Source organism: Amycolatopsis sp. lyj-109, from assembly GCF_046548995.1.
Lineage (GTDB): Bacteria > Actinomycetota > Actinomycetes > Mycobacteriales > Pseudonocardiaceae > Amycolatopsis.
In genome coordinates, this window is record NZ_JAJPWR010000013.1 from 1 (window position 1) to 114,800 (window position 114,800).

Annotated in this window: 99 protein-coding genes, 2 pseudogenes and 1 riboswitch (1 of these 102 running past the window's edge); of the genes and pseudogenes, 48 read left to right on the forward strand and 53 right to left on the reverse strand. The window is 71.5% G+C overall.

The genetic code is table 11. The features are described from left to right. Positions 1–131 precede the first annotated feature (131 nt). Positions 132–680 (reverse strand): hypothetical protein, encoded by a 549-nt coding sequence (locus tag ACLJQF_RS27345; RefSeq protein WP_410612786.1) that lies wholly within the window; start codon positions 678–680, stop codon positions 132–134. A gap of 109 nt (positions 681–789) precedes the next feature. Between ACLJQF_RS27345 and ACLJQF_RS27350 the strand changes: the two genes are divergently transcribed. The 6 genes from ACLJQF_RS27350 (at position 790) to ACLJQF_RS27375 (ending at position 7,603) form a co-directional block, all read left to right on the forward strand. Next, positions 790–1,398, forward strand: coding sequence for a TetR/AcrR family transcriptional regulator (locus tag ACLJQF_RS27350; RefSeq protein ID WP_410612788.1), 609 nt, complete (start codon positions 790–792; stop codon positions 1,396–1,398). A gap of 84 nt (positions 1,399–1,482) precedes the next feature. Beyond that, positions 1,483–3,747 (forward strand): hypothetical protein, encoded by a 2,265-nt coding sequence (locus tag ACLJQF_RS27355; protein ID WP_410612790.1) that lies wholly within the window; start codon positions 1,483–1,485, stop codon positions 3,745–3,747. Between the two features lie 84 nt (positions 3,748–3,831). Further along, positions 3,832–4,593 carry an AfsR/SARP family transcriptional regulator gene (locus ACLJQF_RS27360; protein ID WP_410612792.1) on the forward strand — a complete coding sequence of 254 codons (762 nt, stop codon included), beginning with the start codon at positions 3,832–3,834 and terminating at the stop codon, positions 4,591–4,593. A gap of 124 nt (positions 4,594–4,717) precedes the next feature. After that, the gene (locus ACLJQF_RS27365) at positions 4,718–5,572 is read left to right on the forward strand and encodes a G1 family glutamic endopeptidase (RefSeq protein ID WP_410612794.1); all 855 of its coding nucleotides are present in this window, start codon (positions 4,718–4,720) and stop codon (positions 5,570–5,572) included. Further along, a complete protein-coding gene (locus ACLJQF_RS27370) occupies positions 5,569–6,225 on the forward strand; it encodes a hypothetical protein (protein ID WP_410612796.1) in 657 nt (218 codons plus the stop codon). The genes ACLJQF_RS27365 and ACLJQF_RS27370 overlap by 4 nt, the downstream gene beginning before the upstream one ends. Before the next feature lie 136 nt (positions 6,226–6,361). Continuing rightward, positions 6,362–7,603 (forward strand): hypothetical protein, encoded by a 1,242-nt coding sequence (locus tag ACLJQF_RS27375; protein ID WP_410612798.1) that lies wholly within the window; start codon positions 6,362–6,364, stop codon positions 7,601–7,603. Positions 7,604–7,642: 39 nt separating this feature from the next. On the opposite strand, the gene ACLJQF_RS27380 is transcribed toward ACLJQF_RS27375, so the two are convergent. After that, complete coding sequence (locus tag ACLJQF_RS27380) at positions 7,643–8,926, reverse strand: FAD-dependent oxidoreductase (protein ID WP_410613255.1); 1,284 nt, start codon at positions 8,924–8,926, stop codon at positions 7,643–7,645. Between the two features lie 457 nt (positions 8,927–9,383). Here ACLJQF_RS27380 and ACLJQF_RS27385 point away from each other — a divergent pair, with 457 nt between their 5' ends. Next, positions 9,384–10,001 (forward strand): hypothetical protein, encoded by a 618-nt coding sequence (locus ACLJQF_RS27385; RefSeq protein WP_410612799.1) that lies wholly within the window; start codon positions 9,384–9,386, stop codon positions 9,999–10,001. A 294-nt stretch (positions 10,002–10,295) separates the two neighbouring features. Next, entirely contained in the window at positions 10,296–11,234 is a 939-nt protein-coding gene (locus ACLJQF_RS27390; RefSeq protein WP_410612801.1) for a hypothetical protein, read from the forward strand. Positions 11,235–11,245: 11 nt separating this feature from the next. On the opposite strand, the gene ACLJQF_RS27395 is transcribed toward ACLJQF_RS27390, so the two are convergent. From ACLJQF_RS27395 to ACLJQF_RS27410, 4 genes are all read right to left on the reverse strand, one after another. Then, a complete protein-coding gene (locus tag ACLJQF_RS27395; protein ID WP_410612803.1) occupies positions 11,246–11,692 on the reverse strand; it encodes a hypothetical protein in 447 nt (148 codons plus the stop codon). A 17-nt stretch (positions 11,693–11,709) separates the two neighbouring features. Next, positions 11,710–12,708 (reverse strand): hypothetical protein, encoded by a 999-nt coding sequence (locus tag ACLJQF_RS27400; RefSeq protein ID WP_410612805.1) that lies wholly within the window; start codon positions 12,706–12,708, stop codon positions 11,710–11,712. 161 nt (positions 12,709–12,869) lie between these two features. Then, positions 12,870–13,508 (reverse strand): alpha/beta hydrolase, encoded by a 639-nt coding sequence (locus ACLJQF_RS27405; RefSeq protein ID WP_410612807.1) that lies wholly within the window; start codon positions 13,506–13,508, stop codon positions 12,870–12,872. Positions 13,509–13,516: 8 nt separating this feature from the next. Then, positions 13,517–14,470 carry a VOC family protein gene (locus tag ACLJQF_RS27410; protein ID WP_410612809.1) on the reverse strand — a complete coding sequence of 318 codons (954 nt, stop codon included), beginning with the start codon at positions 14,468–14,470 and terminating at the stop codon, positions 13,517–13,519. A gap of 161 nt (positions 14,471–14,631) precedes the next feature. On the opposite strand from ACLJQF_RS27410, the gene ACLJQF_RS27415 reads away from it, so the two are divergent. Next, positions 14,632–15,609 carry a helix-turn-helix domain-containing protein gene (locus tag ACLJQF_RS27415; RefSeq protein WP_410612811.1) on the forward strand — a complete coding sequence of 326 codons (978 nt, stop codon included), beginning with the start codon at positions 14,632–14,634 and terminating at the stop codon, positions 15,607–15,609. A 70-nt stretch (positions 15,610–15,679) separates the two neighbouring features. On the opposite strand, the gene ACLJQF_RS27420 is transcribed toward ACLJQF_RS27415, so the two are convergent. Beyond that, a complete protein-coding gene (locus ACLJQF_RS27420; RefSeq protein ID WP_410612813.1) occupies positions 15,680–18,286 on the reverse strand; it encodes a DNRLRE domain-containing protein in 2,607 nt (868 codons plus the stop codon). Positions 18,287–18,401: 115 nt separating this feature from the next. Here ACLJQF_RS27420 and ACLJQF_RS27425 point away from each other — a divergent pair, with 115 nt between their 5' ends. From ACLJQF_RS27425 to ACLJQF_RS27440, 4 genes and pseudogenes are all read left to right on the forward strand, one after another. Continuing rightward, positions 18,402–19,037: a histone deacetylase gene (locus tag ACLJQF_RS27425; RefSeq protein WP_410612815.1), complete on the forward strand. Its 636-nt coding sequence runs from the start codon at positions 18,402–18,404 to the stop codon at positions 19,035–19,037. A 548-nt stretch (positions 19,038–19,585) separates the two neighbouring features. Next, positions 19,586–19,681 (forward strand): annotated as a pseudogene (locus ACLJQF_RS27430) (hypothetical protein); the annotation flags it as partial. 459 nt (positions 19,682–20,140) lie between these two features. Beyond that, complete coding sequence (locus ACLJQF_RS27435) at positions 20,141–21,202, forward strand: matrixin family metalloprotease (RefSeq protein ID WP_410612817.1); 1,062 nt, start codon at positions 20,141–20,143, stop codon at positions 21,200–21,202. Between the two features lie 78 nt (positions 21,203–21,280). Then, complete coding sequence (locus ACLJQF_RS27440; RefSeq protein WP_410612819.1) at positions 21,281–22,132, forward strand: pYEATS domain-containing protein; 852 nt, start codon at positions 21,281–21,283, stop codon at positions 22,130–22,132. 101 nt (positions 22,133–22,233) lie between these two features. On the opposite strand, the gene ACLJQF_RS27445 is transcribed toward ACLJQF_RS27440, so the two are convergent. Next, positions 22,234–23,031 carry a DUF3592 domain-containing protein gene (locus ACLJQF_RS27445; protein ID WP_410612821.1) on the reverse strand — a complete coding sequence of 266 codons (798 nt, stop codon included), beginning with the start codon at positions 23,029–23,031 and terminating at the stop codon, positions 22,234–22,236. Between the two features lie 222 nt (positions 23,032–23,253). Here ACLJQF_RS27445 and ACLJQF_RS27450 point away from each other — a divergent pair, with 222 nt between their 5' ends. Further along, positions 23,254–23,721, forward strand: coding sequence for a hypothetical protein (locus ACLJQF_RS27450; protein ID WP_410612823.1), 468 nt, complete (start codon positions 23,254–23,256; stop codon positions 23,719–23,721). A 178-nt stretch (positions 23,722–23,899) separates the two neighbouring features. Further along, positions 23,900–26,470, forward strand: a complete 2,571-nt coding sequence (locus tag ACLJQF_RS27455) for a tetratricopeptide repeat protein (RefSeq protein WP_410612825.1) — start codon at positions 23,900–23,902, stop codon at positions 26,468–26,470. Positions 26,471–26,802: 332 nt separating this feature from the next. On the opposite strand, the gene ACLJQF_RS27460 is transcribed toward ACLJQF_RS27455, so the two are convergent. Further along, the gene (locus tag ACLJQF_RS27460; RefSeq protein ID WP_410612827.1) at positions 26,803–27,234 is read right to left on the reverse strand and encodes a xanthine dehydrogenase family protein molybdopterin-binding subunit; all 432 of its coding nucleotides are present in this window, start codon (positions 27,232–27,234) and stop codon (positions 26,803–26,805) included. Between ACLJQF_RS27460 and ACLJQF_RS27465 the strand changes: the two genes are divergently transcribed. Further along, positions 27,182–27,685, forward strand: a complete 504-nt coding sequence (locus ACLJQF_RS27465; RefSeq protein ID WP_410612829.1) for a hypothetical protein — start codon at positions 27,182–27,184, stop codon at positions 27,683–27,685. The genes ACLJQF_RS27460 and ACLJQF_RS27465 overlap by 53 nt on opposite strands. A gap of 68 nt (positions 27,686–27,753) precedes the next feature. Here ACLJQF_RS27465 and ACLJQF_RS27470 read toward each other — a convergent pair whose 3' ends face one another. From ACLJQF_RS27470 to leuC, 4 genes are all read right to left on the reverse strand, one after another. Continuing rightward, complete coding sequence (locus tag ACLJQF_RS27470) at positions 27,754–27,978, reverse strand: hypothetical protein (protein WP_410612831.1); 225 nt, start codon at positions 27,976–27,978, stop codon at positions 27,754–27,756. Positions 27,979–28,096: 118 nt separating this feature from the next. After that, positions 28,097–29,272, reverse strand: a complete 1,176-nt coding sequence (locus ACLJQF_RS27475) for a pyridoxal phosphate-dependent aminotransferase (RefSeq protein WP_410612833.1) — start codon at positions 29,270–29,272, stop codon at positions 28,097–28,099. Further along, complete coding sequence (gene leuD, locus ACLJQF_RS27480; protein WP_410613257.1) at positions 29,269–29,877, reverse strand: 3-isopropylmalate dehydratase small subunit; 609 nt, start codon at positions 29,875–29,877, stop codon at positions 29,269–29,271. Before leuD ends, ACLJQF_RS27475 begins: the two co-directional genes overlap by 4 nt. 23 nt (positions 29,878–29,900) lie before the next feature. Further along, a complete protein-coding gene (gene leuC, locus ACLJQF_RS27485) occupies positions 29,901–31,289 on the reverse strand; it encodes a 3-isopropylmalate dehydratase large subunit (RefSeq protein WP_410613259.1) in 1,389 nt (462 codons plus the stop codon). Positions 31,290–31,521: 232 nt separating this feature from the next. Here leuC and ACLJQF_RS27490 point away from each other — a divergent pair, with 232 nt between their 5' ends. The 8 genes from ACLJQF_RS27490 to ACLJQF_RS27525 all read left to right on the forward strand — a co-directional run bounded on the left by ACLJQF_RS27490 (position 31,522) and on the right by ACLJQF_RS27525 (position 44,160). Beyond that, positions 31,522–37,293: an amino acid adenylation domain-containing protein gene (locus ACLJQF_RS27490; RefSeq protein ID WP_410612835.1), complete on the forward strand. Its 5,772-nt coding sequence runs from the start codon at positions 31,522–31,524 to the stop codon at positions 37,291–37,293. Beyond that, positions 37,274–38,554 carry an MFS transporter gene (locus ACLJQF_RS27495; protein ID WP_410612837.1) on the forward strand — a complete coding sequence of 427 codons (1,281 nt, stop codon included), beginning with the start codon at positions 37,274–37,276 and terminating at the stop codon, positions 38,552–38,554. The genes ACLJQF_RS27490 and ACLJQF_RS27495 overlap by 20 nt, the downstream gene beginning before the upstream one ends. After that, the gene (locus ACLJQF_RS27500; protein WP_410612839.1) at positions 38,551–39,312 is read left to right on the forward strand and encodes a thioesterase II family protein; all 762 of its coding nucleotides are present in this window, start codon (positions 38,551–38,553) and stop codon (positions 39,310–39,312) included. The genes ACLJQF_RS27495 and ACLJQF_RS27500 overlap by 4 nt, the downstream gene beginning before the upstream one ends. 7 nt (positions 39,313–39,319) lie before the next feature. Next, complete coding sequence (locus ACLJQF_RS27505; RefSeq protein WP_410612841.1) at positions 39,320–41,062, forward strand: amino acid adenylation domain-containing protein; 1,743 nt, start codon at positions 39,320–39,322, stop codon at positions 41,060–41,062. After that, positions 41,059–42,678 (forward strand): condensation domain-containing protein, encoded by a 1,620-nt coding sequence (locus tag ACLJQF_RS27510; protein ID WP_410612843.1) that lies wholly within the window; start codon positions 41,059–41,061, stop codon positions 42,676–42,678. Before ACLJQF_RS27505 ends, ACLJQF_RS27510 begins: the two co-directional genes overlap by 4 nt. Beyond that, the gene (locus tag ACLJQF_RS27515) at positions 42,675–43,049 is read left to right on the forward strand and encodes a nuclear transport factor 2 family protein (RefSeq protein WP_410612845.1); all 375 of its coding nucleotides are present in this window, start codon (positions 42,675–42,677) and stop codon (positions 43,047–43,049) included. Before ACLJQF_RS27510 ends, ACLJQF_RS27515 begins: the two co-directional genes overlap by 4 nt. A 117-nt stretch (positions 43,050–43,166) precedes the next feature. Next, the gene (locus ACLJQF_RS27520; protein ID WP_410612847.1) at positions 43,167–43,358 is read left to right on the forward strand and encodes an MbtH family protein; all 192 of its coding nucleotides are present in this window, start codon (positions 43,167–43,169) and stop codon (positions 43,356–43,358) included. 106 nt (positions 43,359–43,464) lie between these two features. Continuing rightward, complete coding sequence (locus ACLJQF_RS27525; RefSeq protein WP_410612849.1) at positions 43,465–44,160, forward strand: LuxR C-terminal-related transcriptional regulator; 696 nt, start codon at positions 43,465–43,467, stop codon at positions 44,158–44,160. On the opposite strand, the gene ACLJQF_RS27530 is transcribed toward ACLJQF_RS27525, so the two are convergent. Further along, positions 44,150–45,337, reverse strand: coding sequence for a LeuA family protein (locus ACLJQF_RS27530; RefSeq protein ID WP_410612851.1), 1,188 nt, complete (start codon positions 45,335–45,337; stop codon positions 44,150–44,152). The genes ACLJQF_RS27525 and ACLJQF_RS27530 overlap by 11 nt on opposite strands. A 29-nt stretch (positions 45,338–45,366) precedes the next feature. Continuing rightward, entirely contained in the window at positions 45,367–46,374 is a 1,008-nt protein-coding gene (locus tag ACLJQF_RS27535; RefSeq protein WP_410612853.1) for a TauD/TfdA family dioxygenase, read from the reverse strand. A gap of 242 nt (positions 46,375–46,616) precedes the next feature. Here ACLJQF_RS27535 and ACLJQF_RS27540 point away from each other — a divergent pair, with 242 nt between their 5' ends. Next, positions 46,617–47,849 carry a cytochrome P450 gene (locus ACLJQF_RS27540; RefSeq protein ID WP_410612855.1) on the forward strand — a complete coding sequence of 411 codons (1,233 nt, stop codon included), beginning with the start codon at positions 46,617–46,619 and terminating at the stop codon, positions 47,847–47,849. Beyond that, entirely contained in the window at positions 47,846–49,111 is a 1,266-nt protein-coding gene (locus tag ACLJQF_RS27545) for a hypothetical protein (protein ID WP_410612857.1), read from the forward strand. Before ACLJQF_RS27540 ends, ACLJQF_RS27545 begins: the two co-directional genes overlap by 4 nt. Positions 49,112–49,144: 33 nt before the next feature. Here ACLJQF_RS27545 and ACLJQF_RS27550 read toward each other — a convergent pair whose 3' ends face one another. Beyond that, a complete protein-coding gene (locus ACLJQF_RS27550) occupies positions 49,145–51,634 on the reverse strand; it encodes an ATP-binding protein (RefSeq protein WP_410612859.1) in 2,490 nt (829 codons plus the stop codon). A gap of 232 nt (positions 51,635–51,866) precedes the next feature. After that, positions 51,867–52,199 (reverse strand): DUF6355 family natural product biosynthesis protein, encoded by a 333-nt coding sequence (locus tag ACLJQF_RS27555; protein ID WP_410612861.1) that lies wholly within the window; start codon positions 52,197–52,199, stop codon positions 51,867–51,869. A 342-nt stretch (positions 52,200–52,541) separates the two neighbouring features. On the opposite strand from ACLJQF_RS27555, the gene ACLJQF_RS27560 reads away from it, so the two are divergent. Continuing rightward, positions 52,542–52,973, forward strand: coding sequence for an OsmC family peroxiredoxin (locus ACLJQF_RS27560; protein WP_410612863.1), 432 nt, complete (start codon positions 52,542–52,544; stop codon positions 52,971–52,973). Positions 52,974–53,060: 87 nt separating this feature from the next. Then, positions 53,061–53,726 carry a hypothetical protein gene (locus ACLJQF_RS27565; protein ID WP_410612865.1) on the forward strand — a complete coding sequence of 222 codons (666 nt, stop codon included), beginning with the start codon at positions 53,061–53,063 and terminating at the stop codon, positions 53,724–53,726. Positions 53,727–54,476: 750 nt separating this feature from the next. Here the strand turns inward: ACLJQF_RS27565 and ACLJQF_RS27570 are convergent. Next, entirely contained in the window at positions 54,477–55,127 is a 651-nt protein-coding gene (locus ACLJQF_RS27570) for a DUF3558 family protein (protein WP_410612867.1), read from the reverse strand. A 354-nt stretch (positions 55,128–55,481) separates the two neighbouring features. Between ACLJQF_RS27570 and ACLJQF_RS27575 the strand changes: the two genes are divergently transcribed. From ACLJQF_RS27575 to ACLJQF_RS27585, 3 genes are all read left to right on the forward strand, one after another. Next, positions 55,482–55,874: a hypothetical protein gene (locus ACLJQF_RS27575; protein ID WP_410612869.1), complete on the forward strand. Its 393-nt coding sequence runs from the start codon at positions 55,482–55,484 to the stop codon at positions 55,872–55,874. Between the two features lie 160 nt (positions 55,875–56,034). After that, positions 56,035–57,015, forward strand: a complete 981-nt coding sequence (locus ACLJQF_RS27580; protein ID WP_410612871.1) for a trypsin-like serine peptidase — start codon at positions 56,035–56,037, stop codon at positions 57,013–57,015. Positions 57,016–57,133: 118 nt separating this feature from the next. Further along, entirely contained in the window at positions 57,134–57,598 is a 465-nt protein-coding gene (locus ACLJQF_RS27585; protein WP_410612873.1) for a hypothetical protein, read from the forward strand. Positions 57,599–57,833: 235 nt separating this feature from the next. Here ACLJQF_RS27585 and ACLJQF_RS27590 read toward each other — a convergent pair whose 3' ends face one another. Then, on the reverse strand, positions 57,834–59,234 hold the full coding sequence (locus tag ACLJQF_RS27590; RefSeq protein WP_410612875.1) for a KamA family radical SAM protein: 1,401 nt from the start codon (positions 59,232–59,234) through the stop codon (positions 57,834–57,836). 120 nt (positions 59,235–59,354) lie between these two features. On the opposite strand from ACLJQF_RS27590, the gene ACLJQF_RS27595 reads away from it, so the two are divergent. Genes ACLJQF_RS27595 through ACLJQF_RS27610 form a run of 4 tightly spaced genes read left to right on the forward strand, consistent with a single transcriptional unit; the run spans position 59,355 to position 64,196 of the window. Beyond that, positions 59,355–60,950 carry an amidohydrolase gene (locus tag ACLJQF_RS27595; RefSeq protein ID WP_410612877.1) on the forward strand — a complete coding sequence of 532 codons (1,596 nt, stop codon included), beginning with the start codon at positions 59,355–59,357 and terminating at the stop codon, positions 60,948–60,950. Between the two features lie 11 nt (positions 60,951–60,961). Next, entirely contained in the window at positions 60,962–62,572 is a 1,611-nt protein-coding gene (gene lnt / locus ACLJQF_RS27600; protein WP_410612879.1) for an apolipoprotein N-acyltransferase, read from the forward strand. Positions 62,573–62,598: 26 nt separating this feature from the next. Further along, positions 62,599–63,366 carry a polyprenol monophosphomannose synthase gene (locus tag ACLJQF_RS27605; protein WP_410612881.1) on the forward strand — a complete coding sequence of 256 codons (768 nt, stop codon included), beginning with the start codon at positions 62,599–62,601 and terminating at the stop codon, positions 63,364–63,366. A 26-nt stretch (positions 63,367–63,392) separates the two neighbouring features. After that, entirely contained in the window at positions 63,393–64,196 is an 804-nt protein-coding gene (locus ACLJQF_RS27610; protein WP_410612882.1) for a PIG-L deacetylase family protein, read from the forward strand. Here ACLJQF_RS27610 and ACLJQF_RS27615 read toward each other — a convergent pair. Further along, positions 64,129–64,878 (reverse strand): DeoR/GlpR family DNA-binding transcription regulator, encoded by a 750-nt coding sequence (locus ACLJQF_RS27615; protein WP_410612884.1) that lies wholly within the window; start codon positions 64,876–64,878, stop codon positions 64,129–64,131. The two genes, ACLJQF_RS27610 and ACLJQF_RS27615, sit on opposite strands and share 68 nt — an antisense overlap. Before the next feature lie 48 nt (positions 64,879–64,926). On the opposite strand from ACLJQF_RS27615, the gene ACLJQF_RS27620 reads away from it, so the two are divergent. Beyond that, positions 64,927–65,559 (forward strand): NUDIX domain-containing protein, encoded by a 633-nt coding sequence (locus ACLJQF_RS27620; RefSeq protein ID WP_410612886.1) that lies wholly within the window; start codon positions 64,927–64,929, stop codon positions 65,557–65,559. Positions 65,560–65,705: 146 nt separating this feature from the next. Here ACLJQF_RS27620 and ACLJQF_RS27625 read toward each other — a convergent pair whose 3' ends face one another. From ACLJQF_RS27625 to ACLJQF_RS27635, 3 genes are all read right to left on the reverse strand, one after another. Further along, entirely contained in the window at positions 65,706–66,053 is a 348-nt protein-coding gene (locus tag ACLJQF_RS27625) for an RNA polymerase-binding protein RbpA (RefSeq protein ID WP_003081521.1), read from the reverse strand. 227 nt (positions 66,054–66,280) lie between these two features. Beyond that, positions 66,281–67,036 carry a thymidine kinase gene (locus ACLJQF_RS27630; protein ID WP_410613261.1) on the reverse strand — a complete coding sequence of 252 codons (756 nt, stop codon included), beginning with the start codon at positions 67,034–67,036 and terminating at the stop codon, positions 66,281–66,283. A gap of 27 nt (positions 67,037–67,063) precedes the next feature. Then, complete coding sequence (locus ACLJQF_RS27635) at positions 67,064–68,464, reverse strand: MFS transporter (protein ID WP_410612888.1); 1,401 nt, start codon at positions 68,462–68,464, stop codon at positions 67,064–67,066. Positions 68,465–68,708: 244 nt separating this feature from the next. Between ACLJQF_RS27635 and ACLJQF_RS27640 the strand changes: the two genes are divergently transcribed. Beyond that, on the forward strand, positions 68,709–69,377 hold the full coding sequence (locus tag ACLJQF_RS27640; RefSeq protein WP_410612890.1) for a transglycosylase family protein: 669 nt from the start codon (positions 68,709–68,711) through the stop codon (positions 69,375–69,377). 52 nt (positions 69,378–69,429) lie between these two features. On the opposite strand, the gene ACLJQF_RS27645 is transcribed toward ACLJQF_RS27640, so the two are convergent. After that, on the reverse strand, positions 69,430–70,221 hold the full coding sequence (locus tag ACLJQF_RS27645; RefSeq protein WP_410612892.1) for a glycerophosphodiester phosphodiesterase: 792 nt from the start codon (positions 70,219–70,221) through the stop codon (positions 69,430–69,432). A gap of 66 nt (positions 70,222–70,287) precedes the next feature. On the opposite strand from ACLJQF_RS27645, the gene ACLJQF_RS27650 reads away from it, so the two are divergent. Next, on the forward strand, positions 70,288–70,668 hold the full coding sequence (locus tag ACLJQF_RS27650) for a hypothetical protein (RefSeq protein WP_410612894.1): 381 nt from the start codon (positions 70,288–70,290) through the stop codon (positions 70,666–70,668). 100 nt (positions 70,669–70,768) lie between these two features. Here ACLJQF_RS27650 and ACLJQF_RS27655 read toward each other — a convergent pair whose 3' ends face one another. From ACLJQF_RS27655 to ACLJQF_RS27675, 5 genes are all read right to left on the reverse strand, one after another. Further along, on the reverse strand, positions 70,769–71,749 hold the full coding sequence (locus tag ACLJQF_RS27655; RefSeq protein WP_410612896.1) for a tyrosine-type recombinase/integrase: 981 nt from the start codon (positions 71,747–71,749) through the stop codon (positions 70,769–70,771). Positions 71,750–72,292: 543 nt separating this feature from the next. Continuing rightward, positions 72,293–72,733 carry an SRPBCC family protein gene (locus ACLJQF_RS27660; RefSeq protein ID WP_410612898.1) on the reverse strand — a complete coding sequence of 147 codons (441 nt, stop codon included), beginning with the start codon at positions 72,731–72,733 and terminating at the stop codon, positions 72,293–72,295. 2 nt (positions 72,734–72,735) lie between these two features. Next, entirely contained in the window at positions 72,736–73,092 is a 357-nt protein-coding gene (locus ACLJQF_RS27665) for an ArsR/SmtB family transcription factor (protein ID WP_410612900.1), read from the reverse strand. After that, positions 73,089–73,535: an SRPBCC domain-containing protein gene (locus ACLJQF_RS27670; protein ID WP_410612902.1), complete on the reverse strand. Its 447-nt coding sequence runs from the start codon at positions 73,533–73,535 to the stop codon at positions 73,089–73,091. The genes ACLJQF_RS27665 and ACLJQF_RS27670 overlap by 4 nt, the downstream gene beginning before the upstream one ends. Positions 73,536–73,566: 31 nt before the next feature. Then, complete coding sequence (locus tag ACLJQF_RS27675; protein ID WP_410612904.1) at positions 73,567–74,082, reverse strand: GNAT family N-acetyltransferase; 516 nt, start codon at positions 74,080–74,082, stop codon at positions 73,567–73,569. A gap of 43 nt (positions 74,083–74,125) precedes the next feature. On the opposite strand from ACLJQF_RS27675, the gene ACLJQF_RS27680 reads away from it, so the two are divergent. Beyond that, positions 74,126–74,689 (forward strand): helix-turn-helix domain-containing protein, encoded by a 564-nt coding sequence (locus tag ACLJQF_RS27680; protein WP_410612906.1) that lies wholly within the window; start codon positions 74,126–74,128, stop codon positions 74,687–74,689. Positions 74,690–74,702: 13 nt separating this feature from the next. Here ACLJQF_RS27680 and ACLJQF_RS27685 read toward each other — a convergent pair whose 3' ends face one another. After that, positions 74,703–75,674, reverse strand: a complete 972-nt coding sequence (locus tag ACLJQF_RS27685; RefSeq protein WP_410612908.1) for a GlxA family transcriptional regulator — start codon at positions 75,672–75,674, stop codon at positions 74,703–74,705. A gap of 147 nt (positions 75,675–75,821) precedes the next feature. Between ACLJQF_RS27685 and ACLJQF_RS27690 the strand changes: the two genes are divergently transcribed. The 3 genes from ACLJQF_RS27690 to ACLJQF_RS27700 are packed head-to-tail and all read left to right on the forward strand — an operon-like array spanning position 75,822 to position 79,030. After that, positions 75,822–76,763, forward strand: a complete 942-nt coding sequence (locus ACLJQF_RS27690) for an NADP-dependent oxidoreductase (protein WP_410613263.1) — start codon at positions 75,822–75,824, stop codon at positions 76,761–76,763. A gap of 46 nt (positions 76,764–76,809) precedes the next feature. Then, positions 76,810–77,415 (forward strand): TetR family transcriptional regulator, encoded by a 606-nt coding sequence (locus ACLJQF_RS27695; RefSeq protein WP_410612910.1) that lies wholly within the window; start codon positions 76,810–76,812, stop codon positions 77,413–77,415. Then, positions 77,399–79,030 carry an acyl-CoA dehydrogenase family protein gene (locus ACLJQF_RS27700; RefSeq protein WP_410612912.1) on the forward strand — a complete coding sequence of 544 codons (1,632 nt, stop codon included), beginning with the start codon at positions 77,399–77,401 and terminating at the stop codon, positions 79,028–79,030. Before ACLJQF_RS27695 ends, ACLJQF_RS27700 begins: the two co-directional genes overlap by 17 nt. A 185-nt stretch (positions 79,031–79,215) precedes the next feature. On the opposite strand, the gene ACLJQF_RS27705 is transcribed toward ACLJQF_RS27700, so the two are convergent. Then, positions 79,216–79,716: a PaaI family thioesterase gene (locus tag ACLJQF_RS27705; protein WP_410612914.1), complete on the reverse strand. Its 501-nt coding sequence runs from the start codon at positions 79,714–79,716 to the stop codon at positions 79,216–79,218. Positions 79,717–79,834: 118 nt separating this feature from the next. Here ACLJQF_RS27705 and ACLJQF_RS27710 point away from each other — a divergent pair, with 118 nt between their 5' ends. Genes ACLJQF_RS27710 through ACLJQF_RS27720 form a run of 3 tightly spaced genes read left to right on the forward strand, consistent with a single transcriptional unit; the run spans position 79,835 to position 83,340 of the window. Next, positions 79,835–80,203 carry an ArsR/SmtB family transcription factor gene (locus tag ACLJQF_RS27710; protein ID WP_410612916.1) on the forward strand — a complete coding sequence of 123 codons (369 nt, stop codon included), beginning with the start codon at positions 79,835–79,837 and terminating at the stop codon, positions 80,201–80,203. Positions 80,204–80,212: 9 nt separating this feature from the next. Further along, positions 80,213–80,944, forward strand: coding sequence for an HAD family hydrolase (locus ACLJQF_RS27715; protein ID WP_410612918.1), 732 nt, complete (start codon positions 80,213–80,215; stop codon positions 80,942–80,944). Beyond that, complete coding sequence (locus tag ACLJQF_RS27720; protein ID WP_410612920.1) at positions 80,941–83,340, forward strand: glycoside hydrolase family 65 protein; 2,400 nt, start codon at positions 80,941–80,943, stop codon at positions 83,338–83,340. The genes ACLJQF_RS27715 and ACLJQF_RS27720 overlap by 4 nt, the downstream gene beginning before the upstream one ends. Here the strand turns inward: ACLJQF_RS27720 and ACLJQF_RS27725 are convergent. Together ACLJQF_RS27725 and ACLJQF_RS27730 are read right to left on the reverse strand one after the other, a co-directional pair. Further along, positions 83,321–83,503: a hypothetical protein gene (locus tag ACLJQF_RS27725; RefSeq protein WP_410612922.1), complete on the reverse strand. Its 183-nt coding sequence runs from the start codon at positions 83,501–83,503 to the stop codon at positions 83,321–83,323. The genes ACLJQF_RS27720 and ACLJQF_RS27725 overlap by 20 nt on opposite strands. A gap of 41 nt (positions 83,504–83,544) precedes the next feature. Continuing rightward, on the reverse strand, positions 83,545–84,486 hold the full coding sequence (locus tag ACLJQF_RS27730; RefSeq protein WP_410612924.1) for a Ppx/GppA phosphatase family protein: 942 nt from the start codon (positions 84,484–84,486) through the stop codon (positions 83,545–83,547). Between the two features lie 239 nt (positions 84,487–84,725). Between ACLJQF_RS27730 and ACLJQF_RS27735 the strand changes: the two genes are divergently transcribed. Further along, complete coding sequence (locus ACLJQF_RS27735) at positions 84,726–85,334, forward strand: class F sortase (RefSeq protein ID WP_410612926.1); 609 nt, start codon at positions 84,726–84,728, stop codon at positions 85,332–85,334. A gap of 91 nt (positions 85,335–85,425) precedes the next feature. Here the strand turns inward: ACLJQF_RS27735 and ACLJQF_RS27740 are convergent, their stop codons facing one another. The 3 genes from ACLJQF_RS27740 to ACLJQF_RS27750 all read right to left on the reverse strand — a co-directional run bounded on the left by ACLJQF_RS27740 (position 85,426) and on the right by ACLJQF_RS27750 (position 94,389). Then, entirely contained in the window at positions 85,426–86,466 is a 1,041-nt protein-coding gene (locus ACLJQF_RS27740) for an LLM class F420-dependent oxidoreductase (protein ID WP_410612928.1), read from the reverse strand. A gap of 82 nt (positions 86,467–86,548) precedes the next feature. After that, positions 86,549–87,763 (reverse strand): fumarylacetoacetase, encoded by a 1,215-nt coding sequence (fahA, locus tag ACLJQF_RS27745; protein WP_410612929.1) that lies wholly within the window; start codon positions 87,761–87,763, stop codon positions 86,549–86,551. Beyond that, a complete protein-coding gene (locus ACLJQF_RS27750; protein ID WP_410612931.1) occupies positions 87,760–94,389 on the reverse strand; it encodes a DUF885 domain-containing protein in 6,630 nt (2,209 codons plus the stop codon). The genes fahA and ACLJQF_RS27750 overlap by 4 nt, the downstream gene beginning before the upstream one ends. A 133-nt stretch (positions 94,390–94,522) precedes the next feature. Between ACLJQF_RS27750 and ACLJQF_RS27755 the strand changes: the two genes are divergently transcribed. Then, entirely contained in the window at positions 94,523–95,563 is a 1,041-nt protein-coding gene (locus ACLJQF_RS27755; RefSeq protein WP_410612933.1) for an AsnC family protein, read from the forward strand. Here ACLJQF_RS27755 and ACLJQF_RS27760 read toward each other — a convergent pair. The 11 genes from ACLJQF_RS27760 to ACLJQF_RS27810 form a co-directional block, all read right to left on the reverse strand. Continuing rightward, positions 95,560–96,489: an RluA family pseudouridine synthase gene (locus tag ACLJQF_RS27760; RefSeq protein WP_410612936.1), complete on the reverse strand. Its 930-nt coding sequence runs from the start codon at positions 96,487–96,489 to the stop codon at positions 95,560–95,562. The two genes, ACLJQF_RS27755 and ACLJQF_RS27760, sit on opposite strands and share 4 nt — an antisense overlap. Then, positions 96,486–97,079, reverse strand: a complete 594-nt coding sequence (lspA, locus tag ACLJQF_RS27765) for a signal peptidase II (protein WP_410613265.1) — start codon at positions 97,077–97,079, stop codon at positions 96,486–96,488. The genes ACLJQF_RS27760 and lspA overlap by 4 nt, the downstream gene beginning before the upstream one ends. Before the next feature lie 77 nt (positions 97,080–97,156). Beyond that, positions 97,157–97,735, reverse strand: a complete 579-nt coding sequence (locus tag ACLJQF_RS27770; RefSeq protein WP_410612938.1) for a hypothetical protein — start codon at positions 97,733–97,735, stop codon at positions 97,157–97,159. A gap of 4 nt (positions 97,736–97,739) precedes the next feature. Continuing rightward, a complete protein-coding gene (locus ACLJQF_RS27775; RefSeq protein ID WP_410612940.1) occupies positions 97,740–98,336 on the reverse strand; it encodes a hypothetical protein in 597 nt (198 codons plus the stop codon). A gap of 16 nt (positions 98,337–98,352) precedes the next feature. Beyond that, the gene (locus ACLJQF_RS27780) at positions 98,353–99,696 is read right to left on the reverse strand and encodes an aminotransferase class V-fold PLP-dependent enzyme (protein ID WP_410612942.1); all 1,344 of its coding nucleotides are present in this window, start codon (positions 99,694–99,696) and stop codon (positions 98,353–98,355) included. A gap of 39 nt (positions 99,697–99,735) precedes the next feature. Then, positions 99,736–99,850, reverse strand: a riboswitch (SAM riboswitch). A 202-nt stretch (positions 99,851–100,052) separates the two neighbouring features. Beyond that, positions 100,053–100,697 carry a M23 family metallopeptidase gene (locus ACLJQF_RS27785; protein WP_410612944.1) on the reverse strand — a complete coding sequence of 215 codons (645 nt, stop codon included), beginning with the start codon at positions 100,695–100,697 and terminating at the stop codon, positions 100,053–100,055. A gap of 90 nt (positions 100,698–100,787) precedes the next feature. Next, on the reverse strand, positions 100,788–102,266 hold the full coding sequence (locus ACLJQF_RS27790; protein WP_410612946.1) for a potassium/proton antiporter: 1,479 nt from the start codon (positions 102,264–102,266) through the stop codon (positions 100,788–100,790). A 97-nt stretch (positions 102,267–102,363) separates the two neighbouring features. After that, positions 102,364–103,119 (reverse strand): ArsR/SmtB family transcription factor, encoded by a 756-nt coding sequence (locus ACLJQF_RS27795; RefSeq protein ID WP_410612948.1) that lies wholly within the window; start codon positions 103,117–103,119, stop codon positions 102,364–102,366. Positions 103,120–103,246: 127 nt separating this feature from the next. Further along, positions 103,247–104,872 (reverse strand): penicillin-binding transpeptidase domain-containing protein, encoded by a 1,626-nt coding sequence (locus ACLJQF_RS27800; protein ID WP_410612950.1) that lies wholly within the window; start codon positions 104,870–104,872, stop codon positions 103,247–103,249. A gap of 79 nt (positions 104,873–104,951) precedes the next feature. Then, positions 104,952–108,110, reverse strand: coding sequence for an isoleucine--tRNA ligase (ileS, locus tag ACLJQF_RS27805; RefSeq protein ID WP_410612952.1), 3,159 nt, complete (start codon positions 108,108–108,110; stop codon positions 104,952–104,954). A 238-nt stretch (positions 108,111–108,348) separates the two neighbouring features. Next, positions 108,349–109,653, reverse strand: coding sequence for an MFS transporter (locus ACLJQF_RS27810; protein ID WP_410612954.1), 1,305 nt, complete (start codon positions 109,651–109,653; stop codon positions 108,349–108,351). 66 nt (positions 109,654–109,719) lie between these two features. On the opposite strand from ACLJQF_RS27810, the pseudogene ACLJQF_RS27815 reads away from it, so the two are divergent. Further along, positions 109,720–110,458, forward strand: a pseudogene (locus tag ACLJQF_RS27815) (ArsR/SmtB family transcription factor). Positions 110,459–110,702: 244 nt separating this feature from the next. Here the strand turns inward: ACLJQF_RS27815 and ACLJQF_RS27820 are convergent. The 6 genes from ACLJQF_RS27820 to pgeF all read right to left on the reverse strand — a co-directional run. After that, entirely contained in the window at positions 110,703–111,269 is a 567-nt protein-coding gene (locus tag ACLJQF_RS27820; RefSeq protein ID WP_410612956.1) for a hypothetical protein, read from the reverse strand. Between the two features lie 118 nt (positions 111,270–111,387). After that, on the reverse strand, positions 111,388–112,242 hold the full coding sequence (locus ACLJQF_RS27825) for a DivIVA domain-containing protein (RefSeq protein ID WP_086845971.1): 855 nt from the start codon (positions 112,240–112,242) through the stop codon (positions 111,388–111,390). Between the two features lie 52 nt (positions 112,243–112,294). Continuing rightward, the gene (locus tag ACLJQF_RS27830; protein ID WP_013224824.1) at positions 112,295–112,570 is read right to left on the reverse strand and encodes a YggT family protein; all 276 of its coding nucleotides are present in this window, start codon (positions 112,568–112,570) and stop codon (positions 112,295–112,297) included. A 115-nt stretch (positions 112,571–112,685) separates the two neighbouring features. After that, positions 112,686–113,285 carry a cell division protein SepF gene (locus tag ACLJQF_RS27835; RefSeq protein WP_410612958.1) on the reverse strand — a complete coding sequence of 200 codons (600 nt, stop codon included), beginning with the start codon at positions 113,283–113,285 and terminating at the stop codon, positions 112,686–112,688. Positions 113,286–113,385: 100 nt separating this feature from the next. Continuing rightward, a complete protein-coding gene (locus ACLJQF_RS27840) occupies positions 113,386–114,099 on the reverse strand; it encodes a YggS family pyridoxal phosphate-dependent enzyme (protein WP_410612960.1) in 714 nt (237 codons plus the stop codon). A gap of 31 nt (positions 114,100–114,130) precedes the next feature. Further along, positions 114,131–114,800 carry the 3' portion of a peptidoglycan editing factor PgeF gene (gene pgeF, locus ACLJQF_RS27845; RefSeq protein ID WP_410612962.1) on the reverse strand. Its footprint extends 35 nt past the window's final position, so 670 of the gene's 705 nt are visible here — the last part of the coding sequence; its start codon lies beyond the right edge, outside the window — the gene reads right to left on this strand; its stop codon occupies positions 114,131–114,133.

Here is a 114,800-nt window from a genome sequence, read left to right on the forward strand (position 1 = left end):
TGTGTGGTAATTCGGGTTCTAACCCGAATTACCACTCACGACCAGCTGCGGCAGACTGGGCAGGCCGGCGTCCAGGATTGTCCTGGCAGGCTGTCTTCGGCCGCACCGAACAAGGATCTCGCCCTGCAGTACTAGCGCGGTTTTCGGACGTAGGGGATGTTCCCGCGTTGGACCAGGCGCTCCTTCGCGGTCACGAACGCGGGGTAGTCCTCCCAACGGGCGTGGCGGGTCCGCCACGGGAATTCCTTGACCGCACCGGGATGGATGGACAGCTTCACCATGCCGAACCGCCGCCGGAAGGAGCTGACGATGCCGGCCTCGATCAGGCGGACGACCTCCTCCTTGTGCAGGAGCGTCCTGCGGGTTTGCCAGGCCGCCCACAGCCTGCTGAGCAGAGCCGTGACGAGGACCGCCGGGCCGACGAGCTGGACGACCGTGCCGGCGATGAGGACCACGAGGACCGCGCCCGCGTCGGACAGCAGGATCAGCACGAGACCGCTCAAGCAGCCCACGGACGTCGTCCCCACGGCGAAGATGGCCACGGCGAGCGGGAGCATTTCCAGGTTCTTGTTGCCTCGGCGCTCCTGGAGCCAGCACGCCGCCATGCTCACCAACAGCGCCACGATGTTCAGGACGCCGACGCCCCAAAGCGCCCACAACACTGCCTTAAACACCAGCATGACTGCCTCCCCGGGTTCGTCCGCCCAGCATGCGCCGAGCTCGGACATCGCGTCAAGACACAGTGTCCGGACAGTGTGTCCGGATTTGCTGTCCGGTTATGATCCGGTCGTGCCTTCAGTGACCCGGCCGACCGGCCGCAAACGCCAGGACCGCCGAGAGGAGCTCGAGCGACGTCTGTTCGCCGCCACCGAGGAGCTCGTCGGCGCCGGCGAGGCCTTCACCGAGCTCAGCGTCGAACGGCTGGCCGGCGCGGCCGGCATCTCCCGCTCGACCTTCTACGTCCACTTCGAGGACAAGGGCGACCTCGTCCGGCGGCTGGCCAGGTCGGTGCTGGCCGAGCTGCGGGAGGTGTCGAGCACCTGGTGGGAGACGGCCGACCCGGCCGGCCTCACCGCGGCCGTCACCGCGATCGTCGCGGTCTACCGCCGGCGCGCCGCCTCCTTCACGATCATCACCGAGACCGCGGCCTACGACCCGGCCGTCGCGGCCGAGGTGCGCACGCTGATGCAGGCCATCATCGACGCCACCCGCGAGGCGATCGAACGCGGCCAGGTGGCCGGCGTGATGCGCCCGGTCCGCCCGGCCGAGACCGCCGCCATCCTCACCTGGATGGTCGAACGCGCGGGCTACCAACTCGTCCGCGGCACCGAACCGGCCCAGGACGAGCACGTCGTCGACGCCCTGACCGACATCATCCGGACGACCCTGTACGCCTGACTGCCTTTGCGGGCAGCCCGGGCTGCCCGGAAAGGCGGCTGCCGGCCGGCGCGGAACCGGACGCCGCGGACGTACCGTGGAGCCATGGCGGAGCACGTGGAGGGACTCGCCCCACCGGTCGCCCGTGCGCACCCGGCCGGCAAGCACCGCGACCCGCCCGGATCCGGTGGCGGCGGACTCCTGCGCCTGCAGCGGCTGGCCGGCAACCAGGCGGTCGGCCGGTTCCTGCAACGCCCCGGCGCGCTGCGGGTGTCCCGGCAGGTCGACACCAGCCAGGCCGCGCCGATCAAAAAGGAACTCGACAGCCTGATCCCGTTCAACAGCACCCTGGAGGAGCTCTGGGCGAAGCTCGGGCTGCAGCTGCCCGAGGCCATCGCGGATCCGGCGTACAAGGACCTGTGGGACCGGTCGGTCACCAAGGAGAAGATCGACCCGGTCGCGGCCGCCCGCCCGCTGCTGTCGGGGTTCGCCTCCGACACCGTGGCGCTGTCGCAGTCCACACTGGGCTCGCAGGTCATCCGCCTCGAGAACCTCGCCCAGGACCTGCAGAAAGCCAAGGAGGACAAAGCCAAGGAGAACCAGTCCAGGAGGCCGGCCGAGCACAGCGACCCGGGCGGGGTCGAGGACAAGGGCAAACTGGTGAGCCGCGACACCACCCCCAAACCGCTGGCCGACGCGGGCAACCTGGTCGACGCGGCGACGGTGGTCGACTTCCTCGAGAACTGGCCGGACATCCTGCGCGGGGCGCAGGTGGGCATGCGGCGCACCGACATCAGCCTGCTGGCCCCGCCCGGGCCGCCGGTCGCCCCGTCGCCCGTGCTGCTGCCCGGACCGGATGGCCGGGACGCCGCGCGCACCGACGCGGGGCCGCCGGGGGAGCAGCTCTCGCCGGTGCTGTTCGACCCGAACCTCGACGTCGAGTACGAACGCAAGCGGGGCGGGGAGATCGACGACGTCGCGCTGGGCGTGCTGCGCGACGTCCACCGGCAGTGCGTCGAGAACGCCGGGACGTTCAAGGAACTGATGGCGGCGATGCTGGCCGAGGACGCCAACCTCGCCGTGCTGCACGAACGGCACGAGCTGAAATCGGTCAGCGCGCTGTCCGGCCAGTCCGAGGCCGTCGCGACCGACGCGATCATCCGGACCGCGCAGCAGAACGCCACCGACGCGAAGACGTTCCTGACCATGCTCGGCACGCCGGGCAAGGTGGACTGGAAGATCCTCGGCCCGTCGATCAGCCGGTTGCTGGGCGGCGAGCCCGGCCGACGGGACTGGTCGACCGCCGGCGTGAAGTACTTCGTGGACCTGTACAACAAGAAGATCACCGAGGCGGAGAAGGCGAAGGCCCAGGCCGAGCTGGGACTCGCGGTCGCGAACGTGGTCGCGATGCTGGCGTTGCTGACTCCGGCCGCCCCCGCCGCCGGTGCGTTCCTCGCGGTGATGGACGTGGCCGCGGCCGGCGGCGCCGTCGCGGACTCGGTCGCGGCGAACCGGCGGGCGGACATGCTGGGTGCGGCGGCCGCCGCCCAGATGGCGAGCAAGGACGCGGCGCAGGCCGCGCGCGAGCAGGCGGACGCGAAGCGCGCCGCGATGGTGTTCACGCTCATCACGAGCGCACTGCCCTACGTGTCCGCCGCCGCGTCCGGTATCGCGCGGACCGCGGGCCAGGCCGGCTCGGCCCTGCGCGGCGCGAAGTGGCCGGCGCTGATGCCGGCCGGGCGGGCCGGGCAGCGCGGCGCCGTGCAACTGGATCTGCTGCTGGACCTGAGCACTCTCGGCTTGTCCGCGGTCGCTCGCAACCGGGTGCAGGGAATGCTGGTCCTGTCCCAGATGGCGTCCCGGATCCAGACGATCAGCCGCACCTTGAACTGGAGCCGGGTGACCGCCGCGCTCGCCAGGGGCGGTGACGAGTCGCTGCTGCACCTGGGCAGCAAGTACGGCTTGATCGACTACATCCGGTACCACATCCACGGCCCCGGGCTCGGGCGTGAGGCGTACCCGATCTTCCTGGCGCCGGAGCGGGCGAACCAGTTCGCCAACAACCACATCGAGGGCTTCATGCGCCGGGAGTTCAAGGCGGGCGCGGACGTCGATTTTTCGGTGGCGTACACGACGTTCAACGGCGACGAGCTGTCGCCGTTCATCCGCGGCATGCTCACCAGCGGCGACAAGAAGATCCTCACCCGCCTGGCCCTCGACCAGGGCCTGATCGAGAAATTCCTGAAGTCGGCGACGTACGACATCCGGGTCACCCGCGGCGGCGTGACCCGGACCTACCGGGCTGGTGTCACGGTCGGCCCGCCCGGCTCCGGGGCGGTGAGCCTCAGCCCGCCGACTCTGGTGCCGTGATCGGACTGTCGACGGATTGTCGACGGAGCATGCGATCGTCGCCCCTGGGGGACGGGCTCGTCCCCACGAGGGGCGGGAGGCCACGTGCGTGTCAGATTGCTCGGCCCGGTCGACGCCGTCGTCGGCGGTGTGCCGGTGTCGATTTCGGGACTGCGGCGGCGAGCGGTCCTTGCCGTACTCGCCCTGCACGGCGGCGGAATAGTCGGCAGGCGCCGGCTCATCGAAGCCGTGTGGGGCGACCAGGCGGGCAGGGTGTCGCCGAACACCCTGCAAAGCCACGTGTCCGCCCTCCGGCGCGTGCTCGGTGACCGGAACGCCATCGTCGCCCGATCACCGGGTTACCTGCTGGATCCCGGGCGCGGCGCGACGGACGTGAGCGAGGCGCGGCGCCTGGTCGAGCGGGGCGAGCGCGGTGACGACCCGGCGCGGAGTGCCGCGACCTTGCGCACCGCGCTGAGCCTGTGGCGGGACCGCTCGCTGATCGACGTCGGCGGGGTGGCGTGGCTGGACGAGCAGGCGGCCGGTCTGGAGGCGTTGCGCACGCGAGCCCAGCTGGCGCTGATCCGGGCCAGGCTGGCCCTCGGCGAGCACGCCCAGCTGGAACCGGACCTGGAGCGGCTGGCCCGCGCGCGCCCGTTCGACGAGCAGGTGCACGCGCAGCTGATGTTCGCGCTGTACCGCACCGGCCGGCAGGCCGACGCGCTCGGCGTGTACCGCAGGCTGCGCCGGACCTTGGCCGACAACCTCGGCATCGACCCCAACCAGCGGCTACGTGACCTGGAAATCGCGATCCTGCGGCAGGACCCCGCGCTCGCCGTCCGGCTGCCGGCCGGTTGTTCGCCGTGATCGCCGTGCAGCGTGCCGACCACCGGGTTTCAGCTTCGGCTCAGGGCCGTTTCAGCGCCGCTTGGCAGAGTCGGGCGAGGGCCGGATGCCGAAGCCGGCGCCGATCTTCGCAGACAGGACTCCCATGAAACTTCGACGGCTCCTGCCGCTCACCGCCCTCGTGGCAGCGGCGGTCGTGGCCGGCGCCGGGGCGACGGCGCCCGCGAGCGCCGCGAAAACACCCCTCGGATACGCCGGCAGCCCGTTCGCCGGCGCGGCCCAGCACCCGGACGTGCCCGGCGGGTCCGCGCCCGCGGTGGCCGGTCCGCTGGTCAACGCGACCTCGCGGAACTGGGCCGGCTACGCCATCACGTCGTTGTCCACGCCCGCCGCCACCTTCACCCACGTGCACGCGTCGTGGACCCAGCGTCCGGTCACCTGCCCGGCGGCGGACGCCTGGGCGGTGTTCTGGGTCGGCTTCGACGGGTGGACCAACGGCACGGTCGAGCAGGGCGGCAGCTCGGCCAGGTGCGTCAACAGCACGCCGATCTACCAGCTGTGGTGGGAGATGTTCCCGACCAACGCGATCCAGCCGGTCCTGACCATCGACGCCGGCGACTCCGTCAGCGCGGACGTCGCTTACGACTCGACGACCGGGAAGTTCACGATCACCGTCGCGGACGCCACTCAGCACACCAGTTTCTCCACGACCCAGACGTGCGCAGCCGGCCTCGTCTGCTCCCGGAACAGCGCCGAATGGATCGTCGAGGTACCGGGCCGCTTCGGGACCAGCGACCTCTTCCCGCTCGCGAACTACGGCCGGGCGCTGATGGGCAACGCCGTCGCCTCCGACGACGCGGGCCACGGCGGGTCGATGACCGCGAGCTCGACCTGGCAGCGGACCAGGATCCAGGAGCAGGACGCGACGACCACGTACGCCGTGACCGAGGGCGCCAGCCGGAACGGTCAGAACTTCGCGGTCACCTGGGCGCACCAGTGAGCCCGGTCCGGCGCGCGGCCATGGTGGTGTGCGCCGTCCTGACGACCGTGGTGGTCACGGCCGTGGCACCGGCGGTGGCCGCGAACCCGATCACCATTTCCACCGGGCTGTTCACCAACAGTGCCGCGCTCGCCTGGTCTTCGGCGCCGACCACCACCATGGGCGACCGGACGGTCACCAGGACCACCACCGGGGTGCCGGGACTGGTCGCCGCCGGCCCGACCGGGTCGGTCTTCCACCAGACCCTCGGCGTGTCGAGGTACATGTTCATCGGTACCCACAACCACGTCCTGTTCCTGGAGACGCCGACCGGCGGCGGTACCCGCTCGGTGTCCCTGGTGGACTTCACCACCACGCCACCGACCGAGCGGCCGATCCTGTCCGTCCTGGCCGGTTCGGCGGCGGTGAGCTCACCGGGCGTCCAGTTCAGCATCGGGACCGGAGACGCGTTCTTCGTCTTCGCTCCCACCGGCACCACGGTCGCCGGGCTCGGCATCTACCGCAGTGACAACGGCACGATCCTCTGTCCCGGGCCGCCACCACTGGTCCCGACCGGGCAGCTGTTCGGCGAGGCCACGGCGACCCAGCTCCGGATCAAGATGGGCGGCACCGTGCTGGCCGCGTGCGCCCGCCCTCCGGGCACCACCGGCTGACCCTCACGGGTTACTCACGGCGCGCGGTAGCGGACTCGCCCGCTACCGCGATTCCGCCGTAGAGTGCCTTCATGCGTGCCCTCGTGTCCGCCGCGGAGATCGCCCGCACCCGGCCCGACAACGCCCATGGTCAGTGATGGCCCCGGACAGCGAATACAGCCGGTTCCTCGACGACCTGCTCCCCGAACTCGAGTTGTCCCTGAGCAAACGCGAAAACGCCGAAGGGGCGCTGGAGCGGCTCCGCGCCTACTACGCGGGGTTGCCCGCGCCCGGCCAGGAGCAGCGGCCGGAACCGGGCCGGGTCGCCGTCATCGCGCTCGATCCCTGGCGCGACTGGTCGGCCGAGGTCAAGAGCGCGGTGCTGGTCGCGGACCTGGTGATCTGCGACGACCCGCTGCTGTACGTGCAGGACCACATCAAGCGGTTCGCCCACTTCTACCGGCAGACCTTCGGCAGGCGGCCCGGGACCCGGCTTTCGGCCCACCTGGCGACCCAGCTCGACCGGATCTGGGACGTGCTGCCGCTGGTGCGAGCCGGGCTCGTCGTGTTCCGGCCGCTGCGCATGGCGGCCGAGGAAACGGTGGCAGCCGTGGAACGTGCGGTCACCGACCACCTCGCCGACCACCTGGAGATGCTCGCCTACGACGTGCACAGCTATCCGCAGTGGGTCGAATACCGGCTGCCCTTGCTGGCCGAGCACGAGAAGATCGAGCTGGACCGCGAGCTGTGGACGGAATTCGGCATGGGGCCCGCCGAGATCGCCCGCTTCACCGTCGAACCGCGGCTGACCCTGCAGTCGCTGACGACGTGGAACGGGCTGCTGCACGCGGAATCGGTCGACGGGACGTTCTGGAGCACGTCCGACGCGTACTGGCGGCTGGCCCGTGACGCGATGAACGGCCTGCATCCCGGGACGAGATTGCTGTCCTTCGTCGACACGCTCACCCGGCCGGTCCTGGAACGGATGCCGGCGCAGGACCTGGTCGCGATCCGGCGGAACGACGAGGCGTTCGACGCCTTCCGACGGCACCTCGCGCTGACCGAAGACCTGATCGGCTCGGATCCGGACGCGGAGCGATTCCCCGCCGACGTCGCCCGGATCTTCGACGAGGTGTTCCGGCCGAACATCCGCGTCATCGAGAAAGCCATGCGGCGCAACACTCTGCTGCGTGACCTGCCGTTCGTCCTGGCCACGGCCGGCTTCGCCGTCGCCGGCGGGGTGGCGAGCGCCGCACCGCCCGCGGCGACGCTCTTCGGTGCCCTCTCGAGTCTCCTCGGCTTCGGCCCCGCGGTCCGGGACGGCCTGCGCCGGGAAGCCAAGGTGCAGCAGGAGCCGGCGTTCGTGTTCTGGAAGCTCGGCGTGCCCGGAGCGTCGTGAGGCGTCGCTTCCCCGCGGCGCGTGGCCGGGTGGTCCTCGTTACCGGCCCGGTTGGTGGATCTCCGGTTGCGGCTTCGGCGCGCGGCGGGCGAAGGCGGGCGCCCGTTCGGGGCGGAACCCGACGCCGACGAGGTACACGGACAAGGCCTGCACCAACGGGAACCGCCGAGCCGCGGCGAGCAGCGGCCCGGCCGGTCCGGCCAGGCCTCCGGTCGCGAGCGGACGGGCGAGATCCGCGTGCATGATCCGTTGCAAGGTCTGGACCAAGACGGTCGCCGGTAGCCGGCGCCGGCGCACCCGGGCGAGGTCACTGCTGCCGACCGCGCCCCGGCGCAGTGGCTCGGCCAGCGTGGTCGCGGCCGCCACGGCGTCCTGGACGGCCAGGTTGACACCCATGCCGCCGACCGGCGACATCGCGTGCGCGGCGTCGCCGAGGCACAGGAGCCCGTCGGTGTGCCATCGGCGTAGCCGGTTGAGCCGCACGTCGAGGTGCTTGACCTGGTCCATCGACACCAGTTCGCCGACCCGGCCGGCGTAGTCCGGGAGGAGCTCGGCGATGTCGTCCCGAAACGCCGCGATGCCGCGAGCCCGCAACCGCCCGTCGGTTCCTTTGGCGGCTACGTAACCGATCTGGAAGTAACCGGGCCGGGGGATGACCACCGCGAAGCGTCCCCGCCCGGCGGTCCGGGACAGCACGCCGCTCTGCTCGCCGGCCCGCCGCGAGAGCTGGAACCACCAGGTGTCGAACGGGACCTTGTACGTGGTGACCGGCAGGCCGGACGCGGCGCGCAGGAAAGAGTGCCGGCCGTCGCAGGCCACGGTGAGGTCCGCCCGGATCTCGCCGTCGACGCGCGTACCGGAACCCGTGTCCGCGCGGTATCGAACGCCGGCGACCCGGCCGTGCTCCTTGATGACGGAGGTCGCTTCGGTGCCCATCCGCAGCCGGAACGCCGGCTCGGCTCGCCCGGCGTCCGCGAGCAGGGTGAGCAGATCCCATTGGGGCACGATCGTCATGTAGGGGTGCCGGACACCGAATCGGGCCAGCGCCGCGAAGTCGCCGACGCGCTCGAACCCGCCGGCCCGAGCGGGCAGCATCACTTCGGTGACGCGGGAGCGTGGCAGCGCCGCGAACCGGTCGCCCAGGCCGAGATCTTCGAGCAGATCCACGGTGGCGGGGTGCACGGTGTCGCCTCGAAAGTCGTCCCGGAAGTCCGTGTGCTTTTCCAGGACGGTGACCTCGACTCCGGCGCGAGCCAGCAACAGCCCGAGCATCATCCCGGCGGGGCCGCCGCCGACCACGCAACAGGTCGTCCGTGGCATCAGGCCGGTACCGTCCGGCCGGGGGCGGAACGGGAAAAACCAGGCATCGGAAGGCTTTCCGGTAGGTGCGGCCCAGGTCCAGGCGGGACGATCCGTCCCTGGTGGTTCCCCGGTGGGGCGGGGGCGGCCCGAACGTACTGAGGTGAGCCCGGTCCGCACAAGCGCACTCTCGCCAGGGCCGGCGGTTCTGCGCGGAACTCTCGTGAGCTGGGGGAGAAACGGGCAGAATCCGATCTAGGGCCCGAGTGTCCTTCAGGGACGACGGCGGGCCGGCGAACGGCCCCGAGTCGGACACCGACCCTCGGACCGAGGCCGAGCCGAGCGCCGGCCGCAGGGTCGCGCCGGCCGAGGACGCGGCGCGGCCGATCGATCAGGTGCTTTCATCCCCCGTCAGGGTGTCACCCGTAACTTGGCCGCCGAAACCGGCGATTTGGATGGCACTCACGTCCGAGGAGGTCCGATGAAACCGTTCTTTTGTCACGCGAATCGTCCGATCGGCGTTTTCGTCAAGGTGGCCGTTGTTGCCGGATTGCTGGTCATGGGGGTGATGAATTCCGCGCCGGCCCAGGCGGCTCCCGGCCGGACCAGCCGCGGCGACGCGGAAGCCGTCCTGCACGCCAGCGGCACCGGCGGAGCCGCCATCCGGAACCATCGCACGGTCAGCGACGGCTCTCCGGCCGACCTCGACAGACGGGTGTCCATCCGCGTGCTGCCATCGGTCGACGGCCGGCACTTCTGCCAGGACGACTGGCACGTCATCCTGGTGGCGGAAGTCAGCGGCGGGGACAAGTCGTTCACCATGCAGAACGCCAAGGCGGAAGCGAGCTCTTTGCGGCTGGAATTCTTTCTCGACGGCTCCCCGCTGGCCACCGAGCGCACGTCGATCAAACGGTTCCTGAACCCGGGCCAATTCGAGCTGGAAGAGGCCTACCTTTTCCAACAGGGCGCGATCATGGCGCCCGATGATCTGACGGTCGGCGCGCATTCGTTGCGGGTGGTCGCCACCGACCCGGCCGGCAGCGGAGAGAACACCATCACGGTCTGGATCGATGCCACGGGTACCGGTGTCTGCCGTTGACTCCGGCGGGCTGGTGGGTTCTCCGCCCCCAGGAACGGAGAACCCACCGGACGATCACCGCCGGATCACCCGCGGATGCCGATGACGGACGAAAGGTAGGCGGCCTGAGCCCTGTTTTCCCTGCCGGATACGCTGCCGCGGCCGAGCACGAGAACCGATGGGGGACAAGGCATGGACGTTACTTCCGGTATGGGCAGAGTGCGCGTTTACGAACCCATTCCGAATGTGCCGTCCGGGGCCGAACCGCTGTTTGCCGGGTTTGTCCAGAAATTGACCGGGCTGATCATCGTCCGCATGGGGCTCAGCGGTGCGCTGGTCATGCTGGGTGTGCTGCTCGTGCTCACCGAAGGGTGGGGGAGCACGCTGCCCTACATCTACTTCGGCGCCTTCGGAGGCATGCTGGCGATGTGGACTTACGTCCTGAGCCTCTACCGGCGCGTCCGAAGTCACTTCGGCGAGCCGTACCACCAGCTCGACGTCGCCCCGGACGGGTTGTTCACGAAGGGTTCGCGGGTATCGGTGCGCCTGCCGGACGGGCGGTGGCTGCGGACCCGGCTCCCCGACGGGCCACGGGTACAGCTGGCGGGCGAGCGACGGCTGTGGGTGCTCGGCACGGGCCGGCGCGTGTTCGTCCGCCCGCCGGGGGCGATGTGGTTGCGTTCCGGGCGGATCGAGGACGCACCCGGTTCCGGCGCAGCGCCTGCCGAGTTCGTCTCGCGCACCCCGACGCCGCCGTCGCGTGATCCGGTGCTCGCCGCACACCGGGCGTTCCAGGTCCGGCGGGCGGCCGTCACCGGGGTGACGTTGCTGGTGCTGGGCGCGGCGGGGATCGCGTTCGCGTCGTCGATGGAGCCCGAACCCGATGCCATCGCGGACGCGGCGGGGGTGGGCGGCGTCGCCGGGGGCAGCGCGGTTTTCCTCATGCTGGGGCTGTTGACGGTGGTCGGCAGCCTGCGGCTCCGCCGTCCGATCACCGGGGACAGCTGGGTGGAACTGCGGATCGCGCTCGACACGCCCTTCGTGCCGCGCGCTCGCACCGCGGTCCGGCTGACGGGCTGGGCGTTGTACCCGGACGGCCGGCAGACGCGGTTCCGGCTCGTCGCCGACATCTCGCTGGCCGCGAACGTCGCGGTGACCGGGCAGCTGTGGTTGCTGGGCTACCCGCCGCCGGGCAAACCGGCCAAAGCCGGTCTTCCGGGGCACCCCTGCCTGGGCAGCTTCCGCCCGGCCTGAGCCCGACGCCTTCAGTCGCACCAGCCCCAGCCGCTGACGGCGACCGCGTTCGTGCCGCTTTCCCCGGCGTGGTCGCCGACCCAGCCCGCGTAGCTGATGCACTGGGGCGCGTACCCCCGGACGACGGCGTAGTACTTGTAGTTCCCTTGGTCGTAGACGTTCCGGCTCGAGTCCTCGGAGTCCCGGTACAGCCCGGCGAAGGTGTCCGTGGCGACCCCGATGAACGACCACTTGATGGTGACGACGCAGTTGTAGCCACCGGACTTGTAGAGCAGGTAGACCCCGCCCCACTTGCTCCCGCCGTCGGTCTTGGCCGGCAGCGAGGAGATGACCCGGTAACCGGCTCCGCAGACCTCGGTCGGGGTGTACGGGTTCGTGGCCGCTCCGGCGGGCGGCGCGGCCACCAGGACGGCTGCGATGCTCAGCAGGGCGGCCAGGGTCCGGCGCGGAAATTTCATGGGAAACCCCTCGTTCGTCACTTGCAGGTCCAGCGCAGCGCGGCGTGGTCGCCGCCGGTGTTGCCGAAGATCACGCCGTCGTCGCCGATGACGTACACATCCGCGTCCCCGCCGTCCGGGAAGGGGAGCAGGCCGAGCAGCTTGGTGTCCTGCCAGACCGCGGACGGTCCGATCAGGTTGGTCAGGCTGCCCGCGATCAGTCCGTGCTTGTTGGTCGCTTCCGCCGTGCCGCCCTGCTCGAGGGGCCGCGGGTCGGCCGGGCCGTGCCACGCCAAGGCGCGCGAAGCGGGCCACGAGTCGATCGCCGTGCCGACCACGACGCCGTTGCGGATCTGCCGGATCAGCACGGGACGGTCTTCGCCGGTCAGCGGGGTGACCACGCCGGCCCGCCAGAGTCCGCCGAGCTGGTTGTCCGGGGCGCCCAGCAGCACCGTGCCGTCGTCGTCGAGGTCCATGCCGTACCGGTCCGGGACGTCGATGATCCGCGGTCCCACGGCCAGGACCGCCCAGAGGACGCTCACCCGGTGGCCGTCCTCGAGCGACGTGGCGGAAGTGAGCACGTCGCCGCGGTCGTTGAGGGCGACGGCCGATTCGAGCCGGTATCCGGGCGGGTCGGGCAGGCGGGTCAGCGTGCCGGGACCGAGGTGGCCGCCGCTGAACAGGTAAACGCCCCGGGGCGTCGACGGAAGGCTGCCGTCCAGCAGCACTGTTCCCGCGGAGTTCTCGTCGGCGACGTGCGGGTAGACGAACGGCGCGAGCGCGTCCGGGATGCGGGGCTTGCCGTCGGTCCAGAGCACGACCTTGCCCATGTTGACACTCCGGTCACCGACTTCACCGGAGTAGTTGCCGTGGCTGTCGGTCCCCCTGATGTCGACGTCGGCGTCGAAGTAGCCGTCGGGCGCCACGATCTTGTGCGCCGTCCAGGTGCAGGCCTCGGCCGCGGTCGCGGAAGGTGCGGTGACGGCGGTGCCCAGTGCGAGTGCCGCGAACGTGAGCGCGGCAGCACGTCGGAACATACGAATCCCCCTCGGAATCGGTCGACGCCGAGTCCACGCCCCGCCACGCTCGCAGGTTGAGCCGCGTCACCCGTCCGGCGTAGTTGGCGGCGCGGGGTCGACAGCCCGGCAGGCCCGACGACGGCACGGGTGGGGGCACGCGGTGGTACTTCGCCGCCGGGTCACCCGGATCGCGGCCGTAGCCGGCGGATGAGGTCGGCGGCCGTGGTGCAGGCCTCGTCGGTCACGACGTGCTCGTTCCCCGGCGCGATCGCCACGTCGAGCCGGGCCCCCGCCGCCTCGAACAGGCGGCCCGTCTCCGCGACCCGGTGGGCCGGCACCCACGGGTCGTCTTCGATACTCCGCAGCAGCACCGGCACGCCGACGAGCTCGGTGCCGGCCGGCGCCTTGATCGGGTCGGGGCCGATGAACCCGCCGGTCAGCAGCACCACCGCGCCGATCCGTCGCGGCCGGGTCAGCAGCAGGTGTGCCAGCAGGCACGCGCCCTGGGAAAAGCCCAGCAGCACCAGGTCGCCGGCGGCCGTCCCGGTGTCGAGGAGCGTGTCGATGCGGGCCTCGATCGCCGCGAGCGCTTCGTCGAGCTGGGGCTGGTTCGCCTCCATCGGCTGGAGGAACGGAAGCGGGTACCAGCTGCCGCCCGCCGCCGCCGGTGCGACGAACCGAGCCGGCAGCGAACCGAACCGCGCGGTGAGCCCGCGCATCACCTCGGGCTCCTGCCCGCGGCCGTGCACGGCGAGCACCACGACGGACGCCTCGGCCGGGCCCCAGGTCAGGACCCGCTGACCGAGGTGGGGATTCACCGGCGCCCTCAGCCGTCGATCGGCTCGAGTGCCGCCAGCAGTTCCTCGCGGCGGTGCTCGAACTGCTCGGGGAGCTGGAACCGCTGCCCCAGCTCGTGCGGCGATTCGTCGCAGTCCCAGCCACCGTCGGCGTGGGTGACCGCCAGTTCGAACAGGGCACCGGCCGGCGACCGGACGTAAACGCTCTTGAAGTACTTGCGGTCCTTCAGCTCCGAGATGTCGGTGTAGCCGCGGCCCTCGACTTCGAACTTCAGTTCGTCCTGGTTCTGCAGGGTGTCGGCGTTCCAGGCGAAGTGGTGGTGGGTGCCGGCCCCGTAGTGCCAGGTCCCCTGCTCGTCCGCGCGGTTGACGGTGATCTCGAGGTGGTTGCCGTGGGCTTGCTTCCCGAGCTGCACCGCGACCCGGTCGCCGTCCTCGGCCAGCCCGGCCTGGGCGTAGAAGGTGTCGTTGGCGAACTCGACCGTGCGATCGGGTGTCGTCACGTGCACCCCGAGCCCGTGCAGCCCGTGGATCGCGTACTCCGGCGGGACCCCGTGGCCGGCGTGGCCGACCCGGTCGTCGCCCTCGTTCGCGACGAACACGTACTCGATGCCGCACGGGTGCTCGAACGCCAGCCGCCGCCGTCCGAAGGCCTCCACGTTGCGCACCTCGACGTCGTGCTCGGTCAGCCGCCGGTGCCAGTGGTCGAGGCTGCCCTCGGGAACGGACAGCAGCACCTCGCGGCTCTGGTTGGTGCCGCGCTTGCCGTACAGCCCGACCTGGGCCCACGGGAAGGTGGTGACCACGCTCGACGGATCGCCGTTCGCGTTCGCGTAGTACAGGTGGTAGATCGGCACCGAACCGTCGAAGAGCACGGTCCGCTTGATGAACCGCATGCCCAGCACCTTGACGTGGAAGTCGACGTCCTCCTGCGCCCGGCCGACCGACAGCGTGATGTGGTGGGAACCTTCGATGTAGGCCATTGCGGGCGTCTCCTCGTCGAGCTGCGACCACTTCCGGGGCCACGCTACGAGCGGCCGGCGTCCCGGGCATCGGGGAAACGTGCACGCCGATGTCGCCGATGCGCACGGCATCGCCGACGGCGTACCCTGGTCGCGTTGCCCGAGTGTCTCCAGGAGCGACCATGGCCGGTTGGTTGAACCTGATGCCCACCGGGCACGTCGTGCCCGACACGGCGGCCAAAGTCGGCCCCGGTGTCTGGGAACAGCAGGTCAACGCCGGTGTGTCGCTGCACTTCAGCTTCGAATTCGACAACCCGAAGACGTTCGCCGGTTCCATCACCCACCGGGCTGTCGGCGAGCTCGGCCTGTTCGGCGTCGCCTGCCTGCGGCACACCGTCCACCGCCGTCCCGACGACCTGACGCGCGCCGCCGACGCCTCCTTCCTGCTGACCCTGCAGCTCGCCGGTACCAAGCAGGTCACCCAGGACGGCCGGGCCACGACGCTGCGCGCCGGAGAGTTCGCGCTCTACGACTCAGAGCAACCGCTGACCTTCGACGTCAGCGACGACTACCGGTCGGTGAACGTGCGGTTCCGCAAAGCGACGGTCGGCGCCCACGACGCGGCGGCCTTCGCCCACCTGGTCGCCCGCAGGTTCTCCGCCGACCACGGCATCGCGCCCGTGGTCTGGTCGACCATCCTCAGCCTCGGTTCGCTGGCCCCGGCGCACCAGCCCGCCGGGATCCTGCTGGCGGGCAACGTGCTCGACATGACGGCGACCATGCTGCGCGCCCACGCCGGGATCGCCGAGCCGGCCGGCAGCGACGACCGGCTCCGGCGACGGCAGGCCGTGCAGGCCTACATCGACGCCCGACTGTCCGATCCGGACCTGCGCGTCGAGACCATCGCGGCCGCCTGCTTCGTTTCGGTGCGCCACCTGCACGCCCTGTTCCGCGACAGCGGCCACACGGTGGCCGGGTGGATCCGGCACCGCCGCGTGGAAGCCTGCAAAGCCGACCTCGCGAACCCGGCCGCCCGCGACGTCCCGGTCGCGGCGATCGGTGCCCGCTGGGGGTTCGGCGATCCGTCCCACTTCGGCCAGGTCTTCAAGGCGACCGCCGGCGTCACCCCGGCGGAGTTCCGCCGCCGGGCGCTCGCCTGACCGTGATCGGCAGCAGCTACCGGGCACGGCGGCCCCGCTCCTGGCGGGAGCGGGGCCGCCGGTCACGCGGTCAGTCGACGTACACCGAGTAGCCGATGCCACCCGACCTGGTGCCGTCGGCTGTGTTGCCCCGCACGAGGACCGAGTAGCTGCCCCGGTCCGATGGGGTCCACGTCATCGTCCCCGCACCCGAACCGTCCGCCGGCACGGTGAGCTCCTCCGTCACGGCACCCCGGTCGCCCCGGACGGAGTAGGTGTACGAGACGATGCCCGGCATCCCCGGTGTGAAGGTGAACGTCCCCGGCACGCCGGCACCGCCCGACCATTGGCTTTCCGGGTATTCCTTGGACGACACGTACGGTGCGCTCAAGATGCTGAAGTAGTACGTGCTCTCCTGCGAGGAGACGGTGCCGGCCGTCACCGTACGCACCCGCAGGTTGTGGTAGGCCGAGCCGTCCGGCGGCAGCGGGGGAGTCCACGCCAGCACGGAGCGCCCGTCCTGAGCGGCCACCTGCTGGAACGGACCCCAGTCGAACGAGTACTCGAACACCGCCGCGCCCGGCTGACGGGCTTCGAACGTGAAGGTGCCGGGGAATACCCGACCGTTCGCCTGGAACTCCTTCGAGGTCACCGTCGGACCGTTCGTCACCGTCCACGTGATGTTGTCCGTTGCCGACCACACGCCCGCCGCGTTCTTCGCACGCACCAGCATCTCGTAGTCGCCGATCTTCGGTGGGGTGTAGCTCACCGTCGCGGTGTTCCCGCTGACCGGCACGGTCCACCTGGTCGCCGGGTCCGCCGTCAGCCAGTACTCGAACTCCACGGCGCCCGGCATCGGGGTGGTGAACGTGAACGTGGCGGCTCTGCCCTCCGTCCCGATGTCGCCCTGGTAACCGATCTCCGGTCGCCAGGTGTTGAGCGACAACCGTTTCTCCGCCACCGGGGACAGCCCGCCGGACGCGTCGCGGGCCTGGACCCGCAGCAGGTACTGGTCGGCCGAGGTGAACTCGACCGGCAGCGCGGCGGTTCCGTCTGCGTTCGCCTTGACCGTCCACTTCGTACTCTCGGCACTCGCGAACCAGTAGTCGTACTCGACGACGTGCGGCATTCTCGGGGTTGCCGTGTACGTGGCCGAGGTGCCCAGGTCGACGTTCCCGGGCCCGCTCACCACCGGTGACGCATCGACGAGGAACCGGTACTCCCGTTCCGGCGATGGCACGCCCGAGGCGTCGGTGCTGCGCACGAACAGCACGTGATCACCGCCGGTGGCCGGCGTGATCGTCACCTCGGCGACGCCGTCCTGGCCGGCCGTGACCGTGGCGGACGCACCGCCGTCCAGCCGGTAGCCGTACGCCACGACGTTCGGCATCCCCGGCGCGAACCGGAACACGCCCGGCACGCCGATGCCGCCGTCCGGGCCGCCCTGCGGCGGGTAGCGGTCGGACGTGACCGTCGGCCGCGTCTCCTTGACGATGAACGAGTAGTAGGTGCTGAGCGAGAGGTTGCCCGCCCGGTCCCACGCCCGCACGACCACCGACTGCCAGCCGGTGGCCGCCGGCGTGAAGCTCACGGTGGCCGTGCCGTCGGGGCCCGCGGCGATCTCCTGCGTGTTCGCACCGAAGTTGTAGTCGTACCGCGCGACGTCGGTGGAACCGTTGGGGGAGAACTTGAACTCGCCCGCCACGCCGATCCCGCCGCCCTCGGCACCCGCCGGGTACGTCGCGGAGACAACGGCAGGCGCCTTCGGATCCGTGCGGTCGACGGTGAACCGGCACGGGCCCGCCGTGGACGACTTCGCACCCCAGCTGTCCTGTGCGTACACCTCCCACGCGTAGGTGCCGTCGGCGAGTTCCGAGGTGTCCGGGTACGCCGCGGCGGGATTGCCCGACCCGGCACCCGTGTGCCGTTGCGACGGGGCCGCCACCGGCCACCACGTGAACCGCCCGGACGTGAAGTCGCCGTTCGGGTCGGACACCTGCGCGCTCAGCTTCAGCTGGCCGCTCGCCAATGCTCCGGTGCCGTCCTTGGCACAGGGTGCGTCATTGGAGCGGAGGTCGGTCGGCTTCGCGGGCGGCGCGTTGTTGACCACCCGCAGCGTCACCGGAGCCTCGATCAGCCGGTAGAACGCCGGGTCCGCTTCGTGGGCCTCGGCGACGCGGAAGGCCAGCGTGAGGTGACGATCCTTGTGGCCGACGGCGTCCCGCACCGCGGTGGTGACGTCGAAGGTGGCGTCGTTGTCGATGCAAGTGCCGTCGGCGCCCCTGGACGCCACCCGGGTCTTCTCCGCTGGGCGGTTCTGCCAGGTCGACTGCTTGGTGTAGGCGGAGGTCCGCCACACCTCGGTGGCGCGGCCGTCGCAGCTGGCGTAGTGCGTCTCGCCGGCCGACAGCAGCACCGTCGTGAACGGCGCACCCCGCAACGAGCTCAGGTCGAAATCCACGTAGGAGCGTTGGCGGTGCGGTGTGGTGTCCCAGGTGCCGATCGGCAGGTTGCCGGATGGCTTGAAGTAGGTGGTGGTCGGTGCCGCCGAGTCGACGTAACCCCAGGACGTCGCGGACAGCGTCACCTCGGAACGCGGTTGCCCAGCGGTTTCCGCTGCGGCCATCGCGCCATCGGTGCCGGTGAGCGCAATGGCGAGCGTGACGCCGAGCAACGTCAGTGATCTTCGTAAGGTCATGCTGGCTCTCCCCTTGTTGCGTGCACGACGTACACGCCCGAAGGGCAGGATTGGTTGCTCTGTGGATCAGCCCGCACGAACTCGCGGCGCCGGCCACGGGCGATACCGTGGTGCCATGGGTACGCCGCCGCCGTTGGTCTGGTACGCCAGTTACGGATCCAACCTGTACTCCGCGCGGTTGCGGTGTTACCTCGAAGGAGGAACCCCGCTGGGCGCCCAGCGTTCCTACGTCGGATGTCGTGACCGCAGCCCGGCGCGGCGCATCGTGGCGAGCGAGTTCCCCGGCGGGGTCTACTTCGCCACCGAGTCGCCGGTCTGGACCGGTGGCCGGGCGTTCTTCGACCCGGAGCTGCCGGGCCGGGCGGCGATGCGGTCGTACCTGGTGACCTCCGGGCAGTTCGCCGACATCGCCGAGCAGGAGATGTACCGCGAGCCCGGGGCCGACCTGGATTTGACGACCGTGCTGCGGACGGGCCGCGACCAGCTCGGGCCGGGTCGCTACGAGACCTTGCTGCACCTCGGCGATCTCGACGGCTTCCCCGTCCTGACGTTCACGGCACCGTGGTCGGCGTCGGACATCGAGAAGAACCCACCGTCGGCTGCCTACCTGGCGATGCTGGTGGGCGGATTGCGGGAGGCGTACGGCTGGTCTTATCCGAAGATCGCCGAATACCTGGCGCCTCTGCCCGGGGTGCAGGGGCACTGGTCAGCGCAGAAGATCGCCGACCTGGCTCCAGAGGGCACTTCTTGACGACCGGAAAGTGCTGGAGCAGGCGGTCCAGTCGGCTGACCTGGGGGAAGCCTCAATCGCCCACGGGCGGGAGAGTCAACGTGGGTTGACGGCGATCCGACGGGATGGCCGATGTGTTCCTGGTTCGGACTCCGTCGCCTGATACGGGCGGTGAAGCGTGGGGAGTGCCCCTGATCACCCTGTACCGGTGTCGTGGCGGGGGAGTGAGGCAACCGACGGACCCGCCCCCTGCGGTGACGGGGGAGGGTCCGTCGGTTGCCTGGCGGCGATCACGGTCGCGGGACTGGATCGCCATCCTCGGCAACAGCCCCCTTTACTGTATAACGCCATATACGGCGCGTATGTTTAAAACACGCATTCGCGGGGGGTCTGTTCCATCCCAAAAACGCTCCGAAACACGCAGGGCCATGCCGCCGTTTTCCCCGTGATCGCCCGATGAATTGTGGTGAGCTCCGCCAGGTAGTGGAACGCTGCTGGCTGAGCATCAGGGCGCTCCTCGGAGAGCGTGAACACGTCGTCGAAGTCGAATTCCGTAGGGCCGGGCGGCGCGGGCAGCGACGACGTTGCGCGCGGCGGTCGCGCTGTGGCGTGGTCCGTGCCCGAGTGGGGTCTCCAGCCCGCCGCCCGCCGGAACCCGAGCGTGACACCTCGGAGCCCGTGACGCCGCGGGGCCCGGTTCCCCGTCGGCTGCCCGCCGCCACCGAGGACTTCGCCGGGTGCGACAACGTCCTCGCCGTGGTGACCGGGATCCTGACCCGCGGGCCGGCCAGCACGGTACCGGTGTCCGCGTTGGACAACAGCGGGGACCGGCAAGGTGATCGCGTTCGCACCTCGGTCGGTGACGTGGGTGAAGTCCTCGGCCGTCGGCACGGAAACCAGCAGGAACGTCGGGTTTTCCGAGTTCGAGGCGTACCCGGCCGTTACGGGCAGGGGCAGGAAGGCAATAGCCGCCGGTCCGGCACCTTGAATCGGCCAGAAATTTTCGGACGCAGATTCCCGGGCAATCCAGCCGAACGAGTGAATCGGCGACCATCCGGTAATGGACTCCCGGTTCCCGGCGACTCACCAAGACCTCTCGCCCCGGCGCGTCCGAAGGAGCCATGATGCCCGATTATCAGTATTGCGCCCTGCCTCCACAACGCGAGATCGTCCTGCCGCCGGGTATCAGCACCCAGCGGGCGAACGCGATACTCCGAGGCAAGACCAAGTGGGTCAACAACACCACGCTGCGGTACTACTTCTTCGGCAGCACCGACGATGGCTGCCCGCCGGCGTGGCGAGTGCCCGACGCGCAGGCCGCTGTGGTTCGCGCGGCGTTCCAAACCTGGACGGGCCTCGGGATCGGCCTCCACTTCACCGAGGTGCACGAACGGTCCGAAGCGGAAATCCGCATCGGCTTCGACCAATCCGACGGCTCGTGGTCGTACGTGGGCCGGGACATCCTGCAGGCCGGCGCCAACGATCGGACGATGAACTTCGGCTGGGACCTCACCGCGAACGACTACGGGACGACCACGGCTCTGCACGAGATCGGCCACACCATCGGGCTGCCGCACGAGCACCAGAACCCGTATGCCGGCATCGTCTGGGACGAGGAGAAGGTCTACGCGTACCTCGGCGCACCGCCGAACAACTGGCCGCGGGACGTCACCTTCCAGAACGTCCTGCGCAAGGTGTCGGCCGCCGAGGTCACCGGCTCCGGCTGGGACCCCGATTCCATCATGGAGTACGGCTTCCCGGCGGGCCTGGTCAAGGAACCGGTGAAGTTCCACGACAACGGGATCGATCCGCCGGGCACGCTGTCCGACACCGACAAGGAATACGTGCGCAAATGGTATCCGCCGTCCGGTTCCGCGAAACCCACGGTGCTGAAGCCGTTCGCTTCCAGCGCGGTGACGTTGCGCCCGGGCGAGCAGGTGGACTACACGCTACAACCGGCCGAGACGCGCGACTACAAGGTAGGGACGTTCGGTGATTCGGACATGGTCCTCGTCCTGTTCGAGAGCATCGACGGTGAACTGCGCCAGCTCGCCGCGGACGACGACAGCGGCGAAGACCGCAACGCACTGATCGAGGCGAAGCTGTTTCAAGGCCACGAGTACGTCGTCCGGGCGCGGCTCTATTACGCGTGGAACTCGGGCAACACTTCGGTCATGTATTGGTAGCTCGTCGCACGCTCATCTGCCTGGTCGGCCGAATCCGGATACGGCTCGCCGGTGAGATCCGAGACGAAAGATGACGCCATGTTCAAGCAGCGTGTTCAACCCAAGCAGGACCGGCGACTCAACTGGATCGAGCGGGCTCTCGCGGGTACGGCGGGAGCCGTCCTGCTGGTCGTCGCCGTGGGCCTCGTCATCAAGCCGCCCGATCACGACGTCGCGCTGCAACAATGTCCGAATGCCGTGTCGGGATGCATCGTCACCGTCGACAATGACCTCGCCACCTTCGCTGCGCTTCTGGTGGCCGTCGGGGCAGTCGCGGCGGTGCTCGCGATACTCGGTATCCGGTTCGACTCGTTCAAGGCCGGGGGCGCGGAGTTCGGCCGCAGTCACGCGGACACCGAAGGCCTGGCTTGGGCCCCGCCGGTCAAAGCGAGTGCGGAGCCCGAGCCGCCGCAGACCTCGCCGGCCGAAAAGCCGGGTGATCGGCCGATCAGCGTGGAGACACGTCAAGGCCTCGGCAGGACACTCGGCGTCGTCCCGGTGGCGATCGCACGCCTCACCGAACCGATGTCCGCGGTGGACCCGCGGATTCTGCGTGACTACCGTTCGGCGCGAAAAGCGAGCCAGCACGATCACTTCCTGACACACGTGCTCAATCCCGCCACGGCACCAGGGCAGGCCTATTCCGTCGTCATCCGGGTGACCGCAGGCAAAGGCGCAACCGATAAAGTCCGGTCCGCATCCTTCTTCTTCGGCAAGTACTGGGGGAACAAGGTCTTCCCGGGGCAGCGAGGCAAGGACGGGCGATTCGGCGTCGTCACTGAGGCCTACGGGCCGTTTCTCGCACTGTGCGAGGTCGAGTTCGAGAGCGGCAGCCGTCTCCTGCTGGATCACTATTGCGACTTCGACATGGGTGAACTGCTGCGGCCGTGATCTGGCCGCGCTCGGTCCAGCGTTCGGGCGCGGCCAGGTACCGGGTGCTGGACCGCGGGCGTGCCCGCACCGGGTGGGCGACTCGATCGGACTCGTGCGCGTCAGGCGGGGTCGGCGCGGGGCTTCCGCCCGAAAGCCGGCACCGCGTACGGCCGGTGCCGCCGGCGGCCGGTCGGGAAGATGACGACCATGTCCTTGCCCGAGCCGCCCACCCACGCCGGCCGTCCGGGTTGGTGTCGCAGCGACGTGCTGCCGTGGCTCGACATGGAGGCTCGCAGCTCGGCCCGGCTTCCGTCGCGGTATTCGACGAGTATGTCCGGCAGGTGCCTGCCCGTGCGGATCGGATAGTCGGGCTGCACGGTGATCGAGGCCGGCCGCCAGCCGGTTCGCAGCACTGCCCGGTGCCGCCGTCGCCACCGGATCGAAGCGACCAGGCTCAAGGCGGCGGCCGTCAACGCGCACAAGGCGAGAATCCAGAAGAAGACGGACCCGCGATGGTCCATGCCGTCTTCCAGCGGCGTGCGCACCCGGGCCGGGTTCGCGGGGTCGTAGATCACCGTGACCGTCCCGCCCTCGGTGTAGCGCCGTCCCGAGTTCACGGCGATGGTGGCGAACCGCAGGTCGCCCTGCACGTCGTAGGAGACGTGGATCGCCCTCGGGCGGTCTTCGGCCTGCAGTACCGTCCCGGTCACGCGGACACCGTTGCGCAGCAGGTCCGCGGAAGGGCGCTCGAACGCGATCAGGCCGGCGAACACGCCGCCGGCGACCACCAGCCAGAGCACCGTGAGGACCAGCGCGCGCCGGCCAAGGGCGGGCAGTTTGCGAGTCTGGGCGGCCAAGTCCACGGTGCCGTCGTCGACTGCCTCGTCCGGCGGCAGCCACCTCAGGTCTTCCGTCACCTGCCCAGCGTTCCACAGCCGCGGTCCGAAACGGACGGAGCGGGCACCAGGGTTCGCGCGCTGCCGCTGGGGCGTTAGTCCGATCGGGTGAGGCCGCGCTCTCGGATAAACCATCTCCCGTTCCGAGCGTGAAGTACTTGCCGGGCTTCGAACCGGGCCACGGCAATGACTGCTGACCGGCACCCGAGTCCAGTGACAGGTACCCGAACGAGAGGAATGCACATGAGCAGGTTCAGCAGGACGGTGACCCGGTTCAGGGCCGCCACGGTGTGCGGGATCGCCGCGATCTCCATGGTCAGCGGGGCGGGCGTCGCGGCGGCGACCAACCCGGCCGACGCACCGCCCGGGTACGCGGGCCCGTTCTCGTACTGCAAGGGCAGCCGGTACGACTCCATCCCGCTGGGGAACGGCCACGCGTACATCGACATCTGGCGGTCCGCCGAGGGCAGCGGCACGTTGTGCGCGATGACCTACGACGTCCAGGACGGCCGGCACGCGATGGCGGTCTACATCCGCCGTGAGGACTGGAAGACGGGGTGGTACGACCTCGGCAACTACGACAGGTACGCCGGGGCCATCTACGTGGGCGGCACCGAGATCCACTGCGCGTACATCTCCGGGTGGGTGAACATCGACGGCATGGTGTACGACGGCGACCTGCCTGGCGGCGAACAGAAGGTCTGTTCCTGACCTCTCGCTCCTGGTGCGGTTGGATCGGGCAGACGATGTCCGGGTTCTGGGAGGCGTGACGCTGGTGGGTGGCGATGTCGGAGGGCCGGATCCGGCCGGGATCACTGACGTCGCGGGGTTCGTTCGCGAGGTCGATCTGCTGCGCCGGCTGGCGGCCCGCGGCACTGGGAAGGCGCGAGTGAGCTTGACCGAGCTCGCCGGTTTGGTGGATGTGCCGCGCTCGACCGTGCACGCCTATGTGTCCGGCAAGATCCACCCGCCGTCCGACGTGTTCGACCGGATCGTCATCGCCTTGGGTGTGCCGCGCACGGCGTGGGCGAGCTGGAACGAAGCCTGGTTCCGCGTGGCCGCCCACCTCCACACGGAGAAGCATGCGGCCGATCCGCCGGCGGTTCCCCGGCAGCTGCCCCTCGGCGTCGCCGGGTTCGTGGGACGCGAGCGGGATCTGGCCGCACTCGACGAGCTGTCGAGCGGCTCGCCGGGCACTCGGGTTGCGCTCGTCACCGGGATGCCCGGGGTCGGCAAGTCGGCGCTGGCGATCCGGTGGGCGCACCGGGCCGTCGATCGCTTTCCCGATGGCCAGTTGTTCGTGAACCTGCGGGGGTTCGCCGAAGCTCCTCCGGCCGATCCGGTCGACGTGCTGTCCGGGTTCTTGCGCGCCTTGGGGATGGCTGAGCGTGAGACACCGAGGGAAGTCGACCGGCTCGCCGCGTGCTTCCGGTCCGCGGTCGCCGGACGTCGCATGGTGGTGGTGCTCGATGACGCGAGTAGTGCCGAGCAGGTGCGCCCGTTGTTGCCCGGCTCGCCGAGCTGCGCTGTCCTGATCACCAGTCGCACGAGACTGGTCGGCCTGGTCGCCAGGGAAGGAGCTGTCCCATGGGAGCTGGGGCCGCTCGGGCCGGACGACGCCGTCGCCCTGGTCCGGCACGCCGCCGGGCCGGATCGGGTCGACGCCGACCCGGCGGCGGCCGCGGAGCTGGCCGAAGTCTGCGGACGTCTCCCGCTCGCGCTGCGGATCGCCGCGGCGAACGCCCGGGTCCGGCCGGGCCTGCGGCTCTCCGCGATGGTCGAGGAGCTTCGTTCGGCTGATCCGCTCGCGGTGCTCGATGCGGCGGTCGACCGGGAGACCGCGGTGCAGAACGCGGTGGCGTTGTCCTACCGGGCGCTGAACTCCCCGGCACAACGGGTGTTCCGGCTCCTCGGGCTGTTCCCGGTCGACGGGATCGCCTTGCCGGCGCTGGCGGCCGCGGCCGAGGTGGAGCCGGAGTCGCTGGTTCCGGTCGTCGGCACCCTGCTCGACATGCACCTCCTCTTCGAGCGGACGCCGGCGCGGTACAGCCAGCACGCCTTGCTGCATTCGTGGGCCAAGCGCCGTTGCCTGGCGGAGGACGCCGACGATGTGCGTGACTCGGCGCTGCAGCGGCTGATTGCCCACTACGCAGGGCTCGCGACCGAGGCAGCGCAGCTGAGGCACCCACGTCCGTACCGGGAGAAGTATGCGTGCGCCCGATCCGGCGGTGCGTCGTTCGCGACCGCTGACGAGGCGCTGACCTGGTTCGACGTCGAATTCGCCACGCTGTCCACACTGACCCGGCAGGCCGCTGCGGCGGGCTTGCATGCGCTGGCGGCTCAGCTGTGCGTCGCCCTGCACTTCGAGTTCGAACGGCATCGTTCCGCGGAGTGGCTGCCGGTCAGCGAAGCCGCGTTCGCCGCGGTACGCGTCGCCGGGGACGCGGCCGGGCAGGTGCTGTGCCTGCGGGTGCTCAGCAGTGCGCACTGGAGCAGATCGGACCACGCCGAAGCGTTCCGCCACCTCGACGAAGCCGTGAAACTGGCTGACGAGCTCGAGGCGCCGGACCTGCGGAGGATCGTCCTGAGCGATCTGGGCCGCATGTCGATCTCGATCGGCCGGCTCCACGACGCCGCCGGGTACTACCGACGGGCTCTGGAGCTGGAGACGGCGCAGGACGGGGCAGCATCCGTCCCGAACCTCGTCGTGCTCGGCGACGTCCTCTGGGAACTGGGGGAACTGGCCGGTGCCTACGACCTCCAGACCAAGGCGATCGAGACGGCGGCTCGGCAGGGTTACCTCGCCGGGCTGCAGCTCGCCGAAAGTCACGCGGGCCGACCCGTCCAGGCGCTCGGTGACCTGGAGCGCGCCGTCGAGCACTACCGGACCGGTCTCGAGCTGTGCCGGTCGGCCGGGGAGCACGCGGACGAGGCCAGCGTGCTCGCCAACCTCGCGGGAGCGTTGCGCGACCTCGGCGAGTACGAGGAGGCGCTGGCGACCGCTCGTGACGCCCTGGCCAAAGCGACCCGGCTCGGCATGCGACGGACGCAGGCGGGCGCGCACCACGTTCTCGGCACGGTCATGGTGGAGCTCGGCCGGATCGACGAGGCCCGCACGGCGCTCGAGTCGGCACTGGACCTTTCCGTCGAGGCGGGCCACCCGCGTGGCCGCGGGGACGCACTGGTCGCCCTGTCCGCGGTGCACCTGCGGCAGGGGAGATTCGACGAGGCCTACGACCGGGCCGGTCGAGCCCTGGTCCTCAGCGAGGAGACCGGCCACGGCCTGATCCGGGCCGACAGTCTGCTCGCGATGGCCGCCGTCGAGGTCGAACGCGGCGAATGCGGGGCGGCGCGTGCCCACGCCGAGCAGGCTCGAGTCCTGCACGGACAAGCGGGCTGCCGGCTGGGTGTCGAGCGCGCTGACGCGGTTTTGACGTCGTTGCCGTCCAGACGCCGCTGAGGGGGCCGGTGTCCGGGAGCGTCCAGGTATGTCCAGGATCCGGCCGTCCTCGGCCTTGGGCGTGGTGAAGTGTGGCGGTCGTCGCCCAGTCGGGGACGATGCGCCGGTGATCGCGGGGGCACTGGCCGGCGGTTCGGCGGTTCGCAGCCATGGGGAGGTGGCGACGCCGAACCGCCGTGGCCCGCTGTGACCGCGTCGTCTTCCCGGACTCCGACTCGCCAGCAGCATCAGGCGCAGCTGTCCGCCGCCGCCGTCGCCACCGAGAAGGACCACGGAGGAAGCTCCGGCCGCCGTCAACCGGAACCCGGTCCAGCGAGCACCGGCCGCGGGTCTCACAACAGCTTGTCGAGGGTGATGGGCAGGTCGTAGATCCGCTTGCCGGTCGCGTGGTGGACCGCGTTCGCGATCGCTCCCGCGACACCGGTGATGCCCACCTCGCCCACGCCGATCAGGCCGAGCGGCATCGTCGGGTCCGGGTCGTCGAGGTAGCCGACGTCGATCGGCGGGATGTCGGCGTGCACCGGGACGTGGTACTCGGCGAGGCTCGGGTTCATGATCCGTCCCGTGCGCGGGTCGATCAGGGTCTCCTCGGCCAGTGCCATGCCGATGCCCATCACGATCCCGCCGCGCAGCTGGCTCGACGCGGTCTTCGCGTTGATCACCCGGCCGACGTCGAACACCACGACCCACCGTGACACCCGCACCTCGCCGGTGTCCGGGTCGACGCGCACCTCGCAGAACTGGGCTCCGCAGGCGGCCTTCATCCAGCGCCGCTCTGCCGCGTGCTGGCGCGACTGGGCGGACGAGGTCGCCCGCCGGTTCGCGGCCGGGAACGACGTCGTCGACGTACTGGCCGAGACGCTCGCCGTACGGACTCTGTTCTGCGACCTGCTGGGCCACACCGCGACGTCTCTGGAGCACAACGTCTCGGTCCCGGCCGCCCGCGACTTCAAGCGAGTGGTGCTGGGCACCATCGCCGACCTCAGTGTGGCGGTCGCCCAGGCGCGCCCGGACCTGACCGAGGGCGAAGGATTCGAGCTGGTCGCGGCGGCCTGCGGCTTGGCCGGGATGCTCTACCCGGCCGCGAACCCGCCGCCGACGCTGCTCGAGGTCTACGCCCAGAACCCGGACCTCGCCGCGGCGTGCGTGCCTTTTGTCCCGACGCTGAAGCGTGCGCTGGCCGCCTTGGCCGCCGGATTGCCGTCCCTGCGCTGACGACCGGGTTCGCGCCCAGGGGCCGTTCACTCGCTCCGGATCAGGTGATCATCCCGGCACCGAGGCGGTCACGGACGCAGCAGGTGGCCGACCGTCCGCCTGCGGGCGGCGGTGTTGTCCCGCCGGGGGTCGAACACCGCGTCGAGCAGGGGCAGCACCTCGTCCCGGGCGGCCCTGGTGCGCATGATCCGTTGCCACAGCCACAGGTTCAGCGCGTGGCGGCGGGGTGAGGTGGCGGCCAGGCGGACGACGTTGGCGACCCCGCGACCCGGACCGCGGTCCAACACCGGCATCCGATCAATCGATGCGGTACACGCATGGACGACGTCCGGCCGGCTACCGTCCGGCCAGGCTCGGCACCGACCGGCGCGAGGGGGCCGGCGACGTCGGCGCCGAACCGAAGCGTGCCGATCAGCGCCGGGCGACCCGGGCGATGCGGTCGACGACCTCGGTCAGCACGGAACGGGACGAGGTGAGCGAGATCCGGATGCGGCCGTGCCCACCGGGTCCGAAAGCGACCCCGGGCGTCACCGCGACCGACTCCTCGGCGAGCAGCCGCCGCGCGAACTCGCGGCAGTCGGGGGTCACCGTGGCGGAGATGTCGGGAAAGGCGTAGAAGGCGCCGTCGACGCGGCCGCAGGTTATGGCCGGGATGTCGTTGAGCGCGGCGACCACCGTCTCCGCCCGCGCGGCGTACTCCGCGGTCATGGCAGTGACCGCGTCCTGCGGTCCGGTCAGAGCGGCGACGGCACCCTGCTGGGCGAACGATCCGGCGCACGCCACGGTGTGCTGGTGCACGGTCAGCATCGCCGCCACCAGATCGGCCGGGCCGGCCGCGTAACCCAGGCGCCAGCCCGGCATCGCGTACGCCTTGGAGAGGCCGTTCACCGTGATCGTGCGCTCCGCCGCACCCGGCAAGCCGGCCACGCTGAGGTGTTTCGCGCCGCCCAGCACGATCTTCTCGTAGATTTCGTCGACGACCACGACGAGGTCGTGGCGGCCGGCGAACGCGACGAGCTCTTCGGCTTCGCGCTCGCCGACGACGTGCCCGGTCGGGTTGTTCGGGGTGTTGATCACCACCGCCCTGGTGCGGGGGGTGAGGGCGCCGGTCAGCCGGTCGGCGGTGATCCGGAACCCCTCGGACGCCGCCAGGGGAACCGGTACCGGGGTCGCGCCCGCCAGCCGGGCCATCGCCTGGTAGCTCACCCAGCTCGGCGTGGGCAGCAGTACCTCGTCGCCCGGATCGAGCACGGCCATCAGTGCGACGAACAAGGCGTGCTTGGCCGACGGGGTCACCAGTACCTCGTGGTCGGGGTCCACGTCGATCCCGTTGTCCGCGGCGAGTTTCCCGGCGATCGCGGCACGCAGCGCCGGGGTGCCCCGGCTCGGGGTGTAGTGGGTGAAGCCGTCCAGGACCGAACGGGCGGTGGCCTCGAGCACGTGGGCGGGCGCGTCGAAGTCCGGATCGCCGCCGCCGACGTCGAGCACGTCGACACCCCGCGCCCGGAGGTCGCGCACCAGGTCGTTGAGCGCGACGGTGGGGGAAGACCCGATCTCCGCGCAGCGGGCAGCCGGCCGGGGGGTCACAGCGGGCTGACGCGGGCGTCGGTGGACACCGGCAGGTGTGGGCGCCTGCGTTGCTCGTAGTCCTCGATGTCCCGCGCGAAGCGCAGGGTCGAGTCGATCGGCGACGCGCCGGAAAGCAACCGGGCCCGCGTGTCGCCGTCGAGGCTGAACGGCTCCACGCGAGCACGCCACCGCACGGACATCTGTTCCAGGTCGACGGTGATCACCGTGTCGGGGAGCGCGTCGAGCAGGTCCCACAGTTCGTCGACGGTCGCCTGCGGCAGCGTGACCGTCAGCAACCCGCCCATCAGCGAGTTCGCCCGGAAGATGTCGGCGAACCGCGGCGCCAGGACCACCCGGAAGCCGTAGTCCTGCAACGCCCACACCGCGTGCTCACGGGACGAGCCGGTGCCGAAGTTCTCGCCGGCCACCAGGATCGTCGCACCCTGGTGCGGCGGCCGGTTCAGCACGAACCCGGGATCGGCGCGCCAGTCGCCGAACAACCCGTCGGCGTAGCCGGTGCGGCCGTGCGTGGCGCAGAACCGCCCCGGGATGATCTGGTCGGTGTCCACGTCACTGCGCCGCAGTGGCGCGGCGGATCCGGTGTGGACGGTGAAGGGCCGCATCGGCGTCTCCCGCGGTTCGTCGGTCACAGGTCGGACGGGGCGGTGAGCCTGCCGGTCACGGCGGTGGCGGCGGCCACCGGCGGCGACACCAGGTGCGTCCGCGCGCCGGGCCCCTGCCTGCCCTCGAAGTTGCGGTTGCTCGTGGACGCGGTACGCAGGCCGGGCGCGATCCGGTCTTCGCCGAGCGAGACGCACATCGAGCAGCCCGCCGCCGCCCGGAACTCCGCGCCCGCCTCGGTGAACACCCGGTCCAGTCCTTCGGCCACGGCCTGCGCACGAACCCGGGCCGACCCGGGCACCACGACCATCCGCACGCCGTCACACACACGCCTGCCGGCGAGGACCTCCGCCGCGGCACGCAGGTCCTCGATGCGGCCGTTGGTGCACGACCCGAGGAACACCACGTCCACCGCCACGTCGCGCATCGGTGTCCCCGGCTTGAGGTCCATGTACTCCAGCGCTCTCTCGGCGGCCAGCCGCAGCACCGGATCGGCGAAGCTGTCCGGCGCCGGCACCCGCGTGGACAGCGGCGCGCTCTGACCCGGATTGGTGCCCCAGGACACGTGCGGCGTCAGGTCCGACACGTCCAGGTGCAGGTGCTTGTCGAACACCGCGTCGTCGTCGGTGCGCAGCGTTCGCCAGTACGTCACCGCCTCCTCGGCCGGGTCGCGCAGGTACGCGAAGGTGACGTCGTCGGGGGCGACCATGCCCGCCGCGGATCCCATCTCCACCGACATGTTGCACAGCGTCATGCGGGCTTCCATGGACAGCGCGCGGACCGCTTCGCCGCGGTACTCGGCGATGTGGCCTTGCCCGCACGAGGTACCTGCCTTGGCGATCAGGGCGAGCACCATGTCCTTGGCGGTGACACCCGGCGGCAGCGTGCCGGTGATGTCGACCGCGAGATCACGCGGACGGCGCTTGACCAGGGTCTGGGTGGCGAGGACGTGTTCGACCTGGCTGGTGCCGATGCCGAAGGATATGGCCCCGAACGCACCGAGCGTGGTCGCGTGGGAGTCGCAGCACACGATCGTCATCCCCGGGTGGACGAGGCCCAGCTCCGGGCCGATCACCGCGTAGATGCCCTGGCCGAGCCGGCCCAGCGGGAAGAACGGGATGCCGAACTCGGCGCAGTTGTCCCGCATGAGCGTGCGCTGCAGGCGCCGTCCGGGGTCGGGGTCGAACGCGTCGACCGCACGGGTCGGGGTGCTGTGGTCCTCGGTGCCCACCGTCAGGTCGGGCCTGCGTACCCGGCGGCCCGCGGCGCGCAGCGCGTCGAACGCCTGCGGGGTGTTCACCTCGTGGAGCAGCTGCATGTCGACGTAAAGGAGGTCCTCGCCATCGGCGCCGTGCCGCACCACGTGCTCGCGCCAGATCTTCTCCGCCAGCGTCGTTCCCGCCATCCGGGTCAGCACCTCCAGTACGCGGCCGCGGTGGTCACGGCGCCCTGAACACCCCAGCACCGCCGCCGCGGGCCCGGCAATCACCCGGCGACGGCCGTGGTCTCCATTTCGGGATGACGGCCTCCACCCCGGGCCGAGGGCGGCCGCCGGGGTCCGCCTCCGGCACGAAGACACGCACGGCGGTGGATCGCCAAGCTCGTGGGGGCCCATGGGGCCGAGTCCGACGAGGAGATGGTGCGCGGTGAGCTTGGTCGACTCCCAGCCGGGCGCGGCGGCACGGCACGGCCGGTGGTGGGCGGCCGGGACGCTGATCGACGCGTTCGACGAATCGGTACGCCGGTATCCGGACCGGATCGCGGTGACCGCCGGCGGAGACGACCTGAGCTACGCCGAACTCGACGTCGCAAGCCGGGAGCTCGCCGCCGCGGTGTGGGCCGTCCGGCCGGCAGGCAGGCCGGTGGCGATCCTCCTGCCCCGCTCGGCCGGTCAGGTCGTCGCGGCGCTCGCGGTGCTGCGCGCGGGCGCCTGCTACGTTCCCGTCGATCCGGCGACGCCCGAGGCCAGAGTGCACGCGATGTTCGCCGAAGCCGGTCCGGCGGCGGTGATCACCACCGCCGAGCTCGCGGACAACGTGCCTGACGGCGTCGCGACGGTGATCCCCGGGGCGAGCGGCACGGGCCTGGCCGGCGATCCCGTCGGCGTGGAGCCGGACGAACGCGCCTACGTGATCTTCACGTCGGGCACCACCGGCACGCCTTCGGGTGTCCAGGTCACCCACGCGAACGTGCTCAGCCTCTTCCGCGACACCGCCGAGCTGTTCGACTTCGGCCACGACGACGTGTGGACGATGTTCCACTCGTTCGCGTTCGACTTCTCCGTCTGGGAGATGTGGGGCGCGCTCCTGCACGGCGCGCGGCTGGTCGTCGTGGACGCCGAGGTGGCCCGCGACCCGGGCGCGGTGCGGGCGCTGCTGAGCGAAGAGCGCGTCACCGTGCTCAACCAGACGCCGACCGCGTTCGCCGGGCTCGCCGCCGTGGAACAGCACCACGGCGACCGGTTGCCCCTGCGCTGGGTCGTCTTCGGCGGCGAGGCCCTGCGGCCCGCCGACCTGGCGCCCTGGCTGGCCAAGTACCGCGACGACGAGCCCGCGCTGGTGAACATGTACGGCCTCACCGAGGCCACGGTGCACGCGACGTACCGGCGCATCACCGCCGCCGACGTCTCGGCGGGCCGCGGGCCGATCGGAACCTCGTTGCCGGGCGGGGACATCCTGCTCGTCGGCGATGACCTCGCGCCCACACCGGATGGTGCGGAAGGCGAGCTGGTCGTCACCGGACCGCGGGTGGCCCTCGGCTACCTCGGTGACCCCGAGCTGACCGCGCGCCGGTTCGTCGAGGTCGGCGGGGTCCGCGGGTACCGCTCCGGTGACCTCGCCCGCCGCACGCCGGACGGCGACCTGGAGTACCGCGGTCGCCGCGACGCCCAGGTCAAGCTCCGCGGGCACCGGGTCGAGCTCGGTGATGTCGAAGCGGCGCTGGCTGCCCTGCCGCCGGTCGCCGCGGCCGCGGCCGCCGTGCACGACGGCGAGCTCGTGGGCTACTTCGTGCCCGCTGCGGGCGGGGACCCGACCGGCCTGCGCGCCCTGCTCGCCACGCGGGTGCCCGGATACCTGGTGCCCACGGCGCTGGTCGAGCTGGCGGCCCTGCCGACGACCGTCAACGGCAAACTGGACCGCGCGGCGCTGCCGGCGCCCGAGGCCGGTGTCGCCCCGGTCACCGGCGCCGACACCGGCTCACCGCACCTGGAGCTGTTGCGTGGCCTGTTCGCCGAGGTGCTGGGGCGTGCGGTGGTCGGCCCGGACGAGGACTTCGTCGACCTCGGCGGGCACTCGCTCTCGGCGATCCGGCTGGTCAACCGCATCCGCGCGGTGCTCGGCCTGGAGATCACCATCCAGGACGTGTTCACCACGGGCACCCCGCGTGGCCTGCTCGCCCTGGCCCGCCCGGACACGACCCGGCCCCCGCTCGTCCGGTCGCCGCGTCCCGCGTCCGTTCCGCTTTCCCATGCGCAGCAACGGCTCTGGTTCCTCGACAAGGTGCACGGCGGCACGGCCGCCTACCACATCCCGTACGCACTCCACCTGACCGGCCCGGTGGACACCGGGGCGCTCGCCGCCGCGTTCGAGGACGTCGTCGCCCGCCACGAAATCCTCCGGACCGGCTACCTCGAACACGACGGCACCCCGAGCCAGCACGTGCTGCCCGCCGGGCAGGGGGCACGCCTGGCTGTCGTGCCGATCGGGGACACGGACCTCCGCGAGCGGCTCCGCGCGGCCGCGGCGGAACCGTTCGACCTCGTCACCGGACCGCCGGTGCGGGCGACCGCGTTCACCGCCGGCCCCACGGACACCGTGCTTGTCGTCGTCGTGCACCACATCGCCGCCGACGGCTGGTCACTCGGTCCGCTGTTCGACGACCTGGCGGCCGCCTACGCCGCCCGCCGCCGAGGTGCGGTGCCGGACTGGGCCGACCTCCCCGTTCAGTACGCGGACTTCACGCTGTGGCAACAGCGTCTGCTGGGCGACGTCACCGATCCGGACAGTCTCGCGGCCCGGCAGCTCGCGTTCTGGCGGGCGGCGCTCGAGGGCGCACCCGCCGAACTGGACCTCCCCACCGACCGGCCGCGCCCGGCCCGCACGGAGTTCGCGGGCGGCGACGTCGTCGTCGACGTCGACGCGGACCTGCACGCGGCGTTGGGTGCGCTGGCAGCGGCGAGTGGCGCCACGGTCGGCATGGTGGTGCAGGCCGCCGTGGCGGCGCTGCTCACCCGGCTCGGCGCCGGTACCGACCTGCCGATCGCGGTGGCGGTCGCGGGCCGGACCGACGAGCGGCTGCACCCGCTGGTCGGGTTCTTCGTCAACACGCTGATCAGCCGGGTCGGCACCGAGGGCGACCCGAGCGCGGCCGAGCTGGTCCGCCGGGTGCGTACCGCGAACCTCGCCGCCTACGACCACCAGGACCTGCCGTTCGAGCGGCTCGTGGAAATGCTCAACCCGCCACGGTCCGCGGCCAGGCACCCGCTCGCGCAGGTGATGGTCGCCGCCCAGCCCGCGGTCACCGGTGGCCACGGCTGGCCGGGGCTGACGGTGCGCGCCGAGCCCGTGCCCAACGAAGCCGCCAAGATGGATCTGTCGGTGGCTTTCGAGGAACGGCGTGACGGTGACGGCGTCCCGCTCGGTGTCCACCTGCTGCTCACCTACAGCACCGACTTGTTCGACGAGGCGAGCGGGCAGCTCGTCGCCGCCCGCCTGGCCCGGCTGCTGCGCCAGTTCGCCGAATCCCCGCAGACCCGGCTGAGCGCCCTGGACGTGCTCGGCGACGAGGAACGGGCGCTGCTGTCGCGGTGGAACTCCACCGAGGCCGGACCGCCGGACGTGCGGACCGTCGCCGAGCTGGTCGAGCGGCAGGTCGACCGGACCCCGGACGTCGTCGCCGTGGTGCAGGACGGTGCCGAGTGGACCTACCGGGACCTGGAGGACAACGCCAACCGCGTGGCGAACCTCCTGCGCGAACGGGGTGCCGGTCCCGGGGCCATGGTCGCGTTGTGCCTCGGGCGCAGCCCATGGTTCGTCGCGGCCGTGCTCGGCACGTGGAAGGCCGGGGCGGCGTATACCCCGCTGGAGCCGAGCCACCCGGCCGACCGCCGTGGCTACCAGGTCCGTGACAGCGGCGCGGTGGTCGTGTTGACCGAAGCCGGGCTGTGCGCGGAGGTCAGCGTGCCGGACGGCGTCGCCGTCGTCGAGCTCGACACCGATCCCCGGGTGTCCTCGGCGTCGACGGCCCGGCCGCGGCTCAGCGCACCCGCGGGCTCCACCGCCTACGCCGTCTACACCTCGGGATCGACCGGCAAGCCCAAGTGCGTCCTGCTGGAACACCGCGGGGTCCTGGACCGGCTGTCCGACGTCGTCGACCGGTTCGGCCTGACCCCGGCCGACCGCAACCTGCAGGTCATCTCGCTGGGCTTCGAGGTCCCGGTGCGGGAGATCTTCGGGCCGCTGTCGATCGGCGGGTCGGTGGTGCTGCTGCCGCCCGACGGCGAGCGTGACCCCGGCGTCGTGACCGCGACCATCCGGCGGTTCCGCCCGACCGTGGTGCTGTGCGCGGTGCACTCCCTGCTGGAGGCCTTGCTCGCCTACGAGCCGGACCCGGCGGACTTCGCCTCCGTCCGGCTCGTCGGCACGGGCGGCGAGGTGCTGCGCCCGGACGAAGCCGAGCGGATGATGACCGGCTGGGGCTGCGAAGTCGTCAACCAGTACGGGCCGACCGAGACCACGATGATGGCCTTCGTGCACCGGGTACGCCGGACCGACCTCGCGGGCCGCATCCCGGTGGGCACACCGCTGCGCAACACCAGGGCCCACCTGCTCGACACGTCGCTGCGGCCCGTGCCGATCGGCGTGACCGGCGAGGTCTACCTGTCGGGCACCGGGGTCGGGCGCGGCTACCTGGGGCAGCCGGGCCTGACCGCCGCCCGGTTCGTCGCGGACCCGTTCGCGGCCGACGGGACGCGGATGTACCGCACGGGCGACCTCGCCCGCTGGCTGCCCGGCGGCGAGCTGGAGTTCGCCGGCCGCACCGACCACCAGGTCAAGATCCGGGGTTTCCGGATGGAGCTGGGCGAGATCGAGACCGTCCTGGTGGAGTACCCGGGCATCGCGGCCGCGGCCGTCGTGGTCCGCGAGGACCGGCCGGGTGACCGGCGGCTCGCCGCGTACGTGGTACCGGCCGCGTCCGGCGAAGCGCCCGACCCGGGAGACCTGCGGGACTGGCTGACCCGGCGCCTCCCGGAGTACATGGTCCCGCACACGTTCACCACGCTGGCCGAGTTCCCCTTGCTGCTCAACGGGAAGCTGGACCGGGCGAAGCTGCCGGCCCCGGACGCGGCGCACGAGGTCACCGGCCGCGGCCCGCGCACACCGCACGAGGAGGTCCTGTGCGGGCTCTTCGCGGAGGTGCTCGGCCTGCCCGAGGTCGGGATCGACGACGACTTCTTCCACCTCGGCGGCCATTCGCTGCTCGCGGCGCGGCTGATCAGCCGGGTGCGGGCGACGCTCGGTGAAGACCTGGCCATGCGCGTCCTGTTCGAAGCGCCGACGGTCGCCGCGTTGGTGCCCCGCCTGGGGCAGGGCAGCAGCGCCGACTCGCTCGAGGTGATGCTGCCGCTGCGCCGGACCGGCACGCGGGAGACGGTGTGGTGCATCCACCCCGGCGGCGGCATCAGCTGGAGCTACGTCGGGCTGCTGGGGCACGTGCCCGCCGAGTTCCCCGTCTGCGGGATCCAGTCGCACGGCCTCCTGCACCCGGACGAGATGCCCGCGACGATCGAGGAGATGGCCGCGGACTACGTGCGCCGGATCCGGGCCGTGCAGCCCGGCGGCCCGTACCACCTGCTGGGCTGGTCGCTCGGCGGTATGGTCGCCTTCGAGATGGCGGTGCAGCTGCGCGCCGGGGGACACGAGGTCGGGCTGCTCGCGCTGCTGGACTGCTACCCGGGGATGCCCGACCACTTCCGGGTCGACGACGCCACCATGCTGCGCTCGCTGCTGGACCCGACCCGGCCGGACATCGTGCTCGAGGAAGGGTCGGCCGAGCTGGCCAAGGCGGTCGAGATCATCCGCCAGGACACCGGAGCCCTGGCCAACCTCACCGAGCCGGAGGTGGTCGCGCTGATGAAGACCATGGCGCACAACCGGTACATCGTCCGGCGGTACGAGCCGACCTTCTACGACGGGGACGTCACGTTCTTCCTGGCGACCGAAGACCGGGTGGCGGGCGCCCCGACCGAGCAGGTGTGGCGGCCGCACGTCGGCGGGCGGCTGGCCTGCCACCACGTGCGCGCGGCCCACATCACCCTCGGCAACGCCGAACCCATCGCCCACGTCGGGCGGGTCGTGGCCGGCGTGCTGACCGGACGGGAAGACGGGACGGAGACCGATGTCCAGCCTGCGCACTGACCTGGCCATCCTCAAGGACCGCGCGGTGCGCCGGCTGCTCTGCGCGCGCGTGGTGTCCCTGCTGGGCAACGCGATCATGCCGGTCGCGCTGTCGTTCGCGGTGCTCGGCCTGCCCGGCGGCACCGCGACCGACCTCGGGCTCGTCCTGGCGACCAGGATGGTCGCCCAGCTCGTGTTCATCCTCGTGGGCGGGGTGATCGCCGACCGCCTGCCGCGCTACCGGGTGATGATCGGAGCGGACCTGGCCGCCGCCGTCATCCACGGCCTGCTTGCGTTGGTGGTGATCGCCGGCGCGGCGACCCCGTTGCTGCTGGCCGGGCTGGCCGCGCTCAGCGGCGCGGCGGCCGCGCTGTTCGAGCCGGCGTCGCGCTCGGTCGTCCCGCAACTCGTGCCCGCGGAAAGCCTGCAGTCGGCCAACGCGCTGCTGAAGTTGTCGATGCGCGGGGGCAGCATCCTCGGCGCAGCCGTCTCCGGTGTGCTGGTGGCCACGGTGGGGGCGGGGTACGCGCTGGCGGTGGATGCGGCCACGTTCGTGCTCTCCGCGGTGCTGCTGCTGGGGGTGACGGCTCCGCCCGCCGCGGCGGTGGAACCGTCCGGCACGCTGTTCGCCCAGTTGCTCGGCGGGTGGCGCGAATTCACCGCCCGCCGCTGGGTGTGGGTCGCGGTCGGGCAGATGGCCCTGGTGAACATGCTGCTCGCGGGGGCCTTCTACGTACTGGGGCCGGTAGTGGCCGAACGGTCGCTCGGCGGCGCACCCGGCTGGGGGGTCGTGCTCGCCGTGCAGGCGGTCGGGTTCGTGGTGGGCACCGGTCTCGCGATGCGGCTGCGGCCCCGGCGGCCGGTTCTCGTCGCCGCGCTGAGCACGGTCCTGTTCCCGCTGTCGCTGTTCTCCCTCGCCGCCGGTGCCCCGCTGGTCGCGGTCGCGGCCGCGGTGTTCGCCGCGGCCCTGGCCATCGACGTCTACGAGGTGCTGGTCGACACCGCGCTGCAACAGCACGTTCCCCCGGCGGCGCTGTCCCGGGTGATGTCGTACGAGGCACTGGGATCACTGGCCTTCGTGCCGCTGGGCGCGGCGATCGTCGGCCCGGTCTCGGGGCAGGTGGGTGCGCCGGCGGCCCTGGTCGGGGCGGGGGTCCTGATCGTGCTGGCCGGGGTGGTCATGGCGGTGCTGCCGTCGGTGCGGGCCGTCAAGGCCGTGCCCGAGGACGCGCCGGCCCCCGCGCCGGCCGGCCCCGGGCCGGAGAGCGGGCGGGCGGCATGAGCACACCGGCCCTGAAGTTCCCGCGGTGGCTGCTGCGCAAGCCCGACGACGACGCCGAAGCCCGCGTGTTCTGCCTGCCGTACTCGGGCGTGGGCGCCTCGATGTTCAACCGGTGGCCCCGGTGGCTCGGCGGCGCCGGACGGGTGGAGGTGTGCCCGGTTCAGCTGCCGGGCCGGGAGAACCGGCTCCGCGAGCCCCATTTCGGCACCTACGAACGGCTCGCCGACGCCATCGTCGCCGGCCTGCACGGCTACTTCGACCGGCCGTTCGTCCTGTTCGGACACTGCGCGGCCGCGTTGCCCGCGTTCGAGACGGCGGTGCGGCTGACCGAACGCGGCCTGCGCACGCCCAGCGCGCTGGTGGTGTCCGCGCAGGCGCCGCCGCACCACTGTCCGCACGACCGGTTCCTGGACCTCGGCGACGACGAGCTGACCGCCGAGCTCGGGGCGATCGCGGTCGCCCGCGGCGGCACCGCGCACCCGGACCTGATGGACCTCACGCTGCGGGTCCTGCACCTCGACCTGTCGGCGACGCGCCGATACCACCGGCCCGTGACACCCGTGCCGTTCCCGGTGACCGTGGTGCACTGGGCCGACGACGCCGAGGTCGATCTCACCTTGCTGGGCGACTGGCGTGCCTACTCCGAGGACACCCGGCCGGTGCGGCTGCCCGGCGGGCACTACGAGTTCCTGAGCGCTCCGCCCGGTCTGCTCGACCTGCTGGCCGCGCGAGCGCTCCCGGCGATCGCGAAGGAGTGATCACACCATGGTGAAGACAAGCCCGGTCGAGGCCGGCACGGTCGACGGCGCGTTCGCCGTGATCGCCCGGCGGTTCCCGGACCGCGTCGCCGTGCGCGCGGGTGAGGTGCGGCTGACCTACGCGGAACTGGACGCGGCCTCCGACCGGGTCGCGGACACGCTGCGAGGCCGGGGAGCCCGCCCAGGCGACGTCGTCGGCGTGCGGATGGCCCGGTCCGCCGAGGCCGTCACCGCCCTGCTGGCGATCCTCAAGGTGGGCGCCGCTTACCTGGGTCTCGACCACCGCCATCCGGCCGCGGTGCGCGAAGGCATGCTCGCCGACGCCGGGGCCCGGCTGGTGCTCGACGACGAGGTCGCCGCAGCCCCTGAGGCCCCCGAGGCCACCGGAGCGCCGGCCCCCGCAGTCGTCGCGGATCCCGAGCGGGTCGCCTATGTGGCGTTCACCTCGGGCTCGACGGGCCGGCCGAAGGGCGTGCGCGTGCCGCACCGCGCGGTCCTGCGGCTCGTGGCCGATCCCGCCATCGCCGAAACCGGGCCGGACGACGTGTGGCTGCAGTTCGCGCCCATCGCGTTCGACGCCTCCACCCTCGAGATCTGGGGTGCGCTGCTGACCGGCGCCACGCTTGCGGTCGTCCCCGCGGAAACCACCGCGATCGCCGATCTGCTCGACTATGCGGCGGCCGCGCGCGCCAGTGTCCTGTGGCTGACCGCCGGGCTGTTCCACGAGGCCGCCGGCGCGGGCCTGGACCGGTTGCGCGACCTGCGTTACCTGCTGGCGGGCGGGGACGTCCTCGATCCGGCCGACGTGAACACCGCGCTGCGGCAGCTTCCCGGCTGTGTCGTGGTCAACGGCTACGGCCCGACGGAGAACACGACGTTCACCTGCTGCCACCCGGTCCACGAGCCGCTGGACGGCCCGGTGCCGATCGGCCGGGCCGTCCACGGCACCGGCGTGCACCTGCTCGACGAGCGGTTGCGCCCGGTGCCCGACGGCGAGACCGGGGAGCTGTACACCGACGGCCTGGGCCTCGCCCACGGCTATGCGGGCAGGCCGGCGGAGACGGCGGCGCGGTTCGTCGCCAACCCCTTCGCCGTCCGGCCGGGAGCGCGGATGTACCGCACCGGGGATCTGGCGCGCCGGCGGCCGGACGGTGCCCTCGAGTTCCTGGGCCGGCGCGACGGCCAGGTCAAGATCCGCGGCTTCCGCGTGGAGGTGGACGAAGTGACCGCGGTGCTCGCCGGGCATCCCGCCGTGTCCCAGGCCGTGGTGCTCGTCGAGGACGGCGCCACGGGCCGCTCGCTCGCCGGGTACGCCGTGACCGGCGCGTCCGTACCCCAGCTGCGGGAATGGCTGGTGGCCCGGCTGCCGGAGTACGCCGTGCCGGCCGGCATCCACGTCCTCGACGCCTTGCCGCTGAGCGCCAACGGCAAGGTCGACCGGGCCGCTCTCGGCGCGCTGGGCACGCGGGCCAGGCCCGAGGTGAACGCCGAGTACCGGGCGCCCGCCACCCCCGGGGAACACGCGGTGGTCGCGCTCTGGTCGGAGCGGCTGGGGATCGGCGGGATCGGCGCGGACGACGACTTCTTCGAGCTCGGCGGCCACTCGCTGCTTGCCGTCGGCCTGGTCGAGCACCTCCGTGCCCGGTACGGGGTGCACATCTCCCCGCTGGACTTCTACCTCGATCCGACCCCGGCCGGACTGGCCAGGCTGGTGGACGCCCACGACCGGACCGGGACGGTGCGGCGATGACGACCTGGACGACGACCGGCCTGACCGCCGAACTGTGCGCGGTCCTCACCGGACGGCTGGGACAGCCGATCGGCCCCGGCGACGACTTCTTCGCCATGGGCGGTGACTCGCTGATCGCGCTGCGCGTCGTGGCGGACGCCTCCGAGCGCGGGATCGACCTGACGTTGCTCGACCTGTTGCGGCACCCCGTCGCGGCCGATCTCGCGGCCCACCTGTCGGCCGGTGCCCACGACCGGCTCGACGACCTCGACGGCATCGACGACCTGCCGCGGCAGGCCGGTGTTCTCCCGCCCGTGGACCTCGCCCTCGCCCCGGCCGGGGTGGCCGAACTGCTCACGGCGGGTGAGCTGCCGCTGGGCATGATCTACCTCTGCGACAGCAGCGGCGACCCCGAGCTGTATCACTCGGCGATCGGGTTCGAGGTGGGCCTGCCGTTCGACGAGGACCTGTTCGGCGCGGCGCTCACCGGCCTGTGCGCCCGGCACCCGGCCCTGCGGTCGTCCTTCGACCTCGGCAGCTACTCCGCGCCGGCCCGGGTGGTGTGGGACGAGCCCCGGGCGGTGCCGGTCAGCGTGGTGGACGCCGGCGAAGACCCCGCGGACCCGGCGTGGCGGAAGCACCTGCCGATCGACTGGCGCACCGCGCCGCTCGCGCGCTGCCACGTGCGCCGCGGGCCGGGGTCGTTCCGGGTCACGCTGGTGGTGCACCACGCGATCGTCGACGGGTGGAGCTACGGACGGCTCGTCGTCGACCTGCTCACGCTCTACCACGCGGCGGCGACCGACTCGGTCCCCGCGCTGCCCGTTCCTCCGGAAGCGGTCCACCGGCGGCATGCCGAAGCCGAACAGCGCGCGATCGCGGACGCCGGGTCGGCGGCCTTCTGGGGGGCCCGCGCGGACGTCCCGCCGCTGCTGTTCGACCGCGGGCGGTTCGCGGGCGCGGCCAACGCGGAGCAGTCCGTCCGGTGGCGGCTGCCCGCCGGCTTGGCCGCCGGGCTGCGGGACGCCGCGGCGCGCATCCGGGTGCCGGTCAAGGCACTCGCGCTCGCCGCGCACCAGTGGGCACTGGGCGGCCTCGCCGGCCGGGACCACGACGTGGTCACCGGCGTCGTGGTCAACACCCGGCCCGCGGTGCCGGGCTCGGACCTCGTGGTGGGCCTGTTCCTCAACACGGTGCCGGTGCGTGCGGACCGGCTCGCCACGACGTGGGCCGCCCTGGCCGAGGCCGCGCACACCGCCGAGCGCGAGTCGGTGCCCCACCATGCCTACCCGCTGGCCCACCTCGAGCGCGCGCTCGGCCGCCCCGCCTTCGACGCGGTGTTCAACTTCACCCACTTCCACGTCTACGACGAGCTCGACGCACTGGACGGCCTGCGGCTGGGAGCGTGGTCGGTCGTGGGCAAGCCGAGCTTCCCGATGCGGGTGGACTTCGAGCTCGGCGGCCGCGCCGACGGCGACCAGGTCGAGGTCGCCTACGACCCGGCGCTCCTGGAGGCCGCCGCCGCGGCCCGCTTCGCCCGGTTGTTCGGGCATGCGCTGCGTTCGGCCGCCGCCGCCCCCTTTTCGGCCGCGGGAGTTCCGCCCGCGGACGTCGCCGACGACCAGGGATGGACATGACCGAGACCATCGAGCACCAGACCACGTCCGCCCTCGTCACCGGCCTGCTGGACATCATCGACCGGCAGCGGTGGGACGACATCCCCTCGGTGCTCGCCGAGGACTGCGTGGTGGAGCGGCCGGGCGCGGCCCCGCTGACCGGGCTGCCGCGGATCGACCGCTTCTACCGGGAGGAGCGTCCCATCCGGGAGGGCAGGCACGTGGTCGAGCACCTGCTCACCGGACCGGGCACGGCCGCCTGCTGGGGTGTGTTCACCGGGACGACCACGGACGGGACCCGGATGGAGGTCCGGTTCGCCGAGACCTATCGCATCCGGTCCGGCCGCATCGTGCGGCGGACGACCTACGTGCACCCGCCGGCCGGGCACTGACCCGCGCCGGGGGTGAGGCCGAGTTCTTTCTTCACGTGACTTGGCAGCTATCTCGTGGTTAGCTGACCTCGTCGGAGCTTTCCGCCCGACGGAACGTGATCGCCTGGGGGACAAGGGATGCAGAACCCTTTTGACGACAACGAAGCACGCTTCCTGGTGCTGCGCAACGAAGCCGGCGAACACTCGCTCTGGCCGGAGTTCGCGGAGGTACCCGCCGGGTGGGCGACGGTCCTGGCGGCGACGTCCCGGGTGGACTGTCTGGACTACGTGGAACGCGAGTGGGCGGACCTGCATCCGAAAGCCGGATGACAGTCCGAAGTGGGGGGACGGCACTCGGGAACCGCAGCTGGGGGAAGGGAAGAGCGTAGTGGCCGTCGAGGACTACCGCACTGCCGTGCGGAGTGGACCTGTCCGGGTGCCCGGACGCACGTCGACCGAGTGGGACCTGGTGGTGGCCCGGGACGAGCCGGGCATCCGCACCGTGGTCGCCGAGCACGATCCGGTTTCCCGGCGCGTGCTGTGCGCGGTGCTCAGCCGCAGTGAGCGGCTCGACGTGGTCGCCGCGCTGGACAGTTATTCCCCGGTCGGGGAATGGCCGTTGTCGCGCGTCCAGGTCGTCGTCGTGGACCTCACCGCGCTGGGCCTGCGGGCCAACCCGGTGCCCGCGCTGATCGCCCGGGGCATCCGGGTGCTGCTGATCGGTGTGGACTGGAGCCGGGCCACGGTCGAGGCGGCGATCTCCGCGGGCGTCACCGGCTGCCTCGTGAAGGACCCGGACCTGACCGGGATCGTGGGCGGTGTGCACGCGGTCGCGGGCGGCCACATGGTGCTGTCCCCGGAACTGCTGGCCATGCACCTCCCACGGCCGCGGCCCGCCGGCGCGCGCGACGGCGGCAAGTGGTACTCGGTGCTGCGCCGCCTGAGCGACCGGGAGCGGGAGGTGCTCGCCCTGCTCGGGGAAGGGATGTCGACCGCCGAGGCGGCCAAGCGGTGCGGGGTGTCCGCGGCGACCATCAAGAGCCACGTTTCCCACGCACTGGCCAAGCTCGGTGCCCGCAACCGGCTGGAAGCGGTGCTGATGGTCAAGGACGCCGTCGCCCTCAGCCAGTGACGGTCGCGGCGGGCCGGACCGCCAGTTCGGCCGCCAGCCGGCGGCGGATGACCGACAGGTCCTCGCTGTCGCCGCCGGTGCGCTCCGCGACGTGCACCCGGTACAGCTCGTCCACGAGGGCGTCGTCGGCCTCGACTCCCAGCTGCGCCAGCACGTGGCGCAGCACCGTCCGGCCGGAATGCCGCCCCACCACCAGGGAGCGCTGCCTGCCGAACCGGGCCGGCTCGACGTACTCGTAGGTCACCGGGTTGCTCAGCATGCCCTGCTGGTGGATGCCGGCGGCGGTGGCGAAGGCGTACTCGCCGAAGATGGCCTTGTTGCGGGGTTCGGCCAGCCCGATGATCCGCCGCAACACCCCGTAGGCGGGGTACAGCCGGGCGAGGTCGATGTCGGTGTGGCAGCCGTACTGGGCCGACTTGTACGCCAGCACCGCGGCGACTTCCTCGAGCGCGGTGTTGCCGCTGCGCTCGCCGATGCCGCCCAATGTCACCTGGACCTCGTCCGCGCCCGCCCGCAGGCCGGCGAGCGTGTTGGCCAGTGCCAGCCCGAAGTCGTGGTGGCAGTGCAGGGACAGCTTCACCGGCCGCGGCGCCCATTCCCGCACCTTGGCCACCATCTCGCCGAACTCCTCCGGCGTGGCGCAGCCGGTGGTGTCGGCGAGGATGACGCAGGTCGCCCCGCTGTCCACGGCGGCGTCGGTGAGGGCGTGCAGGAGGTCGTCGGCGCCCCGGCTGGCGTCCTCGATGCCCACGGAGATGTGCCGGATCCCCAGGGACTTGGTGAACGTGACGGTGTCGACGATCTCGGCGACCGAGTCCGCGCGGCTGATCCCGCGCTTGTGCTCCAGGTGCAGGTCGCTGCCGGTGGCCACCATCTGCACTTCGTGGTTCGCCACGCCACCGGCATCCACGGCGACCTCGACGTCGGCGCGCCTGGTCCGGCAGAACGTGGCGAACCTGGCCCGGGTCAACGCTTTCGACACCAGCCGGGTGGCTTCCACCTCGCTGGGCGAAGACGCCGGAAAGGCCACCTCGACGCAGTCGACGCCGATGCCTTCCAGCAGCAGGGCCAGTTCCAGCTTGGCCGTGGGGTCCATCGCGTTGCCCGGTGCCTGTTCGCCGTCGCGCAGCGTGGTGTCAAGCACCGAGATCCGGCGAGTAGTGGCCGCGTCCGGCATCGGTGTCCCTCCTGTTCCTCTTCGCGCGTTCAGTCGCCCACGCGGCCGCGGACACCGTCCACCCACGCGTGGGCGTACCGGTCGGCGGTGCGGTCGTCGGCGAACGCGTAGGTCTTGAGCAGCCAGCGTTCCCGGGCGAGCTCGGGGTCGGCGACCTCGATCTGCTCCCGGTTGTGCAGGCCGTCCTGGTTGGCGAACGTGAACAGGTCGCCGGCCCGGATGCGGTGCCGCATCCTCGGCGCCCGCGCCAGCGCGTTCTTCAGGGCGATCACCGCGTCCTTCGCTTGCGCGGGCGCGTCCGGCGCGGTCGTCGTATGCGTGTCCAGATAACGGAAGCTGTGGTCGTTCTCGATGATCGCGTGAGGTGCGGAGGCCGACAGCGCGGTGTTGCCGTCCTTGGAGACCACGTCGAACGGCGTGACGTACCAAGGCTCGCGCAGATCCCGCCGCTCGGCGTCGCTCAGCCGCGCCGACAGGGTGCGGCCGCTGACGAATCCGGTGTAGACCAAGTCCGGCTCCGGGCAGCGCAGGCCCAGCAAGGTGATGTGGTCGGCGCGGACCGGGTGCGCCGTGCGGTCGTTGTGGAAAACCAGATCGCCGTCGGTGAAACCGGTCTGTTTCCCCCGGTACTTGTTGTGCGCCACCACATCGGTGAAGAAGTCCCCGTTGAACCTCGTCGCGTACGCGAGCAGCGGTGTCCCGGTGAGCCGCGAGAACAGTTCCAGGAACGCCTCGCCGACGAACGTGTGCTTGGCGGCGTACTTGCTGCCGACCGGATCGTCGAGGTCGAGCACCGGGATCTCCGCGTCCATCGGGCAGTTGCGCAGGGCGTGCGCCTCGGCGGCACCCGAGCGCCGCTCGTCCCGGATTATCCGGCAGGCCTCGGCGAACCCGGCGGGCACGGCGTCGTGGCCGTCGAGTTCGCCGACCGACCGCGAGAACGCCGGGTAGTCCTTGTACGGGTTTTCCGGCACCGTCGCCAGTGCCGCGGCCAACCGGTCGCGCTCGTCGTCGCGGAAGGTGTAGATCGGGTCCATCGCGCCGCCTGTTTGTCGGATCGCCGTTGCGGGTGACCCACGCTAGGCCGCACCGGGCCGGTCCGGCATCGGCTGAAGGTTGAACCGTCCCGGCCCGCTTCGTCCACGGGGGGACGGGTTTCTCCGCGGGTGGAGCACGGGATATCCGCTGTGGCGATCCTCGTGCGCGCGCCTTGACCGGCTCTCCGGCAGGCCCGTACAAAGAGGTTCCGTTGTCCCGTCGAACGATCGGTGGAGGTGCCGTGCCCGTGATCGTGGACGCCGCGCCCACGGCGGCCGACCTCGCCGGCGTCGAGCCGGCCGCGGTCGACCTGGCCGACCCGGCTTTCCACTCGGGCGACCCGCACCTGGTGTGGGCGGCGATGCGGGCCCGATCACCCCTGCACCGGCAGGATCTCGGTGACGGCAAGGCCTTCTGGTCGGTGACCCGGTACGCGGACGTGTGCCGGGTGCTGTCCGGGCACGACGAGTTCACGTCCGCCCGCGGCAGCCTGCTCACCCAGCTCGGCGGCCGGGAAACCGCCGCGGGGGTGATGCTGGTGGCTTCGGACCCGCCCGCGCACACGCGGTTGCGCAGGCCCCTCGCGCGATGGTTCAACAGCACGGCCGCGGCCCGGCTCCGGGACCGGATCGTCGTGGCTGTCCGCCGCGTCCTGCACGGGGTGGCCGAGGGCGGCACGTGGGATGCCGCCGGGGAGACCGCCGTGCTTCCCGTCGCGGTGGCCGCGGCCCTGCTGGGGCTGCCGGAAGCGGACTGGCCGGACCTGACCCGGTGGACCGGGATGGCGGCGGCGCCCGAGGACCCGGCCTACCGGGTGGCGCGGCCGGAGGTCACCCTGGCCGTCGCCCACCACAGCCTGTTCGAGTACTTCGCCGACCTCGGCCGTACCGCACGCGGCACGGATGGTCTCGTCGGCCACCTCATGGCGGACGCGGGCGGGCTCAGCCGCGACGAAGTGGTCGTGAACTGCTACAGCATCCTGCTCGGCGCGACGGCCACGACACCGCACACGATCAGCGGCACAGTCGCCGCCCTGGCCGAGCGGCCCGGCCTGTACCGGGCAGTGGTGGAGGACCCGGGTCTGGTTCCCGGGCTGGTCGAGGAAGGACTGCGGTGGACGTCGGCGGCGAGCAGCTTCCTGCGGCACGCGACCGGGCGGATCGAGCTGGCGGGCGGGACCGTCGAGGCCGGGGAGGCCGTGGTGGCCTGGGTCGGCTCGGCGAACCGGGATGCCGAGGTGTTCACCGATCCCTTCCGGTTCGACGCCGGGAGGCGGCCGAACCGGCACATCGCCTTCGGCCTCGGGCCGCACTACTGCCTCGGCGCGAGCGTCGCCCGGACGACGTTGCAGGTGTTCTTCGCGGAGTTCAGGCGGCTCGTGGGCGCCGTGGAGCCGGCCGGGGTGCCGGTTCCGCTGCGATCGAACTTCGTGCGCGGGTCGGGGAGCGTGCCGCTTCGGGTGACGGCGGCATGAGCCGGCCCGCGATCATCGTCGTCTACGACCGCGGCGCCGCTTCCGGGTCGGACATCGCACTGGGGATCGGCGAGCTCGCGGACGTGGTGTTCGCGGTCGCGGGCTCCTCGCACGTGGCCGGCGTGCGCGGGATGCTGGGGCACCTGGGGCGGGTGGTCGACCTGACGGGTGACACCGGAACGGACGCGGCCGTGCTGCGGGCGCACGCACCCTCGGCGATCCTCACGTTCAGCGAACCCATGCTCGTGACCACGTCCCGGCTCGCCGAGGCGCTCGGCCTGCCGTTCCACGACTCCGCGACGGTGAGGCTGCTGACCGACAAGGCCGCCCAACGTGCGCGGTTGCGCGAGGCCGGGGCCGACGACACGGCATGCGTGCCGCTTCGCCGGGCCGGCGACTGGTCCCGTGCGGTCGCCGAAGCCGGTCTGCCCGCGATCGTCAAACCCGTCCACGGACAGGGAAGCCGGCACACCTACGCGGTGCACGACGCGGCCGAGGGGCGTGCGCTGGTGACCCGCCTGCTCTCGGTGCCCGATCCGCCGGAACTCGTCGTGGAGGAGCTGCTGGGCGGCCGGGACACCGGAATGGTCGGGGACTACGTGTCGGTGGAGAGCGCCACCGGGCCGGCGGGGACGACGCACCTGGCCGTCACGGGAAAGTTCCCGCTCACGCCACCCTTCCGGGAATCCGGGCAGTTCTGGCCGGCCCTGCTGGATCCCGCCGACCGGGCCGCGGTGCTGGACCTGACCACTCGCGCTGTCCAGGCGCTGGGGGTGCGCGTCGGCCTGACGCACACGGAGATCAAGCTGACCGGCCGCGGTCCCCGGATCATCGAGGTCAACGGCCGGCTGGGCGGCCACGTCCATGAGCTGGCCAGGCGGGCCTGCGGGGCGAACCTGGTGCGGTTGGCGGCGCGGCTGGCGCTGGCGAAGCCGTCTGCGGTGGACGAGCTGGTGCCGTCGGGCAGTGTGCACTTCCAGCGGCACGGGCTGGCGCCGACCCTGGCCGGCACGTTCCTGGGGGTGCACGGCGCCGCCGAGGTCCGGGCGATGCCCGGGGTGAGCGGATACCGCGGCTTCACCCGGGTCGGCGAGCGGCTCCCCGGCGGCGTGACCACGAACGAGCTCGACATCCTCTGGGGCGCCTGCCCGGACCACCACACGATGATGCGGCTGGTGGAGGCGGCGGCCGGCCGCCTCCGGTACGAGTTCGACTTCGGCGGCACGGTACGGGTCCTGTCCGGGGCGGAGCTCCTGCGTTGACGACAGAACCCCATCAAGGGAATTCCTGGGCCGTCATCGCTTCTGGTCCACGCGACGGCGAAGCGTCTCGACGTCCACTCCTCGCTCATCCGTCTCGGTGATGCCGAGTGCGGTCAGCAGCGCCAGTGCCCGAGCCCAGTGGTCGCGGGCCTGATCCGGCCGGCCCAGGGCGTCGTGGGCGTGGGCGAGGCCGTCGTGGGCGCGGGCCTCGTCGCCGGGCTGGTTCAGTTCCCCCGCGAGGCGGAGCGCTCGATCGTGCCGGGCGAGGGCCTGCTCGGGCCGGCCGGCGGCGTGGTCCAGTCGGCCGAGGCTGTGGATGGCTTCGAACTCCCAGTTGCGGTTGCCGATCCGCCGGGACAGGTCAGCGATCTCTTCGAAGCACCGGCGGGCCGGCTCGTGGCGGCCCTGGAGGTGGTGCAGGTCGCCGAGAGCCGCGAGGCAGCTGAGCTCGCCCACGCGGTAACCGGTGGCGCGGGCCAGCTCCAGCGCGCGTTCGAATCGGCCGGCCGCCGGCCCGAGTTCGGCTCGTTTCAGGTGCACGTAGCCGAGACCGATCAGCGCGCGTGCTTCGCTGGTGCGGTGGCCGATCGCGCGCGCGATGCGCAGTGCCTCGGTCAGGTCGGCGACCGCGCTGTCTTCGTTGCCCAATGCGCGGCCGACGTGACCGGACCCGATCAGCGCGTCCAGCTCTCCGGTGCGGTGGCCCGCCGCGCGGGCGGTGTCCAGCGCCTGCCGGTAGTGCTCGGCCGCCCGCTTGAGGTCCAACTGCTCGAGGTGGGCGAAGCCGAGGCCGATCAGCGCTCGCAGCTCACCCGCACCATGCCCGGACTCACGGGCGATCTCCAGTGCGCACGCGGCTTTCCGGACCGCTTGGTCGTGGTTGCCCCGCAAGCTGTCGAGCTCCGCGAGGCCGACGAGCGCTTCCACCTCGCTGACGCGGTCGCCGGCGGCCTGCGCCGCGGACAGTGCTTTCCGGTGCAGGCCGTCGGCCTCCGCGTACCGGCCCCGGGTCCGCAGGCACCGGTGCAGGGTGCCGGCGAGGTGCCGAGCGTGCTCGCGGTAGCCGTTTTCGGCGGCGAACCGCGCGATCGGAAGCAGGTTGGGCAGTTCCGCCTCGAGCCAGTCCGCCGGGTCCGCCGGTGCCGCGGTTCGACGGCGCGGCGGTTGCGGGCGCGTGTCCGCTTCGTAGGGGTACAGGTGGTCCATCGCCGCGGACGCGTTCTCGCTGTAGTGGTCCAGCAGGCGGGTGAGGGCGGCGCGGCGTTCCGGTTCCGGCTCCTCCGCTTCGGCAGCGGCCACCGCGTGGGCGCGGATCAGGTCGTGGAAGGTGTAGTGACCGGGCGCAGGCTCCTGCAGCAAGTGCACTTCGAGCAGTTGCTCGAGCGTCGCCGATGCGGCGGGGGTGCCCAGCGTGGCCGCGGCGGCCTCCGGCGTGATGTGGGCGCCGGGGTGCAGGCCCAGCAGGCGGTACCCGCGAGCCAGCGGCGGAGGCAGGTCCCGGTACGACAGGTCGAGCGCGGTGGTGACGCTGTGCTGCCCGCCGTACAGCTCACCGAGCGGCCAACCCTCCCGCAGCCGCTGCAGCAGGTACTCGACGGTCCAAGCCGGGTGGGCTTTCAGCCGTGCCGCGGCCAGGCGCACGGCCAGCGGCAGCCGTCCGCAGCAGCGGGCGAGTTCGGACAGTGACCCGGGTGCCGCGTCCGCGACGCGCTCGCGCCCGGCGGAGGCGGCGAACAGCGCGATCGCCTCCGGCTGGGGGAGGACGTCCACGGACACGATCCTCGCGCCGGTCAGGCCGATCAGCCGCCGGCGGCTCGTGATCAGCACCCGGCACCCTCCCGTGCCGGGCAGCAGCGGCCGGACCTGCCCCTCGTCGGCGGCGTTGTCCAGGACGATGAGCATCCGCCGGTCCGCCAGCACGCTGCGGTACAGCGCCGCGCGGTCGTCGGCGTGCAGGGGAATCGACTCGCCTTCCACACCGAGGGCACCCAGCAGACGGGCGAGGAGATCGGCGGGATCCGCCGCGGCGGTGGTCCGGGTGTGGCCGTGCAGGTCGACGAACAGGTGTCCGTCGGGGTAACGGGATGCCAGCCGGTGGGCGGCCCGGACGGCGAGCGCCGTCTTGCCGACCCCGGCCATGCCGTCGATGGCGGTGACCGCCACCGCGTCCGCGGCCCGGATTCCGGTCAACGCGGCGAGCTCGGAAGCCCGGCCGACGAACCCATCGACGTCGGCCGGCAGCTGACGAGGCCGGACCCCTTGCGGTGCCGGGGTTTCCGGTGCCCCGGTGACCGCGCGGGTCAGCGTCGTCAGCTCGGCCGGACCGAGGTCGAGCGCTTCGGCCAGCGACCGCACGGAGGCACTACGCGGCCGCAAGGGTTCCCCCGCTTCCAGCCGGCGTACGGTCCGGACGTTCAACCCGGCCCGTTCGGCCAGCTGGTCCTGGGTCAGCAGCGCCCGCTCGCGCCAGCGGCGCAGCAGAACACCGAGCGTCGGATCCTCGGAAGGCGCTCTCCGGTTCACGCCTCGGCCGGTGTTCGACAACATGGGCAAGCCCCCCGCACGCGCTCTTCGCGAACGAGGCGACTATGCCACAGTTTCTCCGCCGGTATCCGGTTTCCGTGAATCAGGCGGCGGGTGCCATCGCCACCCGGTGCTCCGGTCGAGGCCCTCCCCGGAGCTGTGCGTGCAGATGCCTCATGGTGAGGCCGGGGAGCCTGGCGTCACCATGAGGACAACGGCTGTGATCCTCGACTTATGCCGAGCACAGGCGACCAGCGTAGGCCGCGTAGGTGTCGAATTGCTTGAGCCGCGTGAGACCCGGCTTCACGCACATTGTTCGATCGCCTTCAAGAAAGTTGTAGACGTTGATGACGATGTCCGTGCGTGGCGGTGCATCGCAGTGGCCGTAGTAGGGCCAGCCGTTGATCGTGTGATAACCGCATGTGAATTGTGCTGGTTGGATCGCTGAACTCCCCGGATGGGTCGTGGCTGCGGTGGCGGCTGGACCACCGGCGAACAGTGCCGCACCCAGTGTGACGATAAAAGTGAAAATGGTCAGTGAACGTGACCTTCCCGACTTGCTCATGATCAGATTCCCCTGAGAACGAGTGGAGGCACAACCGCGCGGTTGCGTCAGAATTTCTGCTGTTTCACTGGTCAATCTTTCTGGGCCGCACCGTCCGGCGAGGACGGGGCGACGATGTCATTCTTGGCCTGCCCCGGATCCGGCGTCGAGGGCGCCAGGAGGTCATTCAGCGGACATTGTGCGCATCTCTCGGGCAGCTCGGCCGTTGCCGGCGAAAGGCGATCACCTCGGAGAGGCCTGCGTGTGACCGGTTCACGGCGCAGGAGCGAATCCGGTTTGGCGCGTGCCGCGCGAGCCTGATTGACTCGGCACCGACACCCGATCACGATCTCTGGAGGACGCATGCCGGTCTCGAAGGCCCACGCGAACTGGAACGGCGACATCCCCACCGGGTCCGGGCAGTTCACCGCAGGCGGCGGGAGCATCAGCGGGGGCGTCACCTACAAGTCCCGCTTCGAGGACGGCCCCGGCGCGAACCCCGAGCAGCTCATCGCCGCGGCACACGCGACCTGTTTCTCGATGGCGCTCGCGAGCGCGCTGGCCGGGGCAGGGTTCCCGGCCGAGTCGATCGAAACGGACGCGGCGGTGACCCTGCGCCCGGTCGACGGCGCGCCGACCATCATCAAGATCGAGCTGACCACGCAGGGCCGTGTCGCCGGCGTCGACGAGAAGCAGTTCCAGGAGTACGCCGAACAGGCCAAGGCGAACTGCGCGGTCAGCCGCGCGCTCGCGGGCGTGCCCGAGGTGACGCTGCAGGCGAGTCTCGCGAGCTGACCCGGGCCGTGGGGCGCCGGTCGGCGCCACCACGGCCTGACCAGCCAATACGTCCGGGAGGGCCACCGGCTCGGCTTCGCCAACGTCGTGTTCACCGGCGGGGAAGCCGAGCTGCGCCGGCGTGACCTGATAGCCGCTCTGGCGCACGCCCGCGACCTCGGCCTGCCGACCCGGCTGGTGACGAACGCGCACTGGGCGGCGACACCCAAGCGCGCCCAGGAGGTGCTCGACGAGCTGGTCGGGGCCGGGCTGACCGAGATCAACTACAGCACCGGCGACGAGCACGCGCGGTTCGTGCCCGTGGACCGGGTCGTGCACGCCGCCGTCGCGGCCGTGCGGGCGCGGATCCCGGTCGTGGTCATGATCGAGCAGCGGCGCACTCGCACCGTCACCGCGGACACGATCCGCACCCACCCCCTCGTGCGCGCGTTGGGCGCGGACGCCGAGCTGGTGCGGATCACCGAAAGCGCCTGGATGCCCCTGGACCCCACGGTGCGCGCGGAGTACCCCGACGGCGCGGTGACCACGGCCGCGAACCTGGCGACCCGCCGGGGCTGCGACCACGTGCTGCAGACCTACACCGTCCAGGCCGACGGGCGGGTCGGCGCCTGCTGTGGGCTCGGGGTCCTGCGCCGTCGTAGACGTCGTCAAGAGCTTAGAGCACAATCACCTTCGCGGACACTACATGGCAACCATTCGGCTCACCGTAGACAACAGAGGAAATCGCAAATTCGTCTTGCGCCTTGTAGATGACCGGGCCATCTATTTCCCTGCTGTACGGCCAATGCCCCGAATTGCAGGTAACGCGCACCTTGTAAGATCCGAAACCGGACTCACAGAGGGCGAAACCCCAGTTTTCAGCCTGATCCGCCCCTGATCGACAATTCCACACCTCCGCGTATGCGGGCGTGGCAACCAATGTAATGCTGGACACCGCAGCCGTCACAACTACGACACCGAAGAGCGCTTTCCTGATTCTGGTCATATTCGCTTCCCCCTGCCGACACTGCGTCATGTGAACGTCGACAACGTATCAAGACGTAATCTGCTACGGCAACGCTTTCAGGGATAGTTGAAATGACTTGACAATCAGGAGTGCGAGCCCAATGGGCCCGCAGTGACACCTGCTGCAGCACCAGAACGTGCACGACCTGCCAACCGGGCTGCCGAACCGGCGCTGCGCAACGGCGATGACCTATCCGGCATCACCGTGCACGTCATCGACGAAGGCGTCGGCTCCGGCCCATCCTGGTCGAAGCGCCGTTCTCCATCTCGCTGAGGTTGTCCCCTTGAACCGGACGTCCTGATCCCAGACGGCGGTCTGGGGCAGGATGTCCCCGTGTCAGGCAAGTCGAAGTACCCCGAACAGTTCCGCAGGGACGCCGTCGACCTGGCCGCCGTAGCGGTCCGGCGACGACGTCGGTCATGGCCTCGAGATGGGCTTTGGCGCTCTTCTCGTGGTCAGGGAAGCCGCCGCGGACAGTGTTCGCGGTCTGCCAAGATTCAGGTCTTCAGGTTGTGAACGGTCAGTTCGGCGATCTTCTGTGCGGCGCCACAGGGGTCGTGTTGCCAGGGGCCGGTTTCGGGTTTGTCGTAGGTGGCGGCGGTGATGTAAATGAGGGTGGTGTTGTCGGCGGCGAGGGCGAGGGTGCAGCCGAGGGGGCCGTCCGCTTGTTTGCTGGGAATGTTGTCGTCGATGGCGACGATGACGGCGGGGTGGATGGTGTCGACGGTGATGGGTTCCCAGTGATTGCCGGTGTCGTGGCCGCGGGCGTGCTCGAGGTAGAGGGTACGCAGGCTGTTGCCGCGGTTGGAGGCGATGACCTGGGCAACGGGCCCGAACTTGGTGACGCATCGTTGGCCGTCGACGCTGCGTTCGCCGCCGGTGAAGCCGAGGCCGTTGAGCTGGGCGACGCTGACCGCGGCGCACGGGTCGGTTTGGAATCGGCAGCCCCGGGCAGGCCGGTGCCGGGGACCGGCGGGACGGACACCGGTGGGTCGGCCGGCCGCGGCGGGGGACTGGGTGCGCAGCCAGCGGCCAAGCCCAGCGCCAGCATGGCGGCGACGGTGCGGAAGGGGCGGCGGTCGGTCATGACGTCGGACCCGACGACCTGCGGATGGGCACCGCGCATTACCGACTGGCTGATCGACCACGCCGGCAACTGTAACTGCGGGTCGCCGCACGCTCACGCCGCTCGGGCAGCCTAGCCGATCGGCGTCCTACCTCGACGGCGCATTGACGACCGATCGCCCTCCGTGGTTTGGAATTCGCGGGCCCGTCGTTGTCGGTGGTGGCGCGTGCCGAGGGGCAGGTCAAGACCTCGGCGGCGGGGGTGAGGCCGGAGATCGTATCCGTCGTCGTTGGCCAGGTCGCAGCCGATGAGGTCGACGCGTTCGTGGCGGGGGACGGCGTCGATGAGGGTCGTAGAGCCGGTGGTGGTGTAGTGCGGGCACACGGCCGCTGTCAGTCGTGCATTTGAGCGAGCAGACGGCTCCGCCGCCGGACCGGTGATCGTCGTCAACACCAGCCGCTACCGATCCGACGCCCTGATCATCACCGCGCAAGGTGTCCGGGCGGTGCCGCTGCCGGACCTCACCGAGACGGAAGCGGTGTTCGCGGCCCGATGGGCGGCGGCTCGACCGGGCGCCGACTTGGCCGCGTCCGTAGCCAAAAGCGGGCAAAAGCGGGACATCGTCGGCCGGAAATCCTCCCGAAGTAGTGCCCTCTCGGGCGTTGACAGTAAACCCGCAACCCTGATAGTCGAGCGCGCCTCGCGGTCGTCCCATTGTGTTCAAATGATTGGACTCATCGGCCGAATCGGCTCGAAACTTTCACGTTTGTTCCGGGGGCTCGTCGAGAAAAGAATCATGGCGGTTTACCGATCATCGTCCTTGTATTGACATTCCTTGTGACCGCTTGGAACACTGTGCGGCGGCACACGATGTGCCGCATCGACGGGGCTGTCGGATCCACTGATCGCGTGGTTGCATCCGGCGCCGTTCCGCGAGGGTGTCATGCCTGTTTCCGCGGCGGTAATCGAATCCATTTCGAGGAGAAAATATGGGAATCCGCACTTTGCGGCTGAAGACATTATTGGCGGTGGCCGGTCTGGTGTCCGGCGGCGCACTGGTCGGGTCCGCGCCGGTCGCGTCCGCGGCGTCGGCGGACGGTGTCGTGCAGTCTCCGCGGTTCGACCGGTCCACCCAGGGGCAGAAGGAAGAGTTCTGGACGCCGGAGCGGCTGCGCAGTGCCAGACCCGTGGCCCAGGACACGCCGAAGGTCGCGGCGAGGACCGAGTCGGCGTCGCCGGTGCTGACCCCCGGCGGAGATCAGTTCGGCAACGCGCAGGTCGCCCGGCCCTACACGGCGGACTTCAAGTCGCGGGTGACCGGAAAGGTGTTCTTCGTCGATCCCCGGGACGGCCTGACCTACGTCTGTTCCGGTTCGGTGATCAACTCCACCGGCAAGAGCGTGGTCGCCACCGCGGCGCACTGCGTGTTCCAGGGCGCGGCCGGCCAGGCAGTGTGGAGCCAGAACTTCATCTTCATCCCGTCCTACGACAACAACAGCCGGCCGCTGGGCACATGGAACGCCGCGACCTTCTGGATCCCGACGACGTACTTCAACCACGGCAACGACGGCGTCACCCATGAGGACGACGTGGCGGCCGTGGCAATCGCCGCGCAGGGCGCGTCCAAGATCACCAACGTGGTCGGCGGCCTCGGCTGGGTGCCGAACAACTCCGGCACCATCAACGGCTGGGACACCCACGGCTACCCGCAGGAACGGTACGGCGGCCAGAACCAGCTGCACTGCATCGGCAACGGGCGGGACGTCGGCGGCTTCAACGGCGACACCTACCTGTTCACCAACAACTGCGTCGCGTTCGGTGGCTGGAGCGGCGGCCCGGTGATCAACAGCAGCAACCAGCTGCTCGCGGTCACCTCCGGCAGTGACCGGTCAACCAACGCGTTCTACGCGCGCGCCGCGTCGAACACGTGGGTGCCGGTGCTCAACGCTGCCCAGGCGGCCGGCTTCTGAGGACCCGGACCCGGCGAGGGGCCACCGTGGCGGGCGTCCATTCCGGACACCGCCGGGTGGTCCCTCGATCCTGCTCCTGACGAAAGCGCCGCGAGCTCGGATCGATAGGGTCCGGGGTGTGAAGTACCCGGAACTGGAGGCGGCCGTCCTGCGGCTCGTCATCGCCGCCGGCGATGAGGGCGCCGAGGCGTTCGGCGCCGCGACGATCACCCGGCTGCTCCGGGACGAGGTCCTGGCCGACGCGGGGCAGGACGAGCTCACCGAAGATGCCTGGGCTGCGCTGACCCGCGCCCGAGAGTCGATCCTGACCATCGACGCCGCAGAACTGGAGACGTTGATCGCCCGGATCGACGCGGGGATCCTCGTGGACGACGACCTGGATCGCGGGATCGTCGCCGCGATCACCGCGCTCATGCACTGGAACAGCTACCTCCGGGGCCGGCGCCGAGGCGAACTCTACGAACTGGCCATCCGCTCGATCGAGGACGTCGACTTCCAGGTGAGCGCCGATCTCGACGACGTGCTCGCCACCCCGGAGATGTCCGCGGAGTACGAACGGATCCAGCGGCTCCTTGCCTCTTGAGTGCCTGCTTCCCCCGTCCGAAGCACTGATCAGGCTGAAGTGGTCGCCGACCACGCATGTCTGTCCACAGTGGAATTTCTGGGCCGTACCTGGGCCGCATGACGATCGGTCGCAACCGGTTCCCACCGGTCCTGACCAGCCAAAACGCCCGAGGTGTGCCGAAGGGGTGCGCGCGGCCCCGATCGGGCTCCGCGGCACCCCCTCGGCACACCTCGTGGACGGTGGCCCGCCGGCGTCAGCTGGACCGGTTCGCCCACCACTGCCGGCCGGCTTCGGGCAGCGTCGAGATCGGGTCGTAGTAGGGGTAGCGCCGCTGCAGTGCCTCGCCACGGTCCTCGGCGTCGGCCTTGTCTACGCTGGTCAGGTAGTTCTTGGTCCAGTAGGAGATCCCCAGCTCCCGGTCGTAGTCGGCCAGCTGGTGCACCCACCGCTTCCCGACGTAGGGGACGTCGCAGACGATGCGCGGCGTCGCGTACCCCGGCAGGTAGCCCATGATCGCGTGCTGCAGTTCCTGCGCCTCGTGCACCGAAACCCGCCAGTGCTCCGCATTCGGGATCATGTCGCACATGTAGAAGTAGTACGGCAGGATGTTCGCTTCCCCTTGCAGGGCAAAGCAAAGGTCCAGCAGCGCCGCCGGGGTCGCGTTGACCCCGCGCATCAGTACACCCTGGTTGCGCACGTCCCGGACCCCGACGTTCAGCGCCGTCTGCGCCGCCTCCGCCACCAGGGGCGTCACCGACTGGGCGTGGTTGACGTGCGTGTGGATCGCCAGGTTGACCCCGCGCCGCTGGGCGGTGACCGCGACGCGCTCGAGGCCTTCGACCACCTTCGGCTGGAGCCAGTGCTGGGGGAGCGCCGCGAGGGCCTTGGTCGCCAGGCGGATGTCGCGGACCGTGTCGATGTCCATCAGGCGCATCAGGAACGACTCCAGCTGCGGCCACGGGACGTTGGCCACGTCGCCGCCCGAGACCACGACGTCGCGGACGCCCGGGGTCTTCTTCAGGTACGCGATCATCGCGTCCTGGCGGTCGACCGGCTTGAGCGACAGCTTGTGCTTCTCGACCGTCTCCGTCGAGTTGCCGACGAGGTCCATGCGGGTGCAGTGGCCGCAGTACTGGGGGCAGGTCGAGATCATCTCGGCCAGCACCTTGGTCGGGTAGCGGTGGGTCAGGCCCTCCACGACCCACATCTCGGCCTCGTGCAGGGAGTCGCGCTCGGAGTGGGGGTGGCTCGCCCAGACCGGGTCGCGGTCGGAGCGCACCGGGAGCATGTAGCGGCGGATCGGGTCGGCGTAGAACGCCTCGGTCACCTTCGCCGGGTCGGTGCCGGCCGTCGGGGCCATCGTGTTGAGCATCTGGGGCGGCAGCAGCATCGACATCGTCGCCATCTCGCGCTGGTCGGCGAGCAGGTCGTCGTAGAAGCGCTCCTCCAGCAGGTCGCCTATCAGCGCACGCAGCTGCTTGGCGTTGCGGACGCAGTGCACCCGCTGCCACTGCGCGTCGCGCCACTCGGCCTCGGTCACGTCGTGCCAGCCGGGGAAGCGGCGCCAGTCGGGTTCCACCAGCTCGGCGCGGGCGTACTCGTAGGGCTGGTCGAAGGCGGCGGCAGGCGTCACAGGTTCCTGGATCGCAGTCACTTGTACTCCTAGTCGTCGGGAACGCGTTAAAATATCCTGTCATAACGTTCTCACGGAGTAAATCTTCCTGCCTGCTGGGTCGCCGTCCCCCACGTGGACGAAGGGGGGAAACTCAAGGGCGTGACGGACGAACACACGACGCTCCTGCTCGGCGGGCGCATCTACACCCCCACCGGCCCCGACGCCACCGCGATGGCGGTCACCGGCGGCACCGTGGTCTGGGTCGGGCAGGACGCCCCGGCCCGCGCCCTGCACGCGAACGCCGAGATCGTCGATCTCCAGGGCAGCTTCGTCGCCCCCGCGTTCGTCGACGCGCACGTCCACGCCACCGCCACCGGCCTGCACCTGACCGGCCTCGACCTCACCGGCGTCCGCGGCCGCGCGGACCTGCTGGCCCGCGTGCGCGACGCCGCCGTTCCCGGGCAGGTCCTGCTCGCCCACGGCTGGGACGAATCCACCTGGACCGACCCCCGCCTGCCCAGCCGCACCGAGCTCGACGCCGCCGCCGGGGGCGCGCCCGTCTACCTCAGCCGCGTCGACGTCCACTCCGCACTGGTCTCCACCGCCCTGGTCGAGCTGGCCCCGGCCGCCCGCGACGCCGGCGGCTGGTCGCCCGACGGCCCGCTGACCCGCGCCGCCCACCACGCCGTCCGCGCGGCCGTGCGCGCCGCCATCACCCCGGACCAGCGGGAACGCGCCCAGCGGGCGTTCCTCGCCGAGGCGGCGCAGCAGGGCATCGTGAGCGTCCACGAATGCGCCGGCCCCGACATCTCCGGCCGCGACGACCTCGCCGCCCTCCTCGCTCTCGCCGGGCCGGGCACGCCCGAGGTCGTCGGGTACTGGGGTGAGCTCGGCGCCGTCGAAACCGCGCGCGACCTCGGCGCCCGCGGCCTGGCCGGCGACCTGTTCGTCGACGGCGCCCTCGGTTCCCACACCGCCGCGCTCACCCGCCCCTATGCCGACCACCCCGGCGAGGGAACGCGCTACCTCGACGCCCACCAGATCGCCGGACACCTCGCCGCCTGCACCGAAGCCGGGCTGCAGGCCGGCTTCCACGTCATCGGCGACGCCGCGGTCGCGGAAGTCGTCGATGGCTTCCGCCTGGCAGAAAAAGAGGTCGGCCAGCGCGCGCTGGCCGCCCGCCACCACCGGCTCGAGCACCTCGAGATGGTCACCCCCGAGCAGGCCGGGCAGCTGGCCGGCTGGGGCGTGGTGGCCTCGGTCCAGCCGCTGTTCGACGCGCTCTGGGGCGGCCCGGACGGCATGTACGCCGAACGGCTCGGCGCGGACCGGGCGGCCGGGCTCAACCCGTTCTCGGCCCTGGCCGCCGAAGGTGTCCTGCTCGCCTTCGGCTCCGACGCGCCGGTGACGCCGCTCGACCCGTGGGCGAGCGTCCGCGCCGCGGCCTACCACCGGACGCCGGGTGCGGGCCTGTCCCCGCGGGCGGCGTTCACCGCCCACACCCGCGCCGGGCACCGCGCGGCGGGCGTCAACGACGGCGTCACCGGCAGCCTCGTCCCGGGCGCCCCGGCGCACTACGCGATCTGGGACGCCACCGACCTCGTCGTGGCCACCCCGGACAGCCGCGTGCAGCGCTGGTCCACCGACCCGCGGGCCGGCGTGCCGCCGCTGCCCAGGCTCGAACCGGACGCCGCCCTCCCGCGGTGCCTGCGCACGGTCCGCGCTGGTGAAGTCCTCCACGACGCCATCTCCTAGAGTTGACACCCGTGGCAGTCACCGTGGCGGACCCCGAACCGGGCGCCCCGCACCAGCCCGCCCGTACGCGGCGGTTCCCCCCGGCCTGGCTGCTGCGCACCGTCGCGGCGCTGGTGTCCGGATTCGCCTATTACCTGAGCTTCGCGCCGCGCCCCCTGTGGTGGCTCGCACCGCTGGCCTTCGCCGGGCTGGCCCTCGTGCTGCGCGGACGCCGCTTCCGGGCCGGCTTCGGCTACGGCGTCGCGTTCGGGTTCGTCTTCTTCCTGCCGCTGCTGACCTGGCTGCTGGACTTCCTGGGCCCCGACTTCGGCCCCTGGCCGTGGCTGGGCCTGTCCTTCGCGCTGGCGCTCTACCACGGCCTGGCGGGCGGCCTGGTCACACTGGTGTCCCGGCTCCCGGGCGCGCCGCTGTGGGGCGCGCTGGTGTTCATCGCGCTGGAGACGCCGCGCGCGTGGTTCCCCTTCGGCGGCTTCCCGTGGGGCCGGGTCGCCTTCAGCCAGCCCGAAGGCGCGTTCCTGCCGCTCGCCTCCCTCGGCGGCGCCCCGCTCGTCGGCCTGGCCGTCGTCCTCACCGGCTTCTGCCTGGCCACCCTCGCCGCCCGGCTGTGGGAGGCCCGCCGGGTCACCCGGCCGGCGACCCTCGCCGCCCTCGGCACGCTGCTGCCCGTCGTTGCGGGCGTGGCCCTGTGGCCGGCGATCGGGACCGGCGCGCAGGACGGCGAGCGCACCGTCGCGACCGTTCAGGGCAACGCCCCGGACATCGGCCTCGCGCTGCAGGGGGAGCGCACCGTGCTGCGCGAGAACACCATCGCCGAGAGCAGGCGGCTGCTCGCCCGCATCCAGGCCGGGAAGGTACCCCAGCCGGACCTGGTGGTGTGGCCGGAGAGCGCCACCACCGTCACCGGCCCGGACCTGCAGGTCGACCAGCTCGTCGCGAACTTCGGCGTCCCGGCCCTGATCGGCGCGATCTACCGGCTGCCGGACGGGCACCTGCAGAACTCCGTCATCGCCTGGGACCCGCACACCGGACCCGGCCTGCACTACGCCAAGCAGCAGCTGGTGCCCTTCGGCGAGTACGTCCCGGCCCGCAAGGTCGCCGAGCTGGTCACGCCGTTCCTGGACCAGGAGACCGTCGACATGGTCCCCGGCGACGGCGCGAACCAGACCATGACCGCCGCGGGCACCAAGGTCGGCGTCTTCATCTGCTACGAGACGGCGTTCGACTACCCGGCCCGCGACGCCGTCCGCGACGGCGCCGAACTGCTCGTCGTGCCGACCAACAACGCCTGGTACGGCGAGAGCGAGATGAGCGTGCAGCAGCTGGCCATGTCGCGGCTGCGGGCGGTCGAGCACGGCCGGGCCGTCGTGGTGTCGGCGGTCTCCGGGGTGAGCGCGATCATCGCCCCCGACGGGACGGTGACCAGCTCAACGGGCCTTTTCACGGCGGATTCCCTGGTCGGGCGCGTCCCGCTGCGGACGCAGACTACGCTGTCGGATCGACTAGGTGCGTGGACGGAGTACGGGCTGCTGGCTCTGGCGATCGCCGGGGTGGCCGGTGGGCTCGTACTCCGTTTTCGCACCCGGCGCACCAGCGCCGGCACGGCAGGGGAAGCGGCGGACTGACCGCCGCGGATATCGGAGGAGCACGGATGTCGCAGGCGCCGCGGGGGGCCCGGGAAATCGAGCCGGTGCTGGTGGTGATCCCGACGTACAACGAGCGGGAGAACCTCGGCCCGATCCTGGATCGCCTGCACAAGGTGCTCCCGGACGTGCACGTGCTCGTGGTGGACGACGGCAGCCCGGACGGCACCGGCGAGCTCGCCGACGAGCGCGCGGCGGCCAACGACCACATCCACGTGCTGCACCGCACCGAGAAGGCCGGCCTCGGCGCCGCCTACATCGCCGGGTTCCGCTGGGGCCTGGCGCGCGAGTACAGCACGATCGTCGAGATGGACGCCGACGGCTCGCACGCGCCCGAGGACCTGCCGCGGCTGCTGGACGCGGTCGGCGACGCCGACCTGGCGATCGGCTCGCGGTACGTGCCGGGCGGCAGCGTGGTGAACTGGCCGCTGAAACGCCAGATCCTCTCGCGCGGCGCGAACGTCTACTCCCAGATCGCGCTGGGCATGCGGACCCGCGACATCACGGCGGGGTTCCGCGCCTACCGCCGTCCGGTGCTGGAGAAGCTGGCCCTGGACGAAGTCAACTCCCACGGCTACTGCTTCCAGATCGACCTGACGATCCGCACGGCCGACGCCGGGTTCGAGATCGTCGAGGTCCCGATCACGTTCACCGAGCGGGAGATCGGCGAGTCGAAGATGGACGGCTCGATCATCCGCGAGGCGTTCCTGCGGGTGGCGACGTGGGGCGCCGAGCGCCGCTGGCACCAGCTGCGCAAGCTGTTCAAGCGCGCCTGAGCCGTTTCCTCCCGTTCTGGGCCATCATGGGCCCGGTGACGACCATCGTGGCCTTCCACGCCCACGCCGACGACCCCGTCCTGCTCAGCGGCGGCACGCTGGCCCGCGCGGCGGCCGACGGGCACCGGGTGGTGGTCGTCGTGGCCACCGACGGCATGGTCGCCGAGCACCCGACGCCGCGCTGGGCCGAACTGGAGGCCGCCGCGGCCATCCTCGGTGTCCGGCGCGTCGTGCACCTCGGGTACGCCGACAGCGGCCATGGCCCCGTGCTGTATGCGGACCCGCCCGGGCGGCAGCGCTTCGCCCGCGCGGACACCGAAGAAGCCGCACACCGGCTCGCGGCCCTGCTGCACGAGGAACGCGCCGACCTGCTGCTCGGCTACGACGGGAACGGCGGCTACGGGCACCGCGACCACGTGAAGGTGCACGAAGTCGCCCGCCGGGCAGCCAGGCTGACCGGGACGCGGCTGCTGGAGGCCACCCTGCCCCGCGACTTCGCGGTGCGGTTCGTGCGGGTGGTCCGGGCGCTGCGGATCCCGTTCGAGTACGACGTCGAAGCGCTCGGCCGCACCTACAGCCCGGCCTCGGCCATCACCCACCGGTTCGACGTGCGGCGGTTCGCCGCGCGCAAGCAGGCCGCGCTGGCGGCGCACGTGTCGGACGTGCGCGGCGGCGGGCGGCTCTCGGGGGTGCTGCGGGTGCTGGTGTGGCTGCCGGCGCCGGTGTTCGGGCTGGTCGCCGGTCGCGAGTGGTACGCCGAGGTCACGCCCGCAGGATCGCCACGCCCCGCGCTGCAAGTTCCTGCACGTTCTGGTCGTCGGCGTCGGTGATGATCCCGGCGACGTCGCCGAAGGGCAGCACGGTGAACCGTGACGCCGCGCCGAGCTTCTCGGCACTGGCCAGCACATAGGTGTCGGCCGCCCGCCGGGCCAGGGTGCGCTTCATCGCGGCTTCGTCGGCGTCGCCGGTGGTCAGACCGGCTTCGGGGTGGACGCCGGTGACGCCGAGCAGGAAGACGTCGGCGCTGATCGACTGGGCGGCTTCGGCGGCAGCAGCGCCGCAGGTCACCGCGGAGTGCCGGAAAAGCCGTCCGCCCAGCAGGAACACTGCGATGCCGTGGTGGTCCAGGAGAGCGGCGGCGACGGTCGGGCTGTGCGTCACGACGGTCGCGTCCAGGTCGCGGGGCAGGGCCTTGGTGACGGCGAGGGTGGTCGTGCCGCCGTCGAGGATGACGGTCGAGCCGGGCCGGACCAGGGCCGCGGCGGCCGCGGCGACCCGGTCCTTGCCGCCGACGGCGATCGACGTCCGGCTCGCGTAGTCGGCGACGGCGGGGGAGACGGGCAGCGCGCCGCCGTAGACGCGCTGGCAGAGGCCGGCGGCGGCCAGGTCGCGCAGATCGCGGCGGATGCTGTCCTCGGAGACCCCGAGTTCGGCCGCGACGTCCTTGGCCAGCACCTTGCCGTCGGCGGCGAGCCGGGCGAGCAGCAGTTCACGGCGTTCCCCGACCAGCATGCACGATCCTCCTTGTTCTTTCCGAGTCGTGCACATTATGGTCGCGCCATGACCTCTTCGACAAGCCTGTCCCGCAACCCGCGCGTCCGGGTCACCGACGTGGAGCTGCTGTCGTCGGCCTGGTACGTGCTCCGCCGCACGACGTTCGACTACCGCCACGGCGACGGCCGCTGGACGACCGAGCAGCGCGAGACCTACGACCGCGGCAACGGGGCGACGGTGCTGCTCTACGACCTCGAGGGCGGCACGGTCCTGCTGACCCGCCAGTTCCGCTACCCGGTCTACGTCAACGACCACCCGGACGGCATGTTCGTGGAGACGGCGGCCGGCCTGCTGGACGCCGACGACCCGGAAACGGCGATCCGCCGCGAGGCCGAGGAGGAGACGGGGGTGCGGATCGGCTCACTGGAGCACGTGTTCGACGTGTACACGAGCCCGGGTTCGGTGACCGAGCGCCTGCACTGCTACGCGGCGCCCTACGATCCCGCCGCCCGCGGCGAAGGCGGCGGGATCGCGGAGGAGGGGGAGGACATCGAGGTCCTCGAACTGCCGTTCACCAAGGCGCTCGAGATGATCGGGACGGGCGAGATCGCGGACGCGAAGACGATCATGCTCCTGCAGTGGGCCGCCCTGCACGGCCCCTTCCGTCCGCGCTTGGCCCGGCGCCGGTGTCGCGAATGACTCATTCGGGACGTCGGACGTCCCGAATGAGTCATTCGCGACCTCCCCCCGCGGGGTCCAGGCAGAGGAACGGCCCCCGCGGGGGGAGGTCGCGGGGGCCGTTCCGTTGTGGTGGGAGCTTGGCTACAAGGCCGAAGCCGGGAGGGTCACGCCGACCGGGAGGTGCGGCGGCCCTTCAGCTCGGCGAGACGTTCGTTGAGCAGGTCCTCGAGCTCGGGGATCGTGCGCCGCTCGAGCAGCATGTCCCAGTGGGTGCGCGGCGGCTTGACCTTCTTTTGCTCGGGCTGCCCGCCATCGACGATCTCCGATTCGCTGCCGTGCAGCCGGCACTCCCAGACCGTCGGGATCTCGGCGTCGTCGGAGAACGGCACCTCGAACTCGTGGTTCTTCGGGCAGGCGTAGCGCACGGTGCGGCGTGGGGCGAGGTCGTGGTTGCGGTCGGTCTCGTAGCTGACCGCTCCCAGCCGGCTTCCACGAAGAACACGGTCGGCCATGATGGGGATCCTTTCAGTCAGCTCCGGGGTGGAGCCAGGGTGTTGCTCACCCTATGCAACGACCGACGGCCCCGGAGGATTCCCGGGACGCCATGTCGTTGCTCACGATGAGCTGCGTCACCCGCCTGCATCAGCTTCCACTAGTAGGAGGCGTTTCGCGCTCCGGCGTGACGTCAATACGGCCTTCTTAGTGCTGATATCCCCCGGATGGGCTACTAGCGTATCGCTCAGGTCAACCGTAACTGACCGTGATGAGCGGTAACGGGCCCCAAGTCACCCGATCGAAAGTGGCGGCGACACAATACCTGATAACGCACCGTAGCGAATTCGGCCTCAAATCGTACTGAAGCTGAAGTTTCAACTACGGATTGTTCGGTATCTGCCACCACGACGGTATCGCCCTCGCGCACCACCTCGCCGTCGACCACCCTCGCGTTGAACCGCCCGGACAGCCCACACCAGCACAACACCTCCACCTGAACCGGCTGCAACTCGTCCGCCAGTTCGAACAGACGAGCGGCACCCGGGAACAACCGGCTCCGGAAGTCCGTCGCGATCCCGAAGCAGTACACGTCGATCTCGACCCCGTCGGCCAGCTCCGCCAGCTGGTCGACCTGACCGGGGGAGAGGAACTGCGCCTCGTCCACCACGACGTAGTCCACGTGCCGGCCCTGAGCCCACTCCTGCCGCACCAGGTCACGCACGTCGGTGTCCTCTCCGACCTCCACCGCCTGCCGGGTCAGCCCGATCCGGCTGGAGATCTGTGGCGCCCCCGAACGATCGTGGCGCACCAGCACCAGCCCCCGGCGGCCCTGCCGCGCGTGGTTGTGGTCGATCTGCAGCGCCAGGGTCGACTTCCCGCAGTCCATCGGCCCGTAACAGAACTTCAGCCTGCCCACCGGCGGCGTCCCGCGGCGCGAACCGGCCGCGGGAACCGACGACAGGGCATCGGTGGGATCAGGGCCGGCGGCGTCGTCGATCAAGGTCACGACGCCCGACCCTATCGGTGGCTACAGAACCTCCGGCGGACGGTTGCCCGCCGCCTCGATCGCCCGCCGCACCGGCACCAGCCACACCAGCACCAGCCCCGCCGCGAAGAAGATCACCAGCGCCACGATGGCCAGCCGGAACGACCCCGTCGCCTGACCCACCCCGGCGAACACCAGCGGCCCCAGCCACGACGTCCCCCGCTCACCCACGACGTAGAGCGAGTAGTACTGCGCGTCCTTGCCCGCCGGGATCATCTGGCTGAACAACGACCGCGACAGCGCGTTCGTCCCGCCCAGCACCAGCCCGATCCCCACCGCCACCGCCAGGAACTGCACCAGCTGCTTCGGCTGCACGAAGTACGCCCCGGCCAGCACCGCGATCCACACCACCAGGCTGCCCAGGATCGTCCGCTTCGCCCCGATCCGCCGCGCCACCAGCCCGTGCAGCGTGCCACCCAGGTACGCCACGAACTGGATCACCAGGATCGTGACGATCAACACCTCGTTCCCGAACCCCAGCTCGTCCTTGCCGTACTGCGCCGACACCGTCACCACCGTGTTGATCCCGTCGGTGAAGACCAGGTAGCTGCCCAGGAACGCCAACGTCAACGGGAACGCCTTCGCCGCCACCAGCGTCTGCCGCAACTCCGTGAACCCCGCCCGCAGCACCGAACGCCCGGGCGCGACGTCCACCGGCACGTGCCGGCGGGGGAGCCGCCGCACCGCCGGGATGGTGAACGCCGCCCACCACAGCCCCGACGTCAGGAAGCAGATCTGCACCGCCAGGCCCTGGTCCACCCCGAAGAGATCGTGCTTCAGGTAGAACCCCAGCTGCAACGCCAGCGCCAGCCCGCCACCCAGGTACCCGAACGCCCAGCCCTTCGCCGAGATGCCATCCCGCTCGTCCGGCCCACCGATGTCGGCCAGGAACGAGTAATAGACGACCAGCGAACCGCCGTAGCCGATGTTCGCCACGATGAACAGCGCCGCACCCAGCTGCCAGTCCGAACCGGTCAGGAAGAACATGCCCGCCGCGGCCGCCGCACCCAGGAACGCGAACCCACCCAGGATCCGCCGCTTGTGGTGACTGCGGTCGGCCACCGCCCCCGCGATCGGCAGCACCAGCACCTGCACGACCGTCGCCACCGACAGCAGGTAACCCCACACCGAACCGGCCGGGAAGTGCAGCCCGAACAACGTCACGTCGCAGTGGTTCAGCGTGTCCGTCTTACCCGCCGCATCGAGGCACGCGCGGTCCCCGTTAAGGGTGATGTTCGCCTTCGCGTCCGCCGCCGCGATCGAGCTCATCGACAGCGCACCGAACACCGTCGTCGTCGACGAATAGAACGGCGAATTCGCCCAGTCGTAGAGATACCAGCCCCTGCGCTCGCGCTCGGTCGAGCGCGTCCCGGCCAGCGTCATCCACGGCTCCTTCAACTCAAGAACTTCCAGGTCAGCGCGGAGACTACGGGGACACGGCGACGCCACCGACCGCGCCACCGAAACCGTGTCCGGTTTGTCGCTTCGTGATCATCCACCGGCCCGCCGGACCCCCGGGTTCGCCGCCCATGGCGTGTCACCGGCAAAAGTGAACGGTGTTTCATGTGAGACTTGAGCGCCTATCGTGTCTGTTGTGGTCAGTGGGACACGCTCCTACTGTGCATCCATGATCCAGAACCGACGACGCACCGTGGCGAGACTGCTCCTCCTCGCCTTCGCCGCCCTGGGTCTGCCGCTGACCACCCCCGCCGCCGCGTCCGCGGACCCCGCGTCGAGCACCTGGACCAAGCTCCGCATGTGCGAGTCGAGCGGCCGCTACGCCACCAACACCGGCAACGGCTACTACGGCGCCTACCAGTTCGACCTCCCCACCTGGCGCAGCGTCGGCGGCCAAGGCCGCCCCGACCAGGCCACCCCCGCCGAACAGGACTACCGCGCCCTCTACCTCTACCGCATGCGCGGCTGGCAGCCCTGGCAGTGCGCCGGCATGCTCAAACTCGCCGCCGACGCCGACGCCCGCAGCAAACGCGTCCCCAGCTACACCGAATCCGCCTACATCGGCGGGGGAGGCCTGCCCACCCCGCCACCGGGCCCCGGCGGCCCCAAACCCGCCTGGCCCGGCGTCGTCTACCGCTACGGCGACTGCGCCGACCCCCTCAAGGCCTTCCAGCTCCGCATGAACGCCTACGGCTACGGCTTCACCGGCACCGGCTGCTACCTCGAAAAGACCCGCACCGCCGTCCTCGACCTCCAACGCGCCAACGGCATCAACGACAGCGGCCTCCTCGGCCCCAAGACCTGGGAAGCCGCCTGGACCGGCAAACCACCCCACTGACCCTGCCGCAGCTCTCGTGAGTGGTAATTAGGGTTCTAACCCTAATTACCACTCACGAGTCTTGGGACTGCTGCCACTTACCCCGCTCGATCAGCACCTCACGCAGCAGATCCGGCCGATCCGTCACGATCCCGTGCACCCCCAGATCCAGCAGCATCCGCATCTCCGCCGGATCGTCGATCGTCCATGTGTGCACCTCGATGCCCGAACGCCCGGCGATCGACAGGAAGGCCTTGTCCACCACCCGCAACGCCCCCTGCCGCACCGGCACCTGCGCCATCGCCCCCAGCACCAGCCGCCCCAGGGGGAGCAGCGGCAACTTCCCCCGCGCCCACAACGCCAACGCCGAGCGCGGACCCATCGCCGTCACCAGCCGCGGCCCCGCCAGCTTCCGCAACCGCACCAGCCGCGCGTCCGAGAACGCCGCCCCCGCCACCCGGTCGAACGCCTTCGTCCGCTCCAGCACCCGCACGAACGGCTCCACCGCCCGATCGGCCTTCACGTCCACGTTGAACCGCGCGCCCGGCAGCTCCTCCAGCACATCCTCCAGCCGCGACAGCGGAACCTTCCCGGCGACCTTCACCCCCTTCAGCTGCGCCCACGTCTGCGCCGCGATCAGCCCCGAACCATCCGTGGTCCGGTCCAGACTCGGATCGTGGTGCACCACCACCACACCGTCCGCCGTCGCGTGCACATCCGTCTCGAGGTACCGGTACCCCTCCGCACACGCCCGCTGGAACGCCGGCAACGAGTTCTCCAGCCCCTCGAGGTCACCGAGGTGCCACCCCCGGTGGGCGAAAGCACGGGGGAGCGGATCGGCCAGGTACGGGAACGACACGTGCATCCCCCAAGTGTGCACTTCCGCCATGACCCCGGCATGAGCAAACGATGGCCAGCTAGGGTCTCCCGGGTGAGGGACGCCGCCGAACTGACCCAGCCGACCACGATCGACCTCGCCCCGGCCCGCCGAGGCGCCCCCAAGCATTGCGGCTGGTGCGGACGACGCCTCCCCGAAGGCGGCAACGTCGGCCGACGCCGGCGCTACTGCGGACAATCCTGCCGCCAGCGCGCCTACGAACGCCGCACCGCACTGCAACGAAGCGGACTGCCCGAAGACGCCGTGGTCCTCTCCGACACCGAAATCGCGGCCCTGCAAGACCGGCTCTTCCAGCTCCGCTGCGCCGCCGAAGACATCGTGACCGCAGCCGACGACGGCGCCGACGTCCGGGAACTGCGCGGCCTCGCCGAGGAAATCGCCCGCGCCGCCAAGGACCTCGAACAACTCCGCTGAACCCAGCCGGACGACACGACCACACCGGCACCCGGGCCGTGTCGTCCATCCAGGCACGCGTGTCGTCCGCCCAGAGACGCGTGTCGGCCGTTCCGGTACCTCACCCCAGGCCGTCCAGGGCCCGGTATGTCCGATTGCTCGCCGCCGCCGCACGCTGCTCACGACCCGTCGCCTCGATGTAGTTCTGGCTCGTCGCCAAGCTCGCGTGCCCCAGCAACGCCATGATCTCCGACGCCGTCGCCCCGTCCTCCGCCAGCCGCGTCGCGAACGTGTGCCGCAACGCGTGCAGATTCGCCCCCACCGGCACCCGATCGTGCAACCCCGCACCCCGGTAACACGACTTCACCAGGTACTCCAGCGCACCCCGCCCGATCGGCTCACCCGCCCGATCCAGCAGCAACGGCGAACCAGGGGAGAACCGCGCACCCGGGAACCGCACCCGGCACGACTCCCGGTACCGCTCGATCAGCTCCGCCAGCACCGGCTGCACCGGAATCGACCGATCCCGGCTGCCCTTCCCCTTCACGTGCAACCGCAGCTCACCGGCCCGCCCCACCAACGACCGAGACGTCAGCGCCCGCATCTCCGCCGCCCGCAACCCCGCCACCAAACCCAGCGCGATGACCAGCACGTCCCGCTCCGGCCACGGATCCCGCGCACGCCGCGACCCCGCGGCCGCCGCCGACAGCAACTGCTCCGGGGTTTCCTCGCCCCGCAACGGCTTCGGCGTCAACGCCGGCGTCCGCGGCCGCGCCACCGCACCCATCGGATTGCCGGACAGCAGCCCGTCGGCCACGCAGAACGTCAGGAACTGGTTCCACGTCGACCACGCCCGCAGCACCGAGCTCTTCGCGTGCCCGTCCGCGAACGCGCCGAACACCGACCGCAGCGCCGGCCCGGTGAGGTCGGCGACCTCCAGATCGTCGGCCGGGCGGCCGAGCTCCGAAACCAGGAGAGTGGTGATGCCGGCGAGATCCCGGCGGTAGGCGTCGGTGGTGTGCGGAGAGTCCTTGCGCGGACGGCGGGCAGCGAAGAAGGCTTGCTGGGCCTCGGAAACCTTCATGTGGATCTTGTACCGCATGCCACCGACAGTTTCCGCGGCCGGGCCCGAATCCGGCATTTCATGCATAATTGCCATTATGCATGAAATGCCGGGATGACCCAGGGATCTTCCCCTGGGGGACACAGAACTCTTCGGAGGCCGTTTCCGGACCGTCGGACGCCCAAGTGCCCGATTGCGGCCATGCGCACACATGTTCGACACCGGCTCGCGTGGAGCACCGAGGGGGCCACGGGGTGGATGACGGCGAATCGACCGCCGTTGCGACGTGCCGCGCGCCAACTCCGGGCCGGTCGGCCTGGACGGTTTCGTCACCGTGACGTTTTAAGGTCGAGTGACTGGACCTCGGGTTCATGGCCCTCAGGGGATGCTCTCGGGCCTCCGAGGGCTCACTTCGGACCACCGCCGGGGCGGGTGGCCGTCAAAACCTCGACAGGAGCCGTCCTGGCGAAGCGAACGCTCTCGCAAGTCAGGCGACGGTCCGACCCTGGGTTTCGGCACCCCTCCCGGCCATCCGGCCAGCTCGGCAGCAAGTGCCGATAATGTACATTATGTCAAGTAACGTCAGTGCCAGTCGCTGATCGGCACGTCCTGCGGGCTCGGGGCACCTTCCCCGGTCTCAACGAGCTGCTTGAGGCTCATCAGGTAGGTCGCCCACTTCGTGCTGCAGTGGTGCATGAACTCGCCCGCCTCCCGCCAGCCTTCGTGCTTGAACAGGACGATCGTATAGTCGTTGCGCTGGTCGAGTTCCCAGCGGATCGTCGTGCCGATCCACTCCGGTGGCCCGTCGACGACTTCCCAGCGGACGAGCCGGCCCGGCTCGAGTTCGAGGACCTTCATGTCGAACCCGCCCGGAATGAAGCGGAACGCGATGACGCCGCCGAGTTCGGTGTCCCCCACGGTCTTCTCGGTCCACCAGCCGGACAGGCCGTCGAGCGTGGTGATCGCGTCGTAGACCTTGTCCGGAGTGGCGTCCCGGATGCCGATGCGGTGCAAGATGTCCATTTCTAGCGGTTCCTTTCGGTGGTCTTCTCACGGGTCTTCTCGATGGTTTCGGCGATGTGCTTGATGCGGCGGAGCCGGGCGTCCCAGGCGTTGCCGACGTCGGTGAGCTGGGCGACGGCGCGGGCGAGCTGGTCTTCGTCGACGTGGAACTGTTTTTCGCGGCCGGCGCTGTGGGCGTGGACGAGGCCGGCGCGGTCGAGGACGGCGAGGTGCTTGGCGACGGCTTGGCGGGTCACCGGGAGGTGTTCGCTGAGGCTGGTCGCGGTTCCGCTCCCCTGGCTGAGCAACAGGTCGAGCATCCGGCGGCGGGTGGGGTCGCCGATGGCCGACCAGAGGTCGTCGTCGACGGCGGTGCTCACCGGGTGGCTCCGACCTTGGCGGCGTAGGCGGGGAGCCGGGACAGGAAGTGGTCCCAGCCGGTGGCGTGGTCGTCGTACTCGGCGACGAGCTTGGCTTCGTCCCAGCCGCGTTCGCGGAAGCCGGTTTCGGTCATCCGCAGGCGGGTTCCGGTGCCGGCGGGTTCGAGCTCGAAGACGACGAGGAACGAGTTGCCGCGTGCGGCGGTCTCTCCTTCCGCGTGGGCCCAGCGGAAGGAGAAGAGTTTCGGGGGGATCGCGTCGACGACGGTGAACTGGACCCAGTTGCCGCCGAAGCCGATGCGTCCCGCTCCCCCGGGTTCGACGGGGTACTCGGCTTCGTCGGGCCACCATTCGCGGACGTGTTCGGGGTTGCTCACGACGTCGAAGACGACGTCGGGGCTGGCGTCGACGTGGATTTCCCGTTCGAGTGTGCCGTGTTCCATGCGAGCTCCTTGTGCAACGTTCGGTTGCGTGTCACGTTAGCTCGGCCGGTGTGGATGTGCAACCTTCAGTTGCGCGAAGGTCCTTCTGGGTCCAGGCGACGTCGTGCCAGGCGCCGTGTTTCCAGCCGGCCCGGCGGTAGACGCCGGCGGGTTCGAAGCCGAGGGCGCGGTGGAGTCCGGCGCTGGCGTCGTTCGGTAGGGTCATGCCGGCGAAGGCGCGCCAGAATCCGCGTTCGCGCAGCCGCTCGAACAGTGCTTCGTAGAGGGCGCGGCCGGCGCCGGTGCGGCGGCGGCCTTGTTCGAGGTAGATGCTGGTTTCGCAGGACCAGCGGTAGGCGGCGCGTTCGGCGAAGCGGGTGGCGTAGGCGTATCCGGCGACGTGTCCGTGGTCTTCGAGGACGAGCCAGGCGTGGGCGCCGGCGATGCGGCGGGCCATTTCGGCGGCGTCGGGTGGTTCGGTCTCGAAAGAGACGGCGGTGCCGGTGACGTAGGGCGCGTAGAGGGCGGCGCAGGCGGCGCCGTCGTGGGCGGTGGCGGTTCGGATCATGGCTCATATGATAGCCGGAATGAGTCGTATAGTATCCGGAGCTATGACCGATCCCCTGACTGCCCGCTTGGCCGCGACCGTGCACGCCGCCCGGACGTCGCAAGGTCTTTCGGCCGCGGCGCTCGCCGACCGGTCGGGGGTGTCGCGGGCGATGATCGGCAAGATCGAACGCGGTGACGTGCAGCCGACGGCGGCGTTGCTGGCGAAGTTGTCGGCCGCGCTGGGGCTGACGCTGTCGGAGCTGATCGCGCGGGCCGAGGGCGACGAGCGCCGGCTGGCGCGGGCGGCGGAGCAGCCGGTGTGGGTCGATCCGGACACCGGCTACCGGCGGCGGTCGGTCTCCCCCGCGGCCGGGCGTCCGCTGGAGCTGGTGGAGGTGGAGCTGCCGCCGGGGGCGGAGGTGCCGTTGACGTCGGGGACGTATGCGTTCCTGCACCAGCAGATCTGGGTGCTGGAGGGGCAGTTGCGGTTCCACGAGGGGGCGCAGGTGCACGAGCTGGCGGCCGGGGACTGCCTGCAGCTGGGGCCGGCGGCGGACTGCGTGTTCGCGAACCCGGGTCCGCTCCCCTGCCGGTACCTGGTGGCGCTGGTGAAGCGGAGTACCTGACCGGGTGGGGGGCCTACCGCGCTGAGCCGTCGGAGCGGAAGGTGCGGCGGTATGCGTGGGGAGTGATCCCGATGGCGGCGTGCAGGTGCTGGCGCAGGGAGACGCCGGTGCCGAATCCGGCGCGCTCGGCGACCAGGTCGACGGGCCAGTCGGTGGTCTCCAGCAGGTGCCGGGCCAGGTCGACGCGCTGGCGGATGAGCCACTGACCGGGGCTGGTGCCGACCTCGTCGCGGAACCGGCGGGTGAAGGTGCGCCGGCTGAGGTGGGCATGGGCGGCCATGTCGGCCAGGGTGACGGGCTCGGCAAGGCGTTCCATGACCCACGCTTGGGTGGGAGCGGTGCCGGGGGCAGTGGGGTCGGGGACGGGCCGCCGGATGTACTGGGCCTGGCCGCCGTCGCGCCAGGGCGGTACGACGCAGGAGCGGGCGACCTCGTTGGTGATGTCGCTGCCGTGGTCGCGGCGGACGATGTGCAGGCACAGGTCGATGCCGGCGGCCACCCCGGCGGAGGTGAGGATCTCGCCGTCGTCGACGAAGAGGACGTCGGGGTCGATGCGCGCGGTGGGGAACATGCGTTGCAGGTGGTCGGCTTCCCGCCAGTGGGTGGTGGCGGGACGGCCGTCGAGGAGTCCCGCGGCGGCCAGCACGTAGGTGCCGGTGCAGATCGCCACGATCCGGGTCCCGGGGCGGATGGCGGCCAGGGCCGCGCGCAGGTCGTCGGGCAGGCGACCCTCTTCGCGGATGGGCCCGAGCGTGTGGGAGGGCGGGATGACGACGGTGTCGACGGTGGCCAGCAGCGAGGCGTCGTGGGAGACGGTGAGCCGGTAGTCGGCCTCGGCGCGGACCGGGCGGCCGGTCAAGCTGCACGTGGTCACCGAGTAGAGCCGGTTGCCGGTGCTGTCGCGAGCGGCGCCGAAGATCCGGGCGGGGATGCCGAGCTCGAAGGGAAGCACGCCATCCAGGGCCAGAACGCCAACGCGGTGCATGGCCCGATCTTTTCATTTGTTGACCATCGGGCCACTGCCAGGGGGCTGCCGGGCCCGGCAGGGTGAGCAGGTGCCGGCGCACACCCACCGCAAACCCCCTGCTGGAAAGAGCACGTCATCATGAACCAGGCCACCATCCCCGCGACCATGCGCGCCATCTCCCAGGACGCCGCTGGATCACCGGACGTCCTCAAGGTCGTGGAGACGCCGCGCCCGGTGGCGGGCCGGGGCGAGATCCTGGTCCGGGTGCACGCGGCGGGCGTGAACCCGGCCGACTGGAAGACGCGCGAGCGGGGCGTGTTCGCCAACGGCGCGAGGCCGCCGTTCACGCTCGGCTTCGACGTCGCCGGGGTGGTCGAGACGGTCGGCGACGGGGTGACTCTCTTCCAGGCCGGGGACGAGGTGTTCGGGATGCCGCGCTTCCCGCACCCGGCGGGCGCCTATGCCGAGTACGTCGCGGCCCCGGCCCGGCATTTCGCCCGGCGTCCCCGGAGCCTGAGTCACCTCGAGGCCGGTGCGCTGCCGCTGGCGGCACTGACCGCCTGGCAGGCCTTGGTGGACACCGCGAACGTCCGGTCCGGTCAGCGCGTCCTGATCCATGCGGCCGCCGGCGGCGTCGGTCACCTGGCCGTGCAGATCGCCAAGGCCCGCGGCGCGTACGTCGTGGGCACCGCCGGCGCCGCCAAGCACGGGTTGCTGCGCTCGCTGGGCGCCGACGAGGTGATCGACTACCGCACCCAGGACTTCGCCGAGGTGCTGCGCGACGTCGATGTCGTCCTGGATTCCCTGGGCGGCCCCAGCTGGGCCCGGTCTCTGCGAACGCTGCGATCGGGCGGCACGTTGATCTCGATCGTGCCGCCGGACGGGACCTTTCCCGCGGCGGAGGCCGAGGCGGCCGGAGTGCGGGCGGTGTTCATGCTCGTCGAGCCCGACCACGCGGGATTGCGGGAGATCTCTTCCCTGGTCGAGGCCGGCAGCCTGCGGGTGATCGTCGACGAGGTCTTTCCCCTCGACGAAGCCGCCCGGGCGCACACGCTCGGCGAGACCGGCCGCACCACCGGCAAGATCGTCCTCTCCGTCAGTTCCTGATCCCCTGCGTTGACTGAAGCACTGAATCGGTGCTTCACTTCTTGACGTGCCCTACCGTCGCACCCCGAAGGTGCAGGAACGCCTCGACGCCCAGCGCGAGACGATCATCGCCGCCGCGACCCGGCAGCTGGCCGAACACGGCTACAGCGGCTGCTCCGTCGCCGCGGTCGCCGAGCGGGCCGGGGTCGCCGTCGGCAGCGTCTACACGCACTTCCCCACCAAAGCCGACCTGGTCGTGCACGTCTTCCGGCAGGTCGTGACGCGGGAGGTCGAGGCGGTCCGGACCGCGTCGGCCGCGGCCGGGGAACCGGCCGAGCGGGTCCTGGCGGCGGTCGACACCTTCGCCCAGCGTGCCCTCAAGGCACCGAAGCAGGCGTATGCCCTGCTCGCCGAGCCGGTCGACGCGCTCATCGACGCCGAGCGGCTGGAGTTCCGGCGGGCCTACACCGAGGTCATCGCCGAGCACGTCGCCGCCGGGGTCCGGGAGGGCGTGCTGCCGCCCCAGGACGGCCGGCTCACCGCCGCCGCGCTGGTCGGTGCCGCCGCCGAAGTCCTGATCGGACCGTTGACCAGCGGAAACGCCAGTGATGTCGCCGAGCTTCGCACGTTCATCCGTCGCGCTCTAGGAGGTTCCGATGCCCGCCACGCATGAGGTCACCAACCAGGTACCGCCGCTGGCTAGCCACGACGTCGCCGACGACCCGGCGTTGCTGGCCGGGCTCGAGCGGGCCGGCGCGGGCTGGGCGGCCGGCGAGCTGCAGGAGCTGGGCCGGCTGGCCGGGACCGAGCAGGCCCAGGAGTGGGGCCGGCTGGTCAACGAGAACGAACCGGTGCTGCGCACGCACGACCGGTACGGCAACCGGATCGACGAGGTCGAGTTCCACCCGTACTGGCACGAGCTGATGAAGGTGGCGACGGCGCACGGCCTGCACGGCACGCCGTGGCAGGACCCGCGCCAGGGCGCGCACGCGGCGCGGGCGGCGAAGTTCTACGTCTGGGGCCAGGTCGAAGCCGGGCACAGCTGCCCGATTTCGATGACCTACGCGGCGATCCCGGCGTTGCGCGCGAACCCGGAGCTGGCGGCGCGGTACGAGCCGCTGCTGGCGACCACCGAGTACGACTTCGGGCTGCGGGAGCCCAGCACCAAGCGTGGCCTGCTCGCGGGCATGTCGATGACCGAGAAGCAGGGCGGGTCCGACGTCCGGGCGAACACGACGTCCGCGACGCCGTCGTCGTCATCGGACGGCAGCTACACCCTGGTCGGGCACAAGTGGTTCACCTCGGCGCCGATGTGCGACCTGTTCCTGACCCTGGCGCAGGCGCCGGGCGGGCTGTCGTGCTTCCTGCTCCCCCGGGTCCTGCCGGATGGCTCGCGCAACCCCATCCGGCTGCAGCGGCTGAAGGACAAGCTCGGCAACCGGTCGAACGCGTCGTCGGAGATCGAGTACGACCACGCGGTGGGCTGGCTGGTCGGCGAGGAGGGCCGCGGGGTCCGCACGATCATCGAGATGGTCAACAACACCCGGCTCGACTGCACGCTGGGCAGCGCGTCGGGCATGCGGCTGGGGGCGGTCCGCGCGGTGCACCACGCGACGCACCGGCGCGCGTTCGGCAAGGCGTTGGTGGACCAGCCGCTGATGGCGAACGTGCTGGCCGACCTGGTCCTCGAGTCCGAGGCGGCGACGACGGTGGCGATGCGGCTGGCCGCGGCGGGCGACCGGCGCGACGACCCGCAGGAGCAGGCGTTCCGGCGGCTGGGGCTGGCGGTGTCGAAGTACTGGGTGTGCAAGCGGGCGCCGATGCACGCGGCCGAGGCCCTGGAGTGCTTCGGCGGCAACGGGTACGTCGAGGAGTCGGGCATGCCGCGGCTGTACCGGGAGGCGCCGCTGTCGTCGATCTGGGAGGGCTCGGGCAATGTCGCCGCCCTGGACGCGTTGCGCGCGATGGGCAAGCAGCCGGAGTCGGTCGCGGCGTTCTTCGCCGAGGTCGAGCAGGCCGCCGGCGGCGACGCCCGGCTCGACGACGCGGTGGACCGCGTCCGCAAGGAGCTGACGGACCTGGACGGCATCGAGTACCGGGCGCGGCGGCTGGTCGAGGCGATGGCGTTGGTGCTGCAGGGCTCGCTGCTGGTCCGCCACGGCCATCCGGCGGTCGCCGACGCGTTCTGCGCGTCCCGGTTCGGCGGTGACTGGGGCATCGCGTTCGGCACGCTCCCGGCCGGCGTCGACACGGGAGCGATCATCGAGCGTGCCGCGGTCCGCAGCTAGCCGGCTCAACCGCCCAGTGGCATCGGGTGCGTCAGATCATGCTGTTGGCGAAGTCGGGCCAGGGTCCGGCTTACCGTCCTGCCGTGGCTTGTCGTGAGTGGTATTTAGGGTTCTAACCCTAAATACCACTCACGACAAGCCGCGGCAGACCACCCGACTACCGCATCCCACTGCGACGCGCGACACTAGCGCGTGATGACGCAGGTCCCCGAGGCCGTGGCCAGCAGCTTCCCCTCGGCATCGCGGATCTCGCCCTCCGCGAAGGCGATCCGCGACCCCTCCTTCACCACGCGGCCGGTCGCGCGGATCTCCCCGCGGCCCGCGTGGATCGCGCGCAGGTAGCTCACTTTCAGCTCCACCGACGCGTAGCCGACGCCGGCCGGGAGCGTCGTGTGGACCGCGCAGCCGACCACCGAGTCCAGCATGGTCGCCGCCACGCCGCCGTGGACCATGCCGATCGGGTTGTACAGCGACTCGTCCGGCTCGGCGACCGCGACGACCTCGCCGGGGTCGATGCGCTCCCAGCGCATGCCGAAGTGCGCGGCGATCGGCGCCGGCGGGACGCGGCCCTCGGCGATCGCCCGCATGTACTCCAGGCCGGACATCGTGGCGCCGAGCCGGGCGGCCGCCAGGGGGTCCTGCCACGTGATGGTCTTCGAACGGACCTGTGCTTCGACGTCGGTCATCCGGACTCCTCGATTATGACAACTGTCTTAAGCCTCGCCCGTGGGACGGCGAGCGTCAAGCGCGGCGTGACCCAGACCACCGGTGGTCCGCCCGCGGCCGGGGTGGAATCATCCGGGAGTGGACACCGACCGCAAGCTGATCGACCCGGAACGCGTCGCGGCGGCGGTCGAGGGGCTGGGCGACCGCGGCGTCATCGACGAATGGGCCCGGCGCTTCTCCGTGGTCGCCGACCCCTCGCGACTGGCGCTGCTGGTCTCCATCCACTACGCCCGCGAGATCAGCGTCACCGACCTCGCCGCGGCCACCGGCATGACCGACACCGCGGTGTCGCAGGCCCTGCGGCTGCTGCGGGCGCACGGGCTGGTCACCCCGCAACGCACCGGCCGCGTGGTGCGGTACCGGCTGGCGGACGCGACCGTGCACGAGCTCATCCACCGCGTGCGCCCACACCCGGGACAGCCCGCGCACGAGAGCGAAGACCGGTAGCGTGCGAGCATGACGGGATTGCCCGAGACCATCACTGCCTGCTTGTTCGACCTCGACGGAGTATTGACCGGCACGGCCGTCCTCCACCGCGAGGCCTGGAAGCGGACGTTCGACGAATTCCTCCGCGCCCGTGACGGCGCCGGGTTCGCGGAGTTCACCGACCACGACTACGCGGCCTTTGTGGACGGCCGCCCGCGCGCGGACGGCGTCCGGGAGTTCCTGCGGTCACGGGGGATCGTGCTGCCCGAAGGCGAACCGGACGACCCGGTGGACGCCCCGACCGTCAACGGCCTGGGCAACCGCAAGAACGAACTGGTCCTCAAGATCATCGACGAGCGCGGCGTCAACCCGTACCCGGGGTCGGTGCGCTACCTCGAAGCGGCGAAGGCCGCCGGGCTGCGGATCGCCGTCGTGACGTCGTCGGCCAACGGCGCCAAGGTGCTCGACGCCGCCGGCCTGAGCAAATACGTCGAAGCACGCATCGACGGCATCGTGCTCCGCGAACAGCACCTCAAGGGCAAGCCGGCGCCGGACTCGTTCCTGGCCGGCGCCGCGGCGCTCGGCGTCGAACCCGCGCACGCGGCCGTCTTCGAGGACGCCCAGTCCGGTGTCCAGGCCGGCAAGGCCGGCGGCTTCGGGTACGTCGTGGGCGTGAACCGCGCGGACCAAGCCGACGCACTGCGGGCCCACGGGGCCGACATCGTCGTCGACGACCTCGCCGACCTCCTGGAGGACCGATGACCGAACCGCACGGCTACGAGTGCGCGCCGTGGGAACTGCGGTGGCGCGGCATGGACGTCGACGCCCTGCAGCGCACCGAATCGGCGTTCGCGGTGTCCAACGGCCACATCGGGCTGCGCGGCACCCTCGAGGAGGCCGAGCCGCGCGGGCTGCCCGGCACGTACCTCAACGGGTTCTACGAGCAGCACGAACTCCCCTACGCCGAGGCCGGCTACGGCTACCCCGAAGAGGGCCAGACCGTCGTCAACGTGACCGACGGCAAGATCATCCGGCTGCTCGTCGAGGACGAACCGCTCGACATGCGCTACGGCGCGGCCACCGCGCACGACCGGGTGCTGGACTTCCGCAAGGGCACGCTGTGCCGGACCACCGAATGGTCGTCGCCGACCGGGCGGCGGGTCCGCGTGCGCACCGAGCGGCTGGTGTCGTTCACCCAGCGCGCGATCGCCGCGATCCGCTACGAGGTCGAGCCGCTCGACGAGGACCTGCAGCTGGTCGTCCAGTCCGACCTGCTGGCCAACGAGCCGATCGAATCCGACACCAGCGACCCACGGGTGGCCGCGGCGCTGGAGGCCCCGCTGGTGAGCGAGTTCCACCGCGCGACGGAGTACAACGCCGTGCTGGTGCACCAGACCCGCCGGTCCGGGCTGCGGATGGCCGCGGCGATGGACCACAAGATCGAGGTGGACGACGGGATCCGCGCCCGCATCCACGCCGAGGAGGACCTCGCCCGGCTGACCGTCGCGGTCGACGTGCCGAAGGGCGGCCGGCTGCGGATCACCAAGTTCCTCGCCTACGGCTGGTCCGCGCAGCGCTCGGTGCCCGCGCTGCGGTCCCAGGTCGAGGCGGCGCTGGCCGGCGCCCGCCAGACGGGCTGGAAGGGCCTGCTCACCGAGCAGCGCGAGTTCCTGGACGACTACTGGGCCACCTCGGACATCGAGATCGAGGGCGATCCCGAGCTGCAGCAGGCGGTCCGCTTCGCGCTGTTCCACATCCTGCAGGCCGGGGCCCGCGGCGAAAGCCGCGCGATCGCCGGCAAGGGGCTGACCGGGCCCGGCTACGACGGGCACGCCTTCTGGGACACCGAATCCTTCGTGCTGCCGGTGCTCACCTACACCGTTCCCGACGCGGCGCGCGACGCACTGCGCTGGCGGCACTCCACAATGGACAAGGCGCGGGAACGCGCGCACCAGCTGGGGTTGCGGGGCGCGGCGTTCCCGTGGCGGTCGATCAACGGCGCCGAGTGCTCGGCGTACTGGCCGGCGGGCACGGCGGCGTTCCACGTCAGCGCGGACATCGCCGACGCCGTCCTGCGCTACCTCAACGCGACCGGCGACGAGGAGTTCGAGCGCGACTACGGCACCGAGCTGCTGCTGGAAACCGCGCGGCTGTGGGCGTCGCTGGGCCACCACGACCGGCACGGCACGTTCCGCATCGACGGCGTCACCGGGCCGGACGAGTACTCGGCGGTGGCGGACAACAACGTCTACACGAACCTGATGGCCCGGCGGAACCTGCAGGCGGCGGCGGAGTCGTGCGAGCGGCATCCGGACGTGGCGGCGCGGTTCGGCGTCGACACCGTAGAGCTGGACTCGTGGCGCGCGGCCGCGGCGGCGATGTTCCTGCCCTACGACGCCGAACTCGGCGTGCACCCGCAGTCGGAGGGGTTCCTCGACCACGACGAGTGGGACTACGAGGGCACCGACCAGTCGCAGTACCCGCTGCTGCTGCACTTCCCGTACTTCGACCTCTACCGCAAGCAGGTCGTGAAGCAGGCGGACCTGGTGCTGGCCCTGCACCTGTGCGGCGATTCCTTCAGCCAGGAGGAAAAAGCCCGGAACTTCGCCTACTACGAAGCACGGACCGTGCGCGATTCTTCGCTGTCGGCGGGGACGCAGGCAGTCATCGCGGCCGAGGTGGGCCACCTCGAACTCGCCTACGACTACCTCGCCGAAGCCGCGCTGACCGACCTGCACGACGTGCACAACAACGTGCGCAACGGCCTGCACATGGCATCGCTGGCCGGGGCGTGGCAGGGCGCCGTGGCCGGGTTCGGCGGCCTGCGCGACCACGGCGGGACGCTCGCGTTCGCGCCGCGGCTGCCCCCGCAGCTGGAGCGGATCACCTTCCGCCTGATGTTCCGCGGCACCCGGTTCCAGGTCGAGATCGATCCCGACCAGGCCACGTACCACGTCGTCGCCGGTGCGCCGCTGGAAGTGGTGCACCACGGCGAGCGCATCACCGTCACGGCGGAGCCGCAGCGGTTCGCGATCCCGAAGATCGACGCCGGCACCCCGCCGAAGCAGCCTCCCGGCCGCGCGCCGATGCGGCGTGACTCGGAAGAAGTGAGTCAGTACGCGGAACCGGCCAACCCGATCACTGCGGAAGGTCGCTAGCGGCTTCGCGTCCGGGCGGGGCCGGGATTTCCTCGGTCCCGCCCGGGCTGACGTCCGGGTCCGGGGCGGTCGGCACGTCGTGCGTCAGCTTGCCGGGGGTGGGGAGCTTCGGGAGCTCTTCGTCTTCGTCGTCACGGCCGTGGATGCGCTGCTGCTCGCTCATGCTTTCCGGAATACCCGGTTTTTCCGGTCACGGCCAGCTGATCAGGCCGCGCGTTTCCCCGCCGCCGCCCGCGCCTTGTCCTGCAGGGTGAGCAGCAGGCCGTCTCGGGTGGACCAGGGACAGATCGTCACCTTGCCGCCGGCGACCGTCAGCAGGGCTTCCGCGACGATCGCGCCGGCCAGGGCCTGGTGCGCGCGGCTGCGGGAGATGCCCGGCAGTTCCGCTCGCCTCGACGGCGGCAGCGCGGCAAGCCGCGGGATCCACGCGCGGAGGTCGTCGAGCCGCAGTTCCTTGCACTTGCCCGGGCGGGCACCGGCCAGCCGCGCGAGCTGCTGCAGCACCTTCGAGCAGCCGACGACCCGCGGGTCGTCGACGTCGGCGGCGCCGAGCGTGGTGGTCACGACGTCGAGGGCGTGCGCGTGCAGCGCCTTGACCTGCTTGTTCGACACGCGCTCGGACGGCAGCCAGTCCCGTGTCATCGAGCGGGCGCCCAGCGGCAGCGAGCGGGCGAAGGTGGCTTTCTCCCCGGAGCCGGCGGCCAGTTCGACGGTCCCGCCGCCGATGTCGAGCACGAGCATCGGCCCGGGCTCGGCGTCGTACCAGCGGCGGGCGGCGACGTAGGTCAGTTCGGCTTCGCGGCGGCCGGACAGGAAGCGCAGCTCGACCCCGGTTTCGCCGGCGACGTGCCGGACGACGTCCGCCGCGTTGGCGGCGTCCCGGATCGAGGACGTCGCGAGCGGGTAGACGTCGCTGACGCCGTGGCGGTACGCCATGGTCATGCCCGCGGCGACGGCGGCCGTGACGGCGGCGATGCCGCGGTCGGAGAGGCGGCCACGGACGTCGAGCTCGCGGTCCAGGCGCAGCCGCGTCTGGTGGTTGACCACCGGTTCGCGGGGTGAGCCGTCCACCGGCACCACCACGAGCCGGGCGCTGAACGAACCGACGTCCAGCACGCCCACCGCGGGCTCTTCTCTTTTTCGCACTGCTCGGGGCACCTCACTTCCGCCTGCTGAATATCCCCAGTTCACCGGTTCGAAACCAGCAATGATGTCCGATCTCACGCCGTTCCGCCGCGCATTTCCCCGATTGGGGCCCTCCGGACGGGTGTTCCTGACGCGAAGGTCACAGTGAGATAACCCGATCGAGTGAACCACGGTGCGATCGGACACGATTCGGTAACGCTCGCTCGCGAGCGAGCGATTATCCGGTCATCGAAACCCACGTGGAGCAGGGCCAGGAGAGGCAACGGCCGGAGCGGCGAGCCGAGCTCGTGCGGCCGGCTGCCGTCGTGCTCGCGGTCGTGGCCGGACTCGGCTGCGTCCTGCTCGGGGTGACGTCGGTGCTCGCACCGGCGCCGGTGATCGCCCCGGCCGCGGACAGCCCGTCGGCGGCCGGAACGCCGCCGGTGGCGCTGCTGATCCCCGGATTCGGGTTGACGGTGGACCACTTGGTCGCGCTCGGTCACGTCGGCGGCCGCCGTGAGCAGCCGGGCACGGCGCTGGGCGTGGGCTGGTTCGCCGACGGGCCGGTGCCGGGCGCGCCCGGGGTGGCGGTGCTCTCCGCGCACGCGAGCTTCGGGTACCAGGCCGGCGCGTTCGCTCGCCTCGCCCGGCTCGAGCCGGGAGCGACGGTGGTGGTCCGCGACGCGGGAGGCCGGGAGTCCCGGTTCACGGTCCGCCGGACGGTGGCGTTCCCGGCGAGCGCGCCGGACAGCACGCTGGTGGCCCCCTCGGGACCGGGCCCGGAGCTGCGGCTGATCACGAGCGACGGGACGTACGACAGCTCGGAGCCCGGCGAAACGCGGATCGCGGTCTACGCGGCTCCGGTCTAGCGGTGGCCCGAGCGGTCTGCCGCGGCTGGCCGTGAGTGAGAAACAGTGTTAGAACACTGTTTCTCACTCACGACCAGCTGACCGGGCGGACTCAGCCGATCAGTTCGCGCAACTGGGACACCGCCGCCACCCGAGCCTCGCGGCCCGGCTGGAGCGGGTTCACCACCAGCGTCGTCGCGCCCGCCTCGGCCATGGCCGCCACCCGCTCCTTCACGTACCCCGCCGGGCCGACCAGGGAAATCGCGCGCAGCAACTCGACCGGAACCGCCGCGGCCGCTTCGTCCTTCTTGCCGTCCAGGTACAGGTCCTGGATCAGCTTCGCCTCGGCCTCGTAGCCGTAACGGCGGGCGAGGTCGTTGTAGAAGTTCTTGCCGCGCGCGCCCATGCCGCCGATGTACAGGGCCAGGATCGGCCGCAGGTGGTCCAGCAGCGGCTCGACGTCGTCGCCGATGGCCAGGGCCACCGTGACGAACGTGTCCAGCTCGCCCAGTGCCGCGTCGCGCTTGGCCTTGCCCTCGGCCAGGGACGCGCCCCAGACGTCGGCCGCCTTCTCCGGGTGGAAGAAGATCGGCTGCCAGCCCTCGGCGATCTCGGCCGTCAGCGCGACGTTCTTCGGCCCGATCGAGGCCAGCAGCACCGGGATCCGCTCCCGGACCGGGTGGTTGATCAGCTTGAGCGGCTTGCCGAGCCCGGTGCCCTGCTCGGGCGGCAGCGGGATCGTGTAGTGCTTGCCCTCGTGCACCACGCGCTCACGGCGCCACACCTGGCGGCAGACGTCGACGATCTCGCGCGTGCGGCCCAGCGGCGCGTCGTACTTCACGCCGTGGAACCCCTCGATGACCTGCGGGCCGGACGCCCCGAGCCCGAGGATGAACCGCCCGTCGGACACGAAGTCGAGGCCGGCCGCGGTCATCGCGGTCAGGGTCGGCGTGCGGGTGTAGATCTGGAAGATGCCGGACGCCAGCTGGACGCGCTCGGTCTTCGCGGCCAGGTAGCCGAGCTGGCTGACCGCGTCGAACGAGTACGCCTCCGGCACGAAGACGACGTCGAGGCCGGCCTTCTCCAGTTCGACGACATCGGCGACGCTTTCGGCGAAGCCTCCGGAGTAGCTGATCCCGGTCCCGATCTTCATGGGCGTCCTCCCGTGGTGAGCAAGCGCTTAGTCGCAGGTCATTATGCGCGCTGCCCGGCGTCTTCCGGTATGGGCACCGCCACTATCCGCCCGCGACCACCGTCCCCCGCACGTCGCCGAAACCGATCCGCGCGCCGCCGGGGCCGGGCGCGGTCGCGCTGATCACCACCTCGTCGCCGTCCTCGAGGAACGTCCTCGTCACGCCGCCCGGCAGCTCCAGGGGCTCCTGGCCGCCCCAGGACAGCTCCAGGAACGAGCCCCGCTGGTCACGTTCCGGGCCGGTCACCGTGCCCGAGGCGTAGAGGTCGCCCGTGCGCAGGCTCGCGCCGTTGACCGTCAGGTGTGCCAGCTGCTGCGGGGCCGTCCAGTACTGGGTCGCGAACGGCGGGCTCGACACCAGGTGGCCGTTGAGCCGGATCTCCAGCGCCAGGTCCAGCCCCCACTTTTCGGAGGTCCGCAGGTAGTCGAACGGCTCCGGGTCCTGCGGCGGCCCGTCGACGCGCGCGTGCTCCAGCGCGGCCAGCGGGACGATCCACGGCGACACGGACGTCGCGAACGACTTGCCGAGGAACGGGCCGAGCGGCTGGTACTCCCAGGCCTGGATGTCGCGCGCCGACCAGTCGTTGACCAGGCAGACACCGAAGACGTGGTCCGCGAAGTCCGCTGTGGACACCCGGGTGCCCGGTGTGGACGGAGTGCCGACGACGAACCCGACCTCCGCCTCGATGTCCAGCCGCTGCGACGGCCCGAACGACGGGGTGCCGGCGTTGCGCGGCTTGCGCTGTCCGTGCGGCCGGACGACCGGCGTGCCCGACGTGACGACGGTGCCGGCCCGGCCGTGGTAGCCGATCGGCAGGTGCTTCCAGTTGGGCGGAAGCTCGGTCGCGTCCGGCCGGAAGATCTTGCCGGCGTTGAGGGCGTGGTGCTCGCTGGAGTAGAAGTCGACGTAGTCGGCGACCTCGAAGGCGAGGTGCGTGGTCACCTCGGCCAACGGGACCAGGTGCGGCCGGAGCTGGTCGGCGTAGCGGGGTTCGGTCAGCCACTCGGTGACGCTTTCGCGGACCTCGCGCCAGGTCGCGGCCCCGGCGGCCAGCAGCGGGTTGAGCACGCCGGAGGTGAGCAGCGGCGCGAACGCGGCGGCGGTCTCGGCGGCCGCGGCGGTCAGGTCGAGCACCTGATCGCCGACCGGCACGCCGACCCGCCGTTCCGGTGCCCCGCCGACGGAGAAGATCCCGTAGGGCAGGTTGGCCAGGCCGAACGGCGTGTCGTCGGCAAGCTCGAGCCAGGTCACGGTCACTCCTCGTCCCGGACGGCTCGCGCCGCCACCCAGTCGGCCACCACGTCCGCCAGCACCGGCAGCGGCAGGGTTCCGCTGCCCAGCACCGTGTCGTGGAACTCGCGGATGTCGAACCGCTCGCCCAGCTCGCGCTCGGCCTCGGTGCGCAGCCGCTCGATCTCCAGGCGGCCCACCATGTAGCCCAGCGCCTGGCCCGGGTGGCCCGCGTACCGGTCGATCTCCGCCTCGACCTCGATCTGGGCCATCGGCGTGTTCTCGACCAGGTAGTCGACCGCCTGCTGCCGGCTCCAGCCCAGCGCGTGCAGCCCCGTGTCGACCACCAGCCGGGCCGCGCGCATCGAATCCTGCGTCAGCAGCCCGAGCCGGGCCGCGTTGTCCGAGTACAGGCCCATCTCGTCCGCGAGCCGCTCGGCGTACAGCCCCCAGCCCTCGCAGTAGGCGTTGAACATGCAGATCCGGCGCAGCAACGGAACGCCGGTCAGCTGCTGGGCGAGCGTCAGCTGGAAGTGGTGGCCCGGCACGGCTTCGTGGAAAGCGACGGATTCGCTCAGCGTCCGCTGCCGCTGGTCCGCCTCGCGCGTGTTGGCGTAGTACGTACCCGGCCGCGAACCGTCGAGCGACGGCTCGATGTAGTAGGCGATCGAGCCGCTCTCGGCCTCCGCGTCGGGCACCGGGGCGACCTGGCAGCGCTGCTCCGGCACGCGCGAGAACCACTGGGGCGCCACGGCTTCCGCCCGCGTGATCGTCGCGCGGGCGGATTCCAGCAGCTCCTCACCGTCCCGCCAGCGCAGGGCCGGGTCCGTGCGGATCCGCTCGAAGATCTCGGCGAGGTCGGTGGTGCCGAACAGCTCGGCGCCCAGCTCGCGGTACTCCCCCGCCAGCCGCTCGATGATCGCCCGGCCGGTGTCGTGCAGGTCCTGCGGCGTGCGTTCGGTCGTCGTCTCGGCGCGGATCAGGGCCGCGTAGCGCTCCGGGCCGCCCGGCAGGTCGCCGATCCCCGGCGACGTCTCGGGCCGGGCCACCGGGACGACCTCGTCGGCCAGGAAGTCCCGGTAGCGCCGGTACGCCGGCCAAACCACTTCGGCCAGCAACCGGTCCCGCTCGGCTTCGAGGCCCCGGACCGGCACCTTCAGCGGGTCGTTCTCCGGGGCGGCGAGGTACCGCTCGACGTAGCCGACGCCGATGCGCGCCAGGAACTCCGGCGGCGTCAGCCCTTCGGCGAGCGCGGCCCGCTGCCGCTCGATCAGCTGGTCCAGGTAGGTGCCGACGGCGGCGAGCCTGCTGAGGTAGCCACGTGCCTTGACGTCGTCGTCGAGGATCGTCTGCGGCAGCTCAATGAGCAGTTCGAGGGCCGGCGCGGCCAGCCCGTCGCTCACCGCGATGTCGGCCCGGCCGGAGTCGAGCACGTCGAGCTGGGTGCGGGCCTGCCAGATCACGACGTCCCGGGTGACGCGTTCGGGCGGCGTCAGCGCCGTCGCGTCGATCGCCTCCGCCCGCTCGATGAGGCCGGCGAGCCCGGCGCGGAACCGGGCGGCGGCTTCGGCGGTCTGGTCGGCGAGCTTGTCGTGCGTGCCCGGCAGGCCGTACAGCGACGGGAACAGCGGCTGCGCCTCGAACATCAGCTCCAGGCACTCGTCGGCGAGCTTTTCGGGCGTGTCACGGCGGTGCGCCACCCACTCGGCGACCACGCCGGACAGCACCGGCAGCGGTAGAGTCCCGCTGCCCAGCACGATGTCGTGGAACTCGCGGATGTCGAACGCCTCGCCCAGCGCCTGCTCGGCGCCGGCGCGCAGCCGCTGGATCTCCAGCCGCCCCACCATGTAGCCCAGCGCCTGGCCCGGGTCGGCGGCGTACCGGTCGATCTCCGCCTCGATCTCGAGCCGCGCCATCGGCGTGTGCTCGGCGAGGTAGTCGACCGCCTGCTGCCGGCTCCACCCGAGCGCGTGCAGGCCCGTGTCGACGACCAGCCGGCCGGCCCGCATCGAGTCCTGGGTCAGCATGCCCAGCCGCGACACGTCGTCGGAGTACAGGCCCATCTCGTCGGCCAGCCGCTCGGCGTAGAGGCCCCAGCCCTCGCCGTAGGCGTTGACGTGCACGATCCGGCGCAGCAGCGGCAGACCGGTGAGGCCCTGGGCGAGACACAGCTGGAAGTGGTGCCCCGGCACGGCTTCGTGGAACGCGATCGCCTCGCTGGTGAACCGCGGCCGCTTCTCCGCCTCGTGCGTGTTCGCGTAGTAGACGCCCGGACGCGTGCCGTCGAGGGACGGCCGCAGGTAGTACGCGATCGTGCCGCTGGTGGCCTCGGCGGCCGGCACCGGAGCGACCTGGCACTTCTGCTCCGGCACCCGCGAGAACCACTGCCCCGCCACGGCTTCCGCGCGGGTGATGGCGGCCCGGGCCCCGGCCAGCAGCTCCTCGCCGTCCTTCCAGCGCAGCGCCGGGTCGGTCCGGATCCGGTCGAAGATCTCCCCGAGATCGGTGGTGCCGAACAGCTTCCCGCCCAGCTCGCGGTACTCCCCGGCCAGCTTTTCGATCAGCGCCAGCCCGGTCTCGTGCAGTTCCTGTGCCGTGCGGTCGGTGGTCGTTTCGACGCGGATCAGCGCGGCGTACCGCTCCTGTCCACCCGGCAGGGCCCCGATCCCCGGCGACGTCTCGGGCCGGGCCACCGGCAGGACCTCGTCGGCCAGGAACGCGCGATAGCGCGCGTACGCGGGCCGGACGACCTCGGCGAGCAGGCGGTCGCGCTCGGCCTCGAAACCCTCGAACGCGGACGGCGGTGTCACGCGCAACGGGTCGCTCTCGGGCGTGGCCAGGTACCGTTCGACGTAGTCGATGCCGATGCGCACCAGGAAGTCCGGCGGCACCAGCCCTTCGCCCGCCGCGGCGCGCTGCCGGCCGATCAGCGCGTCGAGGTAGCCGCCGATGCCCGCGAGCCGGCTCAGGTAGCCGCGGACCTTCGGGTCGTCGTCCAGCACCGTCTGCGGCAGGTAGAGCAGCAGCTGCAGCGCGGGCGCACCGAGCCCGTCGCTGACCGAGATATCGGCGCGGCGGGAGTCGATCTCGTCGATGACGGACCTCGCCTGGGAGAGCACGACCTGCAAGGTGACGCGCTCGTCGGCGGGCAGCCCGGCGGGGTCGACTGCCTCGGCGCGCGCGGCGATCGCCGCGTAGCCCGCGCGGAGCCGGGCTTCGGCCTCCGCGCCGGGATCGGGCAGCCGGTCGTGGTCACCGGGCAGGCCGAACACCGACGGGTACAGCGGCTGCCGTTCGAAGTCCAGCGCGACCAGCTCGTCGGCCAGCCGGCCGGGCGTGTCGAGCCGGCCGGCCACCCAGTCCTCGACCACCTTCGCCAGTGCGGAGAGCGGCAGCATGCCGTGGCCCAGCACGACTTCGTGGAAACCCCGGATGTCGAACCGCTCGCCCAGCGCCTGCTCGGCTTCGGCGCGCAGCCGCAGGATCTCCAGCCGACCCACCATGTAGCCGAGCGCCTGGCCCGGCCAGCCGACGTACCGGTCGATCTCCGTTTCGATCTCCAGCCGCGCCATCGGCGTGTGGTCGACCAGGAAGTCGATCGCCTGCTGCCGGCTCCAGCCCAGCGCGTGCAGCCCGGTGTCGACCACCAGCCGGCCGGCCCGCATCGAGTCCTGCGTGAGCATGCCCAGGCGCGAGACGTCGTCGGAGTACAGGCCCATCTCGTCCGCGAGCCGCTCGGCGTAGAGGCCCCAGCCTTCGGCGTAGGCGTTGAACATGCCGATCCGCCGCAGCAGCGGAAGATCGCGCAGTTCCTGGGCCAGGCTGAGCTGGAAGTGGTGCCCCGGCACGGCTTCGTGGAACGCGATCGCCTCGCTGGTGAACCGCGGCCGCTTCTCCGCTTCGTGGGTGTTCGCGTAGTACGTGCCCGGGCGCGTCCCGTCGAGCGACGGCTGGAGGTAGTACGCGATCGTGCCGCTCGCCGCGTCCGCCTCCGGCACCGGTGCGACCTCGCACTTCTCCGCCGGGATGCGGGAGAACCAGCGCGGGGCGGCGGCTTCGGCGCGGGCGATGGCGTCCCGGGCCGCGGAGAGCAGCTCCTCGCCGTCCCGCCAGCGCAACGCCGGATCGGTGCGCAGGCGCTCGAAGATCTCGGCGAGGTCGGTGCTGCCGAACACCTTCGCGCCCAGCTCGCGGTACTCCTCCCCCAGCTGTTCGATCAGGGCCAGCCCGGTGTCGTGCAGGTCCTGCGCCGTGCGCTCGGTGGTCGTTTCCGCGCGGATCAGCGCGGCGTACCGCTCGGCCCCGCCCGGCACGTGGGAGATGCCCGGGGCGGTGTCCGGCCGCCCGGCCGGCTCGACCTCCGTGCGCAGGAAGTCCCGGTACCGGGCGTACGCCGGGTGGACGACCTCGGCGAGCAGCCTGTCCCGCTCGGCGTCGAAACCCTCGACGGCCGCGGTCGTGCCCACCTTCAGCGGGTCGGCGTCCGGCGCGCCGAGGTAGCGGTCGATGTACTCGATGCCGACGCGGGCCAGGTACGCCGGCGGCACCAGCCCTTCGGCCAGGCTCGCGCGCTGCCGCTCGGCCAGGTCGGCGAGGAACCGCTCGATCGCGCCGAGCCGGGCCAGGTAGCCGCGCGCCTTCTTTTCGTCGTCCAGCTTGTAGTACGGCAGGTACATCAGCAGCCCGAGCGCGGGCGCGGTGAGCCCGTCACTGACCGCGAAATCGGCGGTCCGCGCGCCGAGCCGGTCGGCCTCGACCTCGGCGGAGGCGATCACGACCTCCCTCGTGACGGCTTCCTCCGGCGTCAGGCCGTCGACGGACAGGGCCCGCGCCCGGGCGGCGAGGCCCGTGTACGCGGCACGGAACCGCTCCTGTGCCTCCCTGGTCTGCTCGCCCAGCCGGTCGTGGTCACCGGGCAGCCCGAGAATCGACGGGTGCAGCGGCTCGTGCTCGAACGACAGCTCGACGAGCTCGTTCGCCAGGCCGTCGACGGTGTCGCCGTGCCCGGCCACCCACTCGTCGACGACGGAGGCCAGCACCGACAGCGGCAGCTGGCCACCGGCCAGCACGAGGTCGTGGAACGCGCGGACGTCGAACCGCGAGCCGAGCCGCTGCGACGCGCGGGCCCGGGCGCGCTGGATCTCCAGCCGCCCCACCATGTACCCGAGCGCCTGGCCCGGCCACGCGATGTAGCGGTCGACCTCGGACTCGATCTCCGCGCGCGCCTCGGGCGTGTGCTCGAGCAGGTAGTCGACGGCCTGCTGACGGCTCCACCCCAGTGCGTGCAGCCCGGTGTCGACGACCAGCCGGCCCGCCCGCAGCGAATCGCCGGCCAGCATGCCGAGCCGGGCGATGTCGTCGGAGTAGAGCCCCATTTCGGCGGCGAGGCGCTCGCTGTAGAGCCCCCAGCCCTCGACGTACGCGTTGAACATGCCGATGCGGCGCAGCAGCGGCAGCTCGGTGAGCCCCTGCGCGATGCTGAGCTGGAAGTGGTGGCCCGGCACGGCTTCGTGGAACGCGGTCGTCTCGGCCATGTGCCGCAGCCGCTCGGTGGCTTCGTGGGTGTTCGCGAAGTAGATCCCCGGCCGCGAGCCGTCGGCCGCCGCGCGCAGGTAGTACGCCGCGGGCGCGCCGGGCGCGACCTCCGCCGGCACCGCTTCGACCGTGCACTGCTGCTCGGGGATCCGGCCGAACCACTTCGGCGCTTCCGCCGCTGCCCGGGCGACGGCCGCGCGGGCGGTCTCCAGCAGCTCGTCCGCACTGCGCCAGCGCAGCGCCGGGTCGGTGCGCAGGCGCGCGAAGATCTCGGCGAGGTCGTCGGTGCCGTACACCTTCAGCCCCAGCTCGCGGTACTCGACGGCGAGCGACTCGATCGTGTCGAGGCCGATCCGGTGCAGCTCTTCCGGGGTGAGCCCGGTGGTCGTGTGCATCCGCGCCAAGCGGGTGTAGGTCTCCGCACCGCCGGGCAGCCACGACACGCCGGGCCGGTCCGCGGGCCGCCCGTGCGGCTTGACCTCGGTGACCAGGAAATCGCGGTACTCGGCGAAGGCCGGCCGGACGACGTCGGCGAGCAGCTCCTCCCGCCGCCGCTCGAACTCCTCGTCCGGAGCGGGCTGGCGGCGCAGCGGGTCGGCGTCCGGGTCGGCGAGGTAGCGGTCGAGGTGCGCGACGGCGGCGTCGACCAGGTGGGCCACCGGCATCAGCCCAGCCGTCATGCCCTCGGCGTGCCGCCGCGCGGCCTGGCGCAGGTACTCCGGTACCGCGGCCAGCCGGCCGAGCTGGGCCTCCGCGGCATCGCCCGCCGTCACCGTCGTCATCGGCAGGGCCATCAGCAGGCCGGCCGCGGGCCCGATGGACAGGTCGGTGACGGTGAACTCGGCCATCCGGCTGTCGATCGAGGCGAGGCGGTTTTCGGCCGTGGTGATCAGCACCTCGCGGGTGACCCGGTCCTCGGCCGCCAGGCCTTCGGCCGCCAAGGCGCGGGCGCGCTCGAGGAACGCCGCGAGCCGCGCCCGAAACGCCCGCTCGGCTTCGGCCGACAAGTCCGCCAGGCCGGGCTCCGCCGGGCGGATGCCCAGCAGCGCCGGCGTCAGCGGATCGGCGGCGAACAGCGCTTCGACAAACTCGTCGGCGAGTTCGGTGACCGCGGTCATGGCAGGACCCCCAGCTTCGGCTGATGTGCTCAAGGCCGACCCTAACGGAGATCACCGACAAGAATCGCGGGTCGTCCGCCCGAGGCCGGACGGCCTCCGGCAGGCGGATCGGCCAGGCGGTAGCGTTCCTCGGGTGGCCGTGACCGATCCCGTGGATACCCGCCTGCTCGCCGCGCTCGCCGACCTCGGCAAGGCGGCCGTGCACGAACTGGCGGCCAAGGTCGGCATGGATCCCCGCGAAGTCGCCTACCGGCTGGTCGCTCTCTCCGGCAGCGGGCTCCCCCTGCTCGTCGGCGTCGAAAGCGACCCGAACGGCCTTCGCGCGGCCATCGCCGGCGCGCCGCCGTCGTGGGCGAACCGGCCACCGCAGCAGCAGTTCCCGCCGCCTTCGCAGCCGGTGCCGCAGCAACCCGCCCCGCCGATGCCGCCGCCGGTCCAGGGCACGCCTTCGGGACCGTACAACGTCCAGGGCGCGCCCTCGGGGCCCTACACCGTCCAGGGCGCACCTTCGGGTCCGTACACCGTGCAGGGCGCGCCTTCCGGGCCCTACACCGTCCAAGGCACGCCGTCCGGGCCGCATCAGGTCCAGGGGACGCCGTCCAGCCGCCACCCGGGCCCGCAGCAGCACCCGCCCCGGCCGTTCACGCCGCCGCCGGTGCCGCTCGACCCGGCCGTGAGCACGTGGGGCGTGCCGCAGACGGCGTCGTGGGCCCGCGGCGACGAACCCGCCCGGCCGAGCGGGCCCGCGGCCGGCAAGCGGGGCAGGCTCGGCGAGGTGATGGAGACCCAGGGCCTGGAGGGCGAGCAGCTGTCGGTGCAGCTCCTGGAAGTCCAGGACCCGGCCGACTACCTGTTCAGCGCGGCCGGGTACCGCCTGGAGGACGGCGAACGCGCGGTCGTGGTGCACACCGAGATCACCAACCGCGGCGCGATCCCGTTCGCGTCGCTGCCGGACAACTACCTCGAGCTGCTCGCGGCCGACGGACGGCCGATCGGCAAGGCACCGGTGTCGCTGACGTCCCGGCCGCCGCACCGGATCGGCGTCAAACCGGGCGAGACGCTGGGCGGCCACACGGTGTACGTCCTGCCCGACGCAACCCGCGTGGTCTCGGTGCGCTGGAGCCCGCGGCCGGAGCCGGACGAGCGCACGATCACCTGGTCGATCGAGGACTAATAGCTTTCGTCGCGCAGTTTTTCCAGGGCCTTCGCCAGATCGTCCGGGTACTCCGACTCGAACTCGACCCAGCGGCCGTCCGCGGGGTGCGCGAAGCCCAGGGTCTTCGCGTGCAGCCACTGCCGGCTCAGGCCCAGGTGGCGGGCCAGGACCGGGTCGGCGCCGTAGGTCAGGTCGCCGACGCAGGGGTGCCGCAGCGCCGAGAAGTGGACGCGGATCTGGTGCGTCCGCCCGGTTTCGAGCTTGATGTGCGCGAGCGACGCCGCCCGGAACGCCTCGACGACCTCGTAGTGCGTCACGCTCGGGCGGCCGCCCTGGACCACCGCGAACTTGTAGTCGTGGCGCGGGTGGCGGTCGATCGGGGCGTCGATCGTGCCGCGCATCGGGTCCGGGTGGCCCTGGACGATCGCGTGGTAGCCCTTGTCGACCGTGCGTTCCTTGAACGCGCGCTTCAGCACGGTGTAGGCGTGCTCGCTCTTGGCCACCACCATCACGCCGGTGGTGCCCGCGTCGAGCCGGTGGACCACGCCCTGGCGCTCGGCCGCCCCCGAGGTCGCGATGCGCAGGCCGGCCGCGGCGAGTCCGCCGACGACGGTCGGGCCGGTCCAGCCCGGGCTCGGGTGCACCGCGACGCCGACCGGCTTCGAGATCACCACGATGTCGTCGTCGTCGTGCAGGATCTGCATGCCCGCGACCGGCTCCGCGACGATCTCGACCGGGTTCGCCGGCTCCGGGAGGGTGATCTCCAGCAGGCCACCGCCGGAAAGCCGGTCGGACTTGCCCGCGGGACGGCCGTCGAGCAGCACGTCCCCGGACTCGGCGAGCTCGGCGACGACCGTGCGGGACAGTCCGAGCAGCTTGGCGAGGCCGGCGTCGACCCGCATCCCGTCGAGCCCGTCGGGCACCGGGAGCATCCGCGAGCTCACGCCTGTTCCTCCTGCGTTTCCGGCTTCTTCTTGTCCTTGGTCGACGTGCCGTCGTAGTCCTTGCCCAGCAGCGACAGCAGCACGATCAGAGCGCCACCGACGCAGATGGCGGAGTCGGCGATGTTGAAGATCGCGAAGCCCTTGCCGTTGGGGGCGAACGCCGAGATGAAGTCGACGACGTGGCCCTGCAGCCCGCCGGGCGCGCGGAAGATGCGGTCGGTCAGGTTGCCGGTGGCGCCGGCCAGCACGAGGCCGAGGCCGATCGCCCAGCCGATCGAACGCAGCCGCCGCGACAGCCAGATGATGGCGATGACCACGGCGAGCGCGACCAGGGCGAGCACCCAGGTCATGCCGGTGGCCATCGAGAACGCGGCACCGGGGTTGCGGATCACCTGCAGGTAGATCAGCCCGCCGAGGATCTTGACCGGCTCCTTGCCCTCCAGGTTGGCCACGACCAGGTTCTTCGTCACCAGGTCGACCGCCCAGAACACGACGGCGACCGCGAAGACCCAGCCGACCCGCCGCTTCGGCAGCAGCGGCTTCGCCGGGACCTCCGGGTTCTCGGGCGCGTCGGCGGCCGGATCGGGCACCGCATCGGCGGGCGCGGCGGTGTCGGGTTCGGAGTGGCTGGGCTCGGTGCTCACCGGTCCATTGTCCACGGCGCTGGTCAGGCCGCGGCGGGCCCGTCCGGCCGCGGGCGCAGGAGCACGGCGAACGCGGCCGCGAACAGCACGCCCGCCGCGGCGAGCGCCCCGGCCACCGGGGGTAGGAACACGGTCGCGACCAGCGCGAACACCCCGGCGACGGCCAGCAGGAACCCGCTGCGCTCGTAGCCGGCCAGCAGCACCAGGCCGAGCGTCGCCAGCAGGGCGCCGCGGACGTCGCCGCCGAGCCGGAACTGGAGGGCGCCGACCAGGTCGAGCAGCGGGACGGCGGCCAGCGCCCCGAGCGTGCCCAGGACGAAGCGGCCTGGCTGCGGGCGTAGCTGCCGCCAATACCAGGCGGCCACGGCGAGAACCACGCAAGCGAGGCCCGCGAGCCAGCCGAGGGTCGCCGACGGCACCACGTCGTAGGCGACTGCACTCGCGTACGTCGTGCCGCTGAGTTCGTTGGTGGCGAGGCCGTGCAGCCGCTGGTAGCCCCGCGGAGCTTCGACGTGGGCCGGGACCAGGTCGACCGCAACCATCACGAGCAGCGCGAACCCCAGCGCGGCCAACGGGAACCAGGACCTCCGCGGACTCCCCATCGACTCAGGGTATCGAGCGCGGGTTTCCCCGCAGCAGGGTGATGAAGGCGGCGGCCAGGAGGATCACCGCCGAGCCGAGGACGCCCACCACGTCCGCCGAGAGCACCACGGCGACCAGCGCGAACGCGGCCGTCGTCAGCAGGACGAACCGGCTGCGTTCGTACGCGGCGAGCACGAGCAGGCCGAGGGTGGCCACGAGCGGGCCGCGCAGGCCGTCGCCGAGCCGGAACTGCCAGGACCCGACCAGGTCGAGCAGCGGGACGGCGAGCAGCGCGCCGACCGTGCCCAGGACGAACCACCCGGTGCGGGCGGGCCGCAGGGCGAGCGCGTACCAGACGGCCGTGCCGGCGAGGACCACCCCGAGCGTGACCAGCCAGGCCGGCCCTTCGGGCAGGCCGCGCCCGAACTCGTAAAACTCGTCCAGGGGCCGCCACTGCGCCTGACTGTAGGTCGGCCCGGCCGAGGGCGCCGGCCCGAGCAGCAGGTTCGCGGATTCGCTCTCGGCCTGGCTGCGGCGCGACAGCAGCTGCACCGCGGCCAGGGCGATCTCGGCGAATCCCAGCAACGCCAGCGGAAACCAGAAACGCGGCCCTCTCCCCATCGGCCCAGGCTAGCGCTCAGCAGAACGGCGGCAGCTCCCGCGGGTCGCCGACCGGCGCCCAGCGGCCGTCCACCTTCGCGTACTCCCAGCGGGCTCCGCGGGCGACGATCTGCCGCAGTGCCAGGAGCACGCGGTCGACGTGCTCCTCGGTGCTGCCGAGGCCGAGGCTGACGCGGACCGCCTGCTGCCCGTCGCCGCCGGTGACGCCGATCAGCCGCTTGGCCGCGATGTGGGCGCAGAAGGCGCCGTCGCGGACGCCGATGCCGTACTCGGCGGACAGCACCGCGGCGAGCCAGCCCGGGTCGAAGCCGTCGACGACGAAGCTGACCGTGCCGACCCGGTCGACCGGCGCGTCGAACAGCCGCAGTTCGGCGCAGCCCGGGAGGCTCTCGAGGCCCTTGCGCAGCCGGGTGAGCAGGGCCTGCTCGTGGTTTTCGATCGCGGCCCAGTTTTCGCCGAGGGTTTCGCACGCGACGCCGAGCGCGTAGACGCCGACGGTGTTGGGCGAGCCGGCTTCGTGGCGCTCCGGGCCGGTGTTCCAGACGACGGCGTCTTCGGTGACGAGCTTGGTCGCGCCGCCGCCGGCGAGGTACGGGCGGGCCGCGCGCAGCCAGTCGGCGCGGCCGATCAGCGCACCCGCGCCGAAGGGCGCGTACAGCTTGTGGCCGGACAGCGCGACGTAGTCGACGTCGAGTTCCCTGAGCGAGATCCGGCGGTGCGGGGCCAGCTGGGCGGCGTCGAGGGCGACGCGGGCGCCGTGTTTCCTTGCCACGGCGGCGATCTCGGCCACCGGGAGCAGCTCACCGGTCACATTGGACGCTCCGGTGACGACGACCAGCCGCGGTCCCTGCGGGGCGTCGGCGAGCGCTTCGTCCACAGCGGACACCGCGGCGAGGCGGGTCCGCGGGGTCGGCAGGCGCCGGACGTTCGGGCCCTGCCACGGCAGGAGAGCGGCGTGGTGCTCGGTGTCGAACACGATCACCGTGGTGTGCCGCGGAAGGCTGCGGGCGAGCAGGTTGAAGGCGTCGGTGGTGTTGCGGGTGAAGACGACGGTGTCGGTCCGCCGTGCGTCGACGAAGCGGCGCAGGACGTCGCGGGTGCGCTCGTAGAGCTTGGTGGAGACCTGCGACGCGAAGCCGGCGCCGCGGTGGACGCTGGCGTACCAGGGCAGGAACTCGTCGACCTTCGCGCGGACGGCGTCGAGGCACGGGGCGCTCGCGGCGTGGTCGAGGTTGGCGTAGCCGATGTCCCCGCCGGTCACCAGCGGCACCCGCAGCGACGCTCCCGCGACGGCGGGAATGTCGCGAGTCTCAGGGATTTCGCGGGTTTCGGGCTGGGTGCGGTCGATGGCGAGAGTCATCGGGGTGCCTCCTCGGCGATCCGGGGGACCCCGGCGAGGGGCCCGCGCTTGCCCGTCGCACGACGCGACCGGCCCGGTCTTCACCCGGGGCACCCCACCGCGGTAGGAGGGTTGCCGGCCAGCAAGCCGGGGCTTCGCGCTGGCACTCATGACCTGAGTCAGAAGGTAACCGAGAAACCGGCGGCCGGCCAAGTCCCGCTTCACATTCTGAGACGCCGCTCACAGACCGTGAGCGGCACCGAGCGCCCCAATGTGGCCTTCGTTGCGTCTGACGCACCCAAGGCGGCCTTCGGTGCGTCTGACGCACCGAAGGCCGCCTTGGGGCGCTGGCGACCCGCCAACAGGGACGCGCGGGATCAAGGACGTGCGCGGAACCGGCCCGGCAGCTGGACCACCGCACCGTCCGCGAGGTGCGTTGCGGTGCCCGAGTACTGCTCGGACCCGGCGGTGAAGCGCCAGCCGCCGAGGGTCTTGCCGTCGATCGGCTCACCGAGGGCCTCCGCGACCGTTGTCGCAATCCGGGAGAAGGCGACGCCGTCCCAGTCGCCCGCGGCCGCGTCCGGGAGCGTCCAGAGCGTGAAGTGCACGTGGGCACCCGTGCTGCTGCCGCCGCACGGCAGGGCGTTGCCGGTCGAGCCGAGCACGGCCCCGGCCTCGGCCCGCTCGCCGTCGGTCACCCGGATGCCCTCGAGGTGGTAGTAGCCGGTCCGCCACCCACCCGGGTGATCGAGGGTCACCCAGTCGCCGCCGGCGCAGTGCTGCAGGTGGACCGTGCCGGCCAGCGGGGCGCGAACCGTGCCGTCGGCGGGGCTGAAGTCGATCGCGTTTTTCACGCCGGTGCTGCCGTCGTCGGAGTGGATGCCCGCCGAGTAGACCTGCTGGCCGGCCTCGAACGGCAGGGTCAGCGCGGGAAAAACCTCGGCGGCCGCCGGAGCGGCGAGGAGTCCCACGGCCGCGGTGACCGCGGCGGCCAAGCCCGCCCATCGCACAGAAAGGTTCACGGCGGGTTCTCCTCTGGCGCCAAGTTCACTCAATCGAGCGCACATTAAGCCAAAAGAGGGACTATTGGGAAGGCTGTTCGTTAATTTCCGTTACTGGCCGGACTCGCCCTTCCAGCGAGCCAGACGGCCGGCCCGGTCGACGGCGCGCAACCGGCGTTCGACCGCGTCGCGGACCGCGCTCGTCGTGACGACCAGCAGCTGGTCGTGCTCCTGCAGCCGGCTGGTCTTCTGCGGGGTGAAGCCGGTGCCGTCGCGCACGACCAGGCTGATCGTCGCCCCGATGGGCAGCCGCAGCTCGGACAGGTACACGCCGTGCAGCTTCGACCCCGGCTGGATCCGGACCTGCAGCAGTTCGGCGCCCAGCTCGTCCAGCGGCGCGGAGTCGACCTCGATCTCGTGCGCCTCGGACTTCTTGGCCAGCCCGAGTTTGCGCGCGAGCGGGCCGAGCGTCGCCCCCTGGACCAGCGTCAGCACGACGACCAGCACGAACACCGCGTCGACCAGCCGCTGCGCGCCCGGCAGGCCCTGCGAAAGCGGGATCATGGCGAGCACGATCGGCACCGCGCCGCGCAGCCCGGCCCACGACAGGAACGCCTGTTCCCGCCACGGCAGCCGGAACGGCAGCATCGACAGCACGACCGAGACCGGCCGCGCCAGCAGCAGCACGACCGCGCCCGCGACCAGGCCCGGCACGATCGCGTCGAGCAGCCGGCCCGGCGAGGCGAACAGCCCGAGCAGCACGAACAGCCCGATCTGCGCCAACCAGCCCAGGCCCTCGGCGAACGACAGCGTGTCCGACCGGTGCGGCAGCCGCGAATTGCCGAGCACCAGCGCGGCGACGTAGGTGGCGAGCAGCCCGGACGCGTGCAGCAGCTGCCCGGACGAGTACGCCACGACGCACACCGCGACCGTCGCGAGCGGGTAGAGGCCGGTCGCCGGCAGCGCGGCCCGGCGCAGCGCGATGCCGCCGAGCCAGCCGAAGGCCAGGCCGATCGCCAGGCCCGCCGTCAGCTCGTAGACCACCAGCAGCGGCAGCGTCCAGTCCACAGTGGTGCCTTCGGCCAGCACCACGACGGCGATGTAGGCCGGCGCGTCGTTGATGCCCGACTCCAGCTCGAGCGCGCCGGTGAGCCGGTTGCCGATCCCCGCCGTGCGCAGCACCGAAAACACCGCGGCCGCGTCGGTCGAGGCGAGCACCGCGCCCCACAGCAGCGCCAGCCGCCAGTCCAGGCCCAGCAGCCAGTGCAGGGCGGCCCCGGTGGCCGCGATGCTCACCACGACAGCCACTGTGGACAGTGCGATTCCCCGGCCCAGCGCGGGTTTCACCGCCGACCACCGGGTGGTCAGGCCGCCTTCGGCGAGGATCATGACGAGCGCGGCGAGCCCGAGCGACTGGGTCAGTTCGGGATTGTCGAACCGGATGCCGAAGCCGGCTTCGCCCAGCAGGACGCCGATCCCCAGGTACAGCAGCAGCGAGGGCAGGCCGAGCCGGATCGACACGCGCACGGCCAGCACGGAGGCGAGGAGCACGACGCCGCCGACGCCGAGCAGCACGGGAAGCTGGTCCATGCCCGCCTCCTCCCGAGTGCCGTGGGGCCCTCAGAATAGTGAGGCGCGGGGGTTAACTCGTTCGTGTACCGCTGCCCGGCGTCGGACACCCGGTGTGTTAAGGCGCCGGGACACCACCGAGCGCGGCGAGATCGACACCGAGAGCGGCGAACGGCTCCCCCGCCGCCGGCAGCACCTTGACCGCGCGGTGGCCGTCCCGGGCCACCCAGCCGGCGTCGACGGCCCGGTCGAGCAGCGCCGCGGGCAGGGCCCCGGCGAGGTGGTCGCGACGCTCCGTCCAATCCAGACAGTCCCGCAGCAGCGGCCGCCGCCCGGCGGCGACCGGCACGCCGAGGTCCGCCAGCACCGCGCGCCCGCGCGGGGTCAGCGCCAGCCCGTCGGCGGTGTCGACCAGGCCGGTGGCCAGCATGCCGTCGCGCACGGCGACGCCGAGCTCGCCGGCGAGGTGGTCGTAACAGGTCCGCGCGAAGCCGAGCCGCCGCGCCCGCAGTGAGGACTTCAGGCCGGTCACCGGCCGGTGACCGGCGGTTTTTCGGGGGCTCCGGGTGGCGGAGCCCCCGGCCCGGGGCGAAACCCCGGATGTCACTGCATGCTGGGCCAGGTGCTCGATCAACTCGGCGACGCGTGGGTCGGCGATCCGGACGTAACTGGCCCGCCCCTGCTTGACGCGGGCGACGAAGCCCGCTCCGGCCAGCCGCGTGACGTGCTCGCTGGCGGTCGAGAGGGCGATCCCGGCCGCCTTCGCGAGCTCGCCGACGGTCCAGGCCCGCCCGTCCAGCAGCACGAGGCACATGGTGGCCCGGCTCGGGTCGGCGAGCACCGCGGCCACCTCGGCCAGCGCGATCGTCTCCATGCCCCCACGCTACGACCCGCACCCTTCGGCCCCTGCCGAACCTTCGCGTCCTGGTGGGCACTTTCACGTGAAAGTGCCCACCAGGACGCGTAGCTTTCACGTGAAAGCGGCGCGGGGGCCGGGGGGGTCAGAGGGCCTTGAGGAACTTGGCGGCCACCTGGACCGCCGGGCCCGAGTCGTTCGAGTTCTCCAGGACCACCGCGAAGGCCACGTTCCCGCGGTAGCCCACGAACCAGCCGGTGGCCTGCTTGCCGTCGCCGAACTGGGCGGTGCCGGTCTTGCCGAAGACGTTCCCGGCCGCACCGGCCGCGCGGCCGGTGCCGCTGGTGACCACCGCGCGCATCAGCTTCCGCACTTCGCCGAGCACCGACGCCGGCGGCGGCGAGTAGCCCTTGACCACCGTGGTCTCCAGGTCGTGCCACAGCCGCGGCGTGATCGCCTTGCCGGTGGCGACCGTCGCGGCCATCAGCGTGCCGCCGAGGGCGCTGACCTGGATCCGGCCCTGGCCGAATCCGTCCTCGACCTGCTCGTCCTTGCTCGCCGCGGGCTCGACCTTCCCCAGTTCGGTCTTGATCCCCGGGATCTCGTAGTCGGCGTTGAGGCCCAGTTCGTCGGCCGCCTTCTTCAGCCCGTCCGCGGGCAGGCCGAGCGCGAGTTGCCCGAACGTCGTGTTGCAGGAGCGCGCGAACGCCGTCTGCAGGTTCGTCGCGCCCAGCTCGAAGCCCTCGTTCTTGACCGTCCGCGTGCCGATCGTCGCCGTGCCGGGGCAGTCGACCGGTGACGTCGCCGAGAGGCCACTCTGCTGGACCGCCGCCACCGCCGTCGCGATCTTGAACGACGACCCCGGCTCGTACAGCCCGTTGAGCGCCTTCGGCGAGTTCCCGGCGGCGCCGTTCTGCGCGACGGCGAGAATGTCGCCCGAACCCGTGTCGAGCGCAACGAGCATCGCCGACCCCTGGTAGTCGCTCACCGCGGCCTGGGCGGCGCTCTGCGCGGTCAGGCTCAGGCTCGACACGAGCGGCTTCGCCCCTTCGGCCGACGTCTTCCCGAACAGCGTCTCGACGCTCGTCCCACGGGCATCGACGCGCTCGACGGCGAAGCCCTTGCCGGCCGCGGCCGTGACCTGCTCGATGAGAGCCGAGCGCAGCAGCGGGACCGGGTTGCCGTCGATCGTCCGCACGCCGCCGGGCCCGGTGATGATCAGGGGCTTGCCGTCCCGGTCGGCGACCGCGGTGGCGTCCTGCACGGCGGTGTTGAGCACCAGCCGCTGGCCCGCCTCCAGCTTGGGGTGCACCAGCGACGGCGCCCAGTGCACCAGCCACTTCCCGCTGCTCTGCACCAGCTCGAACGGCACGTCGTAGGTCCAGACCTGGCCCGGCTTCAGCGTCCACGACATGCTGAAGGTGCCGCCCGTCTGCTTCGCCCCGGCCGGGGACGGCTGCAGGACGGTCAGCTTGGCGGCCACCGACGTCGGGTTCAGCGTGTTCCGCGTGGCCCGCAGTGCCACCGCGGCGGCCGCGTTGTCATCGGTCAGCCGGCCGGCCGCGTCGGGGTTGTTCTCGGAAAGGTCCTGCAGGTACTCGGTGATCGCCGAGTTCGGGTCGAGCGCGCCGGGACTCTCCACCGAGGTCGCGCCGGTGGCGGCCTCCGGCGTCGATCCCCCGCTGTTCAGCAGGAAGAACGCCACGACCACGACCACGACGACCAGCAGCGCGCCGCCGATCAGGATGCCGCGTCTCTTGCCAGGATTCATTCCGGTTCCCTCCCCCATGCCCACCACCGTCGTGAGTGGCAAGTCGGGTTCTAACCCTACTTACCACTCACGACCGGCGTCAGGCTTTGGCGACCGCCACGGTGACCTTCGTGCCGTCCCCGACCGTGCCGGCGAAGCCCTCGGCGACCGGGCCGTAGGTCACCGACGTGGAGAGGGTCTCCGAGGCCAGGAACTGCTCGTGCGTCCGGGCCGCTTCGACGACCTCGGCGGGCGCGTCGACGGTCAGCGCGATCCGGTCGGCGACGTCGAGCCCGGCGTCGCGACGCGCCTGCTGCACGACCCGGACCAGGTCGCGGACCAGGCCCTCGGCCGCCAGCTCCGGCGTCACCTCGGTGTCGATCAGGACCAGGCCGGACCCGCCGGGCAGTTCCGCCGCCGCGCCGCCGCCCTTGGCGACCAGCCGGCGCTCGAACTCGCCCTCCTGCAGGGCGATCCCGGCGGCGACCACCGCGCCGCCCCGGAACGACCAGTCGCCCGCCTTGACCGCCTTGATCACCGTCTGGACGTCCTTGCCCAGCCGCGGCCCGGCGGCGCGGGCGTTGACCGCGACCTCGAACCCGCCGTGCGCGGCGACGTCGGTGGTCAGCTCGACCGCCTTGACGTTCACCTCGTCGCGCAGGATGTCGGCGAAGGCGCCCATCGTCTCGGCGTCCTCGGCCGCGACGACCAGCGACGACAGCGGCAGCCGCACGCGCAGCTTGTTCGCCTTCCGCAGCGAAAGCGCCGACGAAGCCACCTGCCGCACCCGGTCCATCGCGGTGACCAGCGCCGCGTCCGCGGGCAGGTCGTTCGCGTTCGGCCAGTCGGTCAGGTGCACCGAACGGCCGCCGGTCAGCCCGCGCCAGACGACCTCGGTGGTCAGCGGCAGCAGCGGCGCCGCGACCCGCGAAGTCACCTCCAGCACGGTGTGCAGCGTGTCGATCGCGTCCTTGTCACCCGCCCAGAAGCGGTCGCGCGAGCGGCGCACATACCAGTTCGTCAGGACCTCGAGGAAGTCCCGGACGGTCTGGCACGCACCCGCGACGTCGTAGTGGTCCATCGCGTACTCGACGTCGGTGACCAGCTCGTGCGTCTTCGCCAGGACGTACCGGTCGAGCACGTTCGGCGAATCCGTGCGCCACTGGCCTTCCACGCCTTCGGCGTTCGCGTACAGGGCGAGGAAGTAGTACGAGTTCCACAGCGGCAGCACGGCCTGGCGGACGGCGTCGCGGATGCCCTTGTCGGTGACGACCAGGTTGCCGCCGCGCAGGATCGGGCTCGCCATCAGGTACCAGCGCATGGCGTCGGAGCCGTCGCGCTCGAGCACCTCGTTGACGTCCGGGTAGTTGCGCAGCGACTTGGACATCTTCGCGCCGTCCGAGCCCAGCACGATGCCGTGCGCGACGCAGGCGCGGAACGCCGGCCGGTCGAACAGCGCCGTCGCCAGCACGTGCAGCAGGTAGAACCAGCCGCGCGTCTGCCCGATGTACTCGACGATGAAGTCGCTCGGGTAGTGGTGCTCGAACCACTCGGCGTTCTCGAACGGGTAGTGCACCTGGGCGTAGGGCATCGAGCCCGAGTCGAACCAGACGTCGAGGACGTCCGGGACGCGGCGCATGGTCGAGTTCCCGGTCGGGTCGTCCGGGTTCGGCCGGGTCAGCTCGTCGATGTAGGGCCGGTGCAGGTTGTCCAGCCGCACACCGAAGTCGGCCTCCAGCTCGTCGAGCGAGCCGTAGACGTCGGTGCGCGGGTACGCCGGGTCGTCCGACTGCCACACCGGGATCGGCGTGCCGAAGTACCGGTTGCGGGAGATCGACCAGTCGATGGCGTTCTCCAGCCACTTCCCGAACTGGCCGTCCTTGACGTTCTCCGGGTACCAGGTGATCTGCTGGTTCAGCTCGACCATCCGGTCCTTGAACTGCGTCACCGCGACGAACCAGGACGAGACCGCGCGGTAGATCAGCGGGTTCCGGCAGCGCCAGCAGTGCGGGTAGGAGTGGTCGTAGGTTTCGTGCCGCAGCAGCAAAGCACCCTGCCGCGCCGCCGATCCCGTGCCGTTCTTGAGGTCCCGCACGATGTTCGGGTTGGCGTCGAAGACCTGCTGGCCCTCGTAGTCCGGCACGGTCGCGTCGAACTTGCCGTGCGCGTCGACCGGCGTCACCGGCGGGATGCCGGCGGCGTCGGTGACGAGCTTGTCGTCGGCACCGTAGGCGGGTGCGATGTGGACGATCCCGGTGCCGTCGTCGGTGGTGACGTAGTCGGCGGCCAGCACCTGGTGCGCGTTCTCGGTGCCGGTGAAGTACGGGAACGGTGGGGCGTAACGGGTTCCGAGCAGCTGCGTGCCGGTGTAGTGCGCGACGACCGCGGGCTCTTCGCCGAGTTCACGCGCGTACGCGGCAACCCGCGCTTCGGCGAGCAGGAACCGCTTGCCGTCGTGCTCCACGACGACGTACTGCACGTCCGGGTGCACGGCCGTGGCGAGGTTCGACGGCAGCGTCCACGGCGTCGTCGTCCAGATGAGCAGGTAGGCGCCGTCGAGCTCGTTCCCGTTGCCCTCCAGGCGGAAACCGACCGTGACCGCCGGGTCCTGGCGGTTGCGGTAGACGTCGGAGTCCATGCCGAGCTCGTGGTTGGACAGCGGCGTCGCGTCGCGCCAGCAGTACGGCAGGACGCGGTAGCCCTCGTAGACGAGTCCCTTGTCCCACAGGCGTTTGAACGCCCAGAGCACCGACTCCATGTAGGTGACGTCGAGGGTCTTGTAGTCGTTGTCGAAGTCGACCCAGCGCGCCTGGCGGGTGACGTAGTCGCGCCACTCGTCGGTGTAGCGGAGGACGGACTCCTGCGAAGCGGCGTTGAACTTCGCGATGCCCATCTCTTCGATCTCGGACGTCTCGGTGATGCCGAGCTGGCGCATCGCCTCGAGCTCGGCGGGCAGGCCGTGGGTGTCCCAGCCGAAGCGGCGCTCGACCTTGCGGCCCTTCATCGTCTGGTAGCGCGGCACCAGGTCCTTGACGTACCCGGTGAGCAGGTGGCCGTAGTGCGGCAGGCCGTTGGCGAAGGGCGGGCCGTCGTAGAAGACGTACTCGTTTTCGCCCTTTTCGCCCGCGGGGCGCGCGTCGATGCTCGCCTGGAACGTCCGGTCGCTCTCCCAGTAGGCGAGGACCTGCTTCTCCAGCGCGGGGAAGGACGGCTGCGACGGGACTCCTGCGCCGTCGCCAAGCTGGGCCTGGGGGTACATCCGGGTGCTCCTCGGTTCGTCGCTCGCGTACGGACGACCGGCTCCCGCACCGGTCACCCACACGGGGACGAGACGCCTCGGCGTTCCGCGGTACCACCCCGCTTGCCCGTTCTCACGGGCCGCTTCGTTGAACGGCTGTCACGGGCCGCACCCGTCCGGTTCTACTGAGAGCGGTGACGCTCGGTTCTTCCGGAGGCTCCCCGGTGATGGCCGGATCGACGCCGTGTTGCCTACCAGGTTAACCGGCCCGCGCAACCGGGTTGTCACGAGGGGCACATACGGTCACGCCGATCGCGACCAGCCAGAGCGTGCCCGCGATCAGGCCCACCTCGTGCAGGCCGGTGATGAACGGGCCACCCACGACCGCGCCGAGCACCGCCACCCCGAGCGCGCCGCCGGCCTGGCGGGCGGTGTTGTTGACGCCGCTCGCCACTCCCGCGCGTTCGGGTGGGATGCCGTCGACCGCGGCCGTCACCACCGCCGTCGTCAGCAGGCCCATTCCGGTCCCGAGGCCGAGCAGCGTCGGCAGGAGGGCCGCGTACCCGCTCCTTTCGTTCAGCAGCACCAGGTTCAGTATTCCGAGCGCACCCAGGGCGAGCCCGGCGACGATCAGCGGGCGCGGCCCGAAGCGGCCGGTCAGCCTGCCTGCGACGGGGGCCAGCAGCGAGAGCGGACCGAACAACGGCAGCAGTCCGAGCCCGGCTTCGAGCGGTCCCGCGTGCCGGACGCCCTGCAGGTACAGCGTCAGCACGAGGATCGCGCCGATGCCGGTGAAGTTCATCGCCGCCGCGACGAAGTTCGGGCTCAGCGTCCGGCGGACGACGTCCGGGGGCAGCATCGGATCCGGCGAGCGGCGTTCCACGGCCAGGAACGCCGCGAGCGCGCCCGCGGCCACGATCCCGGCCACGACGTTCCGGTCGATGACCGCGTAGACGCCGGCACCGAGGGCGGGCGCCGCCGTGGCGACGCCGGCGACGTCGATCCGCCGTCCGGGCACCCGCTCGCCGCGCGGGACGAGCCGCCGGGTCGCGAAGGCGGCCGCCAGCACGACGGGGACGTTGAGCCAGAACACCGGCCGCCAGCTCGCGACGGCGACAATGGCGCCACCGAGCACCGGACCGGCCGCCAAGGCCAGCGCCGAGACTCCGGCCCAGATGCCGAGGGCCCGCGCGCGCTCGGCGTGTCCCGGGTAGGCGTTCGTGAGCACGGCGAGCGTGCCGGGCAGCAGCAACGCCGCGCCGAGCCCCTGGCCGGCGCGGGCGGCGACGAGCAGGGGTGCGGTGGTGGCGAGCCCGCACGCGGCCGACGCCGTGCCGAACAGCGCGAAGCCCGCGAGGACGACCCGGCGGTGGCCGAAGACGTCGCCGAGGGCGCCGCCGGTGAGCAGGAACGCGGCCAGCGTGACGGCGTAGCCGTCGACCACCCACTGCTGCGCCGCCAGGCCGGCGTGGAGACCGGTGCCGATGGCGGGCAGGGCGACGTTGACGACCGTGACGTCCAGCTGGACCAGGAACATCCCGGCGCAGAGGATGAACAGGAGCATGTCCTCCAGTGGACCGCGCGGACACTTCCGTTGGCGTGGAAGTGTCGCGGGGGCATCCTGGGAGGCATGGAGGGCGACGCCGACATCGCGCGCACGGCCGCGCTGTTCGCGGACCCGGCGCGGGTCCGCGTGCTGCTCGCGCTCGCCGACGGCCGGGCGCTGGCGGCGTCGGTGCTGGCCGCCGAGGCGCGGCTGTCCGCACCGGGCGTCAGCGCGCACCTGGCGAAGCTGCGGGCGGCGGGACTGGTCGTCGCCGAGAAGTCGGGGCGGCACCGGTTCTACCGGCTGGCCGGCCCGGACACCGCGGAGCTGCTGGAGACGCTGGCGCGGTGTTCGCCGTCGCAGGCGGTGACGTCGTTGCGCGAGGGAACGCGGGCGGAGGCGCTGCGGACGGCCCGGACCTGCTACGACCACCTTGCGGGCCGGCTCGGGGTGGCGGTCACGTCGGCGTTGCTCGCGCGGGGCGCGTTGGCCGGGCCTGGTGATACGCAACGGCGTCCGGGTGACCGGATTTCGGCTCCGCTGCGCGAACACCCGTACACGCTGGGTCCTTCGGCCGCTTCGGTGTTCGGTTCGCTGGGAGTGGATCTGGACCTTGCCGCGGGCCGGACGTCGTCCGCTGCTGAAGTTCTGCCTGGACTGGAGTGAGCAGCGGCACCACCTCGCGGGCGCCCTCGGCGCGGCGGTGGCGACGCGGTTCCTCGACGCGGGCTGGGTCCGGCGGCGAGCCCAGGCCCACCGCGCGCTCCGCCTCACCCCGGAAGGCTCCCAAGCTCTGCAAACCCACCTCGGCCTGCCCGCCTGACGCCGTGTCGTCCCTTCAATCACGCGTGTCGTCCCTTCAATCACGCGTGTCGTCCATCCAGGCACGCGTGATGTCCATTCGGATCCGCCAGGCCCGCGGACCGGATCGGCGAACTCGCGTACCTGGCCGGACGACACGCGTGATTAGGGGGTCGACACGCGTGATTGGGAGGTCGACACGCGTGATTGGGAGGTCGACACGCGTGATTGGGAGGTCGACACGCGTGATTGGGAGGTCGACACGGTCAGCGGTGGGCGGCGACCAGGGTGGCGTCGGGGCGGCAGCGGTCGCAGGGGGTGAAGCCGAGCTGGCGGGCCTCGCCGACGCCGATGGGGATCGTGTCGCGGGGGCCGAGCCAGGGGCAGGTGCGGAGGTGGTAGCGGGGGTACTCGTCGACGACCACGACCTCGTCGTCGAGGTCGGCCAGGACGGCGACGTCCTCGTCCGGGGTTTCTTCCACGCCCGGCTCGGAATCGGACGTCGTTTCGGTCTCGGCTGAAGCGTCGGCCGGTGCGGGCTCGGGCGTGTCGGCCGGGTCACCCAGGTCGCCGGAGGCCGGGATCAGGGTGGTTTGTTCTTCTTCGGCGGGCGACTCGGGCTCCGGCGGGGAATCAGCCGGAGCGGCGGGAGCTTCCGGTGCCGGAGGTGCGGCGGATCGGCGACGGCGGCGCAGCCAGTCGACGACCAGGATCAGCCCGGCCAGCACGGACAGGCCGATGGAAACCCACGCCCACAGCGAAGAGGCCGTGATCAGCGCGGAGACGAGCAACCCCAGAGCCGCCAGTACCAGGACCAGCACGATGTAAAGCACGCTGAATTACAACACGAACCGGACGGGAGCGAACCACGACCCGCCCACGTGCGGTACCGGATCGACTCCGAACCGTGGCACTCCCCGAAACGGGGGGTGCCACGGTTCGAGAGGAAACTCAGCCGGCTTCGGCCCGCGGGCCGAAGGAGTAACCCTGCCCGCCGCTCGTCGAGCCGGACGACTGCCCGGAGTTCGACGACGCCGACGCGGGCGCCGCGGAACCGCGGTCGTCGAGCTCACGCAGCTGGGACTCGAGGAACCCGCGCAGCCTCGTGCGGTACTCCCGCTCGATCGTGCGCAGCTCTTCGATCTTCTTGCCCAGCCCGCTCTTCTCGGAGTTGAGGCTGTTCATCGTCTCGGTGTACTTCCGCTGGGACTCGCGCTCCAGCGTGGTCGCCTTGTCGCGCGCCTGGCGCTCCAGGGTTTCGGCACGGGTCCGCGCGTCGTTCAGCATCGTGTCGACGCGGGTGCGGGCCTCGTTGACCATCGAGTCGGACTTCGCCCGAGCGTCCGAAAGCAGCTGCTCGGACTTGGTGCGGGCCTCGGCCAGCATCCCGTCGGACTCGGTCTTCGCCTCGGCGGTGAGCCGGTCGGCCATCTCCTGGGCCAGGCCCAGGACCTTGGCGGCCTGCACGTTCGGCTCCGTGCTGTCACCGACCATCGAGTGCGCCTGGGTCTGCTCCATGGCCGACTGCGGCGGCGGCACCGGCGCGAGACGCCGGGACGGCTCTTCCCGCATCGGGGGCGCGCCGACGTTCGCCTTGGCGTTCTCCAGCTCGCTACGGGTCGACTCGAGCTCCGCGTCGAGCTGTTCCATCTGCTGACGCAGTTCGTTGTTGTCCTCGATCAACCGGGCCAGTTCGGTCTCCACCAGGTCGAGGAACGCGTCCACCTCGTCCTCGTTGTAGCCCCTCTTGCCGATGGGCGGCTTGCTGAACGCAACGTTATGCACGTCAGCGGGGGTCAACGACATCAGATCACCTCACGCACTCCATGGCCTGCAGGGTCCACCCAAGTTTCCCCGATCAACTTGGAGTCGCCAGTTGCATCGCGAAGAACACAACCAACAGCAGCACCATAATCGACAAGTCCAGTCCGACGCCGCCGATCCGGACCATCGGAATGATCCGTCTGAACAATCGGACCGGCGGGTCCGTCACTGTGTAGATGGTCTCGAGCGTGACCGCAACCCCTCCGGCCGGATGCCACTCACGCGCGAAGGTCCGGACGAGTTCGACCACGATTCGCGCCGTCAGCAGCAGCCAGAAGGCGAACAGCACGTACCAGACGACCAGCCACACAGCTTCCACGTACCTACTCTAACCGGGCGCCCTCTCCGAAGGCGCAGTTGAGGGGGCTGACCCCGGATCGGGTCGGCAAAGTCACGTCTGCTTGCGCTCAGCGGTACGGCCGACTTCAGCCCCGCAAAAACAATCCGCCCTCGGCAATCCGTCGGCGGTCTTCCGCCGTGACGTCCACATCGGGCGGTGAGAGAAGGAACACCTTGTTGGTGACCTTGTCCATCGACCCTCTGAGCGCGAACGCCAGCCCGGCGGCGAAGTCGACCAGCCGCTTCGCGTCCGCGTTCTCCATCTCGGTGAGGTTCATGATCACCGGGATGCCCTCGCGGTAGTGCTCCCCGATCGCCCGCGCCTCCGCGTAACTGGTCGGGTGCAGGGTGGTGATGCGGCTCAGTGGGTCACGCACCGGCTGGCGCACGACCGGCTCGGTGACCGGACGCAGTCGCGCCACCGGCTCCGGCTGCCGGTCCATGGCGAGCGCGCCGTGGACGGCGGGCTCGGCACCGGACACAGAGCGTGACCGGCTTCGGCTGACAGGCTCGTCATACGTGTCATCGACCTCGCGGTATCGTGAACGCGACGACCGCGGCGCCGGCTCCTCGTAGGTGTCGTAGTCATCGTCGTAACCACGCCGGTAGTCGTCCCCGTCGTCGTAGCCGTCGTCGTCTGCGGGCACCATCCCGAAGTAGGCCTTCAGCTTCTGCAGCGCGCTCATGCCTCTCCCTAGCCCTAGCCGCTCCCGCACTGACTTTCGATCTCCACGCCGTCAGTGCCCCGCGCGGGCGGCCACGAAACGTGACAACCGCGCGAGCTCCCTACGGCGAGGCTAAACCGCGTCCACCGAGCAACGCGGTTCCGACACGCACACAGGTCGAGCCGTGCGTGATCGCCTGCTCGAGATCATGGCTCATCCCGGCGGAGACTTCTGCGGCATTCGGGTGATCTTTGCGCAAGCCCTCCCCCGCGCGAGCGAGCCGTTCGAAGGCGGCGGCCGGGTCCGCACCCAGCGGTGCGACGGCCATCAGGCCGCGAAGCCGCAGCTCTTCGGTCTGCGCGATTCGGGCAGCGAGCGCACCGAGCTCGGGGAGCGGGCAGCCGCCGCGTCCGGGATCGTCGTCGAGGCTGGCCTGGATCAGCACGTCGAGGGGTTCGTCACGTATCTGGGCGTCCCGGGCCGCACGCACCGCCTTCGCGAGCGCGTCGGCGAGCCGGGCCGAGTCGACGGACTGCACTTCGTGTGCCCACTCGACCACGGACCGCGCCTTGTTCCGCTGCAGCCGGCCGACCATGTGCCACCGCAGCCCCGCGACTTCGGCGGCTTTCGGGCCGGCCTCCTGGTCGCGGTTCTCCCCCACGTCGGTGACCCCGAGCTCGGCCAGCAGCGCGACGTCCGACGCGGGGAAGGTCTTCGTGATCGCGATCAGCTTGACCTCTTCGCGAGCGCGCCCGGCGGCCCGGCACGCGGCCGCGATCCGCTCCTCGACCTCGGCCAGGTTCTCGGCCAGCTCGGCCTTCCGGTCAGTGCTCATGCCGCCTCCGCGGGAAGAAGTACGTCGGCGGTCATGCCTCGATCCAGGTGATGCCGGCGATCCGCCCGGTGGTCCCGTCCCGGCGGTAGCTGAACAGCGTCTTGTCCTCGTTCGTGCACCGCGGGTCGACGCCGATCTTGCCGACGCCAAGGTCGGCCAGCTGCCGCCAGAGCCCGGCGCGCAGGTCGAGCCCCGGCGTGCCCTTGCGGGTCTTGCACGCGGTGCCGGGAACGTGTTTCTCGACGTCGGCGGCCATTTCGGCGGGGACCTCGTAGCAGTCGCCGCAGATCGCCGGCCCGAGCAGCGCTTCGATGCGCCCCACGTCGGCACCGGCCGACTGCATGGCCTTGACCGCCGCCGGGACGACGCCGACGCGCGTGCCCACCCGGCCCGCGTGCACCGCCGAGACCACCCCGGCCTCGGCGTCGGCCAGCAGGATCGGGACGCAGTCGGCGACCAGCACCACGAGCGCGACGCCCGGGGTCGCCGTCACCAGGGCGTCGGTTGCCTCGGCCGCGCGGGTCTCGGAGCCGTCGACGACGGTCGCCGTGCGGCCGTGGACCTGCTCCATCCAGGCCAGCCTGTCCTCGGCCAGGCCTAGCTCGGCGGCCAGGCGCTTGCGGTTGGCGAAGACGTCGCCCTCGTCGTCGCCGACGTGATCGCCCAGGTTGAAGGTGTCGTAGGGCGGCCGTGACGCACCG

Coding starts and splice junctions, on each gene's coding strand:
- ACLJQF_RS27345 (WP_410612786.1), bottom strand. CDS start 680: ATGCTGGTGTTTAAGGCAGTGTTGTGGGCGCTTTGGGGCGTCGGCGTC.
- ACLJQF_RS27355 (WP_410612790.1), top strand. CDS start 1,483: ATGGCGGAGCACGTGGAGGGACTCGCCCCACCGGTCGCCCGTGCGCAC.
- ACLJQF_RS27365 (WP_410612794.1), top strand. CDS start 4,718: ATGAAACTTCGACGGCTCCTGCCGCTCACCGCCCTCGTGGCAGCGGCG.
- ACLJQF_RS27375 (WP_410612798.1), top strand. CDS start 6,362: ATGGCCCCGGACAGCGAATACAGCCGGTTCCTCGACGACCTGCTCCCC.
- ACLJQF_RS27385 (WP_410612799.1), top strand. CDS start 9,384: ATGAAACCGTTCTTTTGTCACGCGAATCGTCCGATCGGCGTTTTCGTC.
- ACLJQF_RS27390 (WP_410612801.1), top strand. CDS start 10,296: ATGGGGCTCAGCGGTGCGCTGGTCATGCTGGGTGTGCTGCTCGTGCTC.
- ACLJQF_RS27395 (WP_410612803.1), bottom strand. CDS start 11,692: ATGAAATTTCCGCGCCGGACCCTGGCCGCCCTGCTGAGCATCGCAGCC.
- ACLJQF_RS27400 (WP_410612805.1), bottom strand. CDS start 12,708: ATGTTCCGACGTGCTGCCGCGCTCACGTTCGCGGCACTCGCACTGGGC.
- ACLJQF_RS27410 (WP_410612809.1), bottom strand. CDS start 14,470: ATGGCCTACATCGAAGGTTCCCACCACATCACGCTGTCGGTCGGCCGG.
- ACLJQF_RS27415 (WP_410612811.1), top strand. CDS start 14,632: ATGGCCGGTTGGTTGAACCTGATGCCCACCGGGCACGTCGTGCCCGAC.
- ACLJQF_RS27420 (WP_410612813.1), bottom strand. CDS start 18,286: ATGACCTTACGAAGATCACTGACGTTGCTCGGCGTCACGCTCGCCATT.
- ACLJQF_RS27425 (WP_410612815.1), top strand. CDS start 18,402: ATGGGTACGCCGCCGCCGTTGGTCTGGTACGCCAGTTACGGATCCAAC.
- ACLJQF_RS27435 (WP_410612817.1), top strand. CDS start 20,141: ATGCCCGATTATCAGTATTGCGCCCTGCCTCCACAACGCGAGATCGTC.
- ACLJQF_RS27440 (WP_410612819.1), top strand. CDS start 21,281: ATGTTCAAGCAGCGTGTTCAACCCAAGCAGGACCGGCGACTCAACTGG.
- ACLJQF_RS27450 (WP_410612823.1), top strand. CDS start 23,254: ATGAGCAGGTTCAGCAGGACGGTGACCCGGTTCAGGGCCGCCACGGTG.
- ACLJQF_RS27460 (WP_410612827.1), bottom strand. CDS start 27,234: ATGAAGGCCGCCTGCGGAGCCCAGTTCTGCGAGGTGCGCGTCGACCCG.
- ACLJQF_RS27470 (WP_410612831.1), bottom strand. CDS start 27,978: ATGCCGGTGTTGGACCGCGGTCCGGGTCGCGGGGTCGCCAACGTCGTC.
- leuD (WP_410613257.1), bottom strand. CDS start 29,877: ATGCGGCCCTTCACCGTCCACACCGGATCCGCCGCGCCACTGCGGCGC.
- ACLJQF_RS27495 (WP_410612837.1), top strand. CDS start 37,274: ATGTCCAGCCTGCGCACTGACCTGGCCATCCTCAAGGACCGCGCGGTG.
- ACLJQF_RS27500 (WP_410612839.1), top strand. CDS start 38,551: ATGAGCACACCGGCCCTGAAGTTCCCGCGGTGGCTGCTGCGCAAGCCC.
- ACLJQF_RS27505 (WP_410612841.1), top strand. CDS start 39,320: ATGGTGAAGACAAGCCCGGTCGAGGCCGGCACGGTCGACGGCGCGTTC.
- ACLJQF_RS27510 (WP_410612843.1), top strand. CDS start 41,059: ATGACGACCTGGACGACGACCGGCCTGACCGCCGAACTGTGCGCGGTC.
- ACLJQF_RS27515 (WP_410612845.1), top strand. CDS start 42,675: ATGACCGAGACCATCGAGCACCAGACCACGTCCGCCCTCGTCACCGGC.
- ACLJQF_RS27520 (WP_410612847.1), top strand. CDS start 43,167: ATGCAGAACCCTTTTGACGACAACGAAGCACGCTTCCTGGTGCTGCGC.
- ACLJQF_RS27530 (WP_410612851.1), bottom strand. CDS start 45,337: ATGCCGGACGCGGCCACTACTCGCCGGATCTCGGTGCTTGACACCACG.
- ACLJQF_RS27535 (WP_410612853.1), bottom strand. CDS start 46,374: ATGGACCCGATCTACACCTTCCGCGACGACGAGCGCGACCGGTTGGCC.
- ACLJQF_RS27545 (WP_410612857.1), top strand. CDS start 47,846: ATGAGCCGGCCCGCGATCATCGTCGTCTACGACCGCGGCGCCGCTTCC.
- ACLJQF_RS27555 (WP_410612861.1), bottom strand. CDS start 52,199: ATGAGCAAGTCGGGAAGGTCACGTTCACTGACCATTTTCACTTTTATC.
- ACLJQF_RS27560 (WP_410612863.1), top strand. CDS start 52,542: ATGCCGGTCTCGAAGGCCCACGCGAACTGGAACGGCGACATCCCCACC.
- ACLJQF_RS27580 (WP_410612871.1), top strand. CDS start 56,035: ATGGGAATCCGCACTTTGCGGCTGAAGACATTATTGGCGGTGGCCGGT.
- ACLJQF_RS27605 (WP_410612881.1), top strand. CDS start 62,599: ATGTCGCAGGCGCCGCGGGGGGCCCGGGAAATCGAGCCGGTGCTGGTG.
- ACLJQF_RS27610 (WP_410612882.1), top strand. CDS start 63,393: ATGGGCCCGGTGACGACCATCGTGGCCTTCCACGCCCACGCCGACGAC.
- ACLJQF_RS27615 (WP_410612884.1), bottom strand. CDS start 64,878: ATGCTGGTCGGGGAACGCCGTGAACTGCTGCTCGCCCGGCTCGCCGCC.
- ACLJQF_RS27620 (WP_410612886.1), top strand. CDS start 64,927: ATGACCTCTTCGACAAGCCTGTCCCGCAACCCGCGCGTCCGGGTCACC.
- ACLJQF_RS27625 (WP_003081521.1), bottom strand. CDS start 66,053: ATGGCCGACCGTGTTCTTCGTGGAAGCCGGCTGGGAGCGGTCAGCTAC.
- ACLJQF_RS27635 (WP_410612888.1), bottom strand. CDS start 68,464: ATGACGCTGGCCGGGACGCGCTCGACCGAGCGCGAGCGCAGGGGCTGG.
- ACLJQF_RS27640 (WP_410612890.1), top strand. CDS start 68,709: ATGATCCAGAACCGACGACGCACCGTGGCGAGACTGCTCCTCCTCGCC.
- ACLJQF_RS27645 (WP_410612892.1), bottom strand. CDS start 70,221: ATGCACGTGTCGTTCCCGTACCTGGCCGATCCGCTCCCCCGTGCTTTC.
- ACLJQF_RS27655 (WP_410612896.1), bottom strand. CDS start 71,749: ATGCGGTACAAGATCCACATGAAGGTTTCCGAGGCCCAGCAAGCCTTC.
- ACLJQF_RS27660 (WP_410612898.1), bottom strand. CDS start 72,733: ATGGACATCTTGCACCGCATCGGCATCCGGGACGCCACTCCGGACAAG.
- ACLJQF_RS27670 (WP_410612902.1), bottom strand. CDS start 73,535: ATGGAACACGGCACACTCGAACGGGAAATCCACGTCGACGCCAGCCCC.
- ACLJQF_RS27675 (WP_410612904.1), bottom strand. CDS start 74,082: ATGATCCGAACCGCCACCGCCCACGACGGCGCCGCCTGCGCCGCCCTC.
- ACLJQF_RS27680 (WP_410612906.1), top strand. CDS start 74,126: ATGACCGATCCCCTGACTGCCCGCTTGGCCGCGACCGTGCACGCCGCC.
- ACLJQF_RS27685 (WP_410612908.1), bottom strand. CDS start 75,674: ATGCACCGCGTTGGCGTTCTGGCCCTGGATGGCGTGCTTCCCTTCGAG.
- ACLJQF_RS27690 (WP_410613263.1), top strand. CDS start 75,822: ATGCGCGCCATCTCCCAGGACGCCGCTGGATCACCGGACGTCCTCAAG.
- ACLJQF_RS27700 (WP_410612912.1), top strand. CDS start 77,399: ATGCCCGCCACGCATGAGGTCACCAACCAGGTACCGCCGCTGGCTAGC.
- ACLJQF_RS27705 (WP_410612914.1), bottom strand. CDS start 79,716: ATGACCGACGTCGAAGCACAGGTCCGTTCGAAGACCATCACGTGGCAG.
- ACLJQF_RS27715 (WP_410612918.1), top strand. CDS start 80,213: ATGACGGGATTGCCCGAGACCATCACTGCCTGCTTGTTCGACCTCGAC.
- ACLJQF_RS27720 (WP_410612920.1), top strand. CDS start 80,941: ATGACCGAACCGCACGGCTACGAGTGCGCGCCGTGGGAACTGCGGTGG.
- ACLJQF_RS27725 (WP_410612922.1), bottom strand. CDS start 83,503: ATGAGCGAGCAGCAGCGCATCCACGGCCGTGACGACGAAGACGAAGAG.
- ACLJQF_RS27740 (WP_410612928.1), bottom strand. CDS start 86,466: ATGAAGATCGGGACCGGGATCAGCTACTCCGGAGGCTTCGCCGAAAGC.
- ACLJQF_RS27750 (WP_410612931.1), bottom strand. CDS start 94,389: ATGACCGCGGTCACCGAACTCGCCGACGAGTTTGTCGAAGCGCTGTTC.
- ACLJQF_RS27770 (WP_410612938.1), bottom strand. CDS start 97,735: ATGGGGAGTCCGCGGAGGTCCTGGTTCCCGTTGGCCGCGCTGGGGTTC.
- ACLJQF_RS27775 (WP_410612940.1), bottom strand. CDS start 98,336: ATGGGGAGAGGGCCGCGTTTCTGGTTTCCGCTGGCGTTGCTGGGATTC.
- ACLJQF_RS27780 (WP_410612942.1), bottom strand. CDS start 99,696: ATGACTCTCGCCATCGACCGCACCCAGCCCGAAACCCGCGAAATCCCT.
- ACLJQF_RS27790 (WP_410612946.1), bottom strand. CDS start 102,266: ATGGACCAGCTTCCCGTGCTGCTCGGCGTCGGCGGCGTCGTGCTCCTC.
- ACLJQF_RS27795 (WP_410612948.1), bottom strand. CDS start 103,119: ATGGAGACGATCGCGCTGGCCGAGGTGGCCGCGGTGCTCGCCGACCCG.
- ACLJQF_RS27800 (WP_410612950.1), bottom strand. CDS start 104,872: ATGAATCCTGGCAAGAGACGCGGCATCCTGATCGGCGGCGCGCTGCTG.
- ileS (WP_410612952.1), bottom strand. CDS start 108,110: ATGTACCCCCAGGCCCAGCTTGGCGACGGCGCAGGAGTCCCGTCGCAG.
- ACLJQF_RS27810 (WP_410612954.1), bottom strand. CDS start 109,653: ATGCTCCTGTTCATCCTCTGCGCCGGGATGTTCCTGGTCCAGCTGGAC.
- ACLJQF_RS27825 (WP_086845971.1), bottom strand. CDS start 112,242: ATGTCGTTGACCCCCGCTGACGTGCATAACGTTGCGTTCAGCAAGCCG.
- ACLJQF_RS27835 (WP_410612958.1), bottom strand. CDS start 113,285: ATGAGCGCGCTGCAGAAGCTGAAGGCCTACTTCGGGATGGTGCCCGCA.
- ACLJQF_RS27840 (WP_410612960.1), bottom strand. CDS start 114,099: ATGAGCACTGACCGGAAGGCCGAGCTGGCCGAGAACCTGGCCGAGGTC.